The following is a 115,343-nucleotide window of genomic DNA, read 5'->3' as shown; positions in this document are numbered from 1 at the left end:
AAAAGGCCATCGTCACCGGCGGGTCAAAAGGCCTGGGCCTGGCGATGGCAGCAGGTTTGGCTTCTGCTGGAGCAGACATACTATTGGTCAACCGAACCGCAGCGGATGGAGAAAAAGCGGCAGATGCGCTATCGGAGGCTTTTGGGGTCAGGGTCCTTTCCTTTGCCGCAGACATCAGCAAGGAGGAGCATACCGAAGCAATGGCTGCCCATGCGCTGAACCAATTTGGACAAATTGACATCTTGATCAACAGCGCAGGGATTAATATCCGTGGGGCCATTGACGAGCTCAGTCTGGAATCCTTCAATCAGGTCCAAACTGTCAATGTGACGGGCACCTGGCTGTGCGTCAAAGCAGTGATTCCTGCTATGAAGGCGAAGAAATCCGGAAAGATCATCAATCTGGCGAGTACCTTGGGCCTGGTAGGCCTGGCAAATCGCACCCCCTACACTGCCAGCAAAGGAGCGGTGGTGCAAATGACCCGGGCGCTGGCCATTGAATTGGCGCCTTTTGGTATCCATGTAAATGCGATTTGCCCCGGACCCTTCCTAACCGAAATGAATATCCCCGTCGCGGACGATCCGGCGACCCGGGATTTTATTATTGGTGCCACGGCACTCGGACGCTGGGGAGAGCTAAAAGAGATTCAAGGCGCTGCCCTGTATTTGGCGAGCGATGCGGCAAGTTACACCACCGGAAGCATGCTGACCGTCGATGGTGGCTGGACGGCAAAATAATCAAACAAGGGACGATGCAAATACGCCTAATTAGAAAACTGAATCGAACGTATTGCGACAGGATCCAGTAGGTATTGGTCACGATCGGGGAGTTGTTGTATCTGACGTACCACATCCATACCACGAATAACCTTTCCAAAAGCGGCAAATCCCTGGCCATCTGGATTTCGCTTACCCCCAAAATCCAATTCGGGCTGATCTCCGATACAGATGAAAAAGGAGGTTTGTGCACTATTCGGTTCCGATCTGGCCATGGATAAGGTCCCGTCTTTGTGCAAAATTCCAGTTTTTTCCGTTGTCTCCAACTGGATCGGCGCTCGTAGCAGGCTATCTGGCACCTCCCCTCCCTGAATCACTTCTATAGGAAATTCCCTGTCGGCTTCATTTGCGGTCGTGCACACCCTGAAGAAATGCGAAGAGGCATACGCGTCCTTAGCTACGTATTCCAAAAAATTGGCAACCGTGACGGGAGCCTGATTCGAAAAAAGATCAATCGTTATCTCTCCGAAATCTGTATCAAGGATGGCTCGATCGTAGCGCTGGCAGACCGCTACCTGAACAAGTCCTAGAAACGAACATAGTAAAAACGTCAACAACACGGCTTTATGCGGTTTTCCTATAAGACTATTACCCATATGCCTACTAATTTAACAATCTGTATCCTAACTTTGAACGTACGTCCTGTAGTAAATACCCTCAAAAATTAGCAAAAGGTGTGAAATATACAAAGGATGCGACAGAAGTTAGTGTTCCATAAACGCTTACAAATACGAACTCCGCCTTGCAGCGAGCTTAACTGCCGCAGAAAAAAACCGAATTCATTGCCTGGAACACAGCCAAGCTAGGTCAACCAGCACCTCGAGGATTAGGTTTTACTTTTAATTCGGATAATCATTGTTTCAACAGAACTTTTACAAAACATCTATCTTTATTTCAAAACCAAATACCAACATATATTTTTTTCGATATGTTTGACATTTAAATTAATACAAAAAGCTTTTTTTTAGAAACGAACGTAATTAATTGGGATATAGCTAATTAATCGGATAGAATATTATTTTTTTTAATTTACATTTGGATACAAATGGTTTATATTTCTATGCATTTGAATCATTCAATTCTCTAATCAATCATCAACCAAAACTCAATTTAAAATTATGGAAGAATTAATGGGCACAATCAAAATGTTTGCCGGGAACTTCGCGCCAAGGGGGTATGCCCTGTGCAACGGTCAACTTTTATCCATTAGCCAAAACTCGGCGCTTTTCTCGATCTTGGGAACAACCTACGGTGGAGACGGGCGCAATACCTTCGCCTTGCCGGACCTCCGAGGGCGCGTACCCATGGGACCCGGACAGGGACCCGGACTTTCGACACGGACCCTGGGAGAGACAGCGGGTCGGGAGAGCACGACCCTTTCGATCGCAAATTTACCAGCGCACAATCATCCCCTTGGGGCCAGTAACACGGCTGGAAATACCAATAACCCCCAAAACGCCTTTCCAGCATTGAGTGAGGTTCAGATCGACCGCTCAAATCCACCCGTGGCCGTAAACGCGTACGACAGTGGTGCCAATAGTAACATGAGCGCGCAGGCCATCGGCGTGGCGGGACAAAGTCAACCATTTGACCATACGCCGCCCTTCACTGGAATTAATTTCATCATCTGTACGCAGGGAATCTACCCATCCCGAAATTAAAAATGCTTGAAAGAATTCCCCGATAAAATGGTCGGGGAATTCTTTTTCAAACAAACAGCCATTTTCTTTTACGACCATGAAGATACTTTTAAAGCACCTGCTTGTTCTTGTCCTGCCATTTTTAATTTGCCACCTAGCCCCTGCGCAAACGACGGTAACCTTCAACGAAATCACCAATTACATCGGTACTTTTGGCGAAACCTACGACAACAGCGGTCTTCGGTTTTCTGTCACAAAAACCCTGGCTGCAACACCAAACTCCGGCATCAAAGCTACCGAAAACAACGGATACCTGGGCAGCGTGGCGTTAAACGACTCGAACCTCAATCCCAACGGCATCAATCAATGGACGATTCGTAAAACCGACGGCTCCTCCTTTCAGTTTATAAGCATTTTTCTTCAGGAGGGAGGTGTGGGTGCTTCTACTACGGGTACTATCAGTGCATTTAAGGCGGGGAACCCGATCGGAACAGCGAAAGCAATTACGTTTAATTCAGCATCCAACGGCCTAAAAACTTTTGACAATGATCCTGATTTTTACGATGTGGATGAGGTACGTATCAATGCCGACGATATCTATTTCTTTCTTGATCAGGTCACGACGGGAGCACCTTTTTCCCCTTTGGACGAAGATCCTCCCGTCGTGACGGGTATCAGTGTTAATGGAGCGCCGCCCACCACCGCGACAACGGTTAGCTTTACCGTAAATTTTTCTAAAGTTGCCCTCAACGTTAGTTTGGATGATTTTCTTCTGACTACATCCGGTACCACCGGCACACTTTCCGCCCTCAGCGGCTCGGGAAATAGTTACCAGGTCACTGCAACCGGCATTAGTGGGGAAGGCTTTATCCGACTGGACCTGAAAGGAAGTACCAATATTACCAATGAAGACTTAACAGGAGGTGTACCTGCGTTCACAACGGGTACACCCCATGCCGTCAGTGCTTGTTTTACGGAATTACTGGAGGGCGCTCCAGACGGAAGCACCACGTTCTCCAGCAATGGGTTGTCTTTTTCATTGGGAACGGGTTTAGAGGTAGAAAGCCGATTGGGCTTCGGTGCCGGAAACTCCAATCGATTTATAAAAAATACAAACAGTCCCGGAAGCTTTTCCATTCGTTCTGCCAGCTTGTTCACACTAAATACCGTAGACCTGTTTCTTTCCGATCTTTCCAACGGCGACAACCCTACCGGAAACGGAACGCTCACCGTAACAGGGAAAAAAGATGGAGCGACTGTGTTCACCATCCTTAAAACGGCCGGTTTTCCGGTCGATGCCACACAAAATGGCGGGTTTTTTACCCTTGATTTTTCCACCGACGGAACAGAAAATTTTAGAAATACCAACGTGGACGAGGTAGAATTTACGATTGCTGACGGGTTTCAACAATTATTACTAGATAATCTTAGTTTTTGCGCGGAAGTGCCGGACACCGATATTGCTGCACCGGCGATCCAGCGGATACTGGTAGATGGAAGTCCTGGCAGTACGGCCAGTTCCGTCTCATTTTCCGTCCTTTTTGATGAAAATGCGTTTAATGTAAGCCTGGATGACTTTTCCTTGGTAAAGACCGGAAGCGCAACCGGTACCTTGAATCAGCTGAGCGGTAGCGGAAGCAGCTATCTGGTAACGGTCACAGGTATTTCAGGAGAAGGCTCCCTGCAACTTCGACTAACCAGCGGGACGAATATTGCCGATGCCCTGGGAAATACCGGTCCACTGGAGTACGTCAACGGACAAATCCATTTGGTCGGAGCTTGCTATTCCGAATCCTTTGAAGACGAAACGGATGGATCCGTAAGTTTTAGTGGAAACGGACAGACCTTTGCCCTTTCGGGTAATTGGGCTGTAAGAAATAGAATTGGTTTTGGCGCCAATGGGTCAGCAAATTATCTGGAATCTTCCGGCGTCGGTCCTTACACGATACAAGTCAGCGGAACGCCTGTAGCAATAAGCAAAATAGGCCTTTACCTATCCTCTTTCGTATCTGGAGTGACCCCTACAAACGATGGGGCCCTTACCCTAACTGGAAAACTGGACGGAAATACCGTGTACACCATCCAAAAAAACTCCGGCTTCCCCACTGACTTTGGCGGCACCGGCGGCTATTTTAGTCTGGATTTTGCGACAGACGGACCCTCGGATTATTCTGGCAATTTCATTGATGAGTTGGTTCTGGAAATCAGCGGTGCCTTTACCTACCTGGCCCTGGATAATTTTGACTTTTGTCTCGATACGGAAGCACCGACAGGCTATTCGGTAACCATCGATCAATCCGAGATCGATGCCGCTAACCAGGATCAGATTGGATTTACATTTGCCGGAGCCGAAACAGGAACCAACTATTCGTTTTCATTCGCCAGTTCGGGTGGTGGCACTCCTGTGACAGGCTCCGGTACGATCGCCACTCCCAACCAACAAGTACCAGGAATCGATCTTACAAGTTTGCCAAATGGATTGGTGGTTCTAACCGTGTCACTTACCGACCTTTCAGGAAACACAGGGTCCGAAGCCACTGCACAAGTCACCAAATTTGTCAATACACTTCCCGAGATTAATCCAGACCCGATTACGGCACCCAGCTACCAGGAGAATGCCGCTGACTTATTGATTGCCGGAAGCATTGTAGCAAGTGACGCAGATGGAGACCCACTGGTCCGAGCGGTCATCCGGTTTGAAGGGTCGGGAAAAATTACGGGCGATGAGTTAAGCCTGGGCGACCCCTCGCCCTTTACCATACAGGAAGTAGACGATAACACCTTTGAACTAACGGGGACTGCTACGGCAACGGTTCTTACCGACATACTCCGCGACCTGTCCTTTCGCTCTACTTCGGACGACCCCAGCCTGGGAGGAACCGAAACGGAACGAATTATTTCCATCGTGGTCGAAGATGCCAATGGAGGCCTATCCGTACTGGCAAACGGTACCAATAACCTATCGATACCCGTAACGGCTGTGAACGATGCGCCCGAACTCGCTCTTCCAACCAATGAATCAACGGTTTCTGACCAGCCCCTTACATTCAGCATTTCAGCCGGCAACGGAATTGTTGCGAGCGATCCGGACGTAGGAACCAATGCGCTGCTGGTGGAACTTTCCGTGACGAATGGCAACCTGGACCTGGCAACCACTACCGGGCTATCTTTCTTGCAAGGCACAGGTAGTGGAGACAATTCCATGGAATTTTCCGGAAGCCTCACCGACATAAACAATGCGCTCGACGGATTGGTGTTCACCAATACAAGCGGTTTTGTAGGGGAAGCCCTGCTCTCAATTCAAGTCAATGATCAGGGAAATACGGGTACCGGGGGAGCTTTATCGGTAAATAATAACCTATCCATTCAGGTAAATGCTCCCAATGCTGCTCCGGTCGCTTCCGGCGTAAGCGCCTCCGGTACCACAGCAGTTGGCGAAAGTCTGACCGGCACCTATACCTATGCCGATGCCGAAAGCGACGCAGAGACCGGAAGTAGCTTTCAATGGTGGATAGCAGACGACGCTTTGGGTAGCAGCGAGGCAGCCATTGCGGGACAAAGTAGCCAAACATTGAACCTGCTTACGGATTACCTCGGGCGTTTTATCAGTTTTGAAGTGACCCCATCCGACGGAAACAATTCCGGTGTTGCGGTGAAATCTGCCTACGTAGGCCCCGTTTTTACGCTCCCAATGGTCACCACAACGGCTCCAGGCAGCATCGCGTTCAACGCTGCTTCCCTGGGCGGTGAAGTGCAAAACGATCAGTTTAGCCCCATAACCGAACGGGGAATTGTTATCAATGCTTCGGGAAATCCAGACCTGACGGATCAAAAAGTCAGCATGGGGTCTGGTACAGGTATCTTTTCGGCTACCGTCTCAGGACTGAATCCAAATACCCTATATTATGTCAGAGCCTTCGCTACCAATGCCGCCGGTACTTCCTTTGGTGCGGAAACAAGCTTTACAACGGAAAAGCAAGCACTTACCCTGGGAGGCACCTTCCAGGTAGAAAACAAAACTTACGACGGTACGGTGCAAGCGACCATGCTCAACAACAACCTGCAATTGATTGGTCCTCAGACAGGTGATGAGGTACTCCTCACCAATTTGGTCGTCGAATTTGCTGATTCTCAGAGCGGAGCCAATAAACCGGTAGCTGTCGTATCGGCGGGACTCAGCGGGGCCGATGCGGATGATTATACGCTGACGCTATCGGGTGCTCCGTTGGCTAGTGCGAGTATTCTTCCGAAATCCCTAAACATTACCGCTACCGAAGGCCTCTCCAAGACCTACGGTAGTTTGGATCCGAGTTTCACCTTTAGCAGCAGCGGCTTTGTTAACGGAGAAGACGAATCGCTACTGACCGGAGCCTTAAGTCGAGAATCCGGCGAAGGCGTAGGTAACTACGCGCTGACCCTGGGTACCCTTAGTGCCGGTGGCAACTACACGCTGGACTTTACTTCGGCGGCTTTTGGCATTAATCAGCAAACGCTGAGTATTACTGCTGAGGCTGGCCAAAGCAAAACCTATGGACAGGCCGACCCCACCTTTTCCTTTAGCAGCAATGGCTTTGTAAACGGGGAAGACGAATCGATTTTGACCGGAGCCCTCAGCCGGGAACCGGGTGAAGACGTGGGCAACTATGCCCTGACCCTGGGCGATCTCAGTGCTGGTGCCAACTATGCCCTGGATTTTACGTCCGCTGATTTTGGCATCAATCAGCAAACGCTGAGTATAACCACCGAGGCCGGCCAAAGCAAAACCTACGGACAAGCCGACCCGACCTTTACCTTTAGCAGCAGTGGGTTTGTAAACGGAGAAGACGAATCGCTGCTAACAGGAACCCTCAGCCGGGAATCCGGCGAAGACGTGGGAAGTTATGCCCTGACAATAGGCGACCTGAGTGCGGGTGCCAACTATGCCCTGGACTTTACCCCGGCTGATTTTGGCATCAATCAGCAAACGCTTGACATTACTGCCGATGTCGGCCAAAGCAAAACCTATGGTCAGGCCGACCCTACTTTTACCTTTAGCAGCAATGGATTTGTAAACGGGGAAGATGAATCGATTTTCACCGGAGCCCTTAGCCGGGAACCCGGCGAAGACGTGGGTAGCTATGCGCTCACCCTGGGCGACCTCACTGCCGGTGCCAACTATGCCCTGGACTTTACTCCGGCGGCCTTTGGCATCAATCAGCAAACGCTGAGTATTACTGCTGAGGTTGGCCAAAGCAAAACCTACGGGCAAGCCGACCCTACCTTTACCTTTAGCAGCAGCGGATTTGTTAACGGAGAAGACGAGTCAATTTTGACCGGAGCCCTCAGCCGGGAATCCGGCGAAGACGTGGGCAACTATGCGCTGACAATAGGCGACCTGAGTGCGGGTGCCAACTATGCCCTGGACTTTACCCCGGCCGACTTTGGCATCAATCAGCAAACGCTTAACATTACCGCCGATGTCGGCCAAAGCAAAACCTACGGACAGGCCGACCCTACTTTTACCTTTAGCAGCAATGGATTTGTCAATGGGGAAGACGAATCGATGTTGACCGGAGCCTTGAGCCGGGAACCGGGAGACGATGTAGGCAGCTATGCATTGACCCTGGGCGATCTGAGTGCCGGAGGCAACTACGCCCTGGACTTTACCCCGGCTAACTTTGCCATCAATCAGCAAACGCTGAGTATTACTGCCGATGCCGGGCAAAGCAAAACCTATGGACAAACCGACCCAATCTTTACCTTTAGCAGCAGCGGATTTGTTAACGGAGAAGACGAGTCGCTGCTAACAGGAGCCTTGAGCCGGGAATCCGGCGAAAACGTGGGCAGCTACGCACTGACAATAGGCGACCTGAGTGCCGGTGCCAACTATGCCCTGGACTTTACCCCGGCCGACTTTGGTATCAATCAGCAAACACTGAGTATTACTGCTGAGGCTGGCCAAAGCAAAACCTACGGACAGGCCGATCCTACCTTTACTTTTAGCAGCAGCGGCTTTGTAAACGGGGAAGACGAATCGATTTTCACCGGAGCCCTCAGCCGGGAATCCGGCGAAGACGTGGGCAGCTATGCGCTGACAATAGGCGATCTCAGTGCCGGTGCCAACTATGCCCTGGACTTTACCCCGGCTGATTTTGGCATCAACCAGCAAACGCTTACCATAACCGCCGATGCCGATCAAAGCAAAACCTACGGACAGGCCGACCCTACCTTTACCTTTAGCAGCAATGGCTTTGTAAATGGGGAGGACGAATCGCTACTTACAGGAGCCCTGAGCCGGGAATCCGGCGAAGACGTGGGCAGCTATGCGCTGACCCTGGGCGACCTGAGTGCCGGTGCCAACTATGCCCTGGACTTTACTTCGGCTGATTTTGGCATCAATCAGCAGACCCTGAATATTACTGCTGAGGTTGGCCAAAGCAAAACCTATGGACAAGCCGACCCAATCTTTACCTTTAGCAGCAGCGGGTTTGTAAACGGGGAAGACGAATCGATTTTCACCGGAGCCCTCAGCCGGGAACCGGGTGAAGACGTGGGTAGTTATGCGCTGACCTTGGGCGATCTGAGTGCCGGAGGCAACTATGCCCTGGACTTTACTCCGGCGGCCTTTGGCATCAATCAGCAAACGCTGAGTATTACCGCCGATGCGGGCCAAAGCAAAACCTACGGACAAGCCGACCCAATCTTCTCCTTTAGCAGCAGCGGATTTGTAAACGGGGAGGACGAGTCGATTTTGACCGGAGCCCTTAGCCGGGAATCCGGTGAAGATGTGGGCAGCTATGCGCTGACAATAGGCGACCTGAGCGCTGGCGGCAACTATGCCCTGGACTTTACGTCGGCTGCTTTTGGCATCAATCAGCAAACACTGAGTATTACCGCCGATGCCGGGCAAAGCAAAATCTATGGACAAGCCGACCCCACCTTTACTTTTAGCAGCAGCGGATTTGTAAACGGAGAAGACGAGTCAATTTTGACCGGAGCCCTCAGCCGGGAATCCGGCGAAGACGTGGGTAGCTACGCACTGACAATAGGCGACCTGAGTGCCGGAGGCAACTATGCCCTGGACTTTACGTCGGCTGATTTTGGCATCAATCAGCAAACACTGAGTATTACTGCTGAGGCTGGCCAAAGCAAAACCTACGGACAGGCCGATCCTACCTTTACTTTTAGCAGCAGCGGCTTTGTAAACGGGGAAGACGAATCGATTTTCACCGGAGCCCTCAGCCGGGAATCCGGCGAAGACGTGGGCAGCTATGCGCTGACAATAGGCGACCTGAGTGCCGGTGCCAACTATGCCCTGGACTTTACCCCGGCTGATTTTGGCATCAACCAGCAAACGCTTACCATAACCGCCGATGCCGATCAAAGCAAAACCTACGGACAGGCCGACCCTACCTTTACCTTTAGCAGCAATGGCTTTGTAAATGGGGAGGACGAATCGCTACTTACAGGAGCCCTGAGCCGGGAATCCGGCGAAGACGTGGGCAGCTATGCGCTGACCCTGGGCGACCTGAGTGCCGGTGGAAACTATGCCCTGGACTTTACGTCGGCTGATTTTGGCATCAATCAGCAAACACTGAGTATTACTGCTGAGGCTGGCCAAAGCAAAACCTACGGACAAGCCGACCCAACCTTTACCTTTAGCAGCAATGGATTTGTCAATGGGGAAGACGAATCGATTTTCACCGGAGCCCTTAGCCGGGAACCGGGTGAAGACGTGGGCAACTACGCACTGACAATAGGCGACCTGAGTGCCGGTGCCAACTATGCCCTGGACTTTACCCCGGCGGCCTTTGGCATCAATCAGCAAACGCTGAGTATTACCGCCGATGCGGGCCAAAGCAAAACCTACGGACAAGCCGACCCAATCTTTACTTTTAGCAGCAGCGGATTTGTAAACGGGGAAGACGAATCGATTTTGACCGGAGCCCTTAGCCGGGAACCGGGTGAAGACGTGGGCAGCTATGCGCTGACAATAGGCGACCTGAGTGCCGGTGGAAACTATGCCCTGGACTTTACTTCGGCGGCCTTTGGCATCAATCAGCAAACGCTGAGTATTACTGCTGAGGTTGGCCAAAGCAAAACCTATGGACAAGCCGACCCTACCTTTACCTTTAGCAGCAGCGGATTTGTTAACGGAGAAGACGAGTCAATTTTGACCGGAGCCTTGAGCCGGGAATCCGGCGAAGTCGTGGGCAGCTATGCCCTGACAATAGGCGATCTAAGTGCCGGTGCCAACTATGCCCTGGACTTTACCCCGGCGGCCTTTGGCATCAATCAGCAAACGCTGAGTATTACCGCCGATGCGGGCCAAAGCAAAACCTACGGACAAGCCGACCCAATCTTTACTTTTAGCAGCAGCGGATTTGTAAACGGGGAAGACGAATCGATTTTCACCGGAGCCCTTAGCCGGGAACCGGGTGAAGACGTGGGTAGCTATGCGCTGACCCTGGGCGATCTGAGTGCCGGTGGAAACTATGCCCTGGACTTTACTCCGGCTGATTTTGGCATCAATCAACAGACCCTGAGTATTACCGCCGATGCGGGCCTAAGCAAAACCTATGGACAAGCCGACCCAATCTTTACCTTTAGCAGCGGTGGATTTGTAAACGGAGAGGACGAGTCAATTTTGACTGGAGCCTTACGTCGAGAACCCGGTGAGGGCGTAGGCAACTACGCGATGACCCTGGGTACCCTCAGCGCCGGTGGAAACTACGTTCTTTCACTGACCGAAAACCAATTCCAGATTTTACCAAGAACCAAGAACGGAACGCTGGTGCTGGATGCAACCGGAATGGGACAATTGGAACCTTCGCTTCTATTGGATCAACCACTGCTTCCCGGACAGACGCTTGTCGTGGAAACGACCCAATTTAATTGCGGAAACCTGGGTACCCGGGAAATCGCAGTCGGTATTCGTAATTCAAACGGTCAGGTATTTTCCTCCACGGCGATACTTCGCATCGAAGATCAAACTGCTCCGGTTCCCGTGGTTGCCAACCTACCGCCACTGAGATTTGAATGTAGCATCGAAAGTCTGGAACCTCCAACGTCATTGGACAATTGCGGAGGCACCATCCCAGGAATACCGGCGCAGGCGTTGCCTATTCTGGAGAGCACGGTAATTACCTGGACCTTTACCGATTTGAGTGGAAACAAGCGTACCCAAATGCAGGAGATCATTATCGAAGATACCACAGCACCGATTATTGAATCGGTTCCCACGGATCAAACCATTTATTTAAACCAAACCTATGCGTTGCCAGATTTCACGAAAATGGCCGTAGCACAAGATAATTGCGAATTGTCCGGGTTTGTTCAGCTACCGGCACCAGGTACGGTATACACCGATAGCGAGACCCTACGGGTCCAGCTAATCGCTACCGATGTAGCAGGGAATCAAAGCGAAGCTGAATTTGTACTTCAGTTGGTAAATCTGAACCTGGTCGAAATTGAAAATCCTGCCTTGGTCTCGATAGCCTGGAATACACCTTTGGAAACCCTGTCTTTTCCGGAAACCATTCGAGGACAGCTTAGCAATGGGGAGGCGGTCGACATTCCGGTACAATGGACCATACCTGTGCTGGATACAAAAGTGGCCGGCTTGTACCAGTATACAGGAATACTTGAGCTGGGTGAGATTCAAAACCCCGATCAGCTGGACCCAGTGCTTAGCATACTCGTAGCGGACAAAGCCCTTCCACAAGAAATCACCTTGTCTGCTAATACCTTTGAAGCAGATAGCGATCTGGGAACGAGGATTGGAACATTGGGTACTCTGGATCCTGCGGACGATGTGCATATCTATTCACTGATTCCCTCCTCCAATGACAACCAATACTTTGGAATTGCAGGAACAGATTTGTTTTGGAACAGCAGTGCTGCGCTACCAGGAAAATCTGAGTTTACCGTAGACGTTAGAAGCACCGATCGCGCTGGGAATACCATTTCCCAAACATTCACCTTGCGTCGAAACCGGATGCCGTTGGAAGGTATTTCTGTTCCCAACACCTTTACTCCCAATGGAGATGGTTTCAACGATGACTGGGGAATAGATGACCTTCGGTATTACCTGGGAGCAAAAGTAGCCGTCTACGAACGTAGCGGTAAACGGGTTTTTTATACCGAAAATCCGGACATGCGTTGGGATGGAACTTACCTGGGTAAGCAATTACCGACCGGTACCTATTTCTGGGTGATTAGCCTGGACGAAACCAATGAAACCCGCAGAGGCGTACTTACAATTTTTAACGATTAATTGAAGGAAGATGAAAAACAGCCAGACGCAAAAAACCGTGTATCTCTTTTTCTTGGTGCTTGCTTTACAGACCAGCCATTTGCACGCGCAGTCCAGAAAATACATCAGTCAATTTAGCCATTTTCAAAGTTATTTTAACCCAGGACTGACGGGGTACGAAGGAAGTGCGTTGCGTGGATTTGTGCGAAATCAATGGTCCGGGATGGAAGGTGCACCAAAAACGTATTTTATTAGTGCTGAGATGGATTTTTCCGAAACGAAGGGGCTGGAAGACCCCGCTTTAACGGGAAAGAATGCCTATAGTTTGAATTTACTGCACGATACGTATGGTGCGTTTAAGGAAACGGAGTTATTGCTCGCCTATGCCAGCCGCGTACGATTGACAGCCCGCCACCAGCTGCGCTTGGGGGCAGGCCTCAACTACCAAACGATCCGGTTGGATGGCAATGCACTCACCTCGGAGCAGGCAGGAGATCCCTTGATTGGGCAATATCTGGGAGGCTTTTCTGACATGCAGATTTTTGATTTCAATTTGGGGCTGGCGCTCACCCATAAATCCTATTACCTTTCGTATGCCATGCACAATGTAAATAGAGGGCGAATTGCCGGGGGAGAGGAATTTTTGGACGGTAGGCCTGTAAGCTACGTTGCCCAAGCGGGATACCGGGAAGCGCTTTCTTCGCAGGTATCTCTGATACTTAACGGGTTTTACCGCAATCAGGAAGGTTTGCCTGACAATATCGAATTCAACATAAAAGCGCTGTTAGGAAACAGGATTTGGATCGGTGGTGGGCATCGGTTTGATTACGCCAGCAACCTGCAATTTGGCGTGCTGTTTGACAAGATACGTATGGGATACGTATACGAATTTCCTTCGAATCGTAGCTACCTTTTACCCGGCCAAACCCACGAGTTTGCATTGATTTACAAGCTATTTGGCAGCTATGAGAAATCGACTGGCAATGCGCCGGCTATCTGGTAGGTATTGGCCGGTAGGAATAGGTGGCTATTCACAATGGGTGATATTTGTATCTAAAAGCTCGGTAGTTTGGTCATTGGGAAAGGAAAGTTTGGGGCTTAGGTAAGGGATTCCCCAGCCCATTCCACGAATGATAAATAATGCCCCCATTACCAACGCAAAATAGGGAACAAAACGGTTGATTTTATCTCGGAATCCTATGGAAAAAATATTCCCGGAAATCATCAATAAAATCATCACCGGAAAGGTTCCCAATCCAAAAAAGAACATATAGGCCATTCCCTGCCAGGGGCTTTGCATGGCCAGGGAAGCAATTAATGCCATGTAGACAAGCCCACAGGGGAGCAGCCCGTTTAATACGCCTGAGAATGCAAAAGCCGGGGTGCCTCCCGGTTTTATCGAACGGCCCAGACGGAACTTCAGTCTGGCAAGCGATGTCGAAAGCAGGGAATGGGAAACCCATTTTTCGGATTTCCGAAAGGAAAAGGCCAGAAGTACCAATACAATACCCGTGATAATTGACAGCCATTGTTGAATTCCGGCCAGAGCGATCGAAAACCCAAGCAAGCCTACCAAACCACCAAGAAAAACATAGGTGAGCGTCCTTCCGGAATTGTACAGCAGTTTGTTTAGTAGGAACTTATTTTTATCCTTTCCCGCCAGCGCCAATGCAATCGGCCCACACATGCCGATACAATGAAACGATCCCAACAATCCCCAAACAAACGCGGTCCAAAACATGCCTATATATCAATCTTCTTTTCCTCAAAAAAGGCCTGTCCTTTTTCTTCCCAAGTGAGTTTGACTCTCCAATACCCAGGTTGCAGGCTGTTGAGATTTACAGTATTGGCTGCCTCGTTTTGAATGTCTATTGCTATTTTCCGATCCATCCTCGCATCCGAAGGCCGGAACAAATGCAACTCTCCGGCTGCTCCAACCGGAAGATTCAGAGTCAACACGTTATTCCGGGGATCAAAACTCAGGGCTTTTTTCGCAGCATCCAGCGAATTACTTACTTTATCAATGTGTTCCTGGTACTTAATCTCTTCTTCGTAATAATTGTCCGTGACCAGGTGAAGGTCATCCTGCTTCATACATATGGTCACCATCGTAGCCATTACGGCCACAAAGCCTACGAACACTAAAATTATTCCATTTCCCCAATTCATTATTTTTTGATTTAGTTTCCTACAGGCCCCATAAAACTGGTTTCAATTCGGTCTATGGTTTCACCGTTTTGTTGCAATAAGAGGACAATGCTTTCCTGAGGCACCTGCATGGCTGCCTGCGGCTTCACTAAAAAGAACCGCCCTTCGAATTTCGATTGGCCCGATATTGTCCAGTCGGTATCTCCCACCCGCTCCAACTGGAAAGCAGGATCTTCGGGTACCAGGTTCACATCTTGTTCTTCGAACGTTTTATTGATCAGCGTTACCTCGTATAAATTACTGATTTGTTCCCCTTCCCTTTCCTGGAAGGTCATTCCCCGGAACCGGGTAACGGTTGCACCCAAATCATCACGGGTTGCCAGCAACGCAACAAACCCGGCAATCAAAAGTACCAGTAGAGAGGAGTAGGCTTTCACTCGACCCGTGATTAGTTTGGATGAGCCTTTTTGAATACTCGTTTCCGACGCATACCGAATAAGCCCCGCAGGCCGATCTACTTTTTCCATGACCTCATCGCATGCATCCATGCAGGCCGTACAATTCACGCATTCCATCTGCACGCCATTTCGGATGTCAATACCCGTTGGGCATACCTGCACGCAAAGCGAACAATCCACACAATCCCCTAATGCCTGATCTTCCACCTTGTTCTTTCGAATGGGACCTCTAGGTTCTCCGCGTACATAATCGTAGGTGACATTGATGGACTGGTTATCCAGCAATACGCCCTGAAGGCGTCCATACGGGCAAACCACCAGGCAGGCCTGTTCCCGAAACCAGGAGAACACAAAGAGAAAAATACCGGTAAAAGCTATCAAGCCCATGAATCCGGCCAGGTTTTCGCCCGGAGGCTGCTGAACAATCTCGATTACCCGATCGATCCCAACCAAATAGGCCATTACGGTATGAGAGATCAGCAGGGAAATGAGGACAAATATCCCCATTTTCAAGGCTTTCTTTCTAACTTTTTCCCCGTTCCATGGCATGGCGTTCAGCTTGCGTTGTTGATTGGCATCGCCTTCGATCCAATACTCGATTTTTCGGAATACCATTTCCATAAAAAGGGTTTGTGGACAGGCCCATCCACAGAAAACCCTACCAAACACAACGGTAAACAATATGATAAATACCACAAAAATCAACAGCAGAAAAATCAGCAAATGGGTGTCTTGCGGCCAAAATACCGCACCGAAAATAATAAATTTCCGTTCGAAAATATTAAACAGTAGCCAGGGTCTTCCATCCACCCGGATGAATGGACCGGCAAACAAAATCGCCAAAAGTAGCCAGGATACGTAGGTACGCCATTGGTAGAACTTTCCGGATACTTTCTTCGGATAGATCCAGTTTCTCCCGCCTTCGCTCGTAACGGTACCTAAAGAGTCCCTGAATTTTTCCGGGTCGAGGTTTTCAAATTTTTTTGCCATGATAGCGAGTCATTTTTTTGTGTAGTGGCATTTTCATGAGCCTCGGAAAAGGAATCCGAGGCCCGTGAAAGTACCTATTCAGCGGGTTCCAGTCCCAACTCCTCTTCTCCAAGGGCATCGACCGGTTCTTCAATGACAGGTGTGTATTTTTCTCCCTGTGGTTCTTTGGGATTTGCCGGCGTGGTACCCTGAAGAGTCAATACGTAGCTGGCCACCTGCTGCATTTGCTCCGGGCTAAGTTGATCTTGCCAGGGAATCATGCCTTTTTCCACCACTCCGTATTTAACCACCGTGAATACATCCTTGATGTCACCACCATGGATCCAGTACTCATCGGTAAGATTGGGGCCGACCCCTCCTCCTCCATCCATCGCATGACAGGCTGCGCAGTTTCCGGTATAGAGTTCCTTACCTGCCTCAATCGATGGGGTGGTTGCATCGAATTCGACGGTGGTTTCGTCGATAGAGGCCAGCATGGATTCGCCCCTTTGCTCTTCTTCCAATGCAGCAATTGCAAGTTCTTCGTCGTATTCTTCGTATTGGGTTTTTCCAATGCCCAGCACGGAATAATTGACAAAGTAGACCACAGCAAAGACGATGGTAAGGTAAAAGACGTATTTCAACCAAGGAGGCATGAAATTATCCAGCTCAACAATCCCATCGTAACTGTGGTCCAATTGAATGTCTTGTTCCTTTTCGATGGGTTTCATTTTCCCGGTGACAAATCGCTCTTTGAACGTTTCCCACCAGGTGGGCTCGGTAGCCAGTGCGGGGTTGTCTTTTCGAATCACTGACATCAAAAAGGACAACAAGTACAGCATAATCCCCATGATGATTACGATCAGCAGTAACACCACACCGATGATAACCAATAGCGTCAGCTGGCTGCTGTCCAGTTGTTGCATTTGTGCGGTCCAATTATCGCCACTCTCTTGTGCAAATCCGGAAGTAGCTAGCAATAGAGCCATTAAACTGGCTCCAATCAGTTTAAACGTTTTCATAGGAATCATCTTTTTGAGGTTCGTCTGCAAGGGGCATTTCTTTCATGTGGTCGATGTACTTTTTGTCGACACGTAGTACCCACCAAAACATTCCGATAAAGAACGTAACAAATATCAGAAGCGAGATAATGGGATAAATTTCAATATTCTCTATAGATCTTAAAATTTCTTTTTGCATAACCGGATGGAGTTAAGGGTTTGTACTGGCCGTTTTACTTATATCGGTTCCCAATCGTTGCAGGTAGGCAATCAAGGCAACGATTTCAGAATCGGGAAGTACTTCAACACCCGATTCCTTTAAGCCGGCTACAATTGACTGCGCCTGCGCATGTAAATCGTCAATGGCCGTTTCGTCGTAGCCCTCGGGATAGGGAACTCCCAATTTCATCATCGTGCGGATCTTGGCACCAATCGTACTGTGGTCCATGGTCCGAGTCGTCATCCAGGGATAGGGTGGCATCAGAGATCCCGGTGACATGGTTCTTGGATCTACCATGTGGTGGTAATGCCAGCTATCCGGATACTTGCCTCCCACCCGGTGCAAATCGGGTCCGGTACGCTTGGAGCCCCAAAGGAACGGACGATCATAAATGTATTCTCCGGCCTTGGAATATTCTCCGTATCGTTCGGTCTCAGACCGGAACGGGCGAATCATTTGGGAGTGACAACCCACGCAGCCGTTGGAAATGTACAGATCCCTTCCTTGTAATTCCAGTGGCGTATAGGGTTCAACGCTGCTAATGGTGGGCACATTGGATTTAACCAACATCGTTGGGATAATTTCGACAACGCCCCCGATGAGTATAGCGACCGTCGCAAGGATGGTAAAGAACACGGGCTTTCGCTCCCAGGCCCGGTGCCAGAATTCTCCACTTGTAGATACGTGTTTGGCAAGGGCCGGTGCTTCGTCCGCCTCTTCCTCCTGGAACGTTCCAGCAGCGGCGGTTTTAATCAAATTATAGACCATTAAAATTGCACCCGAGAGGTAAAGCAGGCCACCAAAGGCCCGTAACATGTACATGGGCACGATCTGTATAACGGTTTCCAGGAAGTTAGGATAGGCGAGCCTGCCGGCATCCCCAAATTCTTTCCACATCAAGCTCTGGGTAAGTGCCGCCACATACATGGGTAAGGCATAAAATAAAATACCCAAGGTCCCCAGCCAAAAATGCGTGTTGGCTAGTTTTACCGAATACAAATTGGTGCGCCACATCTTTGGCCACAACCAATACAGCATGGAAAAGGTCAAAAACCCATTCCATCCCAATCCTCCGATGTGCACGTGGGCGACGATCCAGTCGGTGTAATGCGCAATCGCGTTCACATTTTTTAAGGAAAGCAGGGGACCTTCGAAGGTCGCCATCCCATAGGCCGTTACTGCCACCACCATAAATTTAAGAACCGGATCTACGCGCACCTTATCCCAGGCGCCTCGCAGGGTCAACAAGCCATTGACCATCCCCCCCCAGGAAGGGGCGATAAGCATGACAGAAAAGGCCACGCCCAGTACCTGAGCCCACTCTGGTAGGGCGGTATACAACAAATGGTGTGGCCCTGCCCAGATGTAAATAAAGATTAGCGACCAGAAATGGATAATGGAAAGCTTGTAGGAATAAACCGGCCGATTAGCTGCCTTCGGAAGGTAATAATACATCAGTCCCAAAAAAGGAGTGGTCAGGAAAAATGCTACGGCATTGTGGCCGTACCACCACTGCACCAGCGCATCCTGAACACCCGCGTAGGCGGAATAACTTTTAAAAAGCGATACAGGCAATGCCAGGGAGTTGAATATGTGCAATACCGCAACCGTTACGAAGGAAGCCAGGTAGAACCATATGGCTACGTACATGTGCTTCTCTCTTCGCTTGATCAGGGTACCAATCATATTTGCCCCAAAAGCAACCCAAACCACCGCAATGGCTATATCGATTGGCCATTCCAACTCGGCATATTCTTTAGACGAGGTCAATCCCAGCGGAAGTGTAATGACCGCGGAAAGAATAATGGCTTGCCAGCCCCAAAAATGAAACCAACTTAAGGTTTTATTCCACATGGGGGCTTTGAGTAAACGAGGCATGGAATAGTACACACCTGCGAAAATCGCATTGCCTACGAAGGCAAAAATCACGGCATTCGTGTGCAGCGGCCGGATCCTACCAAACGTGGTGTACGGGTTGCCCAAATTGGCTTCGGGAAGAAAAAGCTGGGTCGCAGCTATCACCCCGATCAGCATACCGGCCAGGCCCCATATAACGGTGGCTGCACCGAAGTATTTTACGATCTTATTATCGTAACTAAACTGTTCAAGTGTTGTTCCTGACATATCACTTTGTGTTTTTAGGTGTTTTTTTATTGGTTGTATGTTTTTTTTGTGTTTTCCGTTCAAATAGTATGCGCATGGCCGGCGTATGCTGATCGTCAAATTGCCCCCCTTTCATCGCTTTAAAAAAAAGCAACAAAAAACCTCCCGCCATTGCCAAACTTACGCCAATCAATACAAAAATTACTTCCATCTCAGCTCGGGTTTTTCGTTCATGCCCTTCGTTCGGGCGAAATAATTGGTTGCCAGCGTTGTAAACAAAACCACTGAAATACTGCTGGCTGGCATTAAAATAGCACAAAATACAGGACTTACCAACCCTTGAACCGCAAAGTAAATCCCAAGGGCATTGTAGGTAAAACTGAGCCCAAAACTGCTCTTGATAATTTTTCTGCCTAACTTCGCAAAATCCAAGTAAGATGGCAGGTAACGAAGTTTTTCTCCATCCAGTATCGCATCACTTGCCGGACTAAAATGAGAAACGTTTTCCGTCACAGCGATTCCCACATGCCCCGCTTTTAACGCACCGGCATCGTTTAGTCCATCGCCTACCATTAGCACCCGATGTCCGGCGTCTTGTAGCCGCTGAATATGATTCAATTTGTCCTTCGGGCTCTGTTTAAAATGCATTTGAAGCGATGCACCCAATTTTCTCGTCAGATAAGCCTTTTCATGGTCTTGATCCCCTGAAAGTAAATGAAGGGAATAGGCGTTTGCCAATGTGGGGATCATTTCCTCCATGCCTTCCCGTATGCCACTTTCAATGTAAAAGGTGCCCAAATGAACGCCCTCAACCACCAAATGAACCTCGTTACCTCCCCTTCCAGACTCCGGAAGCTCCTTAAGTCCTACAAAAGTGGCGGCTCCCAGGACAAAAGACTGGGACTTATAAATTGCACGTAATCCTTTTCCCGGAATTTCCTCTGCCTGCTCCAGGCCGGCTGCCACAGGGACATTTCCCAACCAACGACTGATTCGGTTGCTTAGCGGATGTATGGAGTGATTGACGAGTGCTTTGACCACCGCACGGGTTTCTTCCGAAAGTGCTTCCCCTTCGTAATGCAGCCGCGCGTTTGAGGGTGAGGTTAGCGTACCTGTCTTGTCAAACACCAGGGTATCCAAACTGGCCAATTTTTCAATTACCTGGGTGTTTTTCAGGTAAAAACCACGCCTGCCAAAAATTCGCATAACGTTTCCCAAAGTAAAGGGAGTGGACATGGCCAGGGCGCAGGGACAAGTGATGATCAGAACGGCCGTGAACGCACGAATACCCATCGAAAAATCGTCAAAACTCCAATAGATCAACGCACCAAACGCAATCAACAGCACGGTGAAGGTAAACTTTCCGCTGATTCGGGTGGCCAGGGTAGCCAGGGAATCTTCCTGTACGTCTTTTGAAAAGGCTTTGTGGTTCCACAAGTCGGTAAGGTATCCCTGGGAAGGAGATTTTTGCACAAGCAATTGAATAGCCGCTCCTTTTTGCCTTCCGCCGGCATATACCAAAGCACCCTTTTTTATGGGCACGGGCACTTCCTCCCCGGTTACAAAACTGTAATCAATGGTTGCTTCTTCGTCAAGCAATACACTATCGGCAGGTATCAGTTCCTCGTTTCGTACCCGAATCCTATCACCTACCTGAATTTTGGTAAGCGGGATTACTTCCTCCTCATTTTTCGTCATTTTACTCACTCCAATCGGAAAGTACGAGGTATATTCCCTGTCAAAGGACAAGGTATCAAATGTTTTTTGCTGGTAAAGTTTTCCCAAAAGAAGGAAAAACAACAATCCTCCTAACGTGTCCAGGTACCCTTCCTGCCCGCTCACAAATATTTCGTACAAACTAACGGTGAACAACGTCAGGATTCCCAAAACGATGGGTACCTCCATGCTGACCGATTTGTTTTTGAGCGAATACCAGGCATTTCGGTAATAATCCGAAGCCGAATAGAAAAAAACCGGTAGAGCCAATACCACATTCAGGTACCGAAACAACTCCTTGAAGCCCTGACCCAATAATTCCGCCTCTGAAAAATACTCTGGAAGACTAAAAAACATCATGTTTCCAAAGCAAAAACCTGCCACGGCAAGCTGATACACGAGCTTTCTATCGACCGGCCGCTTTTTCTGTGGGGCCATGTCGGATAGATTGATGCGGGGCTCGTAACCGATTCCCGCCATTACCGCGACCAATTCCTTCAGGCTGATCTCCTCCTTAAGAAACCGTACCTGCACTTTTTTCTCGATAAAATTAACCCGTGAATCAACGACTCCTGCACGAAGCCGATGTAGGTTTTCCAAGAGCCAAATGCAGGAAGCACAATGAATCAACGGGACAAAAAACGTCACATGAATTTGCTTGTCGTCCTGAAAATCAATCAATTTGTCTCGGACATCCGCATCGTCCAGGTAGTCAAACCGATTCGAGCGGTTATTTTCCAATTTTTGGTTCGTACCGGGGGATTCCGCGAGATCGTAATAATCGCAAAGGTCATTTTCGCTCAACACATCGTATACCGTCTTGCATCCAAGACAGCAAAAACGTTTTCCGTCATGGTGCAGGATTTCCTCCTCACATTGCTCCCCACAATGGTAGCAGCTAGTTTGAATAGGTTTTTTAACGTTGGCAGGTGTGTGCTCCATAGGGCGGCAATTTACTTCAGCTTCCAGGTCAAAAACATAACAAATGTCATTCAATATACTGATTTATACAGCCAAATAAAAGGATAGCCTGTCGTACCACATACCTCCCTTGTAAAAATGAAATAACACCTTCGCAAGATCCGCCTGATTTTTTTTGGTAGTGACCAAAAACGTACATTGATGCTTGACCGCATACGACCAAAAATCGCCAATTCGATTGAAATTAAATTTGATAAAGGATGTTTCTGCCGTATGATTGCTTACCTCCTGAATGATTTCCTGCTCTTCCTTTATTTTGGACTTGGGGATGAATGCAGGCGATATGATGGTAGCTCTGCTCGCCTGAATGTTTTCGGAGAAGAGAGCCAGAAACTGTTTGATAATCCTTGCCGATGCGGGAGTACCGTCGTAGTGAAAAAGCAGGCGTTCGAAAGAGAGCTCACGATCATACAGCAAAACGGGGACTTCGCAAGGCTCACTCTCCAGCGCTTTGGGATAATCCAATCCGTGCAGCCAATCCAGTACCTCCGGCAAATGAGCGGTGTACAATTTAGCGGAAGCCGATCCCAATAACTTGTGGCTCGCGGATGCCTCCATTTCCCTTGTAGGAAATCCCTTTGGCAGGGGACAGCGGTAATGGGCTGTAACAATCTCTTCGGGAAAAGCAAAATTTACGTCCAACCTGGTCTGCATAAGCGTAACTTTTTTTACAAAGCTAGCAGCCGACACACCTGGAAAGCGTGACCTTGGGAAGGTACAAACATGATAATTATCACCTTTTTTCTACATTGTAGCTACTGTTTCACTAATCGATGCAATAATTTTTTCCCGATCAGGGGATTTTTTCGAAGAAATCGCGACATTGATCCCATCAAAATCGCTATGCAATGAAACAACACCTTACTGCTGTCATTTTTGCCCTGGCAATCGTACTTTCCGCCGTTGTTTTGGGCAATGCCTTCTGGAAACGTAGCCTTACTCAGGCCAAGATTTCTGTCACCGGTCTCGGCGAAACGGATTTTATTTCTGACCTGATTGTTTGGGAAGGGCTGTTTGAAAAGCAGGCATATACGCTCGGAGAAGCCTATTCGGGTTTGGAAAAGGACCGAAAAGCGGTTACGGAATACCTGAATTCGAAAGGGATTGCGTCGGAGGAAATCGTCTTTAGTGCGGTACAATCCCGACAAAACACCCGGTCGGAGTACAGCTCGGAGGGCCGTTTTATCGGAGAAACTTTTTTGGGCTATATCCTAAGTCAAACTATCAGTATTGAATCCAGAGAAGTAGAAAAAGTGGAAAAAATAGCCCGGGAAATTACCGAACTCCTGAATAAGGAAATTCAATTTTACTCCCAGGCACCACGGTATTATTTCACCCAACTGGCCGACTTAAAGATCGAACTCATCTCCAAAGCAACGGAAGATGCCCGAGTTCGTGCGGAAACGATTGCAAAAAACGCCGGTGCAACCCTGGGAAATCTGATCGTAGCAAATATGGGGATATTTCAAATCACCGGACAAAATTCGGGGGAGGACTACTCTTGGGGAGGCACATTCAATACGAGTTCCAAAGCGAAAACCGCTTCCATCACCATGAAGTTGGATTATCAGATCAAATAGGCAAATGGAACTACTCCCTCACGGAACGGCGCTCCCACTGACAACTACCTTTCCCTACTCAATAAACGATGGAAGGGCGTTATTTCCGAGGGGAAAAGGTTCCCAAGTTTTCTATGGAATATCCGCTGGGGTAGCTGGGGCGGTTGCGTTTGGTGCCAAGAACCGGTTTCCCAGGTTCCGGGATCCAAGCCATGACCCAGGCTTTCGCTTTCATTACAATCCTGACCAGGAGCTGTAGCATGCCTGGAGGATCCGGATAACCCATTGCCCTTCTCAGAGGGGTATCCATCAGGCAATAGGCAAACGGTTTCCCTAACCCCACGAATCTGCCGGGAAGGTAGAATCCCAGAAGCAACTCCAGAGTTTTATCGCCGATGATTTTATTTGCAGGGTCAAACGAAAAATGCTCCCGCTCGTAGGCCCTGTTAAAAGCCTCAAATGACTCCAGGGACTGTGGTACCGCTTGGATACCCATTCGTTTCGCGAGTTGCTGGTAATTGATCAATATGGCTTCCTTTTCAATCGCTGTAAACGAGCGCCAACCCCATTGCTCCATCCAGCGGATGGGCTCGAAAATAAATGTGGAGAGCACGTAGAGGTAATCATCGTTTGAAATCTTGAAGCGACCGTGCATGGCGTTCATACGCGCGATGGCGGTCCTCCCCCGGACACTTTCCATACCATTTTCCAGAATTTCATAGAGGATTAGTTCCGTATCGTCGTACCGCTTTCGGGTGCGGCTAACAAACTCGCCGGTTGCCACCAATAGCCGGGATACCGACGGTACGGCAAAGGTACGAAAAAGCGCAAACTCCAACGCCTTTTCCATATCCCAGGGGAAACAGTGAAACGTCAATAAATAGGCGATTCGTTCGTAATCTGACCGCGGATTTAACTCAGTAATTGCCTTTGTATACGGTTTTATTTTCATCTCAACGGGCCCAAACGGTTTCCTGCAAGGTACTTGGTTTTTACCTGCTCCAAAAGCATCCTACCAGAAATAGCACTCAAAAAACCATTAAAAACGGGAAGAATTGGTTACTTTCACTAAAAAATTGCCCGTATGAGAACCCTATCCTGGCTCCTATTCTTCCTTGCGATTCCTGATTTTGCCTGGTCCCAACAAATGCCTGAAACCGGATACACCCTATACCATACACCCACCAGGCGGGAGATCGCCTTTGCCGATATCGTCCAGCTTTCCCGGGAAAAACAATTGATTGTATTCGGCGAAGAACACAATGACCCTGTGGCGCATTCCTTGCAGCAAGCGCTTTACACCGCCTTACTGGACGAATACCCCGAGGTAATTCTCTCGTTGGAAATGTTTGAACGAGACGTCCAGTTGGTGGTAAACGAGTACCTGGCGGGCCTTATCAGCGAGGGCAGCTTTACGAAAGAAAGCCGTGCCTGGAGCAACTATGCGGATTACGCACCATTAGTTGAGCTCGCTAAATCAGGCGATCAGCAGGTCATTGCAGCCAATGTCCCGGGAAGGTACGCGCGCATGGTCAGCCAAAAAGGAATCGACTATCTCGATCGGCTCCCCAAAGAAGCCAAGCCGTACTATGCCAGATTTGAACTCCCCGGGAAGAACGATGCCTACCGCCAAAAATTCGTTGCTGCCATGGGGGAATACGGGCAGCACATGGGTCCCTCCATCTTCCATGCCCAACTATTGCGTGACGCCACGATGGCGGAGAGCATCCTTACTGCCTGGAAGAAAAACAGAAAGGCGAAAATACTCCACCTGACAGGAAAATTCCACAGCGACGAAGGATTGGGCACGGTGGCAGCGGTGAAGAAACGAAGGCGCCGACCTCCCATCCTGACTATCTCCTGTTTTCCATCGGAGGATTTCAACGAACCCCACTGGGATTCCCACCAGGACAAAGCAGATATTATCATCCTTACCGACCCGAATCAACCAAAAACATATTAGCTGCTTTCTTCGGAAGCTGGCTCCTTAGCTGAGGTCCCTTATGCGCTTGATCTTCCCATTTTCGAAGGAAAACTCCGACCTGCCCCTCATGCGCAACTGCTCACCGGCTTTCGGACCGTTTGGGAAATCTACGGCCAAAATCGCCCAATAATCTATATCTACGCACAACGATTCGTCTCCAAATTCCCAGGAACGAATGGTCTGTTTGCGCTCAAAAAAATAAGAAAGGGCCGTTTCTACTTGTGCCTTGAAAGCTGCTTTTCCATCCAAACGCATGGTTACCTTATTCCTTGCAATGTTCTCGAAAACCACATTCTCCGACAGATCCTTAACCATTCCCTCCCCATCCATGCCATTATAGGCAGCGATGTAGTTTTCTACCATTTTTTTGTGGTTTTCCTTTTGTGAATCCATGATTCGTCTGGTTCAATCGATCTTACGTGTACCCTGCCAATCGGCTTTCTTGAAAATCACCTATTTTTCAACCGACAAGCTTGATTAATTTCACTTACCGAGCTACCGGAAGTCAGATACTACAGGTGAAACTTCGAACCTGTCTGCAAAACACAGCCTGCTAGGATGGAAGCTTGGATAATTGGAGCCAAAATTGCTCAATCTTCAGAATTGCTTTTAAAAAAAGATCCATTTCAATCGGTTTGGTGATGTAGCTATTTGCATGGTTTTCGTAAGCGAGGTCGATGTCTTTTTGGTTAGAAGAAGTGGTTAGCATGATTACCGGCATTTTTCTCAGGGAAGGGTCGGCTTTAATTGCCTTAAGTACTTCGTGTCCGCTATACACCGGGATATTGATATCAAGAAGGACCAGATCCGGAGGGTTATCGGGCACCTTCCCCCCTTCTCCAAAAAGAAAGTCCAACGCTTCTTTTCCGTTTCTGGCAACATCGATCCGGATTTTAATTTTGCATTCTTCGAATGCATCAAGTGTGAGTACAATATCCCCCTCGTTGTCTTCAACCAATAGGATGTGAGCCTCTTTCATTCAAACTCTTTGTTAATAGTAAGATAAAACGCACTCCCGACTCCAGGAGTCGATTCCAGCCAAATTTTTCCACCCCAGGATTCCACATGCTTTTTCACGATTGACAAACCAATTCCAGTTCCCTTGTACCGGTCCCGGTTATGCAAACGCTGAAATATAATGAAAATTTTGTCAAAAAATTGAGAATCAATCCCAATCCCATTGTCGGCGACGCGCAACTCCCAATACGTGTCGCAATCCTTTACCCGAAGCTCTACTTTTGGAGGCACCCCCTCCTGCGAGTAAGTGAGAGCGTTGTCCAGCAGGCAGTGTAGGGTTTGCACCAATGGTGCCTTAAAGCAAGAAACGGTGGGAAGCTTCTCATAAACCAATACGGCCTCTTTATCGCGAATCAACTTGCGCCGCAACACTTTGTATTCGTGTAAAAGTGCATGCAAGTCAATTTGCTCCGGCCGCTCCCCAAATTTCCCTGCCCGGGAATATTCCAATAGGTCCAAAATAATGCGTTTCATCCGTTTGGCTCCATCCGTCGCAAAATGAATGTACTGATGGGCTTTTGCATCCAGTTGCGCCCCGTATTTACGTTCAATTTGGTTTAAAAAACTAGAGATCATTCGGAGTGGTTCCTGTAAATCATGGGAGGCTATAAATGCAAATTGCTCTAATTGCTCGTTCGTAACCTCGAGCTCCTGGATATGTCGTTGCAAAAGCTGATTTAATTCCTGAATTTCTCGCTCGCTTTTTCTCCGATCGGTGATATCCGTCAGCGCTCCTACCATACGTATGGCCTTTCCGGCCTCGTTACGGATAATCATCCCTTTGTCAATCACTATCCGTTCTTCGCCGCTACTATGGATAATCCGATACTCCATACGCCATTTCTCCTGCATGGGATCTGCCAGGCTGGCTTTGATGCTTTCTTTGATGGCGACAAGATCGTCGGGGTGATAACGATCTTGCTGAAACTCGGCCCGTTTAAAGTTCTTTTGAACGTTAGTTCCAAAAAACTTTTCGAAACCCATCCCTCTAAAAATGACATCATTTTCTAAATCCCAATCCCAAATGGCATCGGTAGTTGCCTGAGTCACCTTTTCAAACCGCTCGTTGGCACGTAGTATTTGCATGGCGGTGTTTTTTCTACGGGTGATGTCTTTGAAGTACACCGACAAGCCATCGATGCTTGGGTACACCGCCACTTCCAACCACTTACTTAGCGTAGGATAAAAAACCTCAAATGCCACATTTTGAGCAGACTCCATGGCCGAAACACACTGCGCGTAGAAATCGGTTTCAACAAGATCCGTGTATTGTTTCCAAAGATTCCGCCCCAGCATCAAGGATCGTGATCTACCCATTAGCCGCTCGGCTTCCTTATTCCAATAGGTAACAGTCCACTGTTTGTCTACCGTAAAAAATGCATCCCCAATACTTTCAATAATATTGATTTTTTCCTGATAGGCTTTTTGCAATTCTTCGGCGGCATGCCGTTTCTCATCAATATTCTTAAAATAGGACGAAATTCCCCCACCAAATGGATAGGTATTGATCTCATACCAGGATTCGGTGCCAGGGTACTGGTATTCAAAACTGGCTGCCTTCCCTCGATCAGCCACGTCTCGGTATACCCGCTCCAATTGGGTTCCTACCGCGGGAGCAAACTCCTCCCAAATGTTTTTTCCCAAAACTTCCTCGCTTTTTCGGTTGAGGAGATTCTCTGCCTCTTTGTTGAAATAAGTAAAATTCCAATCTTCGTCCAAGGCGTAAAAGCCGTCGGAGATACTTCCCAATATTTCAGATATTCGTAGTTCGGTCAATTTCGTGCTGTGGATATCCTGAAAACTTCCGAAAATCTTCGAACACCTGCCGTTGATCCGCTCGCTTTTACCGATGCAACGAACCCATTTTTCTTTCCCGGATTTGGTCCGTATTAACAGTTCTTCGTCAAATTCAAGCCCTTCCGAAATCAACTTGTCTACTGCTGCTACTATTCTTTCTTTACTGTGGTCGGAATAAAACTCAAATCCACCGGAAAGAGAGGGATTGTAATCATCCGAAACTTCCAGAATTTCCCGAACCATCGGCGACCAATACATGGTATCCGCATCTTCCTGGGCCGTCAAATCCAATTCCCATCCACCGATCTTTGCGAGTTGCGAGGCATCGATGACCAATTCCTGAAGTTTTTTCTCCTCGGTAACATCCTTAGCGGAAGCATAAATTACCTGCTCGCCAACCTGGGGATTGCCGTACCAACTCAACCAGCGCACGCTACCTGATTTGGTCAGGAATCGGTTGTCAACTTTAAACACAGCACCACCCGAATGAATGTTTCTAAATGCTTCTTCAGTATGGGCGACATCTTCCGGGTGAATGAATTCGACAAATGAGCTACCCAAAATTTCTTCTTCATGGTACCCGAGAAGCTCGCAACCCGAACGGTTCATTTTTAGAAAATTGCCTTTAAAATCGGTAAGACAGATGATATCAGGTAATGCTTCGAATAAATGGAGTAATTCCTCCTCCAGCCCTTTTCTATTGATCTCCGAGCCAATAAAGGAACTTAGCCTGTTTAGTACGGGGCGGTGTTGCTCCATCGTCCTGGCTTCTTCGCAGGCACCCACCACCAGGACACCCATCTGTGCTTGCTGGTGCCGAAGTGGGATTCCTAGTACGACGGATAGCCCCGACCGCTGTGCCGCACTCCTACGAATAAACGAATCATTCTGCGCCAATTTGTCCCATATCACCGATTTGTTTTCTGTCCACACGTTACCAGGGAGCCCCGTATCCGTATCCATTTTCGTGACCTTTCCAGACGCTTTATAAAACGTCCTTCCTTTAACGTCCTGCGCAAAATTAGCCGCAAGGTGCAATGATTTCCTTTGAAGATCTGGAATCCATACCTCACAAAAACTAAAGTCACCATAATCAGCAATTAAGCGACACACCTCGGCGAGAGCGGACCGAAGATTTATTCCTTCGTGAAAAGCCACGCTTATTTTTGCCAGAAGATCGCGTTGAAGCTGCTCAATCATCGCAGCGGTCACATCTTTTTCCAGAGCAATCCAATGACTAACGCGACCGGCCTCATCCAATACGGGCGAAATCGAAATAGTAACCCAAAATTGATCTCCGTTTTTTTTATAGTTGATGGTTGAAACCTGACAATCTTCCCGATTTTTTACAGCTTCCTTAAGTTGCTGTATCGCGTCCCGGTCGGATTTAGGACCCTGCAGTATTCTTGGCGATTTCCCGACAATCTCGTCAAAGGAATAGCCTGTCATCTTGGTAAATGCTTCGTTCACATAGACTATCTTTACACCGGTTTTGTCCGAAGTTGCGGCGTCTGTAATCATAATGGAATCGCTTGTATGTGTCACCACACTTTCAAGCAATCGCAGTCGCTGTTCTTCCTGCTTCTGTTTGGTTATATCTTGAACCGTCCCTTCAAATAACAGTGGATTTCCATGTTTGTCGCGATTCAGCCTTCCCAGTTCGTGAACCCATTTCACCTGACCATCGGGCAACAAAATCCGATGGCTTATATCCAGTGATTCCTTGCCCCGAAAAACTGCCGCTTCCTCTTCCAGGAATAAACCTCTATCTGACGGGTGAATCGTTTCAAAGAAATTTTCGAACGTTGCTTCAAACTGCTCTTTTTTTCTTCCCCATATTCGGTATACTTCGTCCGACCAATTCAATCGCTTGGAACCCACTTCCTGCCGCCAGTAGCCCAATTTAGCGATGGATGAAGCCGTTTTTAACTTTTGTTCGGAATCCCTTAATTCCAAGAACTGCTGCTCCTTCTCCGTGACATCCTGGCAAGTCACCATCAGGCATTGTCGGCCCTTAAAAATTACCGGGTGTCCGTTAACATCCACTCGGATTCGTTTCCCCCCCTTTTTTTTATGGGTAAATGTGCCAAAATTGATGGTGTGCCTTTTGGTATCCACCCCTACATGCGCGGCATGAAGTTTGGGAACTTCCTCCGGAGGCCTGAGATCCCGGATCGTCATGGATAAAAATTCCTCTTTGCTGTACCCGTAATGATCTATGGCAGATTGATTGACGTCTACAATTTCAAAGGTTTCCCTATCGTATACCCAATTTGGCAGGGGGTTGAAGTAAAATAGTGTGCTATAATCCTGACCCTCCATCTTCTGCAATTTTCTTTAATTGAATTAGTCTACCAATCCGTCAAACGGCTCCGCAAGGCTTTATGATCGACATCTTTTACTAATTTAGTCACTTCAATTTTCTTTCCCCGCAAATCTATAGTGTATTGCCACGTCTTTTTTCGTGCCATTCCCTAATGAATAGCCTGACCCCTTTCGAAAACAAAGTAAAACAAATACCACACCAACTATCGAGAAACATCGGCAAACCGCTCTCTATCCGGTTATTTGAGTCGTAATTCTACTTTTCGACTGCGGACAAAATCGCCAATTTTGCCAAATACAACCGGATTCTTTCTGCCGGCCTTTCCACGACAACAAGACCGGTTATCGCGCCCTTTTTTTTAGGTTCTTTTCTAAAAAAAACCTACTGCCTATTCTGCGTATCCGGATTGTTTAAAGATAAATCCAATTGCCTGGTTCGCCGGCAGAAACCAGATCCGTGCAGATGCCAGGCAATTGCATCCACAGGGAAGAATATATAGAAAAGTACTGATTCTACTATATCCAGTACTACCATTACAAATTAAAAAGATTATTTTTATAAAAAAAATTTGAATGTTGGATGAAATACCGAATCGTAATTTGCTCCCTTTTAGCCCTTTCTTTTCTTAGCTGTGAGCAAGACCCTCTACCAGCGACCAGGTCTTCAGACGGCTTATACTTTCCCGGCCAACCCTCCGAAAACTGGGAAACCACCTCCATTGAGCTTGCGACTGGGAGCATGCAAGATTTGGAAACGATGCTGTCCGAAAACGGTACCAGAGCCTTTATCCTCCTGAAAGATGGGAAGATCGCCCTGGAGTTTTATTATGGGACCCGCCTGGCATCCAGTCAACCGTTCACAAAAGACGCCCCCTGGTACTGGGCCTCCGCCGGTAAAACACTTACCGCTGTTTTGGTCGGCCTGGCACAGGAGGAAGGGCACCTATCACTGGAGGAACGCACAACCGAGATCCTCGGAGCCGGATGGAGCAGTCTTCCCTACGAAAAGGAATACCTGATTCAGGTGCACCACCACTTGAGCATGACCACCGGCCTGGACGATGGGCTAAGCAATCCAGACGATTACCGTCCGGAAAGCCTTCGTTACCTGACCGATCCCGGAAAGCGATGGGCCTATCACAATGCTCCGTACACGCTATTGGATACCGTCCTTACCCGAGCTACAGGAACGAGTTTTCCCGACTATTTTCAGCAGAAAATTGGAGCGAAAATTGGAATGACCGGCTTTTGGCAAAAAATAGGGTTTAACCAGGTATTTTTTAGCGACGCCCGCTCTATGGCACGGTTTGGCCTGATGATCCTGGCTGGAGGGCGATGGGAACAGGAGGAAATCATCCGCGACAAAACCTATTTTTCTGCGATGCTTTCATCCTCTCAGGGCTACAATCGAAGTTATGGGTACCTTTGGTGGCTAAATGGCAAGGAAAGCTTTATGCTTCCCGGTGTGCAAACGGTCTTCCCGGGAAGCTTTATACCAAAAGGCCCCTCGGACATGGTCTGTGCCATGGGCCGCGATGGGCAATTTCTCTGCCTGGTCCCTTCGGAAAACCTGGTTTTGGTAAGACTCGGAGAAAACCCCGATCAGAGTCCAGTGCCTTTTCTATTTCTCAATGACCTCTGGGAGATCCTTGCGGATAGGCTTCCCAGCGCTAGTTATTGACGGCCACCGGTTTTACTTCCACGGTAAGCGAATCAACCACGTTGACTTCGTAGCCTAGATTTATATCCACCTTAGCTCCGCTAGCAACGAATGCTGCAGCTCCTTCCCTACTAATCCCCGTTTCCCAGGCGTAGAGTCGTTTCAAATTGGGCAAGCCGGAAAGGTAATCCAGGCCGGCATCACTGACTTCGGTCCCATAAATATTAAGTGATTCCAGGTATTCCAGGTTTGCCAAATGAGCCAGCCCGGCATTGGAAATCCCCGTTTTCTCTACGCGAAGTCGCGTGAGGTTTTTCATTTTTCCCACGGCCTCCAGTCCGGCATCCGTCAAAGGCGTATCTTTGGCATCAAGCCATGTGATTTGCTCCGGAAAATCTGCTGCTAACTTTTCCAATACCTGGTCTACCGAATCCTTTTTGTATAAGGTTACCTGCAACCAATTCGAATCATTGGAAAGAGCTTTAACCGATATCCCCCGTTCAACATAGGTTTTCAGTTTTTCCTGGTCGGGAGCCGTCGTTCCTTCCGCCAGCAATATCTCTACCGCCGACTTATTCGCATTGGGATCAGCGAGCGTAAGCAATACGGACTGCACTTCCTGCTCTGCTTTAAGTTCGGCGACCTTTTTTTCAAACGGCGCCCCCTCGTTGATCCACCATTCCAGGAGCAGGACCTGTTCGTCTGTCAATTGGGATTTTCCCTTGGGCGGCATGTGGTCGTCGTGGTTAGGATCCAGGTGAATGCGCTTGATCATCTCGCTTTCAGCGGCGTTTCCCGCGAGGAAAATGGGACCATTTTCACCGCCTTTTAGCAATGCTTCGCGGGTATGCATCTGCAAGTCGCCTTTTTTCTTGCTGGCATTGTGACAAGAATTGCAACGAGTCTCCATGATGGGATGGATGATATCGGTATACACCACCGCCTCGTCCAGGTTTTCGATCAGCCGGGGACCTTTTTCTTCGATCGGCATCCCGGCCAATCTTTTTATTCCATCTGGAAGGTATTGGGTCAGGTAATTTTCCCCATGCGTCAGTGAGCCGCCGTAATGACCCGCCACTGCCAGAAATACCATCATGAGCGCAAACGAGCTCAGGTAAGCACGGTTGAAAGTAAGGGTTGCCTTTCTTTTCCTTTTGTGCGTACAGCCACCAGGTACCAAATGCGAACAGCACCAGCAGGATACCGGACCATTGATGGATAAATAATAAATCCTCACCGTAATCTCCTGCCTGAGCCAACATCAAACCGAGTAGGGCTGTAACCAATGCAGAAAGCGCTCCCAGTCCCAGTACAAAGCCAATGGCAGGTCTTAGGTAGGAAAACCGGTCCCGGCGGGACATGAACTCCATGAGGAATCCCAGGGCTAAGAAGCCGATGGGAAGGTGTAGAAACAGGGGATGAAACCTCCCGAAAAAGATGATGATATCTGATGATTGCTCCATGTAATTTATGCAAATAATTTGTGTACTACTTTTCCTGAAACGTCGGTCAACCTGAAATCCCGTCCCTGGGCAAAATAGGTAAATTTTTCGTGATCCATGCCCATCAAATGCAAAATACTTGCCTGCAAATCATGCACATGCACTTTGTCTTTAATTCCATAATAACCGATTTCATCGGTTTCTCCGAGGGTAAAGCCCTTTTTCACACCCCCACCGGCCATCCATATGGGAAAGGCTTCGGTGTGGTGATCCCGACCTTTGTACGGCCATTCCCGGCCACCTCGGTTTTCCTGCATGGGAGTACGGCCAAATTCTCCTCCCCATACGACCAAAGTCTCGTCCAGCAGACCCCGCTGCTTCAGATCCTTTACCAGCGCAGTCATGGCTTGATCTACGGGTTTGCATTTAATGGTCAACCCTTTGTCCAGAGATTCCCGCTCTGCGACACCATGCATGTCCCATCCCCAGTCAAACAATTGTACGAAACGAACTCCTTTTTCTATCAATCGACGGGCTAGAAGACAATTGTTGGCAAAGGAGGTTTTGCCAGGCTCGGTTCCGTACATTTCGTGAATGTAGGCGGGCTCGTCCTTGATGTCCATTACTTCCGGAACCGAAGTTTGCATGCGGTATGCCATTTCGTATTGCGAAATACGGGTCAGGGTTTCCGGGTCCCCAAATTCCTGATACTCTTTTTCATTGATTCGATTAATGGCGTCGATGGTCTGCTTACGTAAAGACCCATTCATTCCAGAGGGGTTGGTCACATAAAGCACAGGGTCGCCTTCGGACCGGCATTGCACGCCCTGGTATACCGAGGGCAAAAATCCGCTTCCCCACACCGATTTGCCCGCATCCGGAGTATTTCCTCCCGAGACCAACACCATAAATCCAGGCAAGTCCTCGTTTTCGGAACCCAGACCGTAGGTAACCCAGCTCCCCATGCTGGGTCGTCCCAACCGGGGCGAGCCGGTCTGTAGCAGCAACTGTGCCGGAGCGTGGTTAAACTCGTCCGTATGCATGGTTTTAATCAGGCTCACCTCATCGACAATGGTCGAGAAATGGGGTAAATTATCGGATACCATCATTCCGCATTCCCCCCTGGGACGAAATACTGCCTGGGGTCCCAGCATTTTGGGAATGCCCTGAATAAAGGCAAATTTCTTTCCTTCCAGTAAGGATTGGGGACAATCCTTCCCATCCAGTTTCGCCAACTCCGGTTTGTAGTCAAACAGTTCCAATTGGGACGGAGCACCAGCCATGTGCAGGTAAATGATGCGTTTGGCTTTTGGTGCAAAATGAGGGACCTGACGAAGCAGATTTTCCATCCCATGGCTAGGCGCCTGCAAATCCGTGGACTTCTGGCAGCCCATCATTCCCCCAAGTGCAAGGGCTCCTAATCCGGTGGTACATTGTTTTAGGAAATGCCTGCGGGTCTTGCTCTGCAGGTATCGGTACCGCTGTTCGTCGGCTAAACTTATTCGTTTACTCATGACTTCATCAGAAATTCATCCAGGTTCATTACGGCATTGGCCACCACGGTGTAGACGGCCAATTCATTGTTTTCTTCTCCCACCAATTGGCATACTGTCTCCGGCTGTATGTCAAAATACGTACGGCTTTGCTCCAGCAACCCCTGCAAATCCGAAAGCTTCTCTTCGCTGATGCCTCTGCCGGTGGCCATGCTGTACAATAGCGCTATCCGATCACGGTCTGACGTTGCATTTTTCAGAACCTTCCTTCCCATTGCTTCCGCCGCTTCCAGGTATACCGGATCATTTAGCGTAACCAGCGCCTGAAGGGGAGTATTCGTAGCGATCCTCTTGGGCAAACAAAACTCCCTACTGGGTGCATCAAATGCGATGATGGAAGGATAAGGACTGGTTCTCCGCCAAAACGTATAAAGGGATCTGCGGTGCTTGTCTTCTCCGCTGCTGGTTCTCCACTGATCCCCACTGTAAACCACCTGCCAGATTCCCTCCGGCTGCTCAGGCATTACACTTGGTCCGAACATTTTCTGGCTTAATAAGCCGGACACCGCGAGCGCCTGATCCCGTACCTGTTCCGCCGTCAACCGTAATCTTGGTCCCCTGGATAGCCACTCATTTAGCGGATCCACGTCTTCTTCTGGCCTCTTGAAATGGGAGGATTGGCGATAGGTTGCAGATAGCACAATTTCTTTCAAAAGTCGTTTGATATCCCAATTCAAATCCCGTGAAAAGCGTAAGGCCAACCAATCCAGCAACTCCGGGTGGGTCGGTGCAAATCCCTGTGAACCAAAATCCTCCAGAGAGGAGACCAATCCCCGGCCAAATAATTGCTCCCAAAGTCGATTGACCATCACCCTGGCTGTCAATGGATTATCCGGGCTAAAAAGCCAGGCGCTAAAACCGAGGCGGTCCGGGCTGTAGCGCTCCTCGAAAGGATTCCAAATGGCAGGAACGCCAGCGCTGACAGGTTCACCAGGAACCATCCAGCTACCTTTTTCAAATATCCGTGTATCGCGCCGGTATTGTTCGGGCAGGGAAACCATCACCGGAGTCGTCTCTTTTTCCTTTTCTGAATTATACAATTCGTAGAATGTCTTTTCTATTTCGCCATATCCGGGCCGTTCCCCTCCCGGAAGAGAATGATGCAACATCACCCATTCGAAGATGCAGGTAGTTTCTTTTCCATCTGGTCCTTCCCAAACCAGGTACAAATCGTGGGTTCCCTGAAAGGGCGTAAGAGGTATGGAGAGCACTTCGCTTACTGAATAGCTGACGTTCTTTTTCGTCGATTGATCAAATCGGGTTTTCTTCCGGGAACGGACCTCCCAGGCTGCTACTTCTCTCCCCTGCAGGCTGTCTATCCGAAAACGAATCGTTCCGGCCTCACCTTCGACCCTTACCTTGAACATGATGCGATCCTCACCGGAAAAAGGGAGTTTTCGGGTGATCGAGTGGATCTTAGGATCTACTTTAAAGGTGGCGGTACCCTTTACGGGTATCCCCCGATCCATCTGCTCGAAGTAGTGCGGATGAAGTTTAGGTTCCCCAAGCCGTATAAGCTTGGTGAAGTAATCCGCCGTTACCTCGGGTGTCCCGTCATCCACCTTCGCTACCCAGGCTTGAATTTTTTCCAGCTTTTCCTGATCTTCCTCCGATTTGAACTCGACAAGGACCGGCGCTTCGCTGGGAATATCTGCATCAGCAGTCTGGTTAAAGAATGCGAGACTACGGTAATAATCCTCGTGCCGTATAGGGTCGTAAGGGTGGCTGTGACACTGCACGCACTCCATGGTCGTTCCCTGTACGACCGTCCAGGTGGTATTTACCCGGTCCAATACCGCCGCTACGCGAAACTCTTCGTTATCGGTTCCTCCCTCGTCGTTGTTCATGGTATTGCGATGAAAGGCAGTGGCGATGTAATTTTCATCCGTGGGATCAGGCAACAGATCGCCTGCCAGTTGTTCGGTAATGAACCGATCGTAAGGCATATTTTCGTTAAAGGCACGTATCAGCCAATCCCGGTATTTCCAAATTTTTCGGGGGCGATCCGCCTCGTATCCTTTCGAATCCGCGTACCTGGCTAAATCCATCCACATTGCCGCCCACCGTTCGCCATAAGCCGGTGAAGCAAGCAAGCTGTCCACTAATTGCCCGTACGCATCTGCCGATCCGTCTTCCACAAAAGCCTTCACCGCTTCCAAGCTCGGCGGCAAGCCCGTCAGATCCAAACTCAGTCGACGTATCAGTGAATACTTGTCCGACATGGGGTTGGGTTGCAGTTTTTTCTCTTCCAGCTTTTGAGCGACAAATCGATCAATATCATTGATGGCCCATCCAGCGCCTGCGGAAGGCACTTCCTGGGCCACCGGGGCCTTGTATGCCCAGTGATCGTCCCAAACAGCTCCCTGATTGATCCATTTGGTAAACAGGTCAATTTCCTCTTCCGACAAAGGCTCGGATTCCAGCGGCATGCGGTATTCCGGGTCGCTGTGTTTGATCCGTTTGATAAGTTCACTCTTTCGGATATTTCCCGGCACAATGGCTCGTTCGCCGGATTCGTTAACTGCCAGCGCCTCTTCTTCAAATAGAAGACTGAATCCACCGGACTTTTTTACCCCTCCATGACAAGCAATACATTTGTTGTTAACGATGGGACGAATATCCCGGTTATAATCGATTCGTTCCCCAAAAACAACAGCCGGAATGACCTTATGCTTGTTTTCCACAGGCATTGTGCGTAGCACCCAGACCAACAAGCCGAGGAATAGGACGGAAGAAAGGGGATATAATAGGTTTTTATTGATGCGGGCCATACTCGTTTTTCGCTGACGATATCAGTTTCCGTTCCAAAGTAATTAAAAAAGCCTTGAATTCAAATATTTATACCAGCTGGACCTCGAATTCCGGATAAACGGTGGCGGTGACACCCTTGGCTCCCTTTGTTAACCGGATTCGGCCAGAATACCGCTACCCTTCTTCCTTTCTGCCCCTCGGTGATTTTTTACACCGACGAAGCTGAAAAAGCCAGATAGCAGGTTAGTTTAACCGAGTGATCCAAGCAGCGCTAGTAAGCTAAAAAAATAGGTAAGCGCGCAAACACTTACCTTTTCGAAAAAGAACGATTAAAAAATCACCAACTTATTCTTCAGCCATCTGTAACACACGGGCATGCCTGATACCTTTTTTAGACACATATTGCTCGTTGAATTCCATCTGAAATCGGGTCTCGGATCGATTGACATTGTTTTTCCAAGCCCATTCGGGTCGTTTTCCATGCGAAGTCATATCGCCTACCGAACGCAAATGAGGCATTTCCTCCCGCTCGCAGGTCAGGCAAAGCCCTACTACTAAAAAAATGTCAGGTAAAAACAACCAACCGATCTTCATGTGCTAAACAGGTTATAGACTACATTGTCAGTACGGAACCCTGCTACAAAATGTCCCGGATGGTAGATTTTTTTTTTACTTTTTTTTGACCAACCGAATGTGCGGGCTTTTTGGTCGTTGCATCCCTTCTCCCAAATAAAAATCCGTGTGCGCGGGTTGGTTGTATCCGACGTTTTGCCAGGCGATGCTCAGACGGTATTGGGGGTTATGCATGAGCGTAACAAAACGGTAGGACGTGGGTGCACTCGTCGTGAAAAGCCTGAGCGATTGATTGTCTTCTGTTCTAAAAATCACTTCTTCCCGCCAATCTCCCAAGAGGTCTGCTGAGAGGGTCGGTGTGGCTTTGGAACCGTTGTTGGCGAGGCAGCCCGATGCCTCAAGCAGTGTGTATAGCGTTTCACCCGTGTAATCCCACTTTTGGATCCGGTTTTGGTCCAACAACTCCCGAAGCAAGTCCCCATCCCACCAAATAGCAAAATTGATGCTCCCGGGCTTTTTACCAATTTCTTCGCCCTGAAAGGTGTACAATCCACTGGATCCATTCCACCAAAATTCCGCTCCTTCGTGCCGAGGGTCAATATCGGCGGCCAGGCCCCTACCCACATCCCGCCCCTCCTCGGCACCCCAAAGAATCCTGCCCGTTCTGGCATTAAACAAGGCGACGCCAAAACCCGATTCATTGGTTTCGTTTTCGTGAATTCCCCATACTACCTGGTCTGGATAATGGGGGTGAAAACGACTGACATGCAGGGCATCCCCGTGCCTCAGCCCGGTGCTAAAACGACCGCTCCCATCCTCGTCCAGGACCATGGCTCCGTACACAATTTCATCCCGCCCGTCCGCATCTACATCGTTTATACTCAGGCTGTGGTTTCCTTGTCCCGAAAACGGGTTTTCTCTGCTTTCCGAATCAAAAACCCAGCGGGACCGGAGGATTTCTCCATCAAAATCCCAAGCCGCAATGACGGATCTTCCGTAATAGCCTCTTGCCATAAGCAGGGAGGGCGCTTTGCCATCCAGGTAAGCAACGCCAGCCAAAAAACGGTCCACCCGGTTTCCGTTACAGTCGTTGCCGGCATTTCCTCCTTCACCACCCCATCCGCATAAATCCCCTCTTCCCGGAATGTAGTCTACGGTGGACAGGGCCTGTCCTGTCTTTCCCGAAAAAACCGTCAAATACTCGGGGCCATCCAGAATCTTTCCTGCAGGATTTCTCCAGTCCTTGGTACCGTCTCCAATGACCCTCCCCACACCATCCCTACTTCCATCGGCCGTTTTACAGGAAACTTCTGCCACACCGTCTCCATCCAGGTCGTACACGATGAATTGGGTGTAGTGGGCGCCTTCCCGGATATTTATCCCCAGGTTTATCTCCCAAAGCAAGGTGCCCTCCAGCGTATAAGCCTGAAGAATCGGGGGATCGGTATATCCTTCCTGGGAATTGTCGCGCGACCTGCCGCTCATGTGAACGACCAATTCGTACTGCCCGTCTCCGGTCAGGTCGCCTGCCGAGGCATCATTGGGCCGGTAACCTTCGGGAGTTCGCAGGGGTATTTCCAGGAAAGTATTTTCCCAAACCGTAACGGACTTGCTTTGATCCAGCGCCTCATTTCGGACAAAATAGCTGGGGTTTCGGCTCAAATCGAGGTTGCGGTCAAAAAACATCGTACTCTCTGTCAATCGCTCGACATTGATTTTCTCTGCGGGCTGCTCCCCATAGGCTCGGTACAGGTCAAACCCGGTAGCTGCGGGCTCGTTGCCCAAAAGACGCCAGCTAAGAAATACGCCACCCTTCTCGTCCGGCAGGGCGATCAGGCCACGGTCCAGGCTTTCCATTTGTCGTTGTCCCTGCGCAGAAAGGCTAAGTACGATCAAGGTGATTGTGCAGCTAATCCAAAATCCATTGATACCAATCATTGCGATTTCGTTTTGTCACCATTATACCTCTTTATTGAGTCACGTCAATAAACGCATTTCCCGGGAAGTCCATAATAAACGGTATCCTTAGAAACCGCGCCTCCGGTGAAGATCCACGTCCACCACTTACAGCAATTGTATAAACGTATACCGGATCCTGGAAATGAACGCACGTATCCGATTTCGCCGGGAGTGGACATAGAAACGGGTGGCCATGTGTTTCAACTGCACCTGACCAATAGTCAGCAGATGCCCGAAACCGGTTTCGTCCCTTCCACGACGGGTAATTTCTTTAAGGGGGATATCCATTTTGGTTTTAATATCACCCGCAATTTCCAATTAGGCAAACCAAAGTAGATCGCCCGCTGTCCTAAGTCAGCATGGGCTTTGCCCGTTTGCAAAATTGAATGGCCAGACCCCAGGGGTCGCGAAGCATCAACAGTCGAGTTCCATCTGCCAGGGTATCGTCACTCACCAAGCTGGCTCCTGCCGCAACAAGTCGTGATTTTTCGTGTTCCGGGTCCTCTGAGACAAAGGCCAGATGAAGCATCAAGGGGTCCAATTTGCCAAATTCCAATACCGAGGCCTTGGAGTTTTGATAGAGTTCGATCATTACCTTACCGCTATCGTCTGCCAGGAAGGTCATATACGGCGCCTCCGCCATTTTTTTTACCACCGTCAATCCGAGGTTCTTTTCGTACCAGTCGGAGACAGCATGGGGCTGCGTTACGTTGAGAGCGAGGTGTTCAATTTTCATGAGGTCAGTATAAAGGGGTGGAAAGAAAATTTCTAGGCTACTCGGAAATAAAAAACCCCTCCATTAGCCAATGAAGACCGTATGGAGGGGAAAAATTAATGACTTAGGCCCTATTGGGACTGGGTTGTATACTGGTGAGGTCGGCGATCTTCACCGGGCCATTGCGCTCGATACTGTTTCTGGCAGCTACGCCGATCAATACCGACATGATACCGTCCCGTATGCCAGCAGAATGCTTGTAGGGATCCGCGGCATCCGGATTCTTAAAGATTTTATCGTGCAACCGCTTGTCTCCGCCACCGTGTCCCCCACGTTCACTAACCACCTGAATAATCTGGGGTTTTTCCCAGTTCTTATGCAGCACAAGCGGCTCCCGATTCATGCTTTCGGACAAATTTTGATTCATTTCCGCTGCATGAAGCGCCTCCTGATCCAAGGATTCGTTGTTCATAAAAGGGATATCCAGCCAGGCATCAATTCGTCCCTTTTGCCCATTAAACGCAATTTTCCACCCTTCATACGGGCTGTAGGTGGTCAAGGAATAATTAACCACGACTTTGTTGGCGTATTTGATATTGGCAGACATTTTATCGTAAATATCAATCTCATGCCGGTATACGCAGCCATCCCTAAAATACCCATCGTGGTGCTCGTTTTCTACGTATAACTTCATGTCTCGGGGGCTTTTGGTGATATCCCAATAGTAGTTACAATCGCTCTTGTGAGCACAGCTGCGGCAATTTTTACCACGGAACGGACCGTTGCTCCCGTAATGCTCCAGATCACCGTAGGCAAATACCTCTTCCGGATCCGAATCCAGCCACCAATTGAGCAAGTCAAAATGATGGGTAGCTTTATGTACCCAAAGGGATCCTCCATTTTTGGTCACACCGTGCCACCTGCGAAAATAGGAAGCCCCGTGGTGAATGTTGAGGTACCAATGAAAATCTACGGAGGTAACCTCTCCGATTTCCTTGTTTTGTAACAACTCTTTGATCTTGGTGATGTACGGGCTCCAGCGGTAGTTAAATCCGACGATCAGGTTTTTATTCGATTTCCTTTCTGCGTCCAGAATTTGCTGACACTTGTTTTCGTCCGTGGTCAAGGGCTTTTCGGTAAGTACATCGGCCCCAAACTCCAAGCCTTTGATGATAAACTCATGGTGGGTAGAATCCATGGTGGTCACGATTAGCAAGTCCGGCCGGGTCGTTTCCATCATCTCGTCAAAATCAACAAAGGTGGGACAATCCACTTTCATGTATTCCAAGGCAACATCCAACCTCCCAGGGTTGATGTCACTCAATCCCACAAACTCCAGGATATCCGAATACTGCTCGACCAGTCGTCTTCCCCAAAAGGAGATGCCACGCACTCCGGTACCCACCAGGGCCAAGCGTAGCTTTCGCTTCATTCCAAATCCCATCAGAGGGGTACTCACCGCTGTCCCGGCCGCCAATAAACTTACCGCATGAAGAAAAGACCTTCTTGAAAATTTGTTGTCCATGGTATACGAATTGGTTAGTGATTGAATCGATCGCAGGGAAAAACAATACCTGATCTCGTTGCGCAATCGATTGCATTTTACTTATTATTTGAGAATTTGACAACTATTTTCCAGTCTGAGGGAAATTATCGATTCCGGGAAGTAGGATTCAAATAAAAAATTATCATTGGATTTTATGAATAATTAGAAATATCTGCCTAATCTATTTACTTGTTTTTTCATCCTAACGAAGGATTCTACTAAATTAAGCTATTTTTACCACCGACCGTCGGTTTCTTATTTATAATCATTACACATAGGTCCCCGGGTCGGGTGTTGGGTTTGGTAGCGAATACCCGTAACTTGTTGGTACGAATTGCCGCCTGCAACGAATATCCTTCACAGGCGTAGTATTAACCAATATACCCATCCACATGAACAGAAAACTCAAATGGGGCGTCCTTGGCGCCGCAAAAATTGCAAGGGAAAAAGTGATTCCGGCCATGCAAAACAGCAGCGAATACGAAATTTACGGTCTGGCCTCCAGAGATCTGGAGCGCGCGCGAACCGTCGCCAATGAGTTGGGAATCCCAAAGATTTACGGTTCTTATGACGATCTGATCCAGGATCCTGAAATCGACGTGATTTACAATCCCCTTCCCAATGATTTACACGTGCCCTATACGCTTCGGTGCATTGAAGCAGGAAAGCATGTATTATGTGAAAAGCCGCTGGCATTGGATACCGAGGAAATCGATGCATTGATTGCCGCCAGAGATAAAAAAGGAGTAAAGGTGGGGGAAGCGTTTATGGTCGCATCGAACCCCCAATGGATCAAAGCCAGGGAACTGGTTCGAACCGGTTATCTGGGACGCATCAAAGCCGTACATGGATTCTTTAGTTATTATAACGTACAGGGAGACAATATCCGCAACATCCAGGAAAACGGCGGCGGAGGTATCTGGGATATCGGATGCTACCCTGTCTTCACCTCTCGGTTTGTCCTCGAAAAAGAACCTGGACGGGTAGTTTCCATGCTGGAATTTGACCCGCAATTCAGAACGGACAAGCTCGGCTCGGTGCTGGTGGATTACCACGAGATCCAAATGACTTTTACGGTGAGTACGCAACTGACCCCCTATCAGCGCATGCTGTTTTACGGAGAGAAGAAAATTCTGGAGGTCCGAATTCCTTTCAATGCGCCTTCGGATCAGGGGAACGAGTTGTACATTCATGACGAGAACTTTCTCGAGCCAAATCCGGAAAAGATCGTCATGCCTCCAAGCAATCAATATACAGCGCAGGCCGATGAGTTTTCCCGGGCAATACGTGAAGATACCGAAGTGCCCGTACCCCTTGAAAGTAGCCGGGCAAACACCCGAATTCTGCAGGCTATTTTTGAATCCGACCGCAGCGAAAAATGGGTGTCTATTGACTAACTTCCCTGGATGATTCCGAATAAACGATTCTGCCGTTCACCAAGGTAAGACTTACCCGGATATCCGCATCAAAAAGTACGATATCGGCGTCCATTCCTTGTTGAATGGCGCCTTTTTTATGCCCAACTCCCATGATGCGCGCAGGGGTCTGAGTTATCATTTTCACCGCCTCTATCAGCGGGACATCCGCCGAGCGAATCATGGTTCGAACCAATCGGTCCGCAGTGGCCACGCTCCCGGCAAATGAACTGCGATCGGGCAGTTTTGCTACCCCGTCTTCGATAATCACTTTCAGCCCGTCGTCTTTGTGTCCAAGTATGCTCTCTCCTTCCGGCATACCTGCCCCACGCATGGCATCCGTAATTAGGGCGATTTTTTCCGGGCCCTTTACTTTGTAAATCAGTTTTAAAAGCGGAGCAGGTAAATGAACCCCATCTGCAATGATCTCTACATCCAGGGCGTCCAACAGCAAGCTACTTTCAATTACGCCGGCGAAACGGTAGGCATTTTTTCGGGTTACCCCAGACATCCCGGAATAGAGATGGGTTGACAAGGAATAACCCGCGTCAATGGCTTCCAGAACTTCTTCATACACAGCATCTGTGTGTGCGATTGCCGCCAGAATTCCTTTTTCCCGCAGACGCCTTCCAAATTCCAGGGCCCCTTTTCGCTCGGGAGCTGCACTCCAGCGCGCAATTAGGTGGGAATACTCCAGAATGGCCTCGTATTCAGAGGAATCCGGATCCCGGATGTAGCGAGGGTCCTGTGCGCCCCGCTGATTCATGGCGAAATACGGCCCCTCGAGGTGCATACCCAGAAAGGTCGCACCCGTATCGGTATCCCGTGAAGCCTGCTCATAAGTACGCAATAAGCGTAGCAACTGCTCCTTTGTGCTCGTCAACGAGGTAGGGACCATTGCGGTCGTTCCATGTCGGGCATGCAACTGTGAAATTTGCCGAAAACCATCGACGTCTCCGTCCATAAAATCATACCCGCCTCCTCCATGCACGTGCAAGTCAATGAATCCCGGGGAAATAAATCTGCCTGCAGCATCAATGGTCGGCACATCGGGTAGCCTGCGATTATCCTGGAAAACAGCTTCAACGCGCCCATCCCGGATCAGGACGGACGCATTGTAGGCTATTTCAAAAGGCCTGATTACCTGGCCATTGATAATTTGTAGGTAGTTGTTGCTCATCGCATCGCAGGGGTTGTTGTTTGATCAGTCCTTTGTCGAGGAAACCAGCTGTACTTTTTTACCGCTAAGGTAACTAAGGGCGGCTATCAGTCCGAGAAGGACAAAGAGTAAAAGATCCAGTCTCAAACCATAATACATGTCGGGAATAAACCCGGCCAGGGAACTCAAGAAAACCAGCAATCCGGCCAACGAGAAATAAATAATGGCAGGAGAAACCTTACGGTCGCTGAGAATTCCCAAAATAATCATTGGACCCATGATTCCTGTTCCCGCAAAACTTACGCGCGCGAGCAATACCAACTGATCAAATACGATGATCGAGAAAAAGAATGCGATGATCGAAAAAACAAAAATACCAATTTTCGTATTCCGCATGATGCTCTGCTCATTGCCACGCAATAACCCGCGCAATTCGGATCCCAATGCAAAAATCTGCGCATTGGTTGTCGAGAGCCCGGCAGCTATCAAGCCGATAATCGCCAAAGCAGCGACTGCATCCGGTTGATCGTATAGAAAGGCATTGGCAAAAAACTCGTCTCTTCCGTATTCCGAATACAGGTCTGCTCCGTACATTCCGATAAAAATGGTCGGAAGGATCACCAAAATAGCAAATGCCCCCAGGGAAACGGCCATGAGTTGCATCGTTTTCATACTTTTCATCACCACAATTCGGGTGGTAAATTGCGGTTGTGTGACCGGAATCATCAAAATGGCGATCATTGAAGCAAGCAAAAATTGCGGCGTTAGCAGCCCCTGAGGTCCAGGCGTCGACAAGAGTTCTTCCTGCATCGCTCCTACCTTCTCAAACATGGGCCCAATACCTCCAAAATGGCTTAAACAAGCCCAGCCGATGATCCAAATCACCCCGAGCAAAAGCAGTCCCTGAATGGCATCACTAAAAATAATGGCTTTCAACCCGCCTATTTCGCTGTAGATCAGCATGATCAGCACAATACCGGCTGACCAACCCCATGCTGGAAACGACCCCGGAAAAGCGGCATCCATGAAAATGGCAATGCCTTGAATCTGAATACCCACATAGGGAATCAAAAACAAAAAGGCACTCAGGAAGAACACATAACCCGCGAGCTTGTTTTCGTAACACCTGCTGATCAATCCGGACACGCCCCGAAATTCCATTCCTTTGACTCGGTTACGAATATGGTAGCCAAACCATAGTAGTAGAAAGACCATGGCTCCATCGGAAACCGCCAGGAAAATCCAGGCGCCTACTCCATTGATCCGGAAAAAATCCGGCATTCCCAAAAACGTAAAGGTGCTGAACAAGGCTGCAGCAAAAGTCAGTACCCCCAGAGTCAGTCCAATATTGGACCCAGCCATCATGAATTCTTCGGAAGACCTATTCTTTTTGTAGGACTTCAAAGAAGCGAAAACCAAAAGGCCTGCATAGATGAGGCCAAATACCCATACCCAGAAAATCATAGGTCCTCCTCATTTTGCATACCCGGATGCACACGTGTACCAATGTAGGTAAGTACAACCAAAAGTACGGTAATGATAAAACTGGTCCACAGGCTATAGGGAACTCCTCCCAGTGCGGGGCTAGCCTGTCCCTGGGGAATGACAAGGGGAGTAAATGTCAGGATACAAAGACCGATCGCAGCGATGCAACAAATCCTCCAATAAAGTTTCTTCTTTTCCATTTGAGTTGGGTTTCGTTCGTTTGATTGACAATATACGTTTGTTGACTGGATTAGTCCAAAAATAAATAAAAATGCGCCAGGGATCGAAATTGCCATCCGTCCCCTGGCGCATGCCATTAAAGTCGTGGGATGGTCAGTCCGCCATCTACCATGATCACCTGCCCCGTAGAATAGGGAAAATCCCCTTTGGCCAGAGCAGCTACGGCTAACCCAACATCTTCGGGTAGCCCCCATCTGGCCTGTACACAAAGACCTTGACCGAGCAAGGCATCGTATTTTTCCTTCACGCCCGAGGTCATATCCGTTGCGATGATGCCCGGTCGTACCTCGAATACAGGAATATTGAACTCGCCAAGTCGCACGGCAAAAAGCTGCGTGGCCATACTCATCCCGGCCTTTGCGACGCAGTATTCTCCGCGGTTGACAGAGGCGACCGTAGCAGAAATCGACGAGACGTTTATGATCGCTCCTTTAAAATCCGGCGAAGCCTTTTTCTGAGCAACCATGCGGTTTGCTGCCAATTGAGAGAGAAAATAGGCGGAATGAAGGTTCGTTTTCAATACATAGTCAAAACTTTCTTCCGAGGCCTCCAGGATATCCTTTCGTTCCTTGGGCGCTACCCCGGCATTGTTTACCAACACATGAAGGCGACCAAAATGGGCATCAATGGTATCCATGATTCCCTGCCGATCCGCAGCATTTCCTACATCCCCCCGGCAATAGACCACCTGCGCCCCCATGGAGCGCAACTCGTCCAGGCTTGCCTGGGTGTCTTCCTCTTTTCGCATGCCGTTAATGGCCAAATCAAATCCTTCTTTTGCAAGACACCGGGCGATACCCAGGCCAATGCCTCTCGAACCGCCGGTAACCAGCGCTACTCGTTTATCAGTCATAGCCATTACAGTTCAGGAATGTCTACCCAGGCCCTTTTCGCCCAACTTTCCAGGCCTTTTTCCGCCAATTGTACGCCTTTGGCGCCTGCCTTCATGTCCCAGGGAAAAGGCTCATCGGCTACTACATGTTTTAAAAATAGTTCCCACTGTACTTTAAACGCGTTGTCCATGGACTCTTGCTCGGGAACCTTGGCCCAGCCTTCGTAGAAATTGATCGGCTGAACAATATCGGGATTCCATACAGGTTTCGGTGTATTACCGTAATGTTGGATGTAGCACTCCCGAAGACCCGCCACCGCCGAACCCTTGGTTCCATCCACCTGAACGGTCAGTAAATCATCTCTACGTACACGCACGGTCCAGGAAGAGTTAAAATGGGCAATGATACCGCCTTCCAATTCAAAGGTAGCATACGCTGCATCATCGGCGGTACAGGTATACGGCTTTCCTTGCTCGTCTACCCGCTCTTTGATGTGGGTGGCACCGGTGCATGAAACTGCCTTCACTTCACCGAAAATATTGTCCAGCACGTACCGCCAGTGGCACAACATGTCAACGATAATGCCTCCATCGTCCTCCTTTCGGTAATTCCAGGAAGGCCGCTGCGCAGGCACCGTATGCCCTTCAAAAACCCAGTACCCAAACTCACCACGCACAGAAAGGATTTCTCCAAAGAAATCGTTTTCGATCAAACGCTTTAGTTTTCTGAGTCCCGGGAGCCATAATTTGTCCTGGACAACGCCATTTTTAACTCCCGCTTTGGTGCATATTTCGTACAATTCCAAAGCAGTAGCCGTATCTACTGCTACTGGCTTTTCGCAGTAAACGTGCTTTCCCGCTGCTACTGCCTGCTTGACTGCATCGGCCCTTCTCCCCGTAGTTTGTGCGTCGAAGTAAATGCTGTATCGCTCGTCCTGCATCACGGAATCCAAATCCGTGGTATAGGCAGCCACCCCAGACCTTTTGCTTAGTTCCTGCAGTTTGGCTTCGTTTCTGCCAACCAGTACCGGGTCTGGCATGATGCGGTCGCCATTGGCTAACAGCACGCCCCCCTGCTTGATGATCTCTACGATACTTCGCATCAAATGCTGGTTGGTGCCCATCCTTCCGGTGACACCGTTCATGATAATTCCTATTTTATGTTCCATTTGCAATTGGTGTTTACTAGCAATGATAATAACTCGATACTATTTTGTTTAAAAATTCGCTTTGATCCCCCGCCCAGTGGCGATCGGAAAAAATCTCCACCTCATTAAATCCGGAAAAACCGGCCTCCTCAGCCCATCCGCGAATGGTTGGTATGTCAATGCATCCTTCGCCCATCAGGCCTCTGTCGTTCAGAAAATCTATGGTTGGGCTCATCCAGTCACAAATATGAAAAGCGAAAAGGTTGCCATTCTGCCCACAACGGAGCAACTCTACTCGCAGGTCAGGATCCCACCAAAGGTGGTAGACGTCCGCAGCGACCCCTACGTAGGCTGAGCCGATTGTTTCTGCCATTTCATTGGCCTGACGCAAGGTGTTTACTGCAGAACGGGTGTCGGCATACATGGGGTGAAGTGGCTCAATGGCTAATTTTACCCCATGCTCGATCGCATGAGGCAAAACCTTTTCGATACCTTCCCTGATTTGTTTTCGAGAGGTTTCCAGGGACTGACCCGGATCGGCTCCACATACCAGGACAATCATCGGGGCTCCCAGAGCCGCGGCTTCCTCTACCGCTTTAAGGTTGTCCTGAATGGCCAGCTCCCGGTTTCGCGCCGAAACCGCCGGAAAAAAACCGCCCCTTACCAGGGATACGATTTCCAAACCATGACTCCGGATTCGATCCCCCGCAGCGGCGATATCACGCCCCCCAAGGTATTGTCTCCAGACAGATATCCCTTTTACCCCTGCCCTTTCGTAATTCTCCGCTGCCTCCTCAAGACTCCATGGCTTGGTAGTAATGGTGTGTATACACAGCTTGCTCAGATCGGTGATAGTTTGTACACTCATGACAGACAATTGAAGAAGGTGTAATAGGGATCCTTATCCACGATCCGTTGTACATAAAGGGCCAGCTCCCGGGCATGGTAATCACCCCACATGCTGGATTCGTTGCAGGCGATTTTTTGTCCTCTGGGTACATTATCCCAGCCGTTTGGTTGGTGATAGATCGAATGGAGCAGGATACCCTGATGGTCTTTGTCGGTACTTAGGTAGGGTTCCTCCAAAAGCGTTTTCAAAACCGTCAATCCTGCCTGCCAGTACTTTTTCGCCTTTTCCGTCTGTCCCTTGCGCTCCAGGTAGTGCCCGAGTCGCAATAGCCCCTGCGCACCTATGGCAGCAGCGGAACTATCCACCGGTTCGTAGGCATTGTACGGATCAGCCGGGTTATCCAGGTAGTCGCCTAATTTGTGTAGATTGGGCGCGCCAGTATCCCAATACGGCACTCCATCTATCGGCGTGTGGTCGATGTAAAAATCGCAACTCGCCGTCGCTGCTTTTAGCAGGAAGGCCTCGATTTCCACGGGGGATCCATAGGCCTTTAATGCATCATCTGACAGGGTATCAATGTATTCCAGTTCCTCGGCAAAACCGCACATGGCCCAGGCAAGCCCTCTTGTCCAGGTAGAAAATCCCGTGTATCCCTGCTGAGAATTGGGGCACCTGAAATTACCATCCCGGGTATTGAAAACACTCTCGTGGGCCGTCCTACCCCAGATGTCGTATCGGTCTCTATCCTCACCATAAAACACGGAATAATCGGCGGTGGCTTTGGCGTGCTGCAGGCCTCTTACCAATAGGTTTACCTTCTTATCGTTCTCCTCCTGTAGCACATGCCCCAGGCTGTAGCTCAACATGAGGATTCGGACGGTTCGAATGGTATCCACAAAGAGGGAATGGGGACCGTTAAACGAATGTATAAAACCTCCCTCTGGAATGCTGGTCCACCTGCTGGCCTGCACGGCACCGGATATTTTCAGGGCCAATTCGTAAAAATTCTTTTCCCATTCGTTGTAAGGAATTTTTTCCTCTACCATGAGCCGAAGGAGATTCCCGTACGTACTCACATTATTGAAACCGTGGTCGTGTACGCCGGTATGGCTGATATGTGGCGCCATCAATTGCAGCGTCTTCATCTTTCCTTTTTCCAGAAATTCCATGTCCCCGGTCGCGTCGAATTGCAAAATGGAAGAACCAAATTGAAAACCCTGGGTCCACTCGGTCCATCCCCGAGTCGTATACTTTCCATCCTTGGTGAATACCGGCGAACCCTGGTTTTGGGGATACTCCTTTTCAATCGCATGGATTTTCGCGGCAGAGAGTTCCCAGAAACGCCCAAGCGCTTTTTTCAGGTCAGTGGGTTGAATTTCAAAATCTATTGCTATCATATTTTTAAATGGGTTTAAAATTGTTCCGGATAACCGGTGAAAGTACCAGAATTCGAAATTTAAATCGGATTCAAAACATCCAACCTTGTACTTTTAACTTTCACGGATAAAGGTATCTTTAAATTAAGTTCATAGAAAGGTATTTTTTAGACTAAAGCTGGTACTTTTCATTTTCCAACCTCCTAAAGTCTGAGGGAGATTTTCCGGTTTTCCGTTTGAATATTCTGCTGAAGTACGATGGATCCTGGTAGTTCAACTGATACGCGATTTCTTTGTTGGAGAGATCCGTATAAATTAAATAGCGTTTTGCTTGCAGCATGAGCCGGTCAAGAATTACCTCACCCGCTGTAAATCCGGTGATGTTTTTCACATGTTTGTTTAGTAGGGAGGGGCTCATGGCCATTAGTGATGCATATTCCTGTACCTGATGAACCTGCCGAAACCGCTGCTCCACCAATGCATTAAATTGCTGAACCAATGAAAAATGAGGATCTAAGGTCTTGCTTTTATCGGCAAAATACCGCAAATAATACTGCTTGCATTTCAGCAGGAATATTTGCAAATAATGTCGAAGGATATCTGCGGAGAAACTATTCCAATGGAGGTATTCTTTTCGTAATGAACGAATGAGGAGAAGGAGCTCATTAAAGTCCGCCTGGGTCAAATTCAAAATCGGTACCAGGGTAGGGTTGTTAAAAAAGGGCAAGTGGAACAAAACGTCTTCGTTTCCTGGATCCAGTCCGTAAAACTCCCTGGAAAACACCATCAGGTACCCATGGTAGTTGTTTTCCCTACTGATCAAATGAATCTGTCCCGGTGAAAGGAAATGCACGCTGTTCGAATGAATCGGATGTGATTCAAAATCAATTTCATGCTTTCCCGCACCGGTTATAAACACGCAGATTTCGTAGTATTTATGCCGGTGGGGCCGATCCGTTTCATGGGGATACGTGCTGTTCTGGATGGTTTTTCCCTGAACTTCGTACATTTGAAAGGCCCGTTGATTGGTATTCGTTGGCATTTCATACGTTTTTATCGGTTCTCCCATGGACCTTTTTTCTTTTTTTTCGAAGTTACGGAAAATTCGAAAAAGGAGCGTTTACAAATTGTCAATACATAGGCGAAACTTGGGTATTCATTTATAAATTCGTGCCATATTTCGCCATATAATTATCAATTGTATATTTTTTTCAAATAATTGTTCAGTAATTTTTAATTTTAACCGGGCTACAGTATCTTTGAAATAACAAAGAAAGACAAAAGGTCTTTATACACTGTAGGGTGATGAAACAGGCAGACATGCCCTCCTGTCTCGAGGGTGGGGGCCACAGGATAAAGCAAGTAGCGAGCTCGTATTTTGCCTAACTGCCCCGTGGAGGTTCGAATCCTTCTCCTACAGCAGGTTATTTTGGGTTTATTGTTAATTGACTAAAGCTATGAGACAATGTTTCATAGCTTTTTTGATTTTCAAGGAGTTCTTACTCTTTCTTTCGGGTTGGATGCTCGTTGGTACCGATTTTTTCGCTAGAAGCGGTTGGGATACCTCATCCTCCGGCTGATTCAACCCCTGTACAACGCGTTCCCCTTCCTTCACTCCACGCAAGGCACCACCTGAACGGGAATTCGGTATTATTGGCCTAAAATCAACGATACGGAGTCTGCTTTGGTCCGAACTTTTAACCAGGATTTTAGTCGATCCGTTTCGAGCGCTTCCGGAACATTGGAAAAAGTAGCAACAGCAACCAAGATCGTGTCTTGACGGTCTTCCAGCAGATTGGCCACCACGGTTCGGTTTACCGAAAATGCAATCAAATCCTTGTGATTGATCCGGGCTTCCTGTGCCAGGTCTACGACCATTCCTGTAGAGGCTGCATACCGAGCGACCTCGCGTTCCAGAAATGCAATTTTCTGATCCTTGTCTCGAACCATGGATTCGTTGCGTTCATAGAGGTCTTTCAATACATCAGAACGGAGCACATTCATGTCCATACCACTATCTCCGCTCTGTTTCACCGAAAGATACGTCCTGTTTAACTTAAAGGCCTCCGTCTTTTTTTGGATACTGGAGATCAACTCTTCGTTGATACGCTGGCCGACCATCACCACTTCGATCGTGCTGCTGTCCGGATCATACTGGTAGCTGCTTGTGATAATTTGGGTGCTTGGAAAATCGAATTCTCGCTGAACAAACTCCTTGGCCGATTTTTCCCAAAGGGTTCGTTTCACTATGTTGTAGGCAAGATAAATACTTGGCACAATTGTAATCACAATAAAAATGGTAATGTAGTTACGAACGCGTTTTTCGCGTTGATTGTCGAGGAACTCCTTTTTGGGAAAACCCATAAACCGAACGATCAGGTAGGTAGATAGGCTGATGAAAACCGAGTTAATAAAAAACAGGTAAAAGGCACCCAGAAAATAATACAGGTTCCAGGTAGCGAGGCCATACCCTGCCGTACAGAGGGGTGGCATCAATGCGGTGGCAATGGCTACCCCCGGGATGGCATTGCTTTTTTCCTTTCTTGACCCAGCTATTATCCCTACCAGACCACCGAAAAGTGCAATCAATACGTCCCAAATGGTCGGCTCAGTTCTGGCAAGCAACTCGGATTGCGCATCAGCCAGCGGAGTAAATGAAAAATACAGGGTAGAAGTCATGATACTGATCAGTACAGCAATTCCGAGATTTTTCATCGACTTCTTTATCAATTCAAAATCGTTGACTCCCGCCGCCATTCCGATTCCCATGATGGGGCCCATCAAGGGAGAAATTAACATGGCCCCGATGATTACTGCTGTAGAATTGACGTTCAATCCCACCGAGGCCACCAAAATCGCAAAAATCAGGATCCAGAGATTTGCCCCACGGAACTCCACATTTTTTCGAATGTACTCGATGGTTTCCAATTCATCCTCTTTGCCTTCCTGAAGGTCAAATCGATCTCTGATAAAAGTCAGAAAGCCAGCAATTCTCTCGGACAAGGCGTTAAGTTGGTGTCGTTCGTTTGTCATCAAATCGGGTAAAAGAAACAGCTGCAAGTTACCTAAAAAACCATTTGCTATAAAAAATATGTGTAAACAAAAAAGCAGGAGAACCTCTCCTGCTTTTTATTTTTGAAAACTAAACCAACTATTATTTAACTACCATAATGCGAACAAAATTAATAATAACTGAGATAAATCAAAATTTCAGCGAAAAAAAGTCGCTGAAAGTTTACTTTTTACTACCTACTTTGTACAGAATCCCCAATGCCAGCGCCTGACTCACCTGTACTCCCTGGTCCTGATCCAGGTCATACAGAGCAATCCCATTCAGCGTCACGTTGATGATATTGGTTATCTTAGCCGTCAACGTTACGTCCAGGCGGTGATCGATGGTATCAAATGCGAGGGTTTCGTAATTGGCAAAAAGCGCGTACCTGGTCTTCAGGTTAAGGTTTTCGCTTAGATTCTTGTCGAGGCTGGCAAAGACGTTCATGGCTAACCATTCGATACGTACGGTTTCGCCCGGTAAAACCCCATAATTTGAGGGTACGTTATTAATGATTTCGGAATCAGTGACAAACGTAAAACGGGGTGATAGGGGACCAATCCGAACGAAAAAGGTCTCATTGGGTTTGTACTCAAATCCCAGCGAGGAGGTCAGAAATCCCGGAGCCATGAATTTCGAAATCAGCGTCCGGGTACCATCGTCATTGTAGTTGTATCCTTCGGCGAATTGAGTGAGGTAATTTGCGGAAAAGTAGGTAGACCAACGTTTACTCATTTTATATCCCAATTTGGAATCCAGAAAAATCCTATCGTTCGATTTTCTGGTTTGTTCTCCCTCGTTTCGCACAATACCAAATAACAACTCCATCTCACTGTCCCAGGAAAAACGATCTTTGTTATAGGCAACTTTACCGGCTACAATGCTTCCAAAGGCTACGGAGTTCACGCCCCCGGCCTTCCAGTTGCTACTAAACCCTGCCTGATTGAAATTAAGACCGGCGCTGAATTCAGACTGCCAGAAAGTGGTATCTTTTTCACTGGCCGGTGCCTCCGCTTCCTGAGCCACCAGCGCCCGGCAAAACATCATGGTAGCGACCAGCGTGAATAAATAGGTTTTCATGGAAAATTTGTTTGGTTGGAACATGTAATGTGACAATTTATACAGTTGTTGCAAAGGTGTACGTTTAATTTTGCGTGTAGAAACATAAAATAATTTGCAAAGTTATGGAAAATCAAACAGAAGAAACACTGATTGTTCGGGATTTTCTCGCAAGACAACGAACGAAACTAGCCAATGACCGTACCCTTTTGTCGTATATTCGCACAAGTTTATATTTCATCGTAAGTGGCACTGCCCTGATTAAGGTGGAGGATCTGGAAAATGTCAAAGATCTGGGATACCTTTCTTTTTTGATCAGTGTGGTCTTATTGATACTTGGTTTCATCAATTTCTTTCGTTTAAAAAAGAAATTACAAAAGGGTAACTACCAAAGGATGTAGTTTTATTTACCTGCTTTTTGATCTACCGGGAGTTTGGTAAGCTATTTGCACCAGTAGTATCCGAACCAAACTTTTACAAACCATGAAAATTTTAGGAATTGTTCTAATCGTCGTTGGCATTGTCATGTTTTTAGTTACGGGCATCTCCTATACCACTGAAGAAACCGTCATTGATGCAGGGCCAATCGAAATAAATGCAGAAAACGAAGAATCTCTAAACTGGCCGCCCTACGCGGGAGGAATCGCTGTAATCGCGGGGTTTGTGCTCCTGGCAGTAGGGAATAAAAAGTAAAATAATCGTATCTTTCGCTCACCATTTTCTACTGCCTTTATCGGTAGGATCGAAGGAGTTGCTTGTTCGGACGTTATTGGTCCGAGGCATGCGACTCCTTTTACAATGGGTAGCAACGAAAAGTTGATCACGCAACCGCCTTCCTTTGAAATTTGCAGCAGTAGATATAGGTTCCAACGCAGTCCGCCTTCAGGTCACCCAAGTTCATTATTTCCGGGGCCAGCATTCCTTTAAAAAACTGGAGTACCTTCGGTTCCCGTTGCGCCTCGGCAATGACGTCTTTCTAAACCGGGAAATCTCGGAGGAAAACCAATATACGTTTAAAGAATTAATGAAGGCCTTTCGCATTCTGATTAACTTGTATGGGGTTGACGACTACATGGCATGTGCCACTTCCGCCATGCGCGAGGCGCGCAACGGAAAAAAACTGGTAACAGAGGTCCGGGAAGAGGTCGGTCTGGTGATCAACATTATTGATGGTAACAAAGAAGCAGAATTGATCAAAAAATCGCTCGGAAGTCACATTGACCGCAAAACCTACCTTCATATAGACGTTGGGGGAGGAAGTACAGAGCTAAATGTATTCAAAAAAGGAGAAAAAGTTGCCGCGAAATCGTTTAAAATTGGCTCGGTTCGTACCTTGGGTAAGGATGTACCCCTTGGCGTGCTTCGTCAAATGAAGGAATTTATTCTGAGCCAATTGTCCGAAGAAAAAACCGTTTTTGGAATCGGTACCGGAGGAAATATCAACAAGGTTTTCGATTTGTCAAGGCCTCAAAAACGTGACAATTATCTATCGATCGAGAAGATGCGAGAGATCCTCAGACTGTTGGAAAACTATCAGAAGGAGGAAAAAATAAATCTACTGCAGTTGAATGAAGACCGTGCGGATGTAATCGTTCCCGCGACCAAAATATACCTTGCAGCATTTGATACGGCTCGTGTACAGCGAATCAAAGTGCCAGAACTTGGACTGAAAGACGGCATGCTGCTCCATCTTTTTGAACGAAATCTGCGCAAGTAAGCAAATTACTACCCGCCCGGTCACAAGGGAACGTTTCAGCAAGTACTATTCTATAAGCCGAACGTCCTCAATCATGTCCGGCTTTAGTTCAAAGAATTTCTGATGAATATTGAAGGGGTCCTCCCCTTCCATCGGGTGTTTGCTAATATATTGCCCGTCCTCCTGCATGACATAGGCGTTTTCATTGTCCTTCAGATTGTACCGCAAGATATTCATCAGTTGTTTTTGCAAGAATTCGTTTTCAACCCTAAAAAGTGACTCCAGGCGTTTATCAAAACTTCGAACCATGGCATCCGCACTTCCCACATAGGTGCGATAGTCACCGTTGTTATGAAAATGATAAATTCGGGAATGTTCAAGGAAATCTCCCACGATGGAAATTACTTCAATATTTTCACTCAAGCCTTGCCTTCCCGGACGCAAACAACAAATTCCCCGTACAATCAACTTTATAGGAACCCCAGCCTGAGAGGCCTTGTACAAGGCAAAGATAAATTCCGAGTCTTCGAGGGAATTGATTTTGATAAAAATTCCCGACGGCAATCCCTTGCTTGCATTTTCCGCTTCTGTCTCAATAAACTCGATCAGATTGTTCCGCATGTCCCGCGGTGAGGTAATCAGATTCTGGTAGTTCGTCGGCGCTGAATGTCCGGTAATTACATTAAAAAACTCCGAAACGTCATTGGCAAGGGTCTCGTTCGTCGTCAATAAGCCAATATCTGTGTAGATGCGGCTCGTTTCTTCGTTGTAGTTACCGGAACCCACGTGAACATACCGCGTCACTTTATTTTCCTCCTTTTTGACAATAAGCATCAACTTGGTGTGAGTTTTGAAATTACTTACCCCATAAATAACAAAGCAACCTGCTTTTTGCATTTTTTTGGCCTCGCGGATATTGTTCTCCTCGTCAAACCGGGCTTTCACCTCAAAAAGTACAGAGACGTGCTTGCCATTTTCAACGGCTTTTAACAAAGCACCAACGATCCGGGAATTTTTAGCGAGCCGGTAAATCGTCATTTTTATTGCCATTACATGAGGATCATCCGCGGCTTTATCAAGCAGCTCCAGGATGGGCTCCATGTCGTTGTAGGGATGATGCAGCAAGACATCCTTGTGTTTCAATACTTGAAAAATATCCTCGGATGCGGCTTCCGGATAGGACAGCGGCGGTACCGGAGCGGGAGTCGGCGGTATTTTGTCTTTAAACCGTTTGTTTCCGATAACCTGCCAAAGCCCGGTAAAGTCCATCAGGCTTTTTCGTTCAATTTTAAAGATGCTATCGTCACTCAGCGTCCAGCGCTGTTTCAGCAAATTAACCATCCATTTGCTGTACCCCTCCTCAATCTCTATACGAACCACCCGACCGGTCTTTCGCTCGTTAAGTTTCCTTTTTACCTCCTCCAGGAAGTTGGAATCCATGTCCTCACTTTCTTCCAGGGTGAAATCTCCATTCCGCGTGATTCGAAAGAGATTTACCGACTCGATCGTTACGTTTCGAAACAAGGAAACCAGGTGCTCCCGAATCATTTCCTCAATCGGGACATAGATCATTTGATCCTCCCGTTCCAGCTCAAAAAAACGTGGAATGTTGGAAGGAATCTGTACAAAGGAAAGCTTTTTATTGTCCTTCTTTTCCCCCGGACCAATGGTGACCACCCCAAAAATCAACAATTTGTTCATCAAAATCGGAAAGGTATGGTAGCCATCGAATACCATGGGGGTCAGCATGGGGTACACGGCCTTGTAGTAATAGTCTTTGATGGTCTTTTGTTCTTCCTCCCGCAAATTTCGCACATTACTCAGCAAGAATCCAGCCTCCTGGGTTTTCCCCAACAGCTCTTTTACGAACTGATGCTGGAGACGCTTGTGAAACCGCTGGGATTCAATCATCAACTTCTTTTTGAAATCATCCTCTCTCAGTCCCGAATAATCAATGCGAACTTTATCGTAGTCCAGGTAATTGTACAGGGAACCAACCCGAATCATAAAAAACTCGTCTAGGTTTGAGGCAGCAATCGCCAAAAATTTGAACTTTTCGAAAATATTGCGCTTATCCTTTTTAATTTGATCAAAAACCCGTTCGTTAAACTTAAGCCAGCTCAGGTCCCGGCTGATAAGTTTACTGTTTTTTATGGTTTCTTCCGTTTTATCATGTTGGATCAGTTTCATAACTTCTCGTTTTTACAGGGAAAAAAGTAGGCCAATGATAACAAATTAATCGAATAATAAAAAAAGGGCGTAACGCCCTTTTTTTATAAAATGAACGTATTCCTACAGTGATCAGGTATCAATCTTAGCGTATTTCGCATTTTTTTCGATAAAATCCCGGCGCGGAGCTACTTCGTCTCCCATAAGCATGCTGAATAGGTGATCGGCTTCTGCCGCGGAGTCGATGGTAACGCGCTTCAGGGTTCGCGTTTCCGGATCCATCGTCGTCGTCCAAAGCTGTTCCGGATTCATCTCTCCCAACCCTTTGTACCGCTGTATCCCTACGCTGTCAACTTTACCGTCGGGTGCCAATTCTTGCGTCACGGCTTTTCGCTCCTCCTCGGTCCAGCAATAGCGTTCTTCCTTTCCGCGTTTAAGCAGATACAGGGGAGGAAGTGCTATGTATACGTAGCCATTTTCGATCAGGTTCCTCATGTATCGGAAAAACAACGTTAAAATAAGGGTCCGGATATGGGAACCATCGATGTCCGCATCCGTCATGATGATGATCTTATGATACCGCAGGTGCGAGAGGTCGAGCTCTTTTTCGTCATTGGCTGTTCCGAATTTTACGCCAAGTGCGGTTAGAATATTTTTTATCTCGTCGTTGTCATAAATTTTATGTTCGTGCGCCTTTTCTACGTTTAGTATTTTTCCTTTCAAAGGCAGAATAGCTTGAAAATCCCTATCTCTTCCCTGCTTTGCCGAACCACCCGCAGAGTCTCCCTCTACCAAATACAACTCACAAATGGAGGGATCCGAATTGGCGCAATCGGCAAGCTTTCCCGGAAGCCCTCCTCCCCCGAGAACGTTTTTGCGCTGCACCATTTCCCGGGCCTTTTTCGCTGCGTGGCGTGCCTGTGCAGCAAGTACAACTTTACCCACAATGATTTTCGCCTCTTTGGGATGTTCCTCTAGCCAGAATTGGAGCGTTTCCGACACGGCGGTATCTACTGCTCCGGTTACGTCAGAATTACCCAATTTGGTTTTCGTTTGTCCTTCAAATTGAGGCTCGGCGACTTTCACCGAAATGACCGCAGTCAACCCTTCACGAAAATCATCTCCGGAGATATCGATTTTTACTTTATCCAGCATGCCGGATTTATCCGCATAGCTTTTTAACGTTCGGGTAAGTGCACGCCTAAAGCCAGAAACGTGCGTCCCTCCCTCGTAGGTATTGATGGTATTTACATAGGATACCACGTTTTCGGTGTAGGAATTATTATACCCCATGGCCACCTGGACCGGAACGTTGTTTTTCTCCGTTTCAATGTATATCGGGCTTTCGATGATCTTCTGTTTGTTTTCGTCCAGGTATTCGACGAATTCAACCAGGCCACCTTCCGAAAAAAACTCATCCGACCGAAAATTTCCATCCTCGTCTTTTTCTCGCAGATCCTTTAAAAATAAGCGAATGCCCGCATTCAAAAAGGACATCTCACGAAGTCGGGTGGCAATCGTTTCGTACTTAAAATCCAACACTTGGAAAATCTCGTGATCGGGCTTGAAATGAATATGCGTGCCGCGGCTTTCGGTCTCTCCCACTTCGCGCACGGAATACTGTGGAACGCCGCGCACGTACTCCTGCTCAAAAATCTTTCCTCCACGGTGCACGGTTGCTTTTAAGGAAGAAGATAGCGCATTCACACAGGACACGCCCACTCCATGAAGACCACCCGAAACCTTGTACGTATCTTTATCGAATTTACCACCAGCATGAAGCACTGTCATGACCACTTCCAAGGCCGAACGGTTCTCCTTTGTATGCAGATCAGTGGGAATCCCCCTGCCGTTATCCTGTACGGTGACGGAACTGTCCGCTTCAATGGTTACAGAAATGGTATCGCAGTGTCCTGCCAGGGCCTCGTCAATGGAGTTGTCGACAACCTCCCAGATCAAATGATGCAGTCCTTTTACTCCGATATCTCCAATGTACATCGCAGGTCGCTTCCTGACCGCTTCCAATCCTTCTAAAACCTGAATATTTTGGGCTGAGTAATCCTTTCGATTTCCGTCTTTTTTTTCGTTCATAACATGTATCAAACGCCCTTTTTTTGATAAAAAAAGCTATTTTCTCATTGAATAATCAACCTGCAATATTACGCAAAAAATTCGAGAGCACATACCTTTTTACGGAAGTAAATTGCCCCGCCACCGGAAATCCGTTTTATAGAAAGTCCTTGCTAAAATGCCTCCTACGAATACTTAAGCTTTCGTTCGATCCCGCATAGTCCGCTATGGCAGGAATTTATCGTTTTTAGCATTTCACTACTTTTTTTAGGCCGATGGTTTACACTTTAAAACTTTTGTTTATTTTATAATAACATAATTTAAACAAATCCTATTTTGCAAAAGTTTACCATTTTGAAATTTTCATAATCCCATTTCTTATTTTAAACAAAAATATTTATGAACACTTTATTAACTGCTGATTTGGTTGGTCTGGACAAGATCATCAATAGCGACCCGGTAGCCATCACCTTCTTTATCGGGTACATGGCTATGTTTGCTTCTGCTGTGTTTTTCATCGTCGAACGAGGTTCGGTGGATGGAAAATGGAAAACATCCCTCTTGGTATCTGCGCTCATTACAGGGATCGCAGCGGTCCACTACTACTACATGCGGGATTTTTACCTGGAAACCGGCCAAAGCCCTACCGCATTTCGCTACGTAGACTGGACACTGACCGTGCCTTTGATGTGTGTGGAGTTTTACCTGCTCACCAAGCCTTTCGGCGCCAAAGGAGCTACCCTATTCAAATTGATCGTCGCTTCACTAGTGATGTTGGTGACCGGATATATCGGGGAAACCTCCGGAATCGATAACAACATCTTGTGGGGTGTTTTTTCTACCCTTGGCTACTTGTACATTGTGTATGAAGTGTTCGCGGGAGATGTCGCAAAGCTTGCAAAAACATCGGACAGCCCGGCGTTGGGCCGCTCCATGTTCTTATTGAAGATTTTCATCACGCTGGGGTGGTCCATTTATCCCATCGGCTACATGGTACTGCCAGGAAACTTGCTTTCCGGCGCGTTCGAAGTAAGCAGCATCGATCTGTTCTACAACCTTGCTGATGCCATCAACAAAATCGGTTTTGGCTTGGTGATTTACACCGTCGCCATTTCTGAAACGGCTAAAAGTCGAAGCGCTGCCGCGTAACCATTTGCAAAGCTGTTCCAACGCGTGTTGGGACAGCTTTTTCAATGACCGATTTTGAAAGTCCCCACACATACGCTACCCATGAACGCTCCCAAATTAACCTATGATTTCATTATTACAGGATTCGGCTGTGCGGGAATGAGTCTCTTACACTATTTGCTAAACAGCCGTCTGAAACATGCTTCCATTTTGGTAGTCGATCCGTCAGATAAAACCGTAAACGATCGCACCTGGTGCTATTGGGCGGAAGAGCCACTGGAAATTCACCCCAAAAACACACCGATTGTTTGCTGGGAAAACATCAGCATTCGACTTGGTAAACAGGAAGTGAAAAAACAACTGGGTGAAGTAAAGTATTTTCATATCAAATCCTCCGACTTTTATACCGAAATAATCAAACGGGTACAGGCGCATTCCAACGTTCATTTTACCAACGATGCGGTCTGTAACATTCATGAAAATCCAACCGGGCAGGTCGCCGTGAGTACCTCCAAAAACGGGACTTACTTTGGTAAGAAGGTATTTAACAGCATTCCGGATACTCGTTTTTTTCAATCGGACAGGACTACATTGAAACAGGTTTTCGTCGGTTGGAAGGTCACGACAGCACAACCCTGCTTTGATAAGAGCACCGCGGTGATGATGAATTTTTTAAACGATTCCAATGAAAAAACCGATTTCTTCTACCTACTCCCTTTTAGTGAGCGAGAGGCATTGATCGAATACACGGTATTTACGACGGAGAAACTCCAGTATGGCGATATGGAGCCCAAACTACGCAACTATATCGAAAAAAACCTTGGTCAGAAAACGTACGAGGTAAGCTTTCGGGAAGAGGGGACGATACCCATGACCACACGAGTAAGTGCCGGATCCGGAAGTCCTCATATTACCCATTTGGGTACACTGGCCGGATGCAGCAAAGCAAGCACCGGCTACACCTTTCACACCATTCAAAAACATTGCAAATTCCTTGTGGAAAAACTTGAACGCGCTGAGCAGTCTGGCCATGCGGGCTGGGAACGAAAAAAGCGATTTGCCTTTTATGACAACATCATTCTCAATATTGCGAAAAAGTGGCCCGGTGCGCTCCCGGGAGTCTTTTTTAACCTATTCGAATCGAATGCCGGAACCGACATTCTTCGTTTTTTGAACGAAGAGTCAAATTTTTTGAATGAATTAAAACTACTTTCCCGATTGAAATTTTCCATATTCATCAAATCGCTACTTCACTATGAGAAGCATTGAATACGGTGGAAAATTAGCAGGTATCGCAATCGCTCTGGTCTATTTGTGTTTTTTTCAAGATCAGCCAGTCTTTGAATGGGTGCTCATTGGGGTCATTTTGATCACCGTAGGGATCCCCCACGGTTCCTTGGATCACTTGCTGCAAAATCCCAAAATTAGTAATAAAAATCTGGTGAAGTTTATTGGAAAGTACCTGACTATCATCCTCGTTTATCTGGCTGTCTGGTTGCTCGTGCCTTTCCCCGCCCTGCTGGCTTTTTTAGGTATGTCAGCATATCATTTCGGGCAGAGTCATTTTCTCCGTACCCCCATTTGGCATCTGAAAAAAACCACCTATCTGCTCACCGGCACATTCTACCTGAGTATAATTTTTTGGGGTGATTTCGCCGCAACAACAGAAATTCTCAGCGGAATCTTCGATGCTTCACCCCTCGCCGGTTTTGGCTGGTACCTGATCATCGGAAGTTTTGTCAGTGCTGCGGTCCTGATCGTCCGAAACCTACCGAATAAGTGGTGGCCCCACCTGGCGGAAATGATTCTGATGGGATACCTTTTTTATCAACTGCCGCTGTTGTTGGGATTCATTCTCTATTTTGGTTTCTGGCATGCACTTCCCAGCATGCAGGTAGAATATAGCGCCTTGAAACAACATTTAGGGTCGCAGCAACTGAAGGCATTCGTGGGGAAGATGATCCCATTCACCGGAGCAAGTATTCTCGGAATGGCCGCTATCCTGTTCGTACTTTACCCCCGCAGCAGCACGGAAGAGCTCATTCTTTTGTTTTTCGTATTGGTATCGCTCATTTCGGCGCCGCACATATGGTACATGAATCACTTCTTGGAATCACGGGAGGCATAAACCTGAAAGATGAAATTGACCTTCTGTCGTGTGATGATACCAGGTCAAAATCAGCCACTTCTTTGCTATTCTCGACTTTAGCAAAGCAACGCTGACTCGATCTGCAAATAGCCTGATTTTCTTTTGGTCACAGCCCTCACCACGAACCCTGGTGCAATAATCCGGTTTTAAAATTGCCCGGTACGGAGTAACACCAAATTGCAGGCAGGCAACACTTCGATGTCCTGCGCTTTCGCCAAAGCGTACAGTTCCTGATTTTCGGTGCCTGGATTAAATATAATGCGGCGGGGATTCAAGGAAAGGATGTACTCGTACCATTCTTTCTGGTTTTGAGGACCCAGGAACAGCGTGATCGTGTGTACGCCTGTAATCAACGGCTTCTGCCGTAGGTTTTGAATGGCTTCTCCGAAAACCTTTCCCTGCCTGATCCCGACCGGAACAAAAGGAATGCCTGCTTCCTTCAACATTCCGGCTGCCACGTAGGCGAACCGTGAGGGGTTAGGACTCGCACCCAGGAGGACTGTCTTTTTTTTGGTATGCATCGCTGATGTCAGTCGTTCAATTTTCAGGCCAGTTTAGAGCGTCTGTATTTGCCAATGAGTTTTTCGGCGCAACGCTCCCCGTCCATCGCTGCCGAAACGATTCCTCCCGCGTATCCTGCACCCTCTCCACAAGGATAAAGTCGCTCAATTTGCGGATGCTCAAGTGACTCCTTGTCCCGCGGAATGCGTACCGGCGAAGAGGTACGGCTTTCGACGCCAATCAGTTGCGCCTCATTGGTAACATATCCTTTCATCTTAGGGTCCATCCTCGGCAATGCCATAGCGAGCCGTTTACCGACAAATTCGGGCAAAATCGCGTGCAAGTCACAACTCGTGAGCCCAGGCTGGTAGGAGGTTTTTAATAATTGGCTACTCTCTTTTTTCTGCACGAAATCCACAAGCCGTTGGGCCGGTGCTGCCTGCGTTTTGCCAGCGGCGGCCCAGGCTGCCTGCTCCACCTCTTGCTGAAACACCATCGCAGCCAGAGGACCATATTGGTGATAACCCTTCAAATCCTCGAGTTCCACTGCCACCACCATTCCCGAGTTGGCAAATTTACCGTCCCTTCTGCTGGGGCTCATTCCGTTGACGACCAGCTCTCCGGGCGCGGTTGCTGCGGGCACGATAAAACCACCGGGACACATGCAAAATGAGAACACGCCACGCTGTTTCCCACCAATTTCCGTCTGCTGCACCAGACTGTAAGAGGCCGGTGGTAGATAAGGACCCCTGTCCCCCCGGCAATGGTACTGGATGCGATCAATCAGTTGTTGATCGTGCTCAATCCGCACCCCCAAGGCGAAGGGTTTGGCTTCCAGATAGACCTTATTTCTCGCCAGGAGGTGAAAAATATCCCTGGCAGAATGACCAGTAGCCAGGATTACTCCCATTGCATGCACCCTGGCTCCAGCTTCGGTTACCACCCCCCGAATGCTCGATTTATCCAGAATCAAGTCTGTTACCTTCGTTTCGAAATGTATTTCCCCTCCCGCACTCAAGATCTGCTGGCGCAGGTTTTCGACCAGGGCGGGGAGTTTGTTGGTGCCGATGTGGGGATGGGCGTCCACCAGAATATCTTCCTTTGCCCCGTGAGAAACGAGAATTTCCATGATCCGGCGGATGTCACCTCTCTTTTTAGAACGCGTATACAGCTTCCCATCCGAGTAAGTACCCGCACCGCCTTCTCCAAAACAATAATTCGAATCGGGATCTACCAGGTGGCGTCTGTTGAGGGCAGCGAGATCTCGTCTACGGGAGCGTACGTCTTTTCCCCGCTCCAATACGATGGGCTTGATCCCCAGCTCTATGGCACGAAGTGCTGCAAACAATCCCGCCGGTCCAGCCCCGACAATAAGTAAGGGATCGGAATTGCGTACGTCGGGGTACACCATTCCTGCACCTACACGAGCGGGGGGCTCTTCACCGGCAAAAACCTCCACGGACACATTAACCTTTACCTGCCGGCCGCGGGCATCTATGGATCTGCGGACCTGACGGATCACCAGCGCTTCACTTGATGCAAAACCCGCCTTTCCGGCCACGAGTTGATGAAAAACAGGCTCGTCGTAAACTTCTTCCGGACGAAGGACCAGATTAAATTCTTTCCTCATGACCTACCCGGAGACTCCACCCAAAAGTTCTTTTTCTACCCATGTCTTACCCCAATCCTTCATTTCGGAGTCGGTCCACAATTCCGGATAGAAAATCACCTTCTGAAACCTGGGAGGTAAAAACTTTTGCCAATTCGTACCTCCCGTTGCTGCGATATCCATGGGGTCTTTTTGTAAGTATTTGACGGCAGATTTGTAATGGGCGAGCGGCCAGTACACGTTTGCTTTTTGGTCCAGTTCCCGCATGAGATCGGTCAGGCATTGGTCCTTTTCCGGAAGGTACAGGTATTTTTTCCACAGATTGTTTTTTCTGAACTTCCCGATCATTTCTTTCAGCGCTGGTCCATATTTTTTTTCAAAAGACTTCAATGTCAGGGTCTTTTCCCCCGTAGCCAGTTCCTTGGCTCCGTATTGCCAGTACAAGATATCAAACAGGGAATCGATGCTGGTGAGGTTAATGTCTTTGTAATCCTCCCTGGCTTCCAGATATACCAGGTTCTGAATATCGGTACACATGATTTCGATCATTCGGTATTGGGCGCTTTGAAATCCACTGGCTGGAAGCAGGGACATGCGAAACTTCATAAATTGCTCGCGTTCCATTCCCTTCCACATCACCGCAAAGGAAGATATCAGCAAATCGAAATACATAATCACCCGTTTCAGCCTGCCTTTAAAAAATTCCAGACTGATTTGCTTCTCGGCAGCCATTTGCTCTAGTTCCCACAAAATAAGGTTGAAATATAATTCGGTAATCTGATGATAGACAATGAAGATCTTTTCATCCCGGAAGGAGGTACGGGGCTGCTGCAAGGTAAGCAGCGTATCCAGATTGATATAATCCCAGTAATTCAAATAGTCTGCGTGAAGCAACCCTTCCAGGTACGAGGAGAGATCCTGACCCGAGGACCGAAATTTTTCTTCCAGTTGCCTGATCTTTTCAATGATTTCTTTTTTGGGATACTCCTTTTTCATGTACCTAGTTCTGGGTTTTAGCAGACCAACGCGAGAGACAGCGACCGCTTGTTCGGCAAAATTCCATCATATTACCCAAAATAACAAATTCATCGAGGGAATAGAGCGATTTGGCAGAAAATAGGAAGCTCCGCAAATGGCCGCTAATCAATCCGGCTTTTGATCACCACCGTCTGCGTTGGGTTAAGGGGGTCGTTGCTAAAAAACGTCAGGGTCTTGTGGTCAATCCCCCTTCTACCTTTCGGATCAAAGTTGAAAACCAGGACCATTTCCTCCCCGGGGTCCAGATCGTAGCCAGGCACCGCGAACTCCAGACAGTCACAATTTGAAACGATCTTTCGAACGTTCAGTGGAAGCGGACCGGTATTTTCCAGGGTTACTTTTCCCGAGACGCGGCTAACGGAACTGATTTTTCCCAAATCGATTTCCCGTTCACCGATACTTAGTCGGGGTACATTGTCTACCTCATTGACGGGGACCGGGTCAAAATGCTCGTGTATGGTGGCCATAAGTGCTATCGAAAGATCCATTCGCTCCCCGGATAGCAGGGACAGGGGGACGGTTTCTTCTACAAACCCCAGATCCTTTTTCATTGCTGCGTCATAGGAAATGGCCAATACCGCTCTGGAGTTTGCCGCAACCACAGGTGGGATCATTTCTACGGCGGTGTGCTCGGGAAGTCGCTCTTGCTTCTGACTCAGCTGGATGGGGAAATCGTTAAAATTATAAAAATCAACGTATTTGGTTTTGGGTGCATCGGTGAGCAGGGTACCCAGGTTGATTACCGGAAACACAAAGCCCAGGCCCGCTTTCCGAACGCCGTAATGCTTTTCCGGATCTTTCGGATAGGGCACGTTGACTCCTTCGAGAAACAGAGAGTCTCCTTCGGGATGCACGTTCGAATGAACGATGATCAACTTGGAAAAGGTACCTCCCCTGGACTGTGGATCGTACCTCACCCTCACCAGGCCCACCCTGTCCGAAGCCAGGGTATCTTGGGAATAAGCTGCAACCGTACAGCCGCAATCCGTCTCCACCGATCGAATGTATGCGGATGAATCGGTTTTATTAACGAAATAAAAGTCAGCGGTGGCTGGTCCGTCCTCGGCCAACACCGCTCCTATATTTAACAGGCTATTCTCCCACACCAGGCCAGACCCTACAACGTCCTGACTGTTAACGTCTACGGAACAGGAAAACAAAAACCCACACACCGCTACCAAAAATGTTGTCCGTTTCATGTCTACAAATAACGTTAAATTTACCGCAACTTATTGCGTTAATTCCCTTAATTTGCGACAAAAATACAGCGATGGCAAGAGTATTGACAGGAATTCAAAGTTCGGGCAAACCCCATTTGGGCAACATACTGGGAGCAATTCAGCCCGCCATTGATCTGAGTCGAGAAGGAAACAACGAATCATTTATCTTCATTGCAGACCTCCATTCGCTTACCACCATTAAGGATGCCGCTCAGCGGGTTGAAAACGTAAACGCTGTAGCAGCTGCCTGGTTGGCGTTCGGTTTGGACATTGATAAAACGATTTTTTACAGGCAATCACGCATTCCGGAGGTTACCGAACTTACCTGGTACCTGAGTTGCTTTACCCCCTATCCCATGCTGGCAAACGCCCATAGCTTCAAGGACAAGTCGGACCGACTTGCCGACGTGAATGCCGGCCTTTTTACGTACCCCATTCTGATGGCTGCAGATATTCTACTTTACGAAGCAAACCTGGTGCCCGTGGGAAAGGATCAATTGCAGCACCTGGAAATTTCCCGTGACATTGCCAATACGTTTAATCACCGTGTGGGCGAAGAGCTACTCACGGTTCCCGAAGCCAGAATCTCGGAAAACGTAAAAATCATTCCAGGTACCGACGGGCAGAAAATGAGTAAATCGTACAACAATTACATTGACATTTTCCTGCCGGAAAAGCAGTTGAAGAAAAATATCAATGCCATTGTCACCGACAGCACCCCGCTGGAAGAACCAAAGAACCCCGATACCTGTACCGTGTATGCGCTGTACAGCCTTATTGCGGAAAAAGAACAGACCGAATCCCTTCGAAAAAGGTATCTGGAAGGAAATTTTGGATACGGCCATGCGAAAAAGGAACTTCTGGACCTCATCCTACAAACGTTTGGGACACAACGAACGACGTTCAATCATTTCATGAATAATCGAAAGGAATTGGAGTCGAGACTGGAGGCTGGAGAAAAACGGGCACGGCAAACCGCTCAGGCACTACTCAACAAGGTCCGGAGTCATCTTGGGTTCAGGTAGTAATGCAGGCAACAAGCTACCTACCATCAAGGACTCCCAATACCTCCGGTCAGGGGCCAAATACCTCGCGGATGGCCTCCAGGTAGTCAAAGCCATGCCCTCTGGACGGCTCAATATGATTGCCTTCCAGGTATTCGTTCCAACAGCAAACCATCAAGGTATTTCCATTTGATGACCTGTTTTTCAGCAAGATCTCTCTGGCAGCAGAAAGCTTGGTTTTAAATGTGGTTTTGTCCGAAAGCACCCGGTCTTTCAACGGTTCAGAGGGGAGCCCATTTTTCTGAGGCCAGGTACCTCCAGCGGGCCGTCTGTCCCAGCCCATTGCCACGGGCACCTGGTAGTCGAACTGCTCGTCATCTTTAAAGAAGGCGGACCACTTTTCCCAATGCCCCCGATAGGTTTTCCGCATGTCTGCGTAACTTTTATTATTCTGGTCATAAAAGTCATGGTAGATATAGGCCGTCAATCCGTCAAATCCCAGGGCTTTTAAGCGGGGAACGTAGTCTTGAAAAAGCAAACGATCGGAATAGTTTCCACCCTTCCAGGGCTGGCCGGGATCGAGCGGTTTCCAGGATGTGGGCATGCCATAGGCCTGAAGCGAAGAGGTCATGGCTCCGGAAGTCACTGCCACGAATTTAATTCCCGGAAATCCGGCTTTTTTTGCCAAATTCTGAGACCGTTGCAACAGTTCGTTCAATCCTACACCATAATACTTCGCCCTCGCTTCCGTATCGTGAGGAAAATAAAAGTAGACGACCGGCCTCCCGATTTCATCGGTCAGGTAATCGTTCCTGCGAAAATATTTATCAATCCATAGCAGGGTTATTTTATCGTGTACACGTAGGTAGAGGTCCCTATCGGGAGCTTCTCCGGGATAATTCATCCCGGCGCGAAGGTTTTCGGGAGAAGCCATACGAAGCCACTGAATCCATCGATCTTCACTATCGTCACACCAATTCAAGGCAAATTTCAACCGCTTATCTTTCGGTCTCTTGTCATTTTCCCGAAGCATTACGTCAAGCTGATCGGTCCATTCCTCTACCCCAGGGACCGCCACCCTTCCATCACGTGCTTCATCAATTTCCCAACCCTGCGGGTAATATACCTTCGATTGGGGAGCAAAATTCTTATGATAGTAGTAGTGCCGACCAAAGAACCAATTGTATGCAAAAAAATCGATCCCATAATCGTACATATACTCCAGTTGTGTTCGGACAACTTCCGGGTCATCTCGCTTGTAAAAACCTTTCAATTGCTCTACGGGCATTTTATCCAGGAAAGGCCCTTCGTAGGGATAATCGGCTGCATAAATCCTGCCGTTTGGACCCCAGGCACTTTTATCAGCCAAAAAACGACAATTTTCGCGCCCCCGCAGACAGGACCAAAAGCTGTCAATGTCCTCCCGATTGTTTCCCGAGACGTTCCAGGAGGGCATAAAAAAAACGCCTACCTGAATAGGATCCGAAATAACCCCCGCAGTCTGCTTCAACAAAACGTCCTCTCCCGACAGCGACGCAATTTCGCCGATTGGGTGGGAACGAAGGCCCAAACACCCAAACAAACCTAGTATCAGGAAAACAAGCGCAAACGATCGTACCTTACGCTTCGTTCCAAAAAACAAGCAGGTCTTAGTTCCCATCTTTTTCAGCCTTTTGGTGATCGCCTTAAAATCCTTACCTACCTCGAACGCCAAAGATCCTTTAAAGAACGCCCGTTGATAACCATCACAAAACGGGCCGGATTCGGCACCAGTGCAATGCGCACGTCTTGTCCATCAAATTGCTCGGATTCAATGGGTACGCCTTCCATACCTTGTACATCGTAGGTGACCACTCCCCTGGCGTCTGGCTGCATGGGGACGTACTTATTCGCCAGATAGGCAGAGGGCAACAACACATCATTGTCAGAAGAGAGCGTGTTGTATATTTCCTCCAAACGTGCTTCCAATTCCTCTCCGTATTGTTCATTGAGCGTATCTTCCAGATCGTGAAGTTCTTCCTCGATTTCATCGTAATCCGGATCTGCATAGGTAATGGCGCTTAGCCGAATGCGTAGCTCCACAATGGTAGAAAGATCCTTGTCAAGTTTATCAAAATCCATAGAGACAAAAAGCTGTTTTGCATGTTTTAAAATATGAAGGTAGAGAATATGCAGGCATATTCCAACAACCGCTTTTAAAAATTCGGTCGCCCTCCTTGGGGCTCCTGAGGTGTTCAAAATTTGCCTCCCAAAGTAGGCGGAAATGCATATTAATACGTATATTTTGGCGTTCAATTATAAACCAAAACTAATTTTTTTTGCCCATGAAAGATGCAGCCATCATCAACAAAGCCCAATCCTGGCTTAGCAGTAATCTGGATGAACAAAGTAAAGAGGAGATTCGCGCTTTGCTGGATTCGGAAGACCCCACGGAATTAATCGACGCTTTTTACCGCGATTTGGAGTTTGGCACCGGTGGTTTACGGGGGGTGATGGGAATCGGTTCAAACCGAATGAACGTATACACCATCGGCATGGCGACTCAGGGTCTGGCAAACTACTTGAAAATGAGCTTTCCGGAAGAGCAAATCAAAGTAGCCATCACGCACGACTCCAGAATAAACAACACGTTGTTTGCTGAAACCACGGCCGATGTATTAACGGCCAACGGTATACGTGTTTGCTATTTCCGGGACATGCGCCCCACTCCCATGCTTTCCTTCGCCATTCGCCATTACCGGTGCAAAAGCGGGGTGATGGTCACTGCCTCGCACAATCCAAAGGAGTACAATGGCTACAAGGTGTATTGGGACGACGGGGGACAAGTTGTAGCCCCACACGATAAAAACATCATCACCGAAGTACTAAAAATAAAGTCCATCGACGATGTCAATTGGAATAAAAACGACGAATTGAAGGAATTTATTGAGGAGGATTTTGACCTGGTATACCTCAATGAAGTAAAAAAACTAAGTTTATCACCTCAAAACAACATCGTCGCAAAGGATATGACCATTGTTTTCTCCCCCATTCACGGCGCATCCGGAAAAATGGTACCGGCAGCGCTGAAGGTGTTTGGGTTTGAAAACATCCATCTGGTCAAAGAACAGATTGAACCCGATGGCACTTTTCCCACAGTCAAATACCCCAACCCGGAAGAAGCGGAAGCGCTTGATCTATCCATCAAACTGGCTCAGGAGGTCAACGCCGAACTGGTACTCGCCTGTGACCCGGATGGAGACCGCTACGCGGCGGTTATTCCTAACGAAAAGGGTGAATACGAGCTTCTGAATGGCAACCAAACCGGCGCCGTCATCATTTACTACCTTCTCAACCTGTACCGGGAACAGGGCCGACTAACAGGCAAACAATTTACCGTAAGCACCATCGTTACCACCGAACTACTCGGAGTTATCAGTAGGGATTTTGGCGTTGACTATTACGACGTTCTCACCGGATTCAAAAATATCGCTGCAGTGATTCTGGCCAATGAGGGAAAAAAGGAATTCATTGCCGGAGGTGAAGAAAGCTACGGGTTTCTGGTCGGAGATTTTGTGCGGGACAAGGACGGCGTCTCTGCCTGCGCAATCGTCGCCGAGATTGTCGCCTATTACCGTCAACGGGGAATGAACCTGATCGATGTGCTGGCAGAGATTTACATGAAGTATGGTTTCTACAAAGAGTCCCTGATTTCAATTACCAAAAAAGGGAAAGACGGTGCCGAGCAGATTCAGGAACTGATGCGGGGTTTTCGGACCGATAAACCGACTTCCATTAATGGAATCCACGTAGAAAAGATCGTTGACGTTCAGGAAAGTAAGGTGTACTCCATGAAAGACGGGAAAACCTATCCTCTGGACCTGGAAAAATCAAACGTTATACAGTTTTATCTGGAAGATGGAAGCAAGATATCTGCCCGTCCTTCCGGAACCGAACCAAAAATCAAGTATTACATATCGGTGAACGAACCCTTACCGAATCGCGAAGCGTATCGTGCTACGGAAGCCTCACTGGATAAAAAAATTGCCTCACTGAAACGTTTCTTCGGTTAATTTGACCGAACTACAGAAGAACGAAAATGGCCCCGCTAAAAAAATAGCGGGGCATTTTTTATGAGTCAAACGCTGTTACGTTCAAGCTGATTACAGGTTTATCCAAATAGGTGACCAGATTTTCGGTCACGGAGGGTGAAAACAGTTGTTGCAAGTCGGTCTTCCCGTGGGTAATAAGCGCTACCGCATCCACATTCTCTTCCTGAGCAAACTGCAGGATACCCCTTTCGGTGTTGTAGGCGCTGTAAATGTGGATTTCATGGGGATACATGCCAAACTTCTTCAGAAACTCCTTGCCTAATTGTTTGATTTGCGCATCCTCCATGAAATTAGCGGGCGTATTCACAAACAGTAAATCCGGTGTGCCTCCCATGAAACGTATGGTATCTCCAATTTTCTGAAAGGCTTTTCCCGATGCTTCGTTAAAGTCGGTCGCTATCACCACCTTTTCGAAGCTAAACGCTTTTTCGGAAGGCTTCACCACGATTACCGGTATGCCGGCTTTTCGCAGTACCGTGTAGGTGTTGGAACCGAGCACATGCGCTTTAAACCCGTATTTTCCATGGGAACCCATGACCACCATGTCAATTTTTTCCGAGGCCAGGTAGGAAACGAGGCGTTCCTTCCCATCACTAAAGTGTATTCGCTCATTGGCACGTACGCCGATCTCATTCAGCCGTTCCATGCGAAGTGAAAGTTCTTTCTTCGCGTTTCGAATGACCTCGAGCGTGTCCGGGTATAGCTTTTCCTGTTCTTTGCTCAATTTTGTCCAATTCACCGGCGTCAATACCACATGCGTTAAAAATATTTCAGCATCGTGTTTCCGGGCCAATTGGCTGGCAAAATCTAAGGCGGCATCTGCATGAACCGAGAAATCTGTGGGAACCAATAGCTTTTTCATATCGAGTTGGATTGAAAGGTTTTCGCTTATTCATCACCTAAATATAGCAAAGCCGGCGGCAGAAATTCCTTACATTGATCAATTACATGTATGACATACGTCATATGGAATGGTTTGACACCAACGTGTTTGGGATAAACGGTCCAATGAAGGCACTATTCCTTTTCCCGCTTCCTTTTGGCATAGAGACCGAACAAGTACGCGGCAAGCAATACGCCGCCACTAATTGCCGGTACATAGGGATGTTGGATCCACCCAAAAAAATGGGCCATGTATACCAGAGCTGCCAGGAGCCCCAGTACCGCTACCGAAATTTGAAGGCCCTTATTCATGGTGCTTTTAAAGTGAATTCGACGGATGACCCTTTCGTGGAATGAAAAAAAGAAGCGTTGGTAAACGAAGGCGGTGAAAAAGGCTTACGGGCATCGTTGGAGAAACCGTACGGATCCCTGGGAATCCCAAAAATTGATTTTCTCATCACACCGTCTGCATCTGCATCGTGAAAAGCTGCTACTGCATAAAAACCCTCTGCCAAATCCGAAAACCGGAATATCGCCTTGCCGGAGTCCACGGGCTCCGATTTCGATCGAACCGCCTTTTCAGGTCGATCCGGAAAGCCCTCGGCCGAGTCGAATACCAATAGTTGAATCAAACCTTTTGTTTCGCCGGGGATGCGAACGGTAATTTGCAAAAACCCGTCGTTTCCTTCGCTAGTAGTAACCATAAGTAATGCAAAAAACGTAAACACTATTCGTCTTCCCATGATGCTAAGGTACGGAATTGATCGATTTTTCCAGTACTTGTCCAACAAAAACGGGGAACAAACCGGATGGCTTTTGGATTCCAATACTTAGGCAAAAGGGCCTTTGCAGCTTCCAAAAGCTCTTCCCCGCGCAACGCATCGGTTTCCGCCTCCAGTATCAGTACCAACGCTTCTCCCAATCCTGCATCTGGGATTCCGGTCAGAAAAAAGTTACTTGAGGGGAATAGTTCCTGCACCAGCGGAGCGATCTGCTGGGAGATCTCTTCCGGATGCAGTTTGACCCCCCCCGAATTGACAACAAAATCCGCCCTTCCCTTCCATAGAAACGTGCGGCTCGAAGTCATTTCCACCACATCATTGGTGACCAGCCAGTCGTCTCCGCTCATCGGTGATTGGATGCACAGCCGGTTGGTACCATCAACCGCCAGCCTCACCTCTGGAAGTGCCCGGTATTCTACCGGTCCGGATGATTTTAGGTTTGCCAGCGCCACATGAGACACTGTCTCTGTCATGCCATAGGTCTGGTATACCTTGCCTGGCAGCTCCTGAATTCTTTGCCTCAATCCCGGACCTACTGCCGCGCCACCGATGATTAAAATTCCGATGCGATCCAAGGCCTCTCGCGTCTGGGGATGTTCAAAACAAGCTGCTACCTGCAGAGGTACCATCGCTACGAAATCGAAGCTTTCATGCGCGCTATTTTCAAGAGGGTTGGCTGTAGGCAGTTCTACCCGTACGCTCCCTTCCCATTCCAAGGCCCGCAACAACATCATTTTTCCGGCAATTTTCTCCGTGTCCAGGCAACACAGCAGATGGCTGTGTTTTCCTATCTCGAAAAACCTGCGGGTTGCCCGGACACTGGCCAAAACTTGCTCGCGGGTCAGGGAGATCTCCTTCGGAGTTCCCGTCGAACCGGAAGTTCTAATGGAAAATGAGTGCGCACCATTCATCCACTGCCTGCAAAATTCGAAGGCATTTCTAAACGCTGGTTTCAAGCCACTGCTTTCACCTGCTTTGATCGCTTCCCGTGTAAACGCTTTGCCGCCAAAAATTACCATTGCTTCTTTTCCGTAAAATAACGAAAAAATAAACCCATGGATCAGACACTGCAAGGGATTCTTTCTGAAAATTCACTTTTGGCTGCTATCTTGCAAGCAAAAATCTGCTAAAATAATGGATTGGAAGACCGTAAAAGAGTTCAAAGACATCACCTACAGAAAATGTGCAGGTGTAGCCCGAATTGCCTTCAACCGGCCGGAAGTGCGAAATGCATTTCGTCCCCAAACGACCAGCGAGCTATATGAAGCTTTCCTGGACGCCAGAGAAGACACCAGCATTGGCGTGGTGCTACTATCCGCAGAGGGTCCCTCTCCCAAGGATGGAGTGTATTCCTTTTGCAGCGGTGGCGATCAAAAGGCCCGGGGAAAACAGGGCTACGTGGGCGAAGACGGCATGCATCGCCTAAATATCCTTGAAGTGCAGCGGCTGATTCGCTTTATGCCGAAGGTAGTTATCGCCGTAGTCCCCGGATGGGCCGTAGGCGGCGGACATAGCCTGCACGTCGTATGCGATCTTAGCCTGGCCAGCAGGGAACATGCTCTTTTCAAACAAACGGATGCGGATGTCACCAGTTTTGACGGGGGGTATGGATCTGCGTATTTGGCAAAAATGGTCGGGCAAAAACGCGCGAGAGAGATTTTCTTTCTCGGCAGGAGTTATTCCGCACAGGAAGCTTTCGAAATGGGCATGGTCAATGCGGTGTATCCCCACGAAGAATTAGAAGACCGCGCTTTTGAGTGGGCGCAGGAAATTCTAGCCAAATCTCCCACTTCCATCAAAATGCTTAAATTCGCGTTTAATCTGACCGACGATGGCATGGTAGGCCAACAGGTTTTCGCCGGGGAAGCAACGCGCCTTGCGTACATGACCGACGAAGCCAAAGAAGGAAGGGATGCCTTTTTGGAGAAAAGAAAACCCAATTTTAAGCACATCAAATGGATTCCATAAACCATCCTTAACATCGGAAAGTTTCTGTCTGATAGTCTCTCAGAGGGGCCCTATCACAGCCGGTGGTAGGGCGTTCTTTTTCCCCCATCCCCATTTTTTGAACCAATCCAGTTTTTTACGTACGGCTTCATCTGGACTTTGTGACGTTTATTACATACTTCTTTCACAATTTTCGCTTTTTTTAGTGGATAATTAACCAATAAGACCAATGAAGAACTATAAAATTTTAATCGTAGGGGGAGGCACGGCTGGAATCATGGTGGCGGCCAGACTAAAGCGCGCCGACAAGCAATTGCAAATGGCCATCATCGAACCCTCCGACAAGCATTATTACCAGCCAGCCTGGACCCTGGTAGGCGCCGGAACCTATGACATGAAAAAGACAATCCGGGACGAAAAGCAATACATTCCGGAAGGTGTTGACTGGATACAGGACGCCGCTACGTCCATTGATCCGGAAAACAAGGTAGTAGGTACCCAATCTTCCGGGCAATTTAGCTACGATTACCTGGTAGTTGCACCGGGACTGGTGATGAATCTGGATGGGATCGAAGGATTGCGTGAGGCTCTCGGAAAAGAGGGCGTATGTTCGAATTACGTAGATCCCGAATATACCTGGGAAGTACTACGAAATTTTAAAGGTGGCAACGCAGTATTTACCCAGCCCGCCACACCGATCAAATGCGGCGGGGCTCCCCAAAAAATCATGTACCTCGCTGAGGATTATCTACGAAAGAATGGGTTGCGGGACAAATCGAACGTAATTTTCGCGACACCGGGGACAGTTATTTTTGGAGTAAAGGCCTTTGCGGATACACTTAATAAAATTATCCAGGAGCGGGATATTTTTTTCAAGCCATTTTATACACCGGTCAAAATTGACTCAAAAAATAAAAAAATCCACTTCAAGTACTCCCAATCCGGTATCAATAGCTGTGTAGGAACCGAAGATAGCAGCATTCAGGAAGAGATCGTGGGAGAAACCGAAATTGTCATGCCCTACGACATGCTCCACCTGGCCCCACCCCAGGAGGCCCCACGGTTCATCCAGGAATCCCCGATAGCACACCAGGACGGTCCCTCCAAAGGATGGGTAAAGGTGGATATCAATACCATGCAGCATTTGGATTATCCGGATATTTTCGCGCTGGGGGACGTCGCAGCACTGCCCACAGCGAAAACGGGAGCAGCCATCCGTAAACAAGCCCCTGTGGTTGCGGAAAACCTGCTCCACCTGATAAAAAACAACAAATTGGGAGAAAAGATCTACGAGGGCTATTCCAGTTGCCCATTGGTTACCGGATATGGAAAAATGGTGCTCGCCGAATTTAAATATAACAATGTACGGGACACCGATCCCCTTTTGGGCAAGCTATTTGACACTTCGAAGGAATTGTACCCCATGTGGATTCTGAAGAAATACGGGCTGCCTTACCTCTATTGGAACCGGATGCTCAAAGGGAAGATGTAAGTCGTTACGTACCGGCTGACAACCGGTTTTTTCCGACCAATAAGTTGATAATCCATGGATAGGTTTGTACTTTTAGATTCGTTGAAATCGAAAACAAACCCATCTATGGATTTTAATTTAGCCGCTTACGGAATCGAAGTATCGGATATTTTTCGCAATAGTGAGCCTGCCATATTGTATGAATCGGCATTGCGTCTGGAAAAAGGGTCTGCCATTTCCGATAAAGGAGCACTGATGGTGTATTCCGGTAAAAAAACCGGCAGAAGTCCCAAAGATAAGCGCATTGTCCGTCATCCCAATTCTGAAAAAAATATAGACTGGGGTGCCGTGAACTACGAGATGAGCGAGTATACCTTTCTGGTAAACCGGGAGCGCGCCATCGATTATTTCAATACCCGGGATCACCTGTACGTGGTAGATGCCTTTGCCGGATGGGATCCGGGGTACCGCTTGAAAATTCGGATCATTTGCACCCGGGCGTACCATGCCTTATTCATGCAAAACATGCTGATCATGCCCAGCAGAGAGGAACTGGCAACCTTTGGCGAGCCCGATTACATCGTTTTCAATGCGGGAAGCTTTCCCGCGAACCACTTCACCACCAACATGACATCCAAAACGAGCGTTGGAATCAGCCTGGAAAGGAAGGAAATGGTCATCCTTGGGACGGAGTATGCCGGAGAAATGAAAAAAGGCGTCTTTTCCATCATGAACTACCTGATGCCCATGAAAGATGTATTGCCCATGCATTGCTCGGCAAATGTGGGCGAGACCGGCGATGTATCCTTGCTATTTGGACTATCCGGAACCGGCAAGACCACACTGAGCGCCGATCCCAAACGCAAATTAATTGGCGACGACGAGCACTGTTGGCACGAGAAAGGCGTCTTTAACATCGAAGGAGGCTGCTATGCCAAAGCCATTGACCTGAGCGAGGAGAACGAACCCGACATATTCAACGCCATCCGCTACGGTACCGTGTTGGAAAACGTCGTTTACGATCCGAAAACCCGGGAAGTGGACTACAGCGACACTTCCATTACGCAAAATACCCGTGCTTCCTACCCGATAGAATTTATTGAAAACACGCAAATTCCCTGCGTTGCCGGGCACCCAAAGAATATTATCTTTCTGACCTGCGATGCCTTTGGAGTTTTGCCGCCGGTAAGCAAACTCAGCCCGGAGCAAGCCAGTTACCATTTCATCTCAGGCTATACGGCAAAAGTAGCGGGTACAGAAATGGGAGTCAAAGAGCCCGAGGCCACCTTTAGTGCCTGCTTTGGAGCCGCATTTATGATGTGGCACCCGAATACCTACGCAAAACTCCTGGCAAACAAAATGAAGACACATCAGGTAAATGCCTGGCTGGTGAATACCGGTTGGAGTGGCGGGGATTATGGATCCGGTGCCCGTATCAAACTCCGGTATACACGGGCTATCCTGGATGCCATTCACAATGACGATTTCGAAGGGGTTGCTACTCATTCCGAAGCAGATTTTGGCTTGACCATACCACTCTCCTGCCCCGGTGTACCACAGGAGCTATTGGTACCGGAAAATACCTGGGATGATCCGGATAAGTTCCGTGAGGTAAAAACCAAACTAGTCCGCTTATTCAAAGAAAACTTTAGGAAATTTGAGCAGCAGGTTGATGCAGCGATCACCAATGCCGGCCCTCGGTGAAGCGACCATGGGTAACGTCACGATATGCTTGCTTTTACTGTTGGTTGGTGGAGGCCTTTCCCTGAGTTGTCAAACCAAAAACAACGAATTGCTTGACTACTCCAGCGTGGAATTGGACAATTCGGCGCTAGTCACTTTTGAAAATTGTGCTTCTGAGGTTGCGTTCATTCCCCTGGTTGCGCCAAAAGATAGCCTCATTAACCTGTCTTGTCGCGAATTCGAAATGGTCGTAACGGATAAAATCTATTACGCCAACAAATGCGTTAACGACCTATCCATTCACTCGTTTGACCTGGCGGGTAATCAGCAGATGAGCTGGAATAGAAAAGGAGCTCCTTGAAGCCGTTGAAAGATTACCGGACCGAGAAGATCCGGTCATACTAAGCTATAAAGTTGTATGTTAGCCCTTTACTGCCATCAAATGGAAATGGCCTTGAAATGAACAACTATTAACTCGTAAACCTCTGCATTTATGAACAAAAAAATCACTTTCTTTCTGCTCCTTCTTTTGGGAGTATCGGGCAATACTTCCACGTTTTTTGCGGTGGCTCAATCCATGGCAAATGAATTATACAAGGTAGCAGGCACCGATAGCCTGGAGATGGAAATCTATTATCCGGAAAAGACCGTTGATGCTCAACCGGCCATCGTCTTTTTCTTTGGTGGAGGCTGGAATGGGGGGAACATCCATCAGTTCAAACCCCATGCGGAACACTTTGCCAAAAAGGGGCTGGTAACCGTACTTGCTGACTACCGGGTTCGCTCTCGGCATCAGACAAGCCCCTTTGACGCCCTTGAAGACGCCAAGTCTGCGATCCGGTACCTGAAAATACACGCGGAACGACTGAAAATCGACAGTAGCCGAATCATTGCCTCGGGTGGATCAGCAGGGGGCCACCTGGCTGCAGCAACGGCATTTATTTCGGGCTTCAATTCGCCGGAGGATCCAACAATCAGTCCCAAACCCGCCGCGCTGCTCTTGTTTAACCCGGTCATTGACAATGGGCCGGGAGGCTACGGCTACGAACGCATCGGGTCGAGGTACCATGCATTCTCTCCCTTGCATAACCTGGCAAAGGGCGCACCTCCCACCCTTTTTTTCCTGGGTACCCAGGATCGGTTGATTCCCGTTATCACAGCGGAATACTATGCCATGGTCATGGAAAAGGTAGGAAGCTATTGCCAATTGATCCTCTACGAGGGTGAGGAACATGGATTCTTCAACTACCGAAATCGTGAGATTTACGAGAAGACCCTGAAAGAAACGGAGGATTTTCTAATTGCCCAGGGCTTTTTACCGGCAGGCCGGTGAACTGAGTTTCGTATTAACGGTACGTTCCTGTCCATCTTTCCAATTGGCCCACAAGGAAGGGTTTACGGCGCTCCCTAATTGGTTACGGTTATTCCGCCTGCCTATCCCGGAATAGCGACAGCGAGAATGGGCAGGGGTCAACGCAGGTTTGTTCGCTATTTACTGAAGAATTAGCTCCTATAACGCTAACCCACTCCTGGGTACCAAAGCCGACAACCACTACCTCTGAAAGTGGTGAAAGCCAGGGCTCCACGGATACATCCGGGTTACTCGAGGAATCTATTCAAATATCCCTAACGTCAAAGCCGATAAACTAAGTACCCGCAAGGCCGCAGAGGAAGGCGCCTGTAGGCTGTATTTTGACTCAATATCAGTGGCGGCACCCACTTTTTTTTCTCCGGATTATTCACTCCTGGTAGCCTTAGTACGGCGTCGCCTGAAGATGCCGATCCTGTGACGGTATGCTGCTGAACATACAGTTGCAAACCAAAAAATGGGGCAATAGCGATCGGAACAGGATCTTTTTGGCCCAGGGGTTTGGTAGGCTGCATGATGGATGATGTAGGTTTACTTGGTCAATTGAATTCAAATGATCGTATAACCAAAGCTTGCACAAGGCTGGATGGTATTCATTGAACGGTCTGCAATCCTACTCACCGGTATGCCAAACCATGACGGAAAACTCGTAATATTCAGGTATACACCTAAGAAAATAGCTGATAAAATAGCCCCTTTGGTACCCGCTATTAAAGGAGATTTTTTGCAGACTGCTTGTAAATCGGATTTTTCTGTGCCAAGGTCCTGCGTCACCCTGAAGCCAGCAATTTTACGCAGAAATAATCGATATTAAATGTAAAAAATACACTTATTTTACCCCAACCCCGTGTAAAAACCCATTTTTTATTTGGTCATATGATAAATAACAAACTTTTATACTTTTTTACGGTTTTCAGAGCAGATATTTAACCAAGCGTCTTGTGCTTCCAGTTGATTTTACTAAGTTTAGCGATCATTACGAAACACTACGTGCGAAATGCGGCGTTTGCCGAGAAAATATAGCTGTAGTCAGTTACTATAAACCCATACCAGGAGTCTTTGTAAACCATCGGCTCCTTTTTTTATGCCTGCAACAGAAAGGCTTCCAACAAATCTCCTACATAATAGGCTACCAATGCAGCAATAAAACCCAGAGAAAGTGTTTCCATAACACTTCGAAAAAGTCCCGTTTGATTCACCCAGCTTTTTAGTCCTCCCACGAACAGAAAAGCCATTCCCGTCAGTAGGCAGGTCCAGAAAAACACGTCGAAAGCGACCGTATAAAAATAGTCCCACACATATACAGTCAGCGGAATGAATCCTACCAGGATAAAGGAAATCAACGTAGCCAATCCGATTTTAAAGGGGCTTTTGGTCTCCTCCATCATATTTAGTTCATCTTTCATCATTACGTCCACCCACCGGTGCCTGTCCGATACGATGACATCCACTACCTGTTGAAGCAGTACGCCCTCGAAACCTTTGTTTCGATAAATCACCTCAATCTCCTCGCGCTCCTTTTCTGGCAAATTATCAACTTCCCAATATTCGATACTTTTGTGTTTGTTGTAATTCTCCTTTTCCGATTTTGACGAGAGATACGCCCCGATGGACATGGAGAGACCGTCTGCAAAGAGATTAGCGAATCCAAGAATGATGATTACTATGGGATCCAGGTTGGCTCCCACTGCCCCTGCCACCACGGCGAAGGTTGTGACTGCCCCGTCTATCCCTCCATAAACAAATTCGCGAAGGTATTCTTGCAAATTCCTAAAAATGGGTATTTCCTGATGTAATTGCGATTCTTTCAAAGCTGTATAAAATTGATACGTTGTTCCAAAAGATAAAAACAAATTTCAATTAAACTGTCCTATTCACCACAAAACTTAAAAGGAATTGGTCCAGCCAGCTCGCACTATCCGGGTTTGTATAAATGTCTCTTTCCATTTGGCATGGAAATTATAACGGCTGCTTTCAGGATTATGGCAGGCTACCAAATTAATCCCTTTGATTATGAAACCGATAAAACCCGGTAAAATATTTTTTTGGTGTTGCCCTTGTGTGAAAAAAAACAATCGCCTACCTTTGCATCACTTCAAAAGAGAAGTAGCTCAGAAACGTCCTGAAGAGCAGTGCGCAGCCTGAAGAACCGAATGATCTTCGCCCTGAGAAATGTCTACCTTATTAAAATGGTAGAAACCTAGGTATTGCTCAAATCGCATACGCTAAGAATGATGGAGGTACTTATCTCAGCCTCCGACACGGCAAGAAGATCACCGATAGGAATGCTGAAAATACAAAATTTTGGAGTTAGTTCAGCTGGTGAGAATGTCCCGAAACGTCGGGAAGGTCGCCGGTTCGAATGTCGAAAGTATAAAATATTGGAGTGGTAGTTCAGCTGGTTAGAATGCCTGCCTGTCACGCAGGAGGTCGCGGGTTCGAGTCCCGTCCATTCCGCTTAAAAGCCTGGGTAATACCCGGGCTTTTTTTGTTTCCCCTCTTTTCTCAAATCGTTCGGCTGGTGAGAATGTCCCGACACCTCGGGAAGGTCGCGGGTTCGAGTCCCGTCCATTCCGCTTAAAAGCCTGGGTAATACCCGGGCTTTTTTTGTTTCCCCTCTTTTCTCAAATCGTTCGGCTGGTGAGAATGTCCCGACACCTCGGGAAGGTCGCGGGTTCGAGTCCTCCCGTGAAAAACCGGACAGGCTGCTCCTTTCCCTTAAAAACTTTCGAAAACCAGGGGTTTTTGGTGCAGCTCCTCGCTTTCTGAAAAGCGAACCTTATCCCCATTAAAGGCTGATAGTTATTTCCCGGCCCAGCGCTGCTGTTATGGATACCCGAAGAACCTCGTGGGACACCGACTGCTACGTACTTTCAAAGAGCGGCTAAAAAGGCGTCTTAGCGAGGTAGGGTATGCTTCACTACAACTTACTTGCTTAGCGGCTTCACCTTAAGCTCATGTATGGTCACGTCTGAATTGTGGGGTACCAGACAAAGTGCACCCGAGGGATAGTCTCTGGCACCGGTTTCAACCCCCTCCACATCCCATCCCGGTGGTTCGGGTGAACCCTCCATCCACTGCTTAAACCTGTAGCGGGTATTCCCATCCGAAAGTGTGCGGACCTGCCCTTTGATGTACATCGGTTTATTCATTGCAATAGCGTTCGCTTTTGTTGCATACGAAGGTGCCGGAGCATTCCTGCCACCGTCGTAAAGTATTCTCCATTTAGCGGTAGTCTGATCGGGATGCAACAAGAACTCTCCCTGTGCACCCAATGGGTACCATACCCTGCTTGGCTGCCGCCCATCCCGGGTGTGCCCTCTCCACCTGAAAGCCATTCCAAAATGCGTTACATTGTAGGTGGGCGGGCCTTTTTCGGGAGGTGTAAAGGCATGAATGGTTATTCGGGCGGTTGCTTCGTAGTTGGTCCATGAGGTATCCCCCACGCTGATGACCCGATCGTAGTAAGGTTCGGTGGTCCGAATGCCTGTCCCACCCAGGTGCCATAAACCATCCACCACCTGAACACTTTCCTGAGGATTCTTTTCTGTTGAAAAATCAACCTGATACGGAATGGGCCATGTTCTAAGAGGAAGAATGTTGATTTTGATTTCCCTTTCCAGGATTTGACCATCCGTAGTCCCGAGGAGGATCCGAACTGAGTTTTCACCTATCCGGAGATCCTGCCAGGAAAGCTCAAGATTGAAATCTCCGTCAGTTGCCAACCGATGTAGATCGCTTCCAAGGGAAAAGGAACGCAGCTCGCCCTGGTTTATACGAAAATCGAGGGAACTCACTTTCTCTGTTTCCGAGATATTTCCGAGAATATTCACCCATCGCTGCGTACGACCTTGTTCTCCAAAATATTGCTGGTCCCCATACCACACATTTATTTGAGGGGATTGGGCAAAGCTGGAGTTGGGACTTGCCAATCCAAGAAGAAAGGTTACTCCAATGACCCCGAGTAGTGTTTTAAGCACTTGCCTACCGCGGCTATTTCGTCTGTTATTCATAGGATTTCGCTTTTTTATATAGATGTAACCAGTTGGTCATCTGAACATTATACATCCGATTTTACCACAGTAGCCTTTGCGCAACTATCCGATGGCATTTTTTAGTTTCAGGCTATCCCTGCGACCATTTTACCCTAAAGGAGCAATGTTGGTGCGGTATCGATGCCTGGCAGAAAATAACGGTTTTTGCTTGATGAACAAACGCTGGATTTAAATCTTGAGTTGAAACACCAAAGAATACCTTACTGCAAACCCCATTTTAACAGGCACAACGTTTGATTGGAAGACGAATTCCCCTGCCCCCCTATTCCGCCCTTTACCGAAAGTAAATCGTGTTACTGCGGATAACCCGCATTTCACCTGTAAATCCCATCTACTATCCTGGTAGTATACCTAATTTCTTTTTGTCAATATCCAGGCACTGCAATGCATTTAGCGTCACCCAATCACCGTCCCAAAGCCCCAGGCAATGGTCACTTGAGCAATGATTGCAGGTAATCGTCCAACTTTCCATGCAGACCGGCATCCGCAATTTTACTGGGGAAAAACCCAAAATAAAAAACGTTGCCATCCGACGTCATCAGCGGCTTGGCTCCCGTATCTCTGCCAAAACCAAAGACCACCATCCCATCCCGGGCATCATTGGCCAATTCCCCATCATCGCCCATGTAGGCAAAATAATCCACAAGACCGTCCTTCTCCTGCTGAGCCACAAAAAACACCCTGTCCAATTTCTCGTCTCCAAAATAAGCCCATTGCCATTTCCCCTGTACTGCTTCCCCCCGGTGGAGGCTTGGTGTTTCGTAGCGCGGGCCACCTTCCTCAGTACCCCAGTAGTGTTGGGAAGGGTTGAATTGCCCCCCTACCGGTCCTTCATACAAAAACCAGTAAGCATGACCAGGGTCTGTTTTCTCTAGAGTTATTTTACCGAATTCATCGGTAAAAGCCCATGTCCAGGCCCATTTTTTACTGATGCTTTCGCAATAAATTTCCGTCTGAGAAATGATTTTACACTCACATTTATCAAACCCCGGATGTCCTGCTCCCCCGTCATCGGACCTGAAAACCAGATTACCCAGGCCTCTGTAGCCACTCGAGGCTCCTTTGGCCCCTGTAATATGGGGATCGCCGTTGAAATTAATCCAATCGATGTCATCCGTGTCTACCACACTGGAAATTCCGGCACCGCTCCGATCCAGATAATAGGTGGCCCGTTGGGTAGTAATTTTAAAATGGGGTCTGCCAATATGGGAAACCTCCGCTATTTTCACCTGCGCCGCCGGATTGGAACAGCAGGTAACCAGGCCAATTGAAATTAGTATACGTACACTTTTCCTCATTGAAGTATCGTTTGCAGATTCAATTTCTTTTCCCGATGATTCCTGTCCCCTGGTGCGGCGAATTCCACGGAGGATAGGCTTTGCTTCGATCGGTACGCCGCTAGCAACCGACTATCCCCTTGTGTCCGGAGGATTTTGAATGGCTTCCATCGGACTGATTTCCCAGGTATGGCTGCCAGATTGCCTTCCCCGGGAAGTTTTCTCCTGTTTGACCCATCCTCTTGCCTGTACCGGCAGTTAAGGACGCTACACCTCACCCGATCGACCGGGATAGCGTAAGCTGTTATTTTAATAATTTATCGGATATGCTGGATAATTCTCAATTTCAAATAAATCACTAGCTAGCCGAAATGGTGTACAACACACTAGTAACGGAATTGAAATTCAGCAAGATCCGAAACTTTGGCTGTTACCGTAGAAAAACTAACCTTGCAAACCGCATTAAGCGGGTTGGATACATTGGCCCAAACCATTTATCCTCCTTTTGCTTCATTCGGATTATTTCCAACGGAACTCCAGCCCCCATCCACCACCAAGGTCTGCCCGGTAATATGAGCCGCTTCCGCTGCCAACAGGAAAAGAGCTGCATTGGCAATATCCTGCGTAGTGGCGGTTTTTTTTCGCGGAATCAACTTGCTCCAATATGCTTCGTAGTCTTTCTCTTCCTTTAACGTACGCTCCGTAAGGGTGGCCCCGGGGGCGATGGTGTTGATCGTTATGTCATGGCAAGCCAAATCCAGCACAAGGCTTTTGGCCATCATTTGAATAGCGGCTTTGGTCATGGAGTATGCCGTCAAATCGGGATAGGCCATTAAGCCCAGCGTGGACGACATAAGGACAATACGTCCCCCGGTACCGGCCTCGACCATCGCTTTTGCGGCCTTCTGCACCAAAAAAAACGTACCCTTTAAATTGACTTCCATGGTCTGGTCAAATTGCGCTTCTGTGTATTCGAAAAAATTCCCGAACAGCGTGCAACCAGCATTTGCTACCACCAGGTCCAATTTCCCGAACGTATGCAGGGCTTTTCCGATCAATTCGTTTATCACCGATAGTTTGCTTGCATTGCCTATCACCTCAACGCTTCTCCCCGGGTACAGCTTGTCGATTCGCTCGGTTGCACATTTCGCGACTTGCTTGTTGGAATCATTAATGATCACGTATGCGCCTTCGCGAACCAGCGACTCTGCAATCTGGTAGCCAATACCCTGTCCTGCACCGGTAATCAATGCCACTTTACCCTCAAATCGTCTCATAAAATCGTTACTCCGGGTACAGTAGTACTTTAACGGCCTTTTTTCGCTGCGTCAGGTCAAACCCCTCCTCCCATTCGGAAAGCCGAAACGTATGGGTGATAATATCTTTTACATTCAACCTTCCCTGTTCCAATATGCGGAATGTTTGCAGCCAGGTGTCCCGGGTATATCCTACTGAACCAAGGATTTTAAGCTGTCTGAAGGCCACCAAATCCCATGGCACCCGCAGATCTTTCCCAAAATGTCCCACCTGTATGTATTGCCCCAACGGCTTAATCGCTTCCAGGCAATTTCTGACAGAGCCTTCCGCGCCTGCACACTCAAACGCCAAATCCACTCCCAGTCCTTCTGTTTCCTCCAGAATTACCTCCTGAAGGTTCTCACGGTCCACCATCACCACTTTGTAAGCCCCATACTCTTCCGCAAGACTTAAGCGGTAGGCATCTTCGGAGGTACCGGCGACAATTGTTTTTATACCCTGAGCTAGCAAGAGTTTCAGAGCCATAAGTCCCATGGTACCAGGACCGGATACCAGCACCTGGTCACCCAGTTTGATGCGGGCAATATCGCATACAGCATGGACTGCCGCGGCCAGAGGCTCCACCAGGGCTGCCTCTTCAAGGCTCACCCCTTCAGGGACTGCGAAAAGCTGGTCGGGTCTAGCGGTGGCAAATTTGGCGAAAGCGCCATTGACCCCATGCCCCATACCCCGGCGGTTTTTGCAAAACATAAATTCACCGCGGTAGCAATACCTGCAATTTCCGCAGGTAACGGCAGTGGCTCCCAGTACCGAAAAGGTATCGCCCAGCTTAATCTTTTGTACATCTTTCCCTACATCAACTACCTTACCTGCAAATTCATGTCCCATAATCACTGGCGGATAATTCCTGAATGTGTCGTGAAGCACATGGATATCCGTCCCACAAATCCCGCAGCATGCCACCTCCAGTGTTACCTGATTGTTCAGGCATACCGGCTCTGGCATATCCATTAGGGCAACGTGTCCTTTACCTTTCTCAAATTTTGTCAGGGCCTTCATAGGTTCATTTCATGGTTAAAATTCTCATTGCTTCGTCTACGATATCCGGCGCTCTCAATCCGTATTTGTCCATCAGCTCCCCAGCCATGCCAGATTCCCCAAACACATCCTGCACTCCAACCCTACGTACTGCACAAGGGCAATTGGCAGCCACCGTCGCTGCTACTGCCTCCCCAAGGCCGCCGATTATGGAATGTTCCTCCGCCGTGACGATTCCCCTGGTTTCTTTGGCGGCAGCAATCAGTAAAGGTTCGTCTAGGGGCTTCACTGATGGGAAGTGTAACACCCGGGCACTTATTCCCCTTTTTTCCAATATCTCCTGCGCCTTCAGTACCTCATTCACCATGATTCCGGTACTGATAAGTGTGATTTCAGATCCTTTTTTGACTAGTTTTCCTTTACCAATACTGAAAGGCGTATGAATCTCCGGAACCACCGGATAGCTATCCCTGCCAAACCGCAGGTAAACCGGGCCCGGATGGTTGGCCGCAGCCAGGGTAGCCTGCCTTGCCTCCTCGTAGTCTCCCGGAACAAGTACCGTCATATGTGGAAATGATCGTGCGATGGCTATGTCCTCGTTGCTCTGATGGGAGGCACCGTCCCCACCCGTGGTAATCCCGCAATGGGTTGCTCCAATTTTTACATTTACCTTGGGATAAGCAATCGAGTTCCTCATCTGATCGGCAGCGCGACAGGTTGCAAAGACACCAAAGGTGGATGCAAACGGCAGAAATCCTTCCATTGCCAATCCCGCAGCTACCGAAAGCATGTTTTGCTCTTGTACCCCGCAATTGAAGAAACGCCCAGGGAAGCGGTCTTGAAAGAGTTCTGTCTTTGTGGCTTTGGCCACATCCGCATCCAAAACCACCAACTCGGGGTGCGTTTCGGCCAATTCAATCAGCGCATCTACGTAGCCTCTTCTCGTCTCTTTATATTCCATTTTCCAAGGCTTTTAAGGCTTTGTTATACTCGTCGTTGTCGGGTGGGGTTCCGTGCCATTTTACCACGTTTTCCATAAAAGCCACGCCTTTTCCTTTCACCGTGTTGGCAACAATCATGGAAGGCTTCCCCCTAACCGCTTTCGCCTCTGTCACCGCATCAATAATTGCGAGGTAGTCATGCCCATCTATTTCCTGCACATGCCAGCCAAAACTCTCCCACTTCGGAACCAAGGGATCCAGAGGCATGATCTCCTCTGAGTTGCCATCGGTTTGAAGGTAATTCCTATCGACGATTCCCACCACATTATCCAATTTATACTTATTGGCAAACATTGCAGCTTCCCAGACCTGCCCTTCCTGAATTTCCCCGTCTCCGCAAAGAATGTAATAATAATGCCCTTGGTTTCGGATTTTCGCTCCCAGAGCCATGCCGACACCCGTGGAAATCCCAAGGCCTAACGTTCCTGTAGACGCCTCCACTCCCGGGGTTTTTGGCTGATAGGGGTGTCCCTGAAGGTGGGATCCGGGCCGTCGAAACGTTGCCAGATCCGACATTGGAAAATATCCGCAATCTGCCAACACCGAATACAAAACTGGGGTACAGTGTCCCTTGGATAAAATAAAACGGTCTCTGTCTTCCCAATCCGGATGATCGGGTCGATGGTCCATCACATGATAATACAGGGCCACCAACGGGTCCGTGGCTCCAAGGCTACCTCCGACATGACCAGAATTTGCCTGATGTACCATGGTCAAAATGGATTCCCTGATGGTCTTGGCCTTCTTCCTGAAACCTGCGAGGTCATTTCTTGCAATTTTCTCCATTCCTGCACTCGTTTTCATGTTATTCTACCGGGCTATCTGGTTCTGAAGCAATCTTCTCTGCTTGCTTGTTCGCAACTGCTGGTAGGTTGCCGCTTTCTACCAATTCCCACACTTCGTGTTGCGGCAGACCCTCAATTTCTGCACAATAGGTTTTGGAAAAGCTCTCTTTTCCAAATCAGCTATCCTCCGTTCCCGTAAAGGAATTTGATTTCTTTTTTACCGAAATCAGCTACCCAATTGGTTCTACCGGCCAGCTCTTCAAAAGAAAGCGGTCTTTTAGGAATTGTGCCGGAAACAAAGCCGGTCCTCTGCTGATTTTCCTGGGCAGCTGATTTTCGTTAGTTGGATGTATTCTCGTACACCCAAATGTGCTTATTGTACCATCCAATGGAAAGGATATCCAGGTCCCCGTCATTTTCAATGTCCACTAAGACGGTACCGTCGTGATGATCAATGTCTGTTTCTAGACCCGTATCTACCACGTGGGGTATCCAGTTTTTGGCATTATTGGTGTTTTCATAGATGATTAGCCGGTTGGAGGGATCTCCCCTGTGTTCTCCCAGTACCACATCTGCCAGCCCGTCTCCGTCTATATCCCCTGCATCCATGCTAAAGCCTCCTCCCACATTGCTCGCAATGATTTTTCTATGCCAGGAAGTTCCGGATGCATCTTTTTGCAAAAAGAGTAAAATATCGGTTCCATTTTCCAAACCAACTACCGCATCAAGTTTTCCGTCTTTGTTGAAATCCAGGAGGTTATTTCTATCCGGCTCCCCGGCGGTGACCTCACCGATCACATGCAGGTTCCACGCTCCATCCAATGTGCCCGGGTTTTCTATCCACTGAGTACCCTGAAAGAGATCTAAAAGACCATTTCGGTTGATGTCACCAACACTCAGGTCCTCATCCAGGGTATGGGGGCTGATTTTCCGGATAGTCCACTCATCTCGAAGCGGATTATCCGGAAGGGTGATCATTTGAATCCCTTTTTCAGCCGCATGCCAACTCAGGGCAATTTGGTAGGGGCCATCGGGCACAAACCGGGCTATGGCTATTCCCTGCAAAAAATCTCCGTCTCCCTCTCCGATGTTCGCATAGGTCGTAAAATTTCCCTTTCCATCATTTTTTGCCCAAAGAAACCTGTTTTCCTGGGGCATTTTACCTGTAGTACCCAAAACGTCCATGTGTCCGTCCCCATCGAAGTCGTGAAGAAGCGCCATATTGGTCATGCCCCCTCCGATGGTTTTTGCTTCCCAATTATCGGAAATCTTCCCTGGGTTTTTATACCAATAAGCACCAGCGATGATATCGCGGAGTCCATCGCCGTCCAGGTCCTCTGCATGTACATAAATGGCATTATCGGGCAAGTCACGGACAATTTGGTGCCGCTCCCAATTTTCCGAAGACAAGGCCGGGTTACCCATCTCCGTGCCCTCGTTCAACCAAATATCCAGCCTTGGAGCGTCCCAGGTGTAGGGTTTTCCCAGAATATCGAGGTCACCATCTCCGTCCAAATCCACCATCCTGCTTTCGTGCCAACCAAACCCGCTAAGCAACTCCACCGTTTCGAAATCTCCCTCACCATTACCTAGCATCACCCGTGCTTTGGGCTTGTCCGGATGATTACCCAACTCCATTTCGGCCAAAAATATATCCAAATGCCCATCCTCATTGTAATCGACTAGGTTGATCGAATGCCCGTCATACACCGTATCTATCAGTACTTTCTCCATCCAGCTACCCGCTTTCCACTCGTAGAAAATGAGAGGCGCCGCCCCATCCCCGGCCACAAGCATGATTTCTGGTCTTCCCCCTGGGATAAATTGACCGGCAATGGAACGTGTAAACGCATAGGCAGGATCTATCTCGTGTACGTCAAACTGAAAATCTCCCCGATGCTTGAACCACCTTCCACCTCCAACAATATCCACTGTACCGTCACCATCTACATCAGCGATGGCCAGTCCCTCGTGTTCATTCGGCCTTTTCCAACTCGGATAACGTCCTTTCTGAGGCGTGTCGGTTTCTTCGTATGCATAAATCTCGACCAACTCCCATTCGGAAACTTTCGTTACATCCTCCGGAATTGGAGCAACAAAAAGCTTTCTGTCCCCCTGATTCCAAAAAATCAGTTCTTCGCGGCTGTCTCCGTTTAGGTCTGCAAAAATCTGATCGTGGTGTTTATTGGCGCCACCTGATTTGATCACTCGTCTCGTCCATGCAGTACTTGGTTCAAAATCAGGGTAAGGATTTTCCCACCACCAAATCTCGTTGCTCTGACCATCCCCACCAAACACCAAATCCATATCCCCATCCCCGTCTATATCGCCATAGGCCGAACCAGCTTCGATGGTCAGTGCTTCATTTTCAATGATGTACCTGTCCCAACCTTCGTTGGTGCGCCGGTACCAAACCACGGCCGGCCCCTCTGTCCGTTCCGTAATTACAAAATCGTTCACACCATCCCTATCCAGATCCGCCACAAGGGTCGCCGTCTGTTGATTCCCAGCATTGGGGGTTGGTAGTTCGCCGCTAGAACTGGATAAGTGCATCCAATCCACTACAGGCACCTCGATGCTGCTCTTGGATTCTTCGTCTGCTTCCCGGCCACATCCGATCAACAAAACCACTAGCATCACAACAGCCGGAAACCATCCAACTACCCCCTGCCCGGAGGCACCCAATTTTTCTTTGGTGTTTTTACGAAATAAGAAGAAGGCCATTCTGAGTTTTATTAGGATTTAAGAAGATACTAAACAAATTTACGATAGAAAGAACTACAAAACCTCTCCTATTTTGTCGAATTTGTGTACTATATTGTCAATCAAGCCTTTTTATACGTAGTTTTTTGCCTATATTATATTAGTTTACTACCGTGAATATGGAGCCATTGCTGGAAAAAATATCGGTCACCTCCAAGAGCAGTTTTGCCATTAAGGAAGACATCTTGCCTTGCATCACTACCCCATGGCATTTTCACCCCGAGTACGAACTTACCCTCATCACGGAAAGCAGCGGCAAACGCTTTGTAGGTGACCATGTGGCTTCTTTTTATCCGGGTGACATGATTTTTGTCGGACCCAACCTGCCCCATTTTCATCGGAATGCAGAGGAGTATTACCAACTACCGCGGAACCATCTCCGCGTACGGGCAATTGTCATTCATTTCCTGGAAGACTTCTTAGGCGACGCCTTTTTCGGATCTCCTGAAATGGTGAAAATCCGGCATCTTTTCGAACGCGCCGCCAAAGGATTGGTAGTCTCAGGGGCCACAAAAAAGTGCCTGGCTGAAAAAATGGAAAAGATGCTTGAATTGGAAGGATTCGATAAAATTTTTCTTCTGTTGGAAATGCTCCATATTCTCTCCAAATCAAGAGATTTGACCGAACTCTCGAGTCCCGCATTTCAATATCCGGTGGCGAGCACCGACAGGGTCCGGGTGAATCGCATGTACGAATACATCCTGGGAAATTACAAAAGCGCAATCCGCCTCGAAGAGGCAGCCATCCTTCTAAACATGAGTACTTCCACGTATTGCCGGTATTTTAAAAAGAGAACCGGAAAAACCTTTAGTAACCTTGTCAATGAGCTCAGGGTGGGTCATGCCTGTCGTTTATTGATGGAAGGAGAACTGACCGTCACTGAAATCTGCTACGAGTGTGGATTCAACAACTTCTCCTATTTTCAACGGCAGTTTAAGAAATATACCAAAACCACTCCACTGAAATACAAACACAAGTTTTTCAATAGGAAATAAAGAAGCGCATGGGTATGCATCGGGCGAATGCCAAAGTGGATCGGGGTTTTCTCCCCCACCTAGGCTGAAAAAGGATGGACCTACCATTCGAACTAATTCCAGGTTCTTTCAACTGGCGGCAAGGGCTACATGCCACCAAATTCGTCTCGGTGAGGCTCTGCCAACCGGTTTCATCCTGCAGCTAAACAACAAAGCCGATTTCGCCCTCTGGGACAACCAAAGCGGCCCTTTTTTCCAAATAGATATCCACCTCTCCCTGTGTGGGTGCATGTGCGGATTGCCTGCTTGAACGCCTGCACTGTCCGGTACCTGGCTACAGATTTTGTCATTTTTTTTGAAGGTGCCTTTTTATTCATCACCGGTATCTATTGATCGGTGTAGTCAAAATTGCGATTTGGCTTACGTAAAAATCAGTACCAAGGCGCGCGCTTGTCGTTTTCAATGATGTGGAGGGAAAGTCCTTGCCGTTTCCTCCACCGATTTCTAATAAAACCGCCCGGAACTTCTTTGGGATGCCAGGCCTGTTTTCAGCTCCTTTTTTCATTCGTATATTTTCATCGTTCCTTCCCATTTTCGTAACACCCGCGTAATCCGGTTTTCGTACCTTCGTTTGTTGGTATGCATTGACATCCAAACTTGATTTTCGTACCTTTCCCAAAAACCGTTCAAAGCGTTCCCAAAAAATGAAAAACCTTTTCTTTACCTTGTTACTAGTCGCTGCTTGCCAATGGACCCTGGCGCAGGAATACCGTGTATACAAAGCCCCAACTTTTCGCGAGGAATGGAGCAAACCTTCGTATTATCCGGACCGGATTGTGCTCAATTTTGGTGCGGACCCTGCTCATCAGGCCAGTGTCACCTGGCGAACCGACACCACCATTTCCCAGACGTTTGCGGAGATAGCGGTGGCGGATGGAGCGCCCAAGTTCTGGCGGAATGCAGAAACACTTCCGGCCAAAACTGAATTGCTGGATGCCTCTTCGGTGGAAGTAGCCCGGGTAAAAGCGCACTACCATTCCGTGACCTTTTCCGATTTAAAACCCGCAACTACCTATGCCTATCGGGTGGGCGATGGGGATACCTGGAGTGAATGGATTCAGTTTAGCACGGCATCCGATGACAAGGACGAACCATTTGCCTTTCTCTATGTGGGCGACACACAAAATTACATTCTGGAGCTGTGGGCCCGGCTGATTCGGGAAGGCTACCGAAAGGCACCGGATGCCAAATTTATCATTCATGCGGGAGATTTAGTAAATACCGCGCACCGGGACCAGGAATGGCACGAGTGGTTCACGGCAGGAGGATTTATACACAGCATGGTTCCCTCCCTTTCAACGCCCGGAAACCACGAATACCGCAGCATTCCGGAATGGGACGGAGCAGATGCAGCGCGCAGGCTTTCCTTGCAATGGAGGCCACAATTCACCTTGCCGGAAAATGGCCCCGAAGGCCTGGAAGAACTTGCCGAGACGGTCTACTACATGGACTACCAGGATGCCCGTATTATTTCCCTGAACAGCAACGTGATGCAAGCAGAACAAATCCCCTGGCTGGAAGAAGTGTTGTCCAATAATCCTCAAAAATGGACCATTGTTACCTACCATCACCCGCTGTTCTCTGCCTCGGAAGGAAGGGACAATGCCCGGCTTCGGGAAGCATGGAAGCCACTGTTTGACAAATACAAAGTGGACCTGGCACTGCAAGGACACGACCACAGCTATGCCCGGGGTCGGGTGTCTCCGGGCGACAATGTGTTGGACGGCGTGAACGCGCGGGACAAAACCGGAACGGTATACGTGGTGTCCGTAAGTGGAGGAAAAATGTACGAACTCCGAAGAAATGGCTGGGAGGATTACGAAGCCGATCGAGACCGGGCCGCTGAAAACACCCAATTGTTTCAGGTGATCCACATCGAAGGCGACAAGCTGAGCTTTGAGTCCTATACCGCCATTGGAGAGCTGTACGATGCCTTCGATCTGGAAAAACAAGCCGATGGTACCAACAAATTTATCGAGCGAAAATCCGAAGCTGTCTCGGAGAGACGGTTTTCCAATACCATCCCCTACGAAGACCCCTTACCGGAAAACTTGCAAACGATTCTTCAAAGCCGGTATCCGAATTACGCCATTACCCGTGTAAGTGCGCGTAAAGAAGAAAACCAGCTGGTTTTCTCCGTGCGCCTGGAGAAAGACGGGGAACGAAAAGAACTGAGCATCGACGAGCAAGGAAACATCAGGGAATAAAGGCTTGCGGGATTGGGCTCCATTCGCACAAGGGACACCCTTTTAAAAATCAAGACAGACGAAACTCCCTCCGTTGAGGCAGAGGGAGTTTCGTTTTTTAGGGCTTTTGGTTTACCGCGTTGCTTCGCAGTATTGGCAACAAGGTCACCCGATGAAATGCATCCTACAAGAAAACATGGGGGTCAACCTGAGGTGAAATACCTTGCCCCTATCTTCGGCACTCGGATTTTTTTTTACACGTAAAAAATCCATCTCTTTGCCCCGCGGGATTTTGGATTTTCAAAATTAACGAGTTAGTTTCCGCTTTTGCATCCGATAATACGGCTCAAATGCGATGAAATCAGGGGTATTGGCACGTTTCACTCCTCCGGTAAGGCAAATGCCACATAGGCATCTCCTGCAGGAGTGCCCAGGCGATTGGCGCCTCCCGCGGCGATAACCACGTATTGCCTGCCTTCCACTTCATACACCGAAGGCACCGCATAACCTCCGGCTGGAAGCCGGTATTCCCAGAGCACTTTTCCCGTTTCCGCATCAAAAGCCCGGAACATTTCATCGGCCGAACCCCCGATAAATACCAGCCCTCCCGCTGTGGCCACACAACCGCCGAAATTTTGGGTGCCGGTGGGTGCCACTCCCCTCGCTTTCAATTCGGGATATTCGCCCAGGGGCACTTTCCATTTGATGGTTTGCGTGGTCAGGTCGATTGCATTCAGTGTTCCCCAGGGCGGTCGACTCGCGGGAAAACCTTCCTCGTCGGTAAAAATGCGAAACCCTTGCAATACATACCGATCCATGGCTTCCTTTTCTGCTGCGGGCGTTTCCACAGGGGATGCAACAGGGGGTACTTCGTCCAATAAATAACCGATCAATGCTTCCAACTGCTCCTCTCCAAAACCACGAAACGCAGGCATCACCCCGTTTCCACCAGTAATGATCCGCTTTGCCGATTCACGATCGTGTCGTTCTCTGAGATTGGTCAGTGCCGGGAATGCCTCCCCCAATCCTTGTCGGTTTGCCCCATGGCAATTGGAACAATTGGAGAGGTAAATGTACCTGCCGGAACCGGGTCCGCTGACCATATCTCCCTCCTCGGAATCCCCGGATAGGTTCCGTAGCTGAAGTACCATCGGGATTTCATTGGCATTCACATAGACCATATGGCTTTTTGGGTCGTGGGAAAGCCCTCCCCATAGCATGCCACCACGAGTGGCCGGAAAGGTAAGGGATCCTTCCAGGCTGGGCGGAGTATACATACCCTCGTTGCGGTATTTTCTGAATTCGTTTTTCGCATAGGCCGCGGCTTCCCGGGAAATCGTCGTCAAATAGGTACTGTCCAGCCCCTGAGGGACGACTCGAATTCCCTGTCCAATTTTTTGCGTCGGATGGGCTACTTCACCGGGCACGTAGGAAGGTGGTACGAGTTGCTCCTCCAGGTCCAGCAATGGCTTTCCGGTAACCCGGTCCAGAAGAATCAATTCCCCCATTTTGGTAGGCTGGATCAGCGCCTTGACCATTTTCCCATTCATCGGAAAATCGGCTAAGGTGGGCGCACAAGGCAAATCGTAATCCCAAATATCGTGACTTACCGCCTGGTAGTGCCACTGGTAGGCTCCAGTGCTGGCATCCAGTGCAAGGATGGAATTGCCATAGAGGTTCTCACCGATGCGGTTGCCGCCATAAAAATCGTAGGTCGGCGATCCGGTAGCGACGTACACCCAGCCGCTTTCTTCGTCCAGACTTAACCCGCCCCAGTTGTTCGTACCGCCGTAATTTTCACCCTCCACCCAGCGCCAGGTATCGTATCCGTATTCTCCTTCCTGAGGTATGGTATGAAAAACCCAACGGAAATCGCCGGTTTCGGCGGAATAGGCCCGGATGTGACCGGGAGCGGCATCGTATCCCTCCCCAGTTCCCGATCCGATGATCAATAGGTCCTTATAGATGATTCCCGGCGTATTCAAGGATACCGAAAGTGTTTCCGGATCCCGTCCAAGGTCCTTGCGAAGATCCAGCATGCCCTTTTCCCCGAATGCTTCAACCAGGTCTCCGGATACCGCATCCAGGGCAAACAAGAGGTGCCCGGCTGCCAAAAAAATACGCGTTTTTCCGCCGGCGGTATAAGCCGTTACGCCACGATTGACCCCACCCGATTGCCCATATGCCGCTGGGTCAAAACGCCAAAGTACTTCCCCGGTCCGTGCATCCAGGGCGATAAGGTCCAGTTGGGGCGAGGTGATATACATGATCTTTCCCAGGACGATCGGATTGCATTCCATGGGTGTTCGCTCCCGTTTGTCTCCCGTGTGAAAGGTCCAGGCAGGTTCGAGCAAGTGCACGTTTTCTTTGGTGATTTGATCCAAACTGGAAAACTGAGCCGCCGTGGAACTTCCCCGGTACTGTTCCCAGCTGCTGTACCGATCATCTGAGGTACATCCGGCCGCCGAAACTGCGCATGCGCTTAGCATCAAAAGGTAATGGGCTATTTTTTTCATTACTGGTACTTGTTTTCGGTGTCAATTTTCGAACGAAATGGCCAATCCACATCTTCCATCCGGGATTCCCTCATTATTCGATCTATTTCTGCCACAATATCGGGATGCTCTCCACTCAGGTCACGGGTTTCACCGGGGTCCTCCGCCAGGTCGTAGAGCAAAATTTTCCGATTACCCGCAAAAATATCCAGGCGAATTCCCTTCCACTTACCCATGCGTACCGCCTGCTTGCCTCCTTGCTCGTGAAATTCCCAGTAAAGGTAGGAATGTGTACCCTGTTCGCCTTCTCCCAGAAGGGTGGGCAAAAAGGAGATTCCGTCGATACCTTGCTCGTAACCCGCACCCGCTGCTTCGGCCAAGGTGGGCAAAATATCCCAAAAAGCGCTGATGTGATCCGTTTGACTGCCTGCTTTCACCTTTGCAGGCCAGCTGACTATCATGGGTACGTGGATCCCCCCTTCGTGTAAATCGCGCTTGTACCCCCGAAAAGGGCCATTGCTATTAAAAAAATCAGGATCCGCGCCTCCTTCGAGGTGGGGGCCGTTGTCGGAACTGAATACAATCAGCGTGTTATCCAGAATACCCAAAGAATCCAACCTGGCGACGATTTGTCCTACCTGATCGTCCAATAAGGTCACCATGGCAGCAAATGCGGCGTGGGGATAAGGCTGGGATCCATAGCCCCCCACTTTGTACCGGGGATGATTCGGATCGTCTACCCCTTCGTAGGGCGTTTCCGGACCCAACAAGCTTTCGAATCGATAGGGTGGCTCGGGATTGGTTCGTTTCAAAAACTTTTCCAGATAGGCTTGCGGCGCGAATAACTCCGCATGGGGAATAATGGACGGCATGTACAGGAAAAACGTGGTATCCTTGTTTGCTTCGATAAACTGCAGGCGTCGTTCCTGAATTAGTTCCGGTGCGTACTGCCCCTCTTCAGCACCCTGGTTGCCTTCCAGTGTCAAGATGGCATCGTTATCGTTTAATTCCCTGGGATAGTAATTATGGGCGATGGTCTGGCTATTGTAGCCAAAAAAGACATCAAAGCCCTGAGCAAGGGGATCGCCTGCGGAACCGGGATATCCCAACCCCCATTTTCCAAAAGCGCCCGTTACGTACCCCGCACCTTTCAATACCTTAGGTAAGGTTTGCATGCCTTGCGGTAAGGGGTATTGGCCTCCGTTCATACCCCGGTTACCGCGTACCGGCGTATGTCCGGTATGCAGGCCGGTCATCAAGGCGGAGCGCGAGGGGGCACAAACCGTGGATCCCGCATAGTGCTGGGTAAACACCATTCCCCGGGCTGCCAATCCGTCGATATGCGGCGTTTGGAATCTTTCCTGCCCCAGAAAGCTAAGATCACCATACCCCAGGTCATCCGCCAATATGTAGATGATATTGGGTTTTGACGCAAGTTGCTCGTCGTCTTCCCCGGAAGTTCCACAGGAAAAGGCAAGGGAGCCAATAATACATAGCAGCAAACGCGCGCCGTAAGATGGTAATGGTTTTAAATTTTCCATAGTTAAGGTCAATTATCCCTATCCCCGTACAAGCCGGTATTTCCCTTTTCCAATAGCGGCAACAGCTCCGCAACAATTTCCGGGGAATTCCCGGCAATATTTTTCGTTTCCATGGGGTCGGTTTGGTGATCAAACAGCTCCAGGTTGGGTAGTGCATCCCGGAAATAGCGGGTGAGCCTGTACCGATCGGTACGCATGGAAATCCCGTTTCTGAAGTAACTAAACGCCAAGCCCGCACGTTGGCCGTCGCGCCCGTTTTTCATCAGGGGAAGGAGCGATTGCCCATCCAATGGGAAATTGGTAGAAATACCCGTCAGTTCCATCAAGGTAGGATACAGGTCGATGCTGCTGACAGGCAATTCGCTTCCAATCTTTCTCGCTTCCATTCCCGGAACTTTGATCATCAAGGGGCTACGGACGGCCATTTCAAAAGTGGTATGTTTCCCCCAGACCCGGTGGTCTCCCAAGTGCCAGCCATGGTCACCCCAGACCACGATGATGGTACGGTCTGCCAGTCCTTCTTCTTCCAGGGCCTCCAACACCTTTCCCACCAGAGCATCGCTATAGCTAACGGCGGCATAGTAGGCGTGCCGAAGCTTTCTGGCATAATCATCCGAAAGTTTCCGGTCCAGACCTGCTTTTTCCTCGCCCAATTGGTATTGGTTGAATTCGCCACTCTCCTGAAGGCTACTGGGATGAACGTTCTCGGGTAATTCAGGAAAAGGAGAAAGTGGAATATCCTCGCGGTTGTACAGGTCCCAGTATTTTTTTGGCGCCGTAAACGGCAGATGGGGCTTAAACAAGCCCAATCCCAGGAAAAATGGCTGGCCTTTTTCCGATAGTTCTTTTACTTTATTAACGGCCAGCTGGGTGGAAAGCCCATCCGGATAGCCCAGATCGTCCACCTCACCCGCTTCGTAGGGCTTGACCTGCTTGTTCATCCCCTGCCGGTTAGAGCCATCTGCATAGCCAAAAAAGGCATTCCACCCGGTTCCCCATTTACCGGCATCAAACAACATCTCGTCCCAACTGTGTGGCATTTCCATTTTGGCTCCTTCGGGACTTTCTTCGTAGCCGTACCACAAGCCATCCACTGAATGGCTGATTTTTCCTATGCCCACTGTGTAATACCCGTTTCTTTTGAGGTGGTGCACAAAACTTTCCGGTCGTTCCTTTTCAGGCTCGTTGGATAGAAACTGTTCAATGGCCGTGTTTCGCAAATGCTGGGTAGTACGGGGCAACATACCGGTGAGAATGCTGCAACGGGAGGCGCCGCAGGTAGGAACCTGCACGTAATGGTTGAGAAAAACGGATCCGGTATTACCGATGGCATCCAGATTTGGGGTTTGAATGATGTCATTGCCATATACCCCCAGTTCGGGGCGCAGGTCGTCAATGGCGATAAACAGGATATTGTAGGGCTTTTCTTCGGCTGCCGGTTTGGAACAGGAGAAGAAAATGCCAAGACAAAGGCAGAAAAAGATGCAAGCGTAGTTTTTGGTCATCGGGTAATCGATTAATCTGGAAATACGGGCGAAGTACTGGCTTAAATATAGGGGGAAATCGCTAAAATTAAAATTACGCTCGGTTGATCCTGAAAAATCAATGGTTTCGTCCCTACAGCTCGTATCCCGATGGTTATACACAAGTAATCGCTGAAAAACCCCAATTTTCAAACTGTTCCTCAAAATGTAGCGAAACTACGCCAAACCGACCACTTCCTCGATTGCAAATGCCTGATGCCGATAAATTCAATTTTTTAGCCCAAGCCCTTTTGAATAATTTTTGGCAAGGGTTATGGGAATATTATAAAGTTTGCTTTTCTTTAACCTTACCTGCGCCACCATAGATCTAAAAAATGAGCCCAAAAAGAAACGTCAAGCTTAGCCCCCCTCCCAAAACCGCTGCAGGTCCACGATCCATCCGGTCCGTGGCCTATTACCTATGGGAGGAAACCCATATCGGCCGTGGGGTAAAAACGCTCTTTACGCTAAATCAACCCAAAGGCGTTGATTGTCCCAGCTGTGCCTGGCCAGACCCTGACCCGGAGGAGGTTTCGAAACTGGCGGAGTACTGCGAAAATGGAGCAAAGGCGGTGGCCTGGGAAACGGGCTACAAACGAATAACACCTTCCTTCTTCACGCAATACAGCATTCGTGACTTGATTGAAAAATCCGACCATTGGCTGGAAAAGCAGGGCCGACTGACCGAACCCATGGTGCTGGAAGAAAACGGCAGCCATTACCGTCCCATTTCCTGGGAAGCCGCTTTTTCACTCATTGCCGAAAAACTCAACAGCCTGGACCACCCGGATCGGGCCTTGTTCTATACCTCCGGCCGCACCAGCAACGAAGCGGCTTTCCTTTACCAGTGCTTTGTCCGCCAATTTGGAACCAACAACCTCCCCGATTGCTCCAATATGTGTCACGAGGCCTCCGGAAAAGCACTTTCGGAAACCCTGGGCATTGGGAAAGCATCTGTGACCCTGGCCGATATTCCAGAGGCCGAACTGCTGCTGGTTCTCGGTCAAAATCCCGGAACCAACGCTCCCCGGATGCTCACTTCCCTGGAAAAACTCAAACGAAAAGGGGGCAAAATCATTATGGTAAACCCCCTTCCGGAAACGGGACTGATCCAATTCAGAAACCCCCAAAAACCCTGGGAATGGGTGGGCAAACCAACGGTTATTCATGACCTGCACCTGCAGGTAAAACTGAACGGTGATCTGCCCCTCCTGAAAGCCCTACTGAAAATACTGATGGAAGAAGATGCCGCCAGCGATGGACAGGTGTTGGACCGTGCCTTTATCCGGCAGCAAACCAGCGGCTATGAAGCGCTGGTGCGCCATTTACAGGAAATAGACCTTCCACAACTGATCCGGGCCAGTGGGGTACCGGAAGAAAAAATCCGGGAGGCGGCAAACCTGCTTGCCTCCAGCAAGAAAATCATCATCGCCTGGGCCATGGGCATCACCCAACACCGCAACGCGGAAAATACCATCCGCGAAATCGTTAATATTCTTTTGCTAAAGGGAGCCATTGGAAAAAAAGGAGCCGGGACGCTACCTGTAAGAGGCCATAGCAACGTGCAGGGTGACCGGACCATGGGCATTTGGGAAAAAATGCCCGATAGCTTTCTGGACCGGCTGGGAAAGGCGTTTTCTTTCGATCCTCCCCGGCACCACGGTCTAGCTGCGGTAGCTTCGGTGGAAGCCATGCTCTCCGGGCAGGCCCGTGTGTTTTTTGGAATGGGTGGCAATTTTGCCTTAGCCGCTCCAGATACCGCCAAGGTATTCCAGGGCCTGCAGCAATGCGAATTGACCGTTCAGGTTTCCACAAAGCTAAACCGTAGCCACCTGATTCATGGAAAAACGGCGCTAATCCTTCCTTGCCTGAGCCGGACGGAAAAAGATATCAGTTCTGCGGGAGCGCAATGGGTCAGCACGGAAGACACCGCTGGTCGGGTGCGCATGTCTCAGGGGGACCTTGAACCGGCTTCCGATCGGCTCAAAAGCGAAGTAGCCATCATTTGTGGCTTGGCCAGAACTGTTCTGGGAAAAGACAATCCGACGGATTGGGAGGGCATGTCGGTCGATTACAACCGAATCCGGGATAAGATCGAAGAAGTCATTCCGGGTTTTGAGCGGTACAACCAACGCGCACGTGTTCCCGGCGGCTTCTATCTTCCAAACGGAGCACGTCAAGGTATCTTCCATACGGACGACCAAAAAGCCAAACTGACGGTCAATCCCTTGCCAGCGGATTCAGCGCCAAAGACACCGTTTGTATTGATGACCATCCGCAGCCATGACCAGTTCAATACCACCGTCTACGGCTACGACGACCGCTACCGTGGAATCGCGGATAGCCGGGAGGTGGTCATGATGCATCCCGAAGACATGGCGGAATACGGATGCAACACGGGCGATCGGGTAAAGCTCATCAGTGTTTTTGAAGGGGAAGAACGAATCCTGGAAGGATTTCAAGTGGTTCCCTACGCCATTACCAAAGGCTGCCTGGCCGTCTACTTTCCCGAAGGAAACGTGCTGGTGGCGCTCGGAAACCGATCCGGCGAAAGCCAGTGTCCGGCATCCAAGTACGTAGAAGTTCACCTCAAACGCATGAACCCATGAGCGGAAAAACCGGACTGGTCATGCCTTGGGAAATCAAAAAACAACTGGGTGCCTGTACCGAAACCCTATCGGATTTAATTGCCGTGGAGGAACCACTACAGATCCGCCTGGAGTATGAAAAATGGGGAAAATGGCAGGAGAAAGACCTGGTGGTCACCATGCGCAGCCCCGGACAAGACTTCGACCTGGTTATGGGATTTTTGTACGCAGAGGGGATCATCCGAGAGGAAAAGGACCTATTGTGGATGCGCTATTGCCAACGGGTGAAGCCGGAAGAGGAAGGAAATGTGATCCGGGTGCGCTTGCATGGTAACCTACCGGTCAACCTCGAAAACCTGGAACGAAATTTTTTTACTCATGCCAGTTGTGGGGTTTGTGGCAAAACGGCCATTGACGCCGTTAGCTGTCAGGCAGAGAACTTGCCTTTCGATGGTCGATGGAAAATTTCAGCAGATACGATTCGAGCCTTGCCACAAGCTCTGGATGCCCAACAGACCGGCTTCAACCATACCGGCGGGCTTCACGCTGCCGTCTTGTACGATGCCAGCGGAAACCTGCTCCTGCTTCGGGAAGATGTAGGCCGGCACAATGCGCTGGATAAATTGATCGGAGCCGCGCTACGCCAGGGAATCGCGCTTCCAGAAAACAAAATCGTGCTACTTAGCGGCAGGGTGAGCTTCGAAATGGTACAAAAAGCAGTCAACGCCGGTATTCAGGTGCTGGTAGCATTGGGAGCGCCCAGCAGCCTGGCGGTACGTCTGGCTCAGGAGAAAAAACAAACCTTGATCGGATTTTTGAAAAAAGACCGGTTCAATAGCTACAGTGGCTGGGAGCGAATACAGTAGAGAGCAAAAAAATAACCAAAACAATGCTCTCCAGGATCAATGGAAAAATTTACTTATCACCCGGCATAAAGGTAGGGCGTCAGACATTTCTAAAAATACCCGGATCGGGGTATTTTTCTCGCATTTTCGTGGATTTCAAGGTGTAGCAACCTGCTTTAAGCTTACTCCACACCTCCTTCCGTCCCTGCTTTCAGGAGGACCGGTGCAGCTGTATGAGATGTCGTGCGGGTAGGAATACGGGCGGTGAATCCCTCCACTCTGGCAGGAAAAATTACGGAGAAATGGACCCTTTGAAGACGGGAACAAAAAAAGGCCCAGCTGAGCTGGGCCTTTTTTTAGGCCAAATCATCGGTCAAGATTCGGGACATTCCGTCCCGAATATCGGGAAGAGCTTGCACCGTAAAAAAATAAGTCACTATAAATATGCGGACAGCCACTCCTACGGTGAACTCAAAACATAGAGCGAAGCGCTTAATTTCGAAGCGTTTTACCTGCGCAGTTGGAATTCGTACGCATCCTTCTATTTAATCCACACAAAGAAGCGACTTGGGGAGTTCCCTCCTTCCGGATTCTCCCTTTTCAGGTACCTGCCTGCAAGGGACCCCTTGATTCGAATACCAGCCCGTTCTGAAGCATCCATTTTCTCAAACGGGATTGCTCTTCTCCGGTCAGCACCTGATTGGCTTTGTGAAGTTCCTTCTTCACCAGGCCATAATCAAAACGAACCTTTTCTAATATCACTTTGTAGTAATCCAAATAAGACATACGCATCATTTGTAACTGTTTTTAAGGGATAAAACCATTGGTGTTCATTCGGAAATATCGATGATTTTTATGGGTTTCCGCCTGGCTTCTTCCCGTTTCGGTAAGGTAAGCGTCAACAGGCCGTTGTCAAACCGCGCATCTATTCCCTCCAAAGATACCGTTTCGGGGAGTTGAAAAGAGCGGGTAAAGGAGTGGTAGTTGAATTCCTTGGTGAGGTACTGTTCCTGATTTTTTTCAGGGTTTTGTTTCGCACTTCCGCTGATGCTCAGCACTTGTTGATCCAACTCCACCTTTATGTCCTCCCGATGCATGCCCGGGAGTCCCATTTCGATACGGAACGCTTCGTCGGACTCTAGAATATTCACCATCGGCACAAAAGCCGTATTCCACCTCCGTCGATTGCTTTGGATCCAATCTCCGGCTACCAAATCATTAAACAAGCCCGTTGTGGGCTTCCATCCATTTTTACTGATTACCTGTTCCATGGCGTATACGTTTTAAGTAAAACATCAAATAAACCGATTCAATGGGTTACAAATTGCCGAAATTCCGGCAACAACCGTCAACCATTTTTTTCCATGGAATTCAAATCACATGCCAATTTGCATCGCACCGCTTCCCCACCTGTGCCGCTGTCAATATGACACCAAGCTCAACGGTTTGGCTCCTCGCGCGAAAATCAAAAACACTGAAAAAATGTCAGAAATTACAGTTACACAGGGACTGAGGAAGCGTCAGGCCGCCGTCTGGCTACCTAAATACAATAGCAATGGAATCCTAAACCAGTTGCGGTTGCCCTTCTTTGGGCCACAAAGCGCAACACTAAAGATTTTTCGGATATAGGTAGGGGGTTATGAATTGATCACTTTTTGAATCAAAAAGCGAAATCAATTTAACAAAACAATAATGGCCTGAGCGTGCAATAAAGCTCGAAAATTGCTTTTATCGCGCGAATGAAAAAAGGCTGCCCGCATCATTCCTCCCCTGCCGCTTCCTGAAAGGCAAAGGCCTGCTGACCGGTAAAGTCCGTGCTTTGCATGGAGGGTGCCCAATAGCGCTCCACATGGGCCACGACCAATTCCGTTCCCTTAAAATGACTGACATAGGGGGGCATTTCCGGGTTGTACATGGTATCGGTCATGTCCCGCATCAATACGACGTTTTTATTTAGATTTGCCATTTGCCGAATGGCAAAAGGTCTTCCCAACACACACATATTTAAATGCACGCCCATCACCACAATATTCTTGATCTCTCTGGACTGAATGATATTGAAAATCTCCTGGCCCTGATCCGATATGAAATCGCCTTCCTCAATCGTTATTTCCGGTGTTTGCCGGGTCCAGGCCGTTCGCTCCTCACAAGGTTCACCGTTGGAACAAGGTTTGTCACAGCCCCCATCGCTGTCGTCAATAGGTAGAGGCGCTTCGGTATCTGGGTCCAGATAGCACCAATCGTTTATGGGGAATGCTTCCGGCGCCGCATGATAGGGCATCGCCTGCGCAGCGACTCGCTGGGGGGCATCGGCATAGAAATCCATGGTTCCACTGGGTGCGTGTATGATGGTGACCCCCATCTCCCGGGCTGCAGCAATGGTGGCGTTCATGGCAGGTGCCAACTCCCCTACTCGTTGTGTGGCGCTCTCGCACCAATGCTCGTTCCACATATCAGTTACGATAAACGCGGTTTTAACCGGGTCCCAGTCTTCCTGGTATTCCCTGGTTTCCCAGGCTACGTTTTCACTGTTGATAGCCACCTGTTTTCGGAGGTTTACCTGTATCCGTTTTGAATCGGAAATAGAAGTAGCAGCGCGTTCATTGCTTCCTGAACGACAGGAGGAGAAAAGAGCAACCGCTAACAATACACAAAAGATAGGTTTCATCGTACCGGATTTTTCGGTAAGATACGTTATTAATTTAAGGTTTTAAAATACAAAATAATGGAAGTGATGTCGTTTTCAGATAAAACACCCAAAAACGAAGGCATCTCTCCTTCCCTGCCTTGTACCACTTTTGCTCCCGGATCCACGATGGATTCCCGGAGGTAACCTTCATCTGCCAGCGCAGTGGACCCATCCGTAAAGGCCCTCTCGGATCCATATAGCCCGTTTACATTCGGGCCGATTTTGCCCTCCCCGCTACCTTCCACCGCATGACAGGCAATGCATCCGTAATTCATAAAAAGCTCCTTTCCCCGGACCGCGTTTGCTGCCTCGGCTCCCCTGTCTGCCAGCAAGGACGCATCGTATTCCTGATTCAAATCTGCTTCACTTAGTTCACTGAACCCTTCCGCCAGCAAATTTGGCCGAACTACCTCGTTTACGGTCATCCATACCTTATCCGACCAGCTAACACCCGCTTTCGTTTTCAGTGTATAGCCCACCTCCATCTGCATTACTTCGGTGATCTGCGGCACGATTAGAAAAACCCCTTTTCCATCGTCAGACAGCACCGCCTCCAATACGGGTAAGTGCTCCTCGCCCACACTTCCGTCCAACTTGTAATGCCCCGATCCGTATTTCTGCGTGCGCTGGTAATTCCAGCGCTTTACCTGGTAGGCTGCAATGTCCTGCGCTACGGCGGGATCCAGCTCCTGATCAAAGCGCAGGACGATACCACCTTCCCGGACCTTGTATTCCCGGGGCATGTAATTCTCTTTTCCGGTGTACCGCAGGCGGTGCAGGGCACTCAGGGTTTCCGAATTGTGCCCCCAAAGAGAAAACCCGGTATAGTACACCAGTCCATCCCCGGGATTGACTTTTCCTTTCATGGTTGGTGACGGGTAGCTACCCGGGATGACATTCACGCCACCTTGAACTACCTGCGAACCGCTATCGATTTTTACCTGGAACAAGCCCGGCCTACCGTAAGAAAGGTGGAGGAGTTGTCCATTTAGGGGGCCCATTTCGCTGCTTGTTACCCAGACCTGTCCTACCCCCGAGCGGTCCTGATTGTGAGGAATCCAGGTGATAGGAGGGGCGATCTCGGGAATAGGGTCCCGGTGGGCGGTGGCGGGGACCCCGAAATAATCTCCTTTCCGAATCAACATGATCGGAGTGGAAGGCATGTAATGTCCCTGCTGGTCCGAACCGGTCAACCAGCCCTCCTCCGGGTGGATCCCCAGGTAAGGCCCCCGGAATCCCGTAGCAAACGGTGTTGCGGACCGCCCATCTGCCGACACTTTCAGTATCGATCCATCCTGGTGCGAAGCAGAACGAAAACCCATCAGGGATTTAGGAGAAGAAGTCTCCGGCCCCATGTCCAGCGCACCGAATTTGGCTACGTAAAAGCCTCCTTGCGGATCGGCCACCATACTGGAGGCCCATTCCCGGGTCTCGATGGACTGCGCCATGGCATTGGAAAAATTCTCGTAGTGGTCCGCCACCCCGTCCCCGTTCAGGTCGTGCAGACGGGTAATCCCGTCTTTCCCATATACGTAAATCATCCCATCCACAATCTCCAAACTCTGTGGTTCGTAAAGCCCCGAGGCGAAACGGGACCAGGACAACCGGTTTAAATCGGCGTCAATACCTTCCATGATCCAAACATCTCCTTCGAAGGTAACCAGCGCGGCTTTCTTTGCATCGAAGAAGCCAATGTCCACCAAACGCACATTCCGTTTCCAGGGATTGGGAACGGGCAGAGTAAGTCTATCCGTCACAAAAGCAGCCGTATCCGGGGAAACACGACCCTGCGTGAGCACCACTTCGGACCAATAAGCGGGACCTCCCTGATCAAAAGCGGGCATTGTCGCGTCAAATTCAACCGTCGCGGCTTCAAAATCAGGTAATTGTTCCGCCCTCCCTTTCCATACCAGCAATCCAAATTCGATCGCCTCCACATGGGGGGCTATTTCGGCTACCAGATACCGGTCTTCGTATACGGCCAGGCGCAGGCCGGAGCTACCCGGCGAAAGTCCTAGACCGGTAATTTCTCCATCCCGATGGATCAGCAGTGTATTTTCCCGCACTTCGACCCGGTCTGTACCCGTCACTTCGGCTGCTACCAGGAAAAGGGGGACATCGGCTGGCGAAACGTTAAAATACCGGGTAAATGCCGTCATTTCTCCCTGCTTCAAACTCCCAGGTAGTTCGTGAATGCGGGTTTCACCGACCGTATAAGCAATTACTGCCTGCCTGCCGAGAGTATATATCCCCTCATACCGCCCGATTTCCGCTGGAATCGCTCCCCAGGGAGGGCTCTTTGGATGGGGAGAGGGGGTTCGGGGATCCGAGAACATCGGCTGCCCGGAAGACCAGCCCGGATAACTCCCGGTAGCCAGCTTGGGATCGCCGGCGATTTTGGGAATCTGGTTTCCTTTATTGTGAAAATCATCGTAGGATATTTGAGCCATGGTGACCATGGGCATAAACTCCCCGGTCCAGGCCACCGTCCAGCGCAACATGTCGGTGTCAAAGCAGGCATAGGCTTCATTGCCCAGTTGAAGGGCCAACACCCGGGCCGAAATATTGTTCTCCGGAAAACCTTCTCCCAGTTCCCGACCGTCCATGGATGTGGTAATGAAGGGAAACCCAGGTTCAACAAAGGAACCAAATTCTTCGGTTTCAAAATCGACTTCCGTTATCTTTTTCTCGGGTACCTTCTCCTGGCAGGAGAAAATGAGGGTAGCACCTAAAAGGAGCAAGCCCCATTGGCTGCTGCTTGTAATTTTCAGGAAGGGAAAGGTAGAATTTACGTATTTCATGCGTTTGTTGGACAACTTATACTACGATGGCGCCATTGGCCTTCGAAATTACTGCCAAAAGTTTCAAATACAAAAATTTAGGGGACGAAGGTATACGCGGATACTGAAGGAAACCCCGATTCCATGACAAGCGGAAAAGAATTGGACTTGAAACGACCGAAAAAAGCCTAAAGGAACAGGTGAAAGCCAACTTTTTTCTCGCGCATTTTTGCTTTATTCTGCCGCTGCCTTTGCGAATCAACCCAAGGAAGTATCCTGGTACCTGTTTTTTAGCAAATGGAGCATGTACACATTGATTTCCCACTGATTACCGGCCGGCATTTGCGTATAGGCCAGGGAGGGCATGTAAGGGAACGGACCAAACTCGGTGGTAATCCGCAGAACGGTGCCGGCCTTCCGGTGCCGGTGCACCACCCGATCCCACCAGCCCAGGTGTGCCTGCAAGGCATCGCTCCACTCCGGGGCCCGGGGGTCGTTTACCTGCGGCCCTTCAGCAAATCCTACCCGACTATGAATGTGATCGGTTCTCGAAAGAGCCAGGTTTACGGCCTCCTTTTGGTCTTCCAATAAGGATTCGTGCACGTTACACCAATGCGAGATATCCAAACAGATGCGGAGGTCCGGAATTTTTTCAAAATAGCTGGCCGCCACAGGAGCCGCATACAGGCATTTGCCGCGATGTGTTTCGTGGGTGATCGGAATCCCGGATGCCTCGGAGAGTCTCCTGGCTAGCGAAAAATGGGGTGCGTTTTCCTCAAAGGTAAAAAAATCTTTGCCCGTTTGGCAGTTTACAGCCACCGGGGCGGCCTTGAGTAAGTGTTCCAGGTAGCGACGGTAGGCCTCCAGATTCGCAGCCGGTTCGGGCTCGAAGGACTGGTAATATTGCGCGATTAATTCAAGGTCGTACTCTTTTAATGTATCCAGCACTTCACGCTTTGCCGATGCTTCCAGCGGAAGGTCCATTTCCACGCCGTCGTACCCGGCCTCTGCGACATTTTTACAAAATTCTTTAAACGAGAGCGTGTTGCCCCACAAGGGCGCGTAAAACTTGATCGGCATGTCCTGTACTGGTTTTAGGGGTATGGGTTAATGGGTGAAAGGAAATCTCCAAAATAAATGCATCAAAACAAAAAAAACAGGCTATTTTTCTCCGCGATGATAAGCAATTCCCATCCGAAAGCCTGAAGCTATTCAGCAGTAACCTCGAAAAACAGATACAATGGTGGGGAAAAGTGGGAAAAACTGGGATACCGCAATTTTTGCAATTTTTCTGCCATCATCGGTCCAAAGGGCCTGATACAAATCACTAGCGCTTGCACCCTTCCTGCTAAAAACCGCCCACCTGATTTTCGTTCAACCGTCCGAAAATCAGGTATTGAGTGTTCGGGATTTCCCGGGCAGACTTTTGGTAGCGTATTTTTTTTCCCTGCCGACCCTACTCTTCATTTCCTCCAATCCAGTCGATTTAGTTGATCACCGTCTTTGCCGCTACCTTATTCTTCAAAAGCCGGCAGTAAATGCTCCCAAATCAGGTTGAGTTCGGCCTGCATGTTCGGGATATTGGCTGTCGTGACAATTACCGCATGTTTCTCCGGCAGTACCAGGATAAACTGTCCATTGCGTCCGTCTGCCCGGTACAATCGGTGGCGACTGCGCCATACCTGATAGCCGTATCCCTGCAACCAATCCGAATCCTTTGCGGTCACTTTCAGGTTCTCTTCTTTTGCCCCGGCGGGAAGGGAAGGCACCCGGGCAGCGGTCGCCTCATCAAACCAGGATTCGGCAAGCAGCTGTTTCCCTTTCCACTCTCCTTTTTGCAGGTAAAACAGTCCCAATTTGGCCATGTCCTCCGTCCTCACCTTCAGTCCCCAACCTCCGATAGCAATGCCTTGTGGGCTTTCTTCCCAGGAAGCACCGGAGATTCCCAAAGGCCTGAAAAGCCTTGCTTGCAAGTAGTCTAAAAGTCGCTCACCAGTCACTTTAGTAAGAATCGCCGACAACAGATAGGTGGCCAGGCTGTTGTAGACAAATTGTTCTCCAGGTCTATGGGGAATTGGAAAGGCCAAAAAGGCCTCCAGCCAGTCCGAATCAGCACGTTCCCGCAGGATACCGGTAGGGTCTACATCGTGACCGACCGTCATGGTCAGCAAATGCCGGATTTCCATTGCCTGCAGATTTGGACTGATCTCATTCGGCAGTTTGTCGGGGAAAAAGGATATCACCCGATCGGAGACGTCCAACAGGCCCTCCTGAACGGCAAAGCCGATGGCGGTTGCCGTAAACGTTTTACTGACAGAAAACATCACGTGTGGCTTTGTGGCCGCATTGTCTCCCAACCAGGTTTCGAACACCACCTTGCCGTTTCTAAGGATCATGAGGCTATGAAGATCCTGTTTGTGGGCCGTTACGGCTTCGAGGTATGCGTCAATGGCCTGCGGATTGACACTTTCCGATTCCGGATCGCTTCTGGGCAGAGCGTTCGCGATAGTATTGAAATCGACCAGTTCGATTCCCATTCGGGCCACTGCTTCCCTGATTTGGCTGCTGGTCCAGGTATCGGTGACTCCCTGCCGATCCTCGGCCACATTTTCGTAGCCAACATGGCTTACACCTTGCATTTCCAGGTTGTCGTAGGCGGGGTGATCGACAAACTGGTAGGTTTTTCCGGGTTCCAGGTTTTCCAGCATGCGGATAAAAGAGGCCTCTTTCTCTTCCGACGTTTCTTTCGGTCCCGCATACGTAGCCCTCTGTACCCCCAACTCTTGCATAAGCTCTCCGTCAATTAGCAACAAGCCGTATTCGGCAGCCAACCCGGATACCATTTTGGCCACATCCGGATGGAAGCTGGTGCATCCCATGTGACCGGTTAGATGATTGATTTGCGGAATGTGCTTTAATGCCCGTTCGATCTGG

The 115,343-nt window shown here is 48.7% G+C and carries 86 protein-coding genes, 1 tRNA gene and 1 pseudogene (2 of these 88 only partly in view); 27 read left to right on the top strand and 61 right to left on the bottom strand.

Annotated elements, in window-relative coordinates:
* Positions 1 to 737: the 3' portion of an SDR family NAD(P)-dependent oxidoreductase gene (locus ABWH99_RS11510; protein WP_375586421.1), read on the top strand. 46 nt of this gene lie to the left of the window's left edge; the window shows 737 of its 783 coding nt (coding positions 47–783); the start codon falls outside the window, past its left edge; the stop codon is at positions 735 to 737.
* A gap of 26 nt (positions 738 to 763) precedes the next feature.
* On the opposite strand, the gene ABWH99_RS11505 is transcribed toward ABWH99_RS11510, so the two are convergent.
* Positions 764 to 1,372, bottom strand: a complete 609-nt coding sequence (locus ABWH99_RS11505) for a peptidylprolyl isomerase (RefSeq protein ID WP_375586420.1) — start codon at positions 1,370 to 1,372, stop codon at positions 764 to 766.
* Positions 1,373 to 1,906: 534 nt separating this feature from the next.
* Between ABWH99_RS11505 and ABWH99_RS11500 the strand changes: the two genes are divergently transcribed.
* From ABWH99_RS11500 to ABWH99_RS11490, 3 genes are all read left to right on the top strand, one after another.
* The gene (locus tag ABWH99_RS11500) at positions 1,907 to 2,437 is read left to right on the top strand and encodes a phage tail protein (protein WP_375586419.1); all 531 of its coding nucleotides are present in this window, start codon (positions 1,907 to 1,909) and stop codon (positions 2,435 to 2,437) included.
* Between the two features lie 76 nt (positions 2,438 to 2,513).
* A complete protein-coding gene (locus tag ABWH99_RS11495) occupies positions 2,514 to 12,671 on the top strand; it encodes an MBG domain-containing protein (RefSeq protein ID WP_375586418.1) in 10,158 nt (3,385 codons plus the stop codon).
* A 10-nt stretch (positions 12,672 to 12,681) separates the two neighbouring features.
* A complete protein-coding gene (locus ABWH99_RS11490) occupies positions 12,682 to 13,653 on the top strand; it encodes a type IX secretion system membrane protein PorP/SprF (RefSeq protein ID WP_375586417.1) in 972 nt (323 codons plus the stop codon).
* Between the two features lie 24 nt (positions 13,654 to 13,677).
* On the opposite strand, the gene ABWH99_RS11485 is transcribed toward ABWH99_RS11490, so the two are convergent.
* From ABWH99_RS11485 to ABWH99_RS11445, 9 genes are all read right to left on the bottom strand, one after another.
* Positions 13,678 to 14,391 (bottom strand): sulfite exporter TauE/SafE family protein, encoded by a 714-nt coding sequence (locus ABWH99_RS11485; protein ID WP_375586416.1) that lies wholly within the window; start codon positions 14,389 to 14,391, stop codon positions 13,678 to 13,680.
* Between the two features lie 2 nt (positions 14,392 to 14,393).
* Positions 14,394 to 14,819 (bottom strand): FixH family protein, encoded by a 426-nt coding sequence (locus tag ABWH99_RS11480; RefSeq protein ID WP_375586415.1) that lies wholly within the window; start codon positions 14,817 to 14,819, stop codon positions 14,394 to 14,396.
* An 11-nt stretch (positions 14,820 to 14,830) separates the two neighbouring features.
* Positions 14,831 to 16,246 carry a cytochrome c oxidase accessory protein CcoG gene (gene ccoG, locus ABWH99_RS11475; RefSeq protein WP_375586414.1) on the bottom strand — a complete coding sequence of 472 codons (1,416 nt, stop codon included), beginning with the start codon at positions 16,244 to 16,246 and terminating at the stop codon, positions 14,831 to 14,833.
* A gap of 74 nt (positions 16,247 to 16,320) precedes the next feature.
* On the bottom strand, positions 16,321 to 17,247 hold the full coding sequence (locus ABWH99_RS11470; RefSeq protein WP_375586413.1) for a cbb3-type cytochrome c oxidase N-terminal domain-containing protein: 927 nt from the start codon (positions 17,245 to 17,247) through the stop codon (positions 16,321 to 16,323).
* On the bottom strand, positions 17,234 to 17,425 hold the full coding sequence (locus ABWH99_RS11465; RefSeq protein ID WP_375586412.1) for a cbb3-type cytochrome c oxidase subunit 3: 192 nt from the start codon (positions 17,423 to 17,425) through the stop codon (positions 17,234 to 17,236). The genes ABWH99_RS11470 and ABWH99_RS11465 overlap by 14 nt, the downstream gene beginning before the upstream one ends.
* 12 nt (positions 17,426 to 17,437) lie before the next feature.
* Positions 17,438 to 19,570 (bottom strand): cytochrome-c oxidase, cbb3-type subunit I, encoded by a 2,133-nt coding sequence (gene ccoN / locus ABWH99_RS11460; RefSeq protein WP_375586411.1) that lies wholly within the window; start codon positions 19,568 to 19,570, stop codon positions 17,438 to 17,440.
* A gap of 1 nt (position 19,571) precedes the next feature.
* Positions 19,572 to 19,760 (bottom strand): cbb3-type cytochrome oxidase assembly protein CcoS, encoded by a 189-nt coding sequence (ccoS, locus tag ABWH99_RS11455; protein WP_375586410.1) that lies wholly within the window; start codon positions 19,758 to 19,760, stop codon positions 19,572 to 19,574.
* Positions 19,751 to 22,207 (bottom strand): heavy metal translocating P-type ATPase, encoded by a 2,457-nt coding sequence (locus tag ABWH99_RS11450; protein WP_375586409.1) that lies wholly within the window; start codon positions 22,205 to 22,207, stop codon positions 19,751 to 19,753. Before ABWH99_RS11450 ends, ccoS begins: the two co-directional genes overlap by 10 nt.
* A gap of 63 nt (positions 22,208 to 22,270) precedes the next feature.
* Positions 22,271 to 22,900: a hypothetical protein gene (locus tag ABWH99_RS11445; RefSeq protein ID WP_375586408.1), complete on the bottom strand. Its 630-nt coding sequence runs from the start codon at positions 22,898 to 22,900 to the stop codon at positions 22,271 to 22,273.
* Between the two features lie 194 nt (positions 22,901 to 23,094).
* Between ABWH99_RS11445 and ABWH99_RS11440 the strand changes: the two genes are divergently transcribed.
* Positions 23,095 to 23,826, top strand: a complete 732-nt coding sequence (locus tag ABWH99_RS11440) for an SIMPL domain-containing protein (RefSeq protein WP_375586407.1) — start codon at positions 23,095 to 23,097, stop codon at positions 23,824 to 23,826.
* 79 nt (positions 23,827 to 23,905) lie between these two features.
* Here ABWH99_RS11440 and ABWH99_RS11435 read toward each other — a convergent pair whose 3' ends face one another.
* On the bottom strand, positions 23,906 to 24,655 hold the full coding sequence (locus ABWH99_RS11435; RefSeq protein WP_375586406.1) for an oxygenase MpaB family protein: 750 nt from the start codon (positions 24,653 to 24,655) through the stop codon (positions 23,906 to 23,908).
* 234 nt (positions 24,656 to 24,889) lie between these two features.
* Between ABWH99_RS11435 and ABWH99_RS11430 the strand changes: the two genes are divergently transcribed.
* Positions 24,890 to 25,768 carry a ChaN family lipoprotein gene (locus ABWH99_RS11430; protein ID WP_375586405.1) on the top strand — a complete coding sequence of 293 codons (879 nt, stop codon included), beginning with the start codon at positions 24,890 to 24,892 and terminating at the stop codon, positions 25,766 to 25,768.
* A gap of 24 nt (positions 25,769 to 25,792) precedes the next feature.
* On the opposite strand, the gene ABWH99_RS11425 is transcribed toward ABWH99_RS11430, so the two are convergent.
* The 3 genes from ABWH99_RS11425 to ABWH99_RS11415 form a co-directional block, all read right to left on the bottom strand.
* The gene (locus ABWH99_RS11425; RefSeq protein ID WP_375586404.1) at positions 25,793 to 26,182 is read right to left on the bottom strand and encodes a nuclear transport factor 2 family protein; all 390 of its coding nucleotides are present in this window, start codon (positions 26,180 to 26,182) and stop codon (positions 25,793 to 25,795) included.
* A gap of 160 nt (positions 26,183 to 26,342) precedes the next feature.
* Positions 26,343 to 26,768, bottom strand: coding sequence for a response regulator (locus ABWH99_RS11420; RefSeq protein WP_375586403.1), 426 nt, complete (start codon positions 26,766 to 26,768; stop codon positions 26,343 to 26,345).
* The gene (locus ABWH99_RS11415; protein ID WP_375586402.1) at positions 26,765 to 30,925 is read right to left on the bottom strand and encodes a PAS domain S-box protein; all 4,161 of its coding nucleotides are present in this window, start codon (positions 30,923 to 30,925) and stop codon (positions 26,765 to 26,767) included. The genes ABWH99_RS11420 and ABWH99_RS11415 overlap by 4 nt, the downstream gene beginning before the upstream one ends.
* Before the next feature lie 583 nt (positions 30,926 to 31,508).
* Between ABWH99_RS11415 and ABWH99_RS11410 the strand changes: the two genes are divergently transcribed.
* A complete protein-coding gene (locus ABWH99_RS11410) occupies positions 31,509 to 32,609 on the top strand; it encodes a serine hydrolase domain-containing protein (RefSeq protein WP_375586401.1) in 1,101 nt (366 codons plus the stop codon).
* Here ABWH99_RS11410 and ABWH99_RS11405 read toward each other — a convergent pair.
* From ABWH99_RS11405 to ABWH99_RS11380, 6 genes and pseudogenes are all read right to left on the bottom strand, one after another.
* The gene (locus ABWH99_RS11405) at positions 32,599 to 33,684 is read right to left on the bottom strand and encodes a c-type cytochrome domain-containing protein (RefSeq protein WP_375586400.1); all 1,086 of its coding nucleotides are present in this window, start codon (positions 33,682 to 33,684) and stop codon (positions 32,599 to 32,601) included. The two genes, ABWH99_RS11410 and ABWH99_RS11405, sit on opposite strands and share 11 nt — an antisense overlap.
* A gap of 112 nt (positions 33,685 to 33,796) precedes the next feature.
* Positions 33,797 to 33,958, bottom strand: a pseudogene (locus ABWH99_RS11400) (hypothetical protein); the annotation flags it as partial.
* Between the two features lie 98 nt (positions 33,959 to 34,056).
* Complete coding sequence (locus ABWH99_RS11395) at positions 34,057 to 35,544, bottom strand: DUF1501 domain-containing protein (protein WP_375586399.1); 1,488 nt, start codon at positions 35,542 to 35,544, stop codon at positions 34,057 to 34,059.
* On the bottom strand, positions 35,541 to 38,354 hold the full coding sequence (locus ABWH99_RS11390) for a DUF1553 domain-containing protein (protein ID WP_375586398.1): 2,814 nt from the start codon (positions 38,352 to 38,354) through the stop codon (positions 35,541 to 35,543). The genes ABWH99_RS11395 and ABWH99_RS11390 overlap by 4 nt, the downstream gene beginning before the upstream one ends.
* Positions 38,355 to 38,679: 325 nt before the next feature.
* Positions 38,680 to 38,928: a hypothetical protein gene (locus ABWH99_RS11385; protein WP_375586397.1), complete on the bottom strand. Its 249-nt coding sequence runs from the start codon at positions 38,926 to 38,928 to the stop codon at positions 38,680 to 38,682.
* A gap of 75 nt (positions 38,929 to 39,003) precedes the next feature.
* Positions 39,004 to 40,845 carry a rhamnogalacturonan lyase gene (locus ABWH99_RS11380; RefSeq protein ID WP_375586396.1) on the bottom strand — a complete coding sequence of 614 codons (1,842 nt, stop codon included), beginning with the start codon at positions 40,843 to 40,845 and terminating at the stop codon, positions 39,004 to 39,006.
* Between the two features lie 105 nt (positions 40,846 to 40,950).
* Here ABWH99_RS11380 and ABWH99_RS11375 point away from each other — a divergent pair, with 105 nt between their 5' ends.
* Entirely contained in the window at positions 40,951 to 41,202 is a 252-nt protein-coding gene (locus tag ABWH99_RS11375) for a DUF5777 family beta-barrel protein (protein WP_375586395.1), read from the top strand.
* A 13-nt stretch (positions 41,203 to 41,215) separates the two neighbouring features.
* Here the strand turns inward: ABWH99_RS11375 and ABWH99_RS11370 are convergent, their stop codons facing one another.
* The gene (locus ABWH99_RS11370; protein ID WP_375586394.1) at positions 41,216 to 41,602 is read right to left on the bottom strand and encodes a VOC family protein; all 387 of its coding nucleotides are present in this window, start codon (positions 41,600 to 41,602) and stop codon (positions 41,216 to 41,218) included.
* 103 nt (positions 41,603 to 41,705) lie between these two features.
* Positions 41,706 to 43,106 (bottom strand): Gfo/Idh/MocA family oxidoreductase, encoded by a 1,401-nt coding sequence (locus ABWH99_RS11365; RefSeq protein WP_375586393.1) that lies wholly within the window; start codon positions 43,104 to 43,106, stop codon positions 41,706 to 41,708.
* A 413-nt stretch (positions 43,107 to 43,519) separates the two neighbouring features.
* Between ABWH99_RS11365 and ABWH99_RS11360 the strand changes: the two genes are divergently transcribed.
* Complete coding sequence (locus ABWH99_RS11360; RefSeq protein ID WP_375586392.1) at positions 43,520 to 44,524, top strand: Gfo/Idh/MocA family protein; 1,005 nt, start codon at positions 43,520 to 43,522, stop codon at positions 44,522 to 44,524.
* On the opposite strand, the gene nagA is transcribed toward ABWH99_RS11360, so the two are convergent.
* The 10 genes from nagA to ABWH99_RS11310 all read right to left on the bottom strand — a co-directional run bounded on the left by nagA (position 44,514) and on the right by ABWH99_RS11310 (position 55,764).
* Positions 44,514 to 45,722 (bottom strand): N-acetylglucosamine-6-phosphate deacetylase, encoded by a 1,209-nt coding sequence (gene nagA, locus ABWH99_RS11355; protein WP_375586391.1) that lies wholly within the window; start codon positions 45,720 to 45,722, stop codon positions 44,514 to 44,516. The genes ABWH99_RS11360 and nagA overlap by 11 nt on opposite strands.
* A 24-nt stretch (positions 45,723 to 45,746) precedes the next feature.
* Positions 45,747 to 47,165, bottom strand: a complete 1,419-nt coding sequence (locus ABWH99_RS11350) for a sodium:solute symporter (RefSeq protein ID WP_375586390.1) — start codon at positions 47,163 to 47,165, stop codon at positions 45,747 to 45,749.
* Positions 47,162 to 47,386, bottom strand: a complete 225-nt coding sequence (locus ABWH99_RS11345; protein ID WP_375586389.1) for a hypothetical protein — start codon at positions 47,384 to 47,386, stop codon at positions 47,162 to 47,164. Before ABWH99_RS11345 ends, ABWH99_RS11350 begins: the two co-directional genes overlap by 4 nt.
* 116 nt (positions 47,387 to 47,502) lie before the next feature.
* On the bottom strand, positions 47,503 to 48,279 hold the full coding sequence (locus tag ABWH99_RS11340; RefSeq protein WP_375586388.1) for a 3-ketoacyl-ACP reductase: 777 nt from the start codon (positions 48,277 to 48,279) through the stop codon (positions 47,503 to 47,505).
* 5 nt (positions 48,280 to 48,284) lie between these two features.
* On the bottom strand, positions 48,285 to 49,427 hold the full coding sequence (locus ABWH99_RS11335) for a Gfo/Idh/MocA family protein (RefSeq protein ID WP_375586387.1): 1,143 nt from the start codon (positions 49,425 to 49,427) through the stop codon (positions 48,285 to 48,287).
* 16 nt (positions 49,428 to 49,443) lie between these two features.
* A complete protein-coding gene (locus ABWH99_RS11330; protein WP_375586386.1) occupies positions 49,444 to 50,274 on the bottom strand; it encodes a sugar phosphate isomerase/epimerase family protein in 831 nt (276 codons plus the stop codon).
* Complete coding sequence (locus ABWH99_RS11325; protein ID WP_375586385.1) at positions 50,271 to 51,653, bottom strand: glycosyl hydrolase; 1,383 nt, start codon at positions 51,651 to 51,653, stop codon at positions 50,271 to 50,273. Before ABWH99_RS11325 ends, ABWH99_RS11330 begins: the two co-directional genes overlap by 4 nt.
* Before the next feature lie 151 nt (positions 51,654 to 51,804).
* Positions 51,805 to 52,701, bottom strand: a complete 897-nt coding sequence (locus ABWH99_RS11320; RefSeq protein ID WP_375586384.1) for a helix-turn-helix domain-containing protein — start codon at positions 52,699 to 52,701, stop codon at positions 51,805 to 51,807.
* A 581-nt stretch (positions 52,702 to 53,282) separates the two neighbouring features.
* Positions 53,283 to 54,665 (bottom strand): TIGR00341 family protein, encoded by a 1,383-nt coding sequence (locus ABWH99_RS11315; protein WP_375586383.1) that lies wholly within the window; start codon positions 54,663 to 54,665, stop codon positions 53,283 to 53,285.
* 202 nt (positions 54,666 to 54,867) lie between these two features.
* Positions 54,868 to 55,764 (bottom strand): DUF3078 domain-containing protein, encoded by an 897-nt coding sequence (locus ABWH99_RS11310; RefSeq protein ID WP_375586382.1) that lies wholly within the window; start codon positions 55,762 to 55,764, stop codon positions 54,868 to 54,870.
* 104 nt (positions 55,765 to 55,868) lie between these two features.
* On the opposite strand from ABWH99_RS11310, the gene ABWH99_RS11305 reads away from it, so the two are divergent.
* The 3 genes from ABWH99_RS11305 to ABWH99_RS11295 all read left to right on the top strand — a co-directional run bounded on the left by ABWH99_RS11305 (position 55,869) and on the right by ABWH99_RS11295 (position 57,460).
* Positions 55,869 to 56,144, top strand: a complete 276-nt coding sequence (locus ABWH99_RS11305; RefSeq protein ID WP_375586381.1) for a DUF202 domain-containing protein — start codon at positions 55,869 to 55,871, stop codon at positions 56,142 to 56,144.
* Positions 56,145 to 56,226: 82 nt separating this feature from the next.
* Positions 56,227 to 56,436 (top strand): hypothetical protein, encoded by a 210-nt coding sequence (locus tag ABWH99_RS11300; RefSeq protein WP_375586380.1) that lies wholly within the window; start codon positions 56,227 to 56,229, stop codon positions 56,434 to 56,436.
* Positions 56,437 to 56,581: 145 nt separating this feature from the next.
* The gene (locus ABWH99_RS11295) at positions 56,582 to 57,460 is read left to right on the top strand and encodes a Ppx/GppA phosphatase family protein (RefSeq protein WP_375586379.1); all 879 of its coding nucleotides are present in this window, start codon (positions 56,582 to 56,584) and stop codon (positions 57,458 to 57,460) included.
* Between the two features lie 45 nt (positions 57,461 to 57,505).
* Here the strand turns inward: ABWH99_RS11295 and ppk1 are convergent, their stop codons facing one another.
* Both ppk1 and gyrB read right to left on the bottom strand, forming a co-directional pair.
* Positions 57,506 to 59,629 carry a polyphosphate kinase 1 gene (gene ppk1, locus ABWH99_RS11290; RefSeq protein WP_375586378.1) on the bottom strand — a complete coding sequence of 708 codons (2,124 nt, stop codon included), beginning with the start codon at positions 59,627 to 59,629 and terminating at the stop codon, positions 57,506 to 57,508.
* A gap of 111 nt (positions 59,630 to 59,740) precedes the next feature.
* The gene (gene gyrB, locus ABWH99_RS11285; RefSeq protein ID WP_375586377.1) at positions 59,741 to 61,699 is read right to left on the bottom strand and encodes a DNA topoisomerase (ATP-hydrolyzing) subunit B; all 1,959 of its coding nucleotides are present in this window, start codon (positions 61,697 to 61,699) and stop codon (positions 59,741 to 59,743) included.
* A 378-nt stretch (positions 61,700 to 62,077) separates the two neighbouring features.
* On the opposite strand from gyrB, the gene ABWH99_RS11280 reads away from it, so the two are divergent.
* The 3 genes from ABWH99_RS11280 to ABWH99_RS11270 all read left to right on the top strand — a co-directional run bounded on the left by ABWH99_RS11280 (position 62,078) and on the right by ABWH99_RS11270 (position 64,934).
* Entirely contained in the window at positions 62,078 to 62,827 is a 750-nt protein-coding gene (locus tag ABWH99_RS11280; RefSeq protein ID WP_375586376.1) for a bacteriorhodopsin, read from the top strand.
* Between the two features lie 81 nt (positions 62,828 to 62,908).
* On the top strand, positions 62,909 to 64,075 hold the full coding sequence (locus tag ABWH99_RS11275) for a lycopene cyclase family protein (RefSeq protein ID WP_375586375.1): 1,167 nt from the start codon (positions 62,909 to 62,911) through the stop codon (positions 64,073 to 64,075).
* A complete protein-coding gene (locus tag ABWH99_RS11270; RefSeq protein ID WP_375586374.1) occupies positions 64,062 to 64,934 on the top strand; it encodes a Brp/Blh family beta-carotene 15,15'-dioxygenase in 873 nt (290 codons plus the stop codon). Before ABWH99_RS11275 ends, ABWH99_RS11270 begins: the two co-directional genes overlap by 14 nt.
* Positions 64,935 to 65,101: 167 nt before the next feature.
* Here the strand turns inward: ABWH99_RS11270 and ABWH99_RS11265 are convergent, their stop codons facing one another.
* The 4 genes from ABWH99_RS11265 to ABWH99_RS11250 all read right to left on the bottom strand — a co-directional run bounded on the left by ABWH99_RS11265 (position 65,102) and on the right by ABWH99_RS11250 (position 69,302).
* A complete protein-coding gene (locus ABWH99_RS11265) occupies positions 65,102 to 65,476 on the bottom strand; it encodes a CoA-binding protein (protein WP_375586373.1) in 375 nt (124 codons plus the stop codon).
* Positions 65,477 to 65,499: 23 nt separating this feature from the next.
* Positions 65,500 to 67,086, bottom strand: a complete 1,587-nt coding sequence (locus ABWH99_RS11260) for an NAD(P)/FAD-dependent oxidoreductase (protein WP_375586372.1) — start codon at positions 67,084 to 67,086, stop codon at positions 65,500 to 65,502.
* Between the two features lie 3 nt (positions 67,087 to 67,089).
* On the bottom strand, positions 67,090 to 68,061 hold the full coding sequence (locus tag ABWH99_RS11255; protein WP_375586371.1) for a tryptophan 2,3-dioxygenase family protein: 972 nt from the start codon (positions 68,059 to 68,061) through the stop codon (positions 67,090 to 67,092).
* Between the two features lie 143 nt (positions 68,062 to 68,204).
* Positions 68,205 to 69,302 carry a DUF1573 domain-containing protein gene (locus ABWH99_RS11250; protein WP_375586370.1) on the bottom strand — a complete coding sequence of 366 codons (1,098 nt, stop codon included), beginning with the start codon at positions 69,300 to 69,302 and terminating at the stop codon, positions 68,205 to 68,207.
* Between the two features lie 71 nt (positions 69,303 to 69,373).
* Between ABWH99_RS11250 and trpS the strand changes: the two genes are divergently transcribed.
* A complete protein-coding gene (gene trpS / locus ABWH99_RS11245; RefSeq protein WP_375586369.1) occupies positions 69,374 to 70,348 on the top strand; it encodes a tryptophan--tRNA ligase in 975 nt (324 codons plus the stop codon).
* Positions 70,349 to 70,397: 49 nt separating this feature from the next.
* Here trpS and ABWH99_RS11240 read toward each other — a convergent pair whose 3' ends face one another.
* Together ABWH99_RS11240 and ABWH99_RS11235 are read right to left on the bottom strand one after the other, a co-directional pair.
* Positions 70,398 to 71,987 (bottom strand): glycoside hydrolase family 99-like domain-containing protein, encoded by a 1,590-nt coding sequence (locus ABWH99_RS11240; RefSeq protein ID WP_375586368.1) that lies wholly within the window; start codon positions 71,985 to 71,987, stop codon positions 70,398 to 70,400.
* A gap of 38 nt (positions 71,988 to 72,025) precedes the next feature.
* Entirely contained in the window at positions 72,026 to 72,448 is a 423-nt protein-coding gene (locus tag ABWH99_RS11235) for a hypothetical protein (protein ID WP_375586367.1), read from the bottom strand.
* A gap of 203 nt (positions 72,449 to 72,651) precedes the next feature.
* On the opposite strand from ABWH99_RS11235, the gene ABWH99_RS11230 reads away from it, so the two are divergent.
* Complete coding sequence (locus ABWH99_RS11230) at positions 72,652 to 74,379, top strand: phospho-sugar mutase (RefSeq protein WP_375586366.1); 1,728 nt, start codon at positions 72,652 to 72,654, stop codon at positions 74,377 to 74,379.
* Positions 74,380 to 74,437: 58 nt separating this feature from the next.
* On the opposite strand, the gene ABWH99_RS11225 is transcribed toward ABWH99_RS11230, so the two are convergent.
* From ABWH99_RS11225 to ABWH99_RS11210, 4 genes are all read right to left on the bottom strand, one after another.
* Positions 74,438 to 75,280: a universal stress protein gene (locus ABWH99_RS11225; RefSeq protein WP_375586365.1), complete on the bottom strand. Its 843-nt coding sequence runs from the start codon at positions 75,278 to 75,280 to the stop codon at positions 74,438 to 74,440.
* Between the two features lie 155 nt (positions 75,281 to 75,435).
* Positions 75,436 to 75,612 (bottom strand): hypothetical protein, encoded by a 177-nt coding sequence (locus ABWH99_RS11220; RefSeq protein ID WP_375586364.1) that lies wholly within the window; start codon positions 75,610 to 75,612, stop codon positions 75,436 to 75,438.
* Positions 75,609 to 76,043, bottom strand: a complete 435-nt coding sequence (locus tag ABWH99_RS11215) for a DUF2141 domain-containing protein (protein WP_375586363.1) — start codon at positions 76,041 to 76,043, stop codon at positions 75,609 to 75,611. Before ABWH99_RS11215 ends, ABWH99_RS11220 begins: the two co-directional genes overlap by 4 nt.
* Entirely contained in the window at positions 76,028 to 77,155 is a 1,128-nt protein-coding gene (locus ABWH99_RS11210; protein ID WP_375586362.1) for an AMP-binding protein, read from the bottom strand. Before ABWH99_RS11210 ends, ABWH99_RS11215 begins: the two co-directional genes overlap by 16 nt.
* 61 nt (positions 77,156 to 77,216) lie before the next feature.
* Here ABWH99_RS11210 and ABWH99_RS11205 point away from each other — a divergent pair, with 61 nt between their 5' ends.
* The 5 genes from ABWH99_RS11205 (at position 77,217) to ABWH99_RS11185 (ending at position 82,516) form a co-directional block, all read left to right on the top strand.
* Positions 77,217 to 78,050 (top strand): 1,4-dihydroxy-2-naphthoyl-CoA synthase, encoded by an 834-nt coding sequence (locus ABWH99_RS11205; RefSeq protein ID WP_375586361.1) that lies wholly within the window; start codon positions 77,217 to 77,219, stop codon positions 78,048 to 78,050.
* 208 nt (positions 78,051 to 78,258) lie between these two features.
* Positions 78,259 to 79,521 (top strand): FAD/NAD(P)-binding oxidoreductase, encoded by a 1,263-nt coding sequence (locus tag ABWH99_RS11200; protein ID WP_375586360.1) that lies wholly within the window; start codon positions 78,259 to 78,261, stop codon positions 79,519 to 79,521.
* Between the two features lie 105 nt (positions 79,522 to 79,626).
* Complete coding sequence (gene pckA / locus ABWH99_RS11195; protein WP_375586359.1) at positions 79,627 to 81,204, top strand: phosphoenolpyruvate carboxykinase (ATP); 1,578 nt, start codon at positions 79,627 to 79,629, stop codon at positions 81,202 to 81,204.
* Positions 81,173 to 81,544 (top strand): hypothetical protein, encoded by a 372-nt coding sequence (locus tag ABWH99_RS11190; RefSeq protein ID WP_375586358.1) that lies wholly within the window; start codon positions 81,173 to 81,175, stop codon positions 81,542 to 81,544. The genes pckA and ABWH99_RS11190 overlap by 32 nt, the downstream gene beginning before the upstream one ends.
* Positions 81,545 to 81,676: 132 nt before the next feature.
* Positions 81,677 to 82,516 carry an alpha/beta hydrolase gene (locus ABWH99_RS11185; RefSeq protein WP_375586357.1) on the top strand — a complete coding sequence of 280 codons (840 nt, stop codon included), beginning with the start codon at positions 81,677 to 81,679 and terminating at the stop codon, positions 82,514 to 82,516.
* Positions 82,517 to 83,634: 1,118 nt separating this feature from the next.
* On the opposite strand, the gene ABWH99_RS11180 is transcribed toward ABWH99_RS11185, so the two are convergent.
* Positions 83,635 to 84,363, bottom strand: a complete 729-nt coding sequence (locus ABWH99_RS11180; RefSeq protein ID WP_375586356.1) for a VIT1/CCC1 transporter family protein — start codon at positions 84,361 to 84,363, stop codon at positions 83,635 to 83,637.
* A 572-nt stretch (positions 84,364 to 84,935) separates the two neighbouring features.
* On the opposite strand from ABWH99_RS11180, the gene ABWH99_RS11175 reads away from it, so the two are divergent.
* Positions 84,936 to 85,009: transfer RNA gene (locus ABWH99_RS11175), tRNA-Asp, on the top strand.
* 470 nt (positions 85,010 to 85,479) lie between these two features.
* On the opposite strand, the gene ABWH99_RS11170 is transcribed toward ABWH99_RS11175, so the two are convergent.
* The 7 genes from ABWH99_RS11170 to ABWH99_RS11140 all read right to left on the bottom strand — a co-directional run bounded on the left by ABWH99_RS11170 (position 85,480) and on the right by ABWH99_RS11140 (position 94,689).
* Positions 85,480 to 86,565, bottom strand: coding sequence for a hypothetical protein (locus tag ABWH99_RS11170; RefSeq protein ID WP_375586355.1), 1,086 nt, complete (start codon positions 86,563 to 86,565; stop codon positions 85,480 to 85,482).
* Positions 86,566 to 87,038: 473 nt separating this feature from the next.
* The gene (locus ABWH99_RS11165) at positions 87,039 to 87,905 is read right to left on the bottom strand and encodes a hypothetical protein (RefSeq protein ID WP_375586354.1); all 867 of its coding nucleotides are present in this window, start codon (positions 87,903 to 87,905) and stop codon (positions 87,039 to 87,041) included.
* A gap of 473 nt (positions 87,906 to 88,378) precedes the next feature.
* Positions 88,379 to 89,161 carry an SDR family NAD(P)-dependent oxidoreductase gene (locus ABWH99_RS11160; RefSeq protein WP_375586353.1) on the bottom strand — a complete coding sequence of 261 codons (783 nt, stop codon included), beginning with the start codon at positions 89,159 to 89,161 and terminating at the stop codon, positions 88,379 to 88,381.
* A 7-nt stretch (positions 89,162 to 89,168) separates the two neighbouring features.
* Positions 89,169 to 90,200, bottom strand: a complete 1,032-nt coding sequence (locus ABWH99_RS11155) for a zinc-binding dehydrogenase (RefSeq protein ID WP_375586352.1) — start codon at positions 90,198 to 90,200, stop codon at positions 89,169 to 89,171.
* Between the two features lie 4 nt (positions 90,201 to 90,204).
* Entirely contained in the window at positions 90,205 to 91,140 is a 936-nt protein-coding gene (locus tag ABWH99_RS11150; protein WP_375586351.1) for a transketolase family protein, read from the bottom strand.
* A complete protein-coding gene (locus ABWH99_RS11145; RefSeq protein WP_375586350.1) occupies positions 91,130 to 91,984 on the bottom strand; it encodes a transketolase in 855 nt (284 codons plus the stop codon). The genes ABWH99_RS11150 and ABWH99_RS11145 overlap by 11 nt, the downstream gene beginning before the upstream one ends.
* A 320-nt stretch (positions 91,985 to 92,304) precedes the next feature.
* Positions 92,305 to 94,689 (bottom strand): FG-GAP repeat domain-containing protein, encoded by a 2,385-nt coding sequence (locus tag ABWH99_RS11140; RefSeq protein WP_375586349.1) that lies wholly within the window; start codon positions 94,687 to 94,689, stop codon positions 92,305 to 92,307.
* Between the two features lie 158 nt (positions 94,690 to 94,847).
* Here ABWH99_RS11140 and ABWH99_RS11135 point away from each other — a divergent pair, with 158 nt between their 5' ends.
* Both ABWH99_RS11135 and ABWH99_RS11130 read left to right on the top strand, forming a co-directional pair.
* On the top strand, positions 94,848 to 95,723 hold the full coding sequence (locus ABWH99_RS11135) for an AraC family transcriptional regulator (protein ID WP_375586348.1): 876 nt from the start codon (positions 94,848 to 94,850) through the stop codon (positions 95,721 to 95,723).
* A gap of 683 nt (positions 95,724 to 96,406) precedes the next feature.
* Positions 96,407 to 97,969, top strand: a complete 1,563-nt coding sequence (locus tag ABWH99_RS11130; protein ID WP_375586347.1) for a fibronectin type III domain-containing protein — start codon at positions 96,407 to 96,409, stop codon at positions 97,967 to 97,969.
* Positions 97,970 to 98,328: 359 nt separating this feature from the next.
* On the opposite strand, the gene ABWH99_RS11125 is transcribed toward ABWH99_RS11130, so the two are convergent.
* Genes ABWH99_RS11125 through ABWH99_RS11115 form a run of 3 tightly spaced genes read right to left on the bottom strand, consistent with a single transcriptional unit; the run spans position 98,329 to position 103,489 of the window.
* Positions 98,329 to 100,464: a pyrroloquinoline quinone-dependent dehydrogenase gene (locus ABWH99_RS11125; RefSeq protein ID WP_375586346.1), complete on the bottom strand. Its 2,136-nt coding sequence runs from the start codon at positions 100,462 to 100,464 to the stop codon at positions 98,329 to 98,331.
* Entirely contained in the window at positions 100,464 to 101,984 is a 1,521-nt protein-coding gene (locus tag ABWH99_RS11120; protein WP_375586345.1) for an arylsulfatase, read from the bottom strand. The genes ABWH99_RS11125 and ABWH99_RS11120 overlap by 1 nt, the downstream gene beginning before the upstream one ends.
* A gap of 8 nt (positions 101,985 to 101,992) precedes the next feature.
* On the bottom strand, positions 101,993 to 103,489 hold the full coding sequence (locus tag ABWH99_RS11115; RefSeq protein WP_375586344.1) for a sulfatase: 1,497 nt from the start codon (positions 103,487 to 103,489) through the stop codon (positions 101,993 to 101,995).
* Positions 103,490 to 103,842: 353 nt separating this feature from the next.
* On the opposite strand from ABWH99_RS11115, the gene ABWH99_RS11110 reads away from it, so the two are divergent.
* Positions 103,843 to 106,116, top strand: a complete 2,274-nt coding sequence (locus ABWH99_RS11110) for an FdhF/YdeP family oxidoreductase (protein WP_375586343.1) — start codon at positions 103,843 to 103,845, stop codon at positions 106,114 to 106,116.
* Entirely contained in the window at positions 106,113 to 106,961 is an 849-nt protein-coding gene (gene fdhD / locus ABWH99_RS11105; protein WP_375586342.1) for a formate dehydrogenase accessory sulfurtransferase FdhD, read from the top strand. The genes ABWH99_RS11110 and fdhD overlap by 4 nt, the downstream gene beginning before the upstream one ends.
* A 579-nt stretch (positions 106,962 to 107,540) precedes the next feature.
* Here the strand turns inward: fdhD and ABWH99_RS11100 are convergent.
* The 6 genes from ABWH99_RS11100 to ABWH99_RS11075 all read right to left on the bottom strand — a co-directional run.
* The gene (locus tag ABWH99_RS11100; protein WP_375586341.1) at positions 107,541 to 107,735 is read right to left on the bottom strand and encodes a hypothetical protein; all 195 of its coding nucleotides are present in this window, start codon (positions 107,733 to 107,735) and stop codon (positions 107,541 to 107,543) included.
* A gap of 35 nt (positions 107,736 to 107,770) precedes the next feature.
* On the bottom strand, positions 107,771 to 108,211 hold the full coding sequence (locus ABWH99_RS11095) for an Hsp20/alpha crystallin family protein (RefSeq protein ID WP_375586340.1): 441 nt from the start codon (positions 108,209 to 108,211) through the stop codon (positions 107,771 to 107,773).
* Positions 108,212 to 108,699: 488 nt separating this feature from the next.
* Positions 108,700 to 109,608 carry an isochorismatase family protein gene (locus ABWH99_RS11090; protein WP_375586339.1) on the bottom strand — a complete coding sequence of 303 codons (909 nt, stop codon included), beginning with the start codon at positions 109,606 to 109,608 and terminating at the stop codon, positions 108,700 to 108,702.
* 29 nt (positions 109,609 to 109,637) lie between these two features.
* Positions 109,638 to 112,430: a DUF6797 domain-containing protein gene (locus ABWH99_RS11085; RefSeq protein ID WP_375586338.1), complete on the bottom strand. Its 2,793-nt coding sequence runs from the start codon at positions 112,428 to 112,430 to the stop codon at positions 109,638 to 109,640.
* Between the two features lie 237 nt (positions 112,431 to 112,667).
* The gene (locus ABWH99_RS11080; RefSeq protein ID WP_375586337.1) at positions 112,668 to 113,489 is read right to left on the bottom strand and encodes a sugar phosphate isomerase/epimerase family protein; all 822 of its coding nucleotides are present in this window, start codon (positions 113,487 to 113,489) and stop codon (positions 112,668 to 112,670) included.
* 434 nt (positions 113,490 to 113,923) lie between these two features.
* Positions 113,924 to 115,343, bottom strand: the 3' portion of a protein-coding gene (locus ABWH99_RS11075) for a ChbG/HpnK family deacetylase (RefSeq protein WP_375586336.1). It continues 434 nt past the right edge of the window; the window shows 1,420 of its 1,854 coding nt (coding positions 435–1,854); the start codon falls outside the window, past its right edge; it ends in the stop codon at positions 113,924 to 113,926.

The organism is Cyclobacterium xiamenense (assembly GCF_042140265.1).
In the GTDB taxonomy this organism is placed as follows: Bacteria; Bacteroidota; Bacteroidia; order Cytophagales; family Cyclobacteriaceae; genus Cyclobacterium; species Cyclobacterium xiamenense_A.
Note: the sequence above shows the minus strand (reverse complement) of the source record. Positions and strands in the feature narration are given on the sequence as shown.

Coding starts and splice junctions, on each gene's coding strand:
- ABWH99_RS11340 (WP_375586388.1), bottom strand. CDS start 48,279: ATGACTGATAAACGAGTAGCGCTGGTTACCGGCGGTTCGAGAGGCATT.
- ABWH99_RS11330 (WP_375586386.1), bottom strand. CDS start 50,274: ATGAGTGTACAAACTATCACCGATCTGAGCAAGCTGTGTATACACACC.
- ABWH99_RS11120 (WP_375586345.1), bottom strand. CDS start 101,984: ATGGAAAATTTAAAACCATTACCATCTTACGGCGCGCGTTTGCTGCTA.
- ABWH99_RS11500 (WP_375586419.1), top strand. CDS start 1,907: ATGGGCACAATCAAAATGTTTGCCGGGAACTTCGCGCCAAGGGGGTAT.
- trpS (WP_375586369.1), top strand. CDS start 69,374: ATGGCAAGAGTATTGACAGGAATTCAAAGTTCGGGCAAACCCCATTTG.
- ABWH99_RS11405 (WP_375586400.1), bottom strand. CDS start 33,684: ATGATGGTATTTCTGGCAGTGGCGGGTCATTACGGCGGCTCACTGACG.
- ABWH99_RS11335 (WP_375586387.1), bottom strand. CDS start 49,427: ATGGAACATAAAATAGGAATTATCATGAACGGTGTCACCGGAAGGATG.
- ABWH99_RS11485 (WP_375586416.1), bottom strand. CDS start 14,391: ATGTTTTGGACCGCGTTTGTTTGGGGATTGTTGGGATCGTTTCATTGT.
- ABWH99_RS11410 (WP_375586401.1), top strand. CDS start 31,509: ATGAAATACCGAATCGTAATTTGCTCCCTTTTAGCCCTTTCTTTTCTT.
- ABWH99_RS11465 (WP_375586412.1), bottom strand. CDS start 17,425: ATGCAAAAAGAAATTTTAAGATCTATAGAGAATATTGAAATTTATCCC.
- ABWH99_RS11135 (WP_375586348.1), top strand. CDS start 94,848: ATGGAGCCATTGCTGGAAAAAATATCGGTCACCTCCAAGAGCAGTTTT.
- ABWH99_RS11495 (WP_375586418.1), top strand. CDS start 2,514: ATGAAGATACTTTTAAAGCACCTGCTTGTTCTTGTCCTGCCATTTTTA.
- ABWH99_RS11360 (WP_375586392.1), top strand. CDS start 43,520: ATGAACAGAAAACTCAAATGGGGCGTCCTTGGCGCCGCAAAAATTGCA.
- ABWH99_RS11165 (WP_375586354.1), bottom strand. CDS start 87,905: ATGAGGAAAAGTGTACGTATACTAATTTCAATTGGCCTGGTTACCTGC.
- ABWH99_RS11190 (WP_375586358.1), top strand. CDS start 81,173: ATGCAGCGATCACCAATGCCGGCCCTCGGTGAAGCGACCATGGGTAAC.
- ABWH99_RS11425 (WP_375586404.1), bottom strand. CDS start 26,182: ATGGATTCACAAAAGGAAAACCACAAAAAAATGGTAGAAAACTACATC.
- ABWH99_RS11095 (WP_375586340.1), bottom strand. CDS start 108,211: ATGGAACAGGTAATCAGTAAAAATGGATGGAAGCCCACAACGGGCTTG.
- ABWH99_RS11255 (WP_375586371.1), bottom strand. CDS start 68,061: ATGAAAAAGGAGTATCCCAAAAAAGAAATCATTGAAAAGATCAGGCAA.
- ABWH99_RS11225 (WP_375586365.1), bottom strand. CDS start 75,280: ATGAAAAAGCTATTGGTTCCCACAGATTTCTCGGTTCATGCAGATGCC.
- ABWH99_RS11300 (WP_375586380.1), top strand. CDS start 56,227: ATGAAAATTTTAGGAATTGTTCTAATCGTCGTTGGCATTGTCATGTTT.
- ABWH99_RS11235 (WP_375586367.1), bottom strand. CDS start 72,448: ATGGATTTTGATAAACTTGACAAGGATCTTTCTACCATTGTGGAGCTA.
- ABWH99_RS11320 (WP_375586384.1), bottom strand. CDS start 52,701: ATGGGAGAACCGATAAAAACGTATGAAATGCCAACGAATACCAATCAA.
- ABWH99_RS11080 (WP_375586337.1), bottom strand. CDS start 113,489: ATGCCGATCAAGTTTTACGCGCCCTTGTGGGGCAACACGCTCTCGTTT.
- ABWH99_RS11350 (WP_375586390.1), bottom strand. CDS start 47,165: ATGATTTTCTGGGTATGGGTATTTGGCCTCATCTATGCAGGCCTTTTG.
- pckA (WP_375586359.1), top strand. CDS start 79,627: ATGGATTTTAATTTAGCCGCTTACGGAATCGAAGTATCGGATATTTTT.
- ABWH99_RS11490 (WP_375586417.1), top strand. CDS start 12,682: ATGAAAAACAGCCAGACGCAAAAAACCGTGTATCTCTTTTTCTTGGTG.
- ccoS (WP_375586410.1), bottom strand. CDS start 19,760: ATGGAAGTAATTTTTGTATTGATTGGCGTAAGTTTGGCAATGGCGGGA.
- fdhD (WP_375586342.1), top strand. CDS start 106,113: ATGAGCGGAAAAACCGGACTGGTCATGCCTTGGGAAATCAAAAAACAA.
- ABWH99_RS11090 (WP_375586339.1), bottom strand. CDS start 109,608: ATGAAACCTATCTTTTGTGTATTGTTAGCGGTTGCTCTTTTCTCCTCC.
- ABWH99_RS11310 (WP_375586382.1), bottom strand. CDS start 55,764: ATGAAAACCTATTTATTCACGCTGGTCGCTACCATGATGTTTTGCCGG.
- ABWH99_RS11155 (WP_375586352.1), bottom strand. CDS start 90,200: ATGAAGGCCCTGACAAAATTTGAGAAAGGTAAAGGACACGTTGCCCTA.
- ABWH99_RS11185 (WP_375586357.1), top strand. CDS start 81,677: ATGAACAAAAAAATCACTTTCTTTCTGCTCCTTCTTTTGGGAGTATCG.
- gyrB (WP_375586377.1), bottom strand. CDS start 61,699: ATGAACGAAAAAAAAGACGGAAATCGAAAGGATTACTCAGCCCAAAAT.
- ccoG (WP_375586414.1), bottom strand. CDS start 16,246: ATGGCAAAAAAATTTGAAAACCTCGACCCGGAAAAATTCAGGGACTCT.
- ABWH99_RS11200 (WP_375586360.1), top strand. CDS start 78,259: ATGAAGAACTATAAAATTTTAATCGTAGGGGGAGGCACGGCTGGAATC.
- ABWH99_RS11345 (WP_375586389.1), bottom strand. CDS start 47,386: ATGGAAAAGAAGAAACTTTATTGGAGGATTTGTTGCATCGCTGCGATC.
- ABWH99_RS11085 (WP_375586338.1), bottom strand. CDS start 112,430: ATGAAATACGTAAATTCTACCTTTCCCTTCCTGAAAATTACAAGCAGC.
- ABWH99_RS11385 (WP_375586397.1), bottom strand. CDS start 38,928: ATGAAGATCGGTTGGTTGTTTTTACCTGACATTTTTTTAGTAGTAGGG.
- ABWH99_RS11215 (WP_375586363.1), bottom strand. CDS start 76,043: ATGGGAAGACGAATAGTGTTTACGTTTTTTGCATTACTTATGGTTACT.
- ABWH99_RS11230 (WP_375586366.1), top strand. CDS start 72,652: ATGAAAGATGCAGCCATCATCAACAAAGCCCAATCCTGGCTTAGCAGT.
- ABWH99_RS11435 (WP_375586406.1), bottom strand. CDS start 24,655: ATGGAAAAGGCGTTGGAGTTTGCGCTTTTTCGTACCTTTGCCGTACCG.
- ABWH99_RS11370 (WP_375586394.1), bottom strand. CDS start 41,602: ATGAAAATTGAACACCTCGCTCTCAACGTAACGCAGCCCCATGCTGTC.
- ABWH99_RS11145 (WP_375586350.1), bottom strand. CDS start 91,984: ATGAAAACGAGTGCAGGAATGGAGAAAATTGCAAGAAATGACCTCGCA.
- ABWH99_RS11110 (WP_375586343.1), top strand. CDS start 103,843: ATGAGCCCAAAAAGAAACGTCAAGCTTAGCCCCCCTCCCAAAACCGCT.
- ABWH99_RS11390 (WP_375586398.1), bottom strand. CDS start 38,354: ATGGCCCGCATCAATAAAAACCTATTATATCCCCTTTCTTCCGTCCTA.
- ABWH99_RS11260 (WP_375586372.1), bottom strand. CDS start 67,086: ATGAGGAAAGAATTTAATCTGGTCCTTCGTCCGGAAGAAGTTTACGAC.
- ABWH99_RS11115 (WP_375586344.1), bottom strand. CDS start 103,489: ATGACCAAAAACTACGCTTGCATCTTTTTCTGCCTTTGTCTTGGCATT.
- ABWH99_RS11275 (WP_375586375.1), top strand. CDS start 62,909: ATGAACGCTCCCAAATTAACCTATGATTTCATTATTACAGGATTCGGC.
- ABWH99_RS11315 (WP_375586383.1), bottom strand. CDS start 54,665: ATGACAAACGAACGACACCAACTTAACGCCTTGTCCGAGAGAATTGCT.
- ABWH99_RS11280 (WP_375586376.1), top strand. CDS start 62,078: ATGAACACTTTATTAACTGCTGATTTGGTTGGTCTGGACAAGATCATC.
- ABWH99_RS11265 (WP_375586373.1), bottom strand. CDS start 65,476: ATGCATACCAAAAAAAAGACAGTCCTCCTGGGTGCGAGTCCTAACCCC.
- ABWH99_RS11445 (WP_375586408.1), bottom strand. CDS start 22,900: ATGCAGACCAGGTTGGACGTAAATTTTGCTTTTCCCGAAGAGATTGTT.
- ppk1 (WP_375586378.1), bottom strand. CDS start 59,629: ATGAAACTGATCCAACATGATAAAACGGAAGAAACCATAAAAAACAGT.
- ABWH99_RS11325 (WP_375586385.1), bottom strand. CDS start 51,653: ATGATAGCAATAGATTTTGAAATTCAACCCACTGACCTGAAAAAAGCG.
- ABWH99_RS11415 (WP_375586402.1), bottom strand. CDS start 30,925: ATGGAGGGTCAGGATTATAGCACACTATTTTACTTCAACCCCCTGCCA.
- ccoN (WP_375586411.1), bottom strand. CDS start 19,570: ATGTCAGGAACAACACTTGAACAGTTTAGTTACGATAATAAGATCGTA.
- nagA (WP_375586391.1), bottom strand. CDS start 45,722: ATGAGCAACAACTACCTACAAATTATCAATGGCCAGGTAATCAGGCCT.
- ABWH99_RS11305 (WP_375586381.1), top strand. CDS start 55,869: ATGGAAAATCAAACAGAAGAAACACTGATTGTTCGGGATTTTCTCGCA.
- ABWH99_RS11220 (WP_375586364.1), bottom strand. CDS start 75,612: ATGAATAAGGGCCTTCAAATTTCGGTAGCGGTACTGGGGCTCCTGGCA.
- ABWH99_RS11125 (WP_375586346.1), bottom strand. CDS start 100,464: ATGAAAAAAATAGCCCATTACCTTTTGATGCTAAGCGCATGCGCAGTT.
- ABWH99_RS11380 (WP_375586396.1), bottom strand. CDS start 40,845: ATGATTGGTATCAATGGATTTTGGATTAGCTGCACAATCACCTTGATC.
- ABWH99_RS11100 (WP_375586341.1), bottom strand. CDS start 107,735: ATGATGCGTATGTCTTATTTGGATTACTACAAAGTGATATTAGAAAAG.
- ABWH99_RS11150 (WP_375586351.1), bottom strand. CDS start 91,140: ATGGAATATAAAGAGACGAGAAGAGGCTACGTAGATGCGCTGATTGAA.
- ABWH99_RS11240 (WP_375586368.1), bottom strand. CDS start 71,987: ATGGGAACTAAGACCTGCTTGTTTTTTGGAACGAAGCGTAAGGTACGA.
- ABWH99_RS11205 (WP_375586361.1), top strand. CDS start 77,217: ATGGATTGGAAGACCGTAAAAGAGTTCAAAGACATCACCTACAGAAAA.
- ABWH99_RS11395 (WP_375586399.1), bottom strand. CDS start 35,544: ATGAGTAAACGAATAAGTTTAGCCGACGAACAGCGGTACCGATACCTG.
- ABWH99_RS11480 (WP_375586415.1), bottom strand. CDS start 14,819: ATGAATTGGGGAAATGGAATAATTTTAGTGTTCGTAGGCTTTGTGGCC.
- ABWH99_RS11160 (WP_375586353.1), bottom strand. CDS start 89,161: ATGAGACGATTTGAGGGTAAAGTGGCATTGATTACCGGTGCAGGACAG.
- ABWH99_RS11365 (WP_375586393.1), bottom strand. CDS start 43,106: ATGGACAACAAATTTTCAAGAAGGTCTTTTCTTCATGCGGTAAGTTTA.
- ABWH99_RS11250 (WP_375586370.1), bottom strand. CDS start 69,302: ATGAAACGGACAACATTTTTGGTAGCGGTGTGTGGGTTTTTGTTTTCC.
- ABWH99_RS11140 (WP_375586349.1), bottom strand. CDS start 94,689: ATGGCCTTCTTCTTATTTCGTAAAAACACCAAAGAAAAATTGGGTGCC.
- ABWH99_RS11130 (WP_375586347.1), top strand. CDS start 96,407: ATGAAAAACCTTTTCTTTACCTTGTTACTAGTCGCTGCTTGCCAATGG.
- ABWH99_RS11420 (WP_375586403.1), bottom strand. CDS start 26,768: ATGAAAGAGGCTCACATCCTATTGGTTGAAGACAACGAGGGGGATATT.
- ABWH99_RS11470 (WP_375586413.1), bottom strand. CDS start 17,247: ATGAAAACGTTTAAACTGATTGGAGCCAGTTTAATGGCTCTATTGCTA.
- ABWH99_RS11440 (WP_375586407.1), top strand. CDS start 23,095: ATGAAACAACACCTTACTGCTGTCATTTTTGCCCTGGCAATCGTACTT.
- ABWH99_RS11430 (WP_375586405.1), top strand. CDS start 24,890: ATGAGAACCCTATCCTGGCTCCTATTCTTCCTTGCGATTCCTGATTTT.
- ABWH99_RS11505 (WP_375586420.1), bottom strand. CDS start 1,372: ATGGGTAATAGTCTTATAGGAAAACCGCATAAAGCCGTGTTGTTGACG.
- ABWH99_RS11170 (WP_375586355.1), bottom strand. CDS start 86,565: ATGAATAACAGACGAAATAGCCGCGGTAGGCAAGTGCTTAAAACACTA.
- ABWH99_RS11270 (WP_375586374.1), top strand. CDS start 64,062: ATGAGAAGCATTGAATACGGTGGAAAATTAGCAGGTATCGCAATCGCT.
- ABWH99_RS11450 (WP_375586409.1), bottom strand. CDS start 22,207: ATGGAGCACACACCTGCCAACGTTAAAAAACCTATTCAAACTAGCTGC.